Below are 113036 nucleotides of genomic sequence, written 5' to 3'. Positions count from 1 at the left end.
GGGCACCAACCCCAGCTCCGCATCCCGCGCGAACTCCACCTCACGCCGCAGCAACCGGAACCACATGAAGATCACAAACCCCACGAAGGCAAACCACTCAGCGGTGTAACCCAGATTCTGGAACGCCTTCAGATCAAGCCCCGTGTCCGGCGGCGCGGCAGCGGGCACCGCCTTCATCCCCGAGTCCCCCCGCGCCAACGTGACCCACGCGTCATACACGTCGTACGGCACCAGATTCACCAGAGACGCCGCACTGATCGCCGCCGTCTGCCCACTCGGCAGCCCGCCCTGCGCGCTGACGCCGTTGTCCCCCGGCGTCTCGGACGCCTGCAGCGCCCCGGTGACCGTGACCTCGCCAGCTGGCGGGGCAGGGGCCTCGGCCGCGTCGGCGGCACCGGGCAACCAGCCCCGGACCACCGGCAGCGCCTCACCCGAGTCGGTGCGCAGCAGCGTCAGGACGTAGAAGCCCTGCTTCCCGTCGAGCTCCCGGCCGGGCACCAGCAGCTGCTTGCCGTAGCGGCCGGTCGCGGTGACCAGCTTGCCGGACGTCGCCTTGGTCACCGGCAGCATCTCCCCGAGCGGCCGCGGCGCCTCGCGCCCCGCCTCGGCGACCTGCTCGGTCGCGGTGCGATGGTCCTGCACGCGGTCCTCGAACCGGCCCAGCTGCCAGGACCCCATGAAGATGCAGAAGGGGATCGACAGCAGCACGAAGATGTTGATCCCCCACCATCGGGGCGTCAGCAGAAACCGGTACACACCCCCACGGTACGGGGCCGCCGGGCAGGGAAAGCCCGCGGGGTCGGCAACGGGGCGGGCCCGCCGGGCGGTTCCGTCACTGCTGACCTGCTCGGAAGGGGGATCGGTGGAGGTTATCCACAGGCTGGGGACCTCGCGGGCGAATTGTCGGTGAGGGCGTGCACTATGGGGCCATGACTGAGAGCAACGGGTCCGACGCGCGGGATCAGCGGGACCAGCACGAGCAAGAGGTACAGGCGGGACAGCAGGAGCGGATGCCGGACTGGGAGAAGCGCTTCCGGGCGCCCCGGGTGTCCCTGCCCGACTGGGCGGAGGACGCGCCGGACCGCTCCCTGTTCGTGTCGAACGCGACGGGGACGTACGAGCTGTACGCCTGGGACCGGTCGACGGGCGAGCAGCGCCAGGTGACGGACCGGCCGAACGGCACGACGGACGGCGTGCTGTCGCCGGACGGCGCATGGATCTGGTGGTTCGACGACAAGGACGGCGACGAGTTCGGCGTGTGGCGCCGCCAGCCCTTCGAGGGCGGCGCGGACGAGCCGGCCGCCGAGGGCCTGGAGGCCTCCTACCCGGCGGGCCTCGCCCTCGGCAGAGACGGGCGCACGGCGGTGGTCGGCCGCTCGACGGACGAGGACGGTACGACGATCCATCTCGTCCGCACCGGCGAGGCCCCGGTGGAGATCTACCGCCACCGCGAGTCGGCCGGCGTCGGCGACCTCTCCCACGACGGCTCGCTCATCGCCATCGAGCACACCGAGCACGGCGACGCGATGCACTCGGCCCTGCGCGTCCTGCGCCCCGACGGCACGGCGGTCGCCGACCTCGACGACACCGAGGGCGGCACCCGCGAGCTGGGCCTGGAGGTCCTCGGCTTCGCCCCCGTCGACGGCGACACCCGCCTCCTCATCGGCCACCAGCGCCGCGGCCGCTGGGAGCCCCTGGTGTGGGACGTGGCCACCGGTGAGGAGACGGACCTGGCGCTGGAGCTGCCGGGCGACGTCAGCGCCGAGTGGTACCCGGACGGCACCGGCCTGCTCATCGTGCACAGCTTCGAGGCCCGCAGCGAGCTGTTCCGCTACGACCTGGCGAGCCGCGCCCTGGTGGAGATCCCGACCCCGCCGGGCACGGTGTCGGGTGCCACGGCCCGGCCCGACGGTCACGTGGAGTACCTGTGGTCCTCGGCCGCAGAGCCGTCGGCGGTCCGCTCCACGGCGGGCGGCGTCGTGCTCGACCCGCCCGGCATGAAGTCGCCCGGCTCGGTGCCGGTGGAGGACGTGTGGGTGGAGGGCCCCGGGGGCCGCATCCACGCCCTCGTCCAGAAGCCGAAGGGCTCCACCGGCCCGCTCCCCACGGTCTTCGACATCCACGGCGGCCCCACCTGGCACGACAGCGACTCCTTCGCGGCGGGCCCGGCGGCCTGGGTCGATCACGGCTACGCGGTGATCCGTGTCAACTACCGCGGCTCGACGGGCTACGGCCGTGCCTGGACGGACGCCCTGAAGCACCGCGTCGGCCTCATCGAGCTGGAGGACATCGCCGCGGTCCGCGAATGGGCCGTCAGCTCCGGCCTCGCCGACCCCGACCGCCTGATCCTCACCGGCGGCTCCTGGGGCGGCTACCTCACCCTGCTCGGCCTCGGCGTCCAGCCCGACGCGTGGGCCCTGGGCATCGCGGCGGTTCCGGTCGCCGACTACGTCACGGCGTACCACGACGAGATGGAAGCGCTGAAGGCGATGGACCGCACGCTGCTGGGCGGCACGCCGGAAGAGGTCCCGGACCGCTTCGAGGCCTCGTCCCCGCTCACGTACGTGGACCAGGTCAAGGCCCCGGTCTACATCTCGGCCGGCGTCAACGATCCCCGCTGCCCGATCCGCCAGATCGAGAACTACGTGAAGCGCCTGGAGGCGAGGGGCGCGGTGCACGAGGTGTACCGCTATGACGCCGGGCACGGGTCGCTGGTGGTGGACGAGCGGATCAAGCAGGTGCGGCTGGAGCTGGAGTTCGCGGAGCGGCATCTGAAGGGGGTGACGAGCGCCCAGTAGCTCGGGGGACGGGGGTGGTGTCGGCGGCTGCGGGTCTTCGGTGGCTGATCGCGCAGTTCCCCGCGCCCCTTGGGCGCTGCGCGCCCCGCTGTCCGCGGGCATGCGTGCCGCCTGGGGCGGCACGGGTGGGCGCGGGCGGCACCCCGCTGCGCCGGGTCGCGCGACCGACCCGGCAGCAGCGCCATCGCCGTGCACCTTGTCATGCCGAGCCGTGAAACCCACCGCTCGGCGTCACGTTCACGCCCCGGCCCGCTCCCGCCGCCTCCGCCTCAGCAGCTCCGCCAGCCCCCGCCGCGTCGCCGCCAGCACCACCCGGTCCCCGGCGCCCAGCACATACGTAGGAGGCAGATCCCACACCAGCCCCGAAGCCGGCGCGCCGTCCCCCTCCGCGCTCTCCCCTTCACCCCGCCGCCCGGAGGGCGCCGTATTGAGTGCCAGCACCCGCCACGCCCCGGCCCGAAACGCCTCCCCGACCGTCCGGCCCTCCAACTGCGGATGCCCGGCCACCTCCAGCTCCGCGAACAGCAGCACCCGCCGCTCCACCGGAATCGCCCCCAGGATCTGCCGCCCCATCATCGCCCCGGCGAACGCGGGAGCGGCCAGATGCGACACACTCCGGCTCCGCGTGAGGGCGAACGGATGCGCCGCCCGCAGCGTCCGGTACACGGCCGTCGCGAAGTCGTCGTCGTACAGCCGCAGCACGACTCGCAGATCCGGCCGCACGGACCGGGCGTACAGCGCGGCCTCCAGATTCGTCGTGTCCGCGCTCGTCAACGCCAGCAGCGCGTGCGCCCGATGGATCTTCGCGGCCTCCAGCACCCCTTCCTGAGTCACGTCTCCGAGCACCACCGGCACCCGCAGCCGCCGAGCCGTGGCCATCCCCCGCGCCTCCGGGTCGGACTCCACGCACACCACGGGAATGTGCAGCTCCCGCAGCCGCGTCAGCACCCGCGTCCCGATCTTGCCGAGCCCGAGCAGCACCACATGCCCGCCGAGCCCCCTCGGCGGCTTGCGCAGCGCGGACGCGCTGCGGAACGTGCCCAGGGCCTCCAGCACCGCGGCCAGCAGCACCGGCAGCAGCAGCAACCCGACGAGCCCGGACAGCAGTTGCAGGACCTGACGCCCGGTCGACTCGTGGAACGCGGGGTCGTTGATGCCGAAGAGATCGAGCAGCGTGACGTACGTCGCGTACAGCGGATGCTCCCCGGTGACGAACATCAGCGCCACGGCGAGCGCGAGCACACAGCCCACCAGTCCGGCCAGCGACCAGCGCAGCCGCCGCGAGAAGAGGGAGGCGAACGGCGGCACACCGCCCCGCCCGGCGGGCAGGGACGGCCCGGAGTACGACACCTGCTCCAGGACGACGGTCCCGCGCCCGGTCGCCGCCGCCACCGCCGCCTCGTCGGGCAGCAGTCGGGGCCCGTGCTCCCCGCTGCCCTCGGAACCGTCCGCGCCGGCCGGGTCGTTGCTCGTCGCGGACAGCAGCGCCAGCGTGCACAGGCCCGGGTCGGCCACCTCGCCCGGCCGCGGCGGCTGCCGTTCCACCGCGCGCAGGACGAGCCCCTCCGTCTGGACGACCTTGCTGGTGCCGACGAGGGCGGTCGCGGCCAGCGCGGGCGCGGCAGTGTCGGCGTCGGAGAGCACGGTCGTCGACGCGTCGAGGCCCGAGCCGCCCGGCCCCGCCCCGGAGGCCAGGGCGGCCGTCTGGTCCAGGAGTTCCTCGATGTGCTGCCCCAACCGCCGGTTGTACAGCCGCAGTACGAGACGCAGCCGGGGGTTGAGACGGCGGGCGGTGAGCGCGGCGCGGATGTTGGTCTCGTCGTCGTCGTACACGAGCGCCAGGGCCGCCGCTCGGTCGGCGCCGACCTCGGTGAGCACGGCCTCGGTGACCTCGGCGGCCTCCACGACCTGCTCGTTCCCGGCCGGTTCGGCGCCGCCCGCGCCCGTCCGGTTGACGGCCGCGTTCACGACCCGGTCGAGCAGGGCCGCCGAGGCGGCGCGGGCCCGTCCGACCACCGGCTGCCGCACCCGGCGCACCGAGGGCGGTACGACGAGCGTGACCTGTTCGCCGTAGACGCCTCGGAGTTCGGCCGCGAGCCGGTGCGCGAGCCCGTCGTCACCGCACACGATCATGTGCGTGGCCGGGTCACCTGGCTGACCTTGGTTCGGAACGCTCCCCACGAGGAGAAGACTGCCTCACCGGCACGGCTGGTTCCAGAAGGGGGCCGTGGGGCGTGAACGCCCGGGCCCGACCGCGCGTACAGAAGGGGAGGGAATGGGCAATGCCCCTGCGCACCACCGGAGGTACCGGATCCGTGTCCACCACGAAGACCGCCCCGCGGGAGAGCGGCGAGCGCGCGGACACCGAGCCGGACCGGGACGCCGAAGATGGCCGGGAAGAAGGCCGGCACCTCAACTCCCCCCTCCTGCTCACTCTCCTCCTGCTCACGGCGGTGATGTTCCAGGACCCCATCCGCGGGGCGCTGTCCGCACCGGTGATGCAGAGCTGGATGACGGTGTTCGTCGCGGTCATGGTCCAGGCGCTGCCGTTCCTGGTGCTCGGCGTGCTGCTGTCCGCGGCGATCGCGGTGTTCGTGCCGCCGTCCTTCTTCGCCCGGGCCCTGCCCCGCCGCCCGGCCCTGGCCGTCCCGGTCGCGGGCGCGGCGGGCGCGGTGCTCCCGGGCTGCGAGTGCGCGTCGGTGCCGGTCGCCGGGGCGCTGGTCCGCAGAGGGGTCACACCGGCCGCGGCGCTGGCGTTCCTCCTCTCGGCCCCCGCCATCAACCCCATCGTGCTGACCGCGACGGCCGTGGCGTTCCCCGGCAACCCGGAGATGGTCCTGGCCCGCTTCGTCGCGAGCCTGCTGGTGGCCTGCGCGATGGGCTGGCTCTGGCACCGCCTGGGCCGCACGGACTGGCTGCGCCTCCCGGCGGGGACGTCGTACGAGGGGCAGAGCAAGGGGGCCGCCTTCTGGGACTCGGTGCGCCACGACGTCACGCACGCGGGCGGTTTCCTGGTGGTCGGCGCGATGGCCGCGGCGACGCTGAAGGCCGTGGTCCCGGCGGACTGGCTGCGCCTGGCGGCCGACCACCCGGTGCTGTCCGTCCTGGCCCTCGCGGTCCTGGCCGTGCTCCTGTCCATCTGCTCGGAGGCGGACGCGTTCGTCGCGGCGTCCCTGACCCAGTTCTCCCTGACGGCCCGTCTGACGTTCCTGGTGGTCGGACCCATGATCGACCTGAAGCTCTTCGCGATGCAGGCGGGCACCTTCGGCCGCGCCTTCGCCCTGCGCTTCGCCCCCGCGACCTTCGCCCTGGCCGTCGTCGTGTCGGCCCTGACCGGAACGGTCCTGCTGTGAACCGCCTGGCCCAGACGGCCCTGCTCTTCCTCCTCGGCGCGACGCTGCTGCACGCCGGCACGACCGACCTCTACCTGCGCTACGTCAAGTCGGGCCTGCGCCCACTGGTCCTGCTGGCGGGCGCGGTGCTGATCGCGACGGCGGCGGCGACACTCTGGTACGAACGCCGCCGCACCACGGCAGCCGCCCACCACCACGAACCCCGTATCTCCTGGCTCCTCACCCTCCCGGTGTTCGCGCTGATCCTGGTCGCCCCGCCGGCCCTCGGCTCCTACAGCGCGGCCCACACGGGCACGGCCCTGACGAAGCCCCTCGGCTTCCCGGACCTCCCCGAGGGCGGCGGCCCCCTCCGCCTCGGCGTGGCCGACTACGCGAGCCGGGCGGTCTACGACGACGGCCGCTCCCTGCGCGGCCGCGAGCTGAAGATCACCGGCTTCGTCACCCTGGACCGGGCGGGCGCCCCCTACCTGGTCCGCATGGGCCTCAACTGCTGCGCCGCGGACGCCCAGCCGGTCAAGATCGCCCTGACCGGCGACATCCCCCCGGTCCTGCGCCCGGACACCTGGCTGGAGATCACCGGCCGCTACACCCCCCGCCGCACCAAGGACCCGGTCAACAACGGCCCGATCCCGTACGTCGAGGTCACCAGCGCCCGACCGGTCCCCACACCGCACGACCCGTACGACGAGACGTGGAACACCTGACGCCCGGCGTAGTGGAAACGCCTCTCCCGGGTACTCGCCAGAAGCCGCTGATCAGCGAGGGGGACGAATGACCACACTCGAAGGCGAGCGCACCGCCGAACTCGACCCGGCCCTCCTGACCGAGGCCCGGGAGCGACTCGCGAAGGCCGACAGCAGAGCGGGACTGACCCTGGCGATCCTGGGCGCGACCCTGACCGCCCTGCTCGGCGCGATCACCGTCGGCGTCATCGCCCCCGGCCAGTACGCGGCGATCCCCCAGCTCCTCGTCTGGTCCGGCTGCGCGGCCTGCGCCCCGTCCCTGGTCCTCCTCGGCCTGGCCGTGACACCCCGACCGGCCGCCCCCCGCCCCTCCCGGGCCCACGGCGCCGACGACACGGCCCAGTTGAAGACCCTGCTCCGCACCGCATCGACCAAGTACCGCTGCATACGCCGGGCGACGGCCTGGGGCGCGGCGTTCGTCACGCTCACCCTGGCAGGAACACTGACCGGAATGCTGTCCTGACGGCCTGCCCTTCTTCATCCGACTCCGACCAGCGCTTTCGTCGGTTCCCCTACGTGACGCCTAGGCCAGCTTCCTCCCCCCACGCCTCTCGGCACGGGACAGCAACTCCCAGGGCAGCAACGCCATCACGCTCCGGTCGGCGGAGAGATAGGCGAGATGCAGGACGCGCGCCGACCCGTCCACGCAGACGAGCCAGTGCGCGACGTCGATCCGCCCGAGCGGCGCGCCGGCACGGCGGAACACGCCGTCCACCCACTGGATGTACCCACCGGGCATGAGCCGCCGGATCTGCCGCGGCTTCGCCCGGGGCAGCACACTCACGACCACATGCACGTCCTCCCCGAACCGCCGCCCGACCCCGTCCCGGGCCTCGGCGACGAACGCCACCGCGCCCTCCTCGGCCAGCCGCCGCCACCCCGGCCGCCGGGTCAGCGCCATACCGGTGGCCTCGACCTTGCCCATCTGCTGGGGGACGACCCGCCGCACCCAGCCGTTGACCTCCCCGGCCCACACCACCGCGACCACGACGGACCGCCCCCCGGACACCTCGTACGTGTACGTACCCGTACGCGACAACGACCCGGGCGAGACCTCCCCGTCCCCCTCCAGCCGCAGCACCAGCGCCTCAGCGACCCCCTCGGTCGGCTCCCCTGCCGGGTACGTGGTGAGCCGAGTCCCCGTCAGATCACCCCCGGACTCCCTCTCGACCGACTCCACGAGCCCACGGATCTCACCGACGTCGAGATCGTCCCCCTGATGCAGAATCAGCACACGCTCTGCGCCCATGGGGCATGCCACCACGGGGGACCCGGGACGGGTCCCGTGCGACGGGCCCGCCCGCCACAGACGGCGCGGGCCGTCAGCGGCGCGCGAGTTGCCGCTCGCCGCCTGCGCCCGTCTGGTAGGGCATGTCGTAGTGCCGGAAGATCGCTTCCTCTGCCTCGGCGGGCAGAATGTCGTCCATGCCGATCGAGGGTGCCTTTTTCACCAGCGTCTTGGTGTAGGAGACCTTGACGTAATCGGGCCCGAGGATCGCCTCGTCGAGGGGTACGAAGGCCAGCTGGTGGCGGGTAGGGAGTCCGGTGCGGACCGTGGCCATGGTCGGTTCGTCGGTAGTGGTGTCGACGTAGACCGCTTCGAGTACGCCGATCTTGTGGCCCTTCGGGTCGACGACGCTGCGGTTGCGCCACTCGCGGATATCGGCTGCATGGATCATGGCCTGCCTCCTGAGCCGTCGATCCGGGCCGGTGCGAGCCGCCCCCTGCGGGCTGTCGCCGCACGCTGAGCCCGGTAGCGGCCTTTGTTCTTCCAGGCTATCCGGGAATCTCTGCGTCGCGCCCTCGCGCGGTGACGGTATCGACCGTGGTAATCGACAGGCATGCCGATGAAGCCTTCCGATGCCGCGGACCGTTCGTCTTGGTTCGGGCGGCTGCGCCGCGTGATCAGCCGTTCGCCGGTCGGGCGCGGATGGCGGCGGAGCAGCGGTATTGAACTGTGGTCGCGTTCGCTGGGCTTCGCGGCGCTGGGATTGCTCACGCTGGTGCCACTGCTGATCATCGTCTCCTCCGCCGATCCCGAGCACGGGCGGGGGTTCGCGCAGTGGCTGGGGGAAGGGCTCGGCGTGTCGACGGCCTCAAGGCAGCAGGTCGAGCAGTTGTTCACCCGGCCCGGCCAGGCCCTGCGGACCACGACCGCGTTCGGTATCGCCGCCCTCGCCGTGTTCGGCCTGACCTTCGGGGCGGCAGTGCAGACCGGATACGAGAAGGTCTGGGACCTGCCGCCGGCCCGCTGGTGGGCCAGGTGGCGGCACGTGGTGTGGCTCGGCATCCTCACCGGATACCTCTTCCTCTCCGCCACCACCACGCTGCGCCGCGAGCCCCTGGCGGGTGGGGCCGTTGCCTTGCTGAGCGCCGTGGTGTTCCTGTGGTGGTCCCAGCGCCTGCTGCTCGGCGGGAGGATCCGCTGGCGTGCCCTGATGCCCGGCGCCGTGGCCACAGTCATAGGGCTGCTCGGCCTGAGGGTCTTCTCCAGGCTCGTCTTCTCGCCGTTGATCGCATCCAACGCCGTCACCTACGGACCCGTCGGAACCGTCCTCGTCATCCAGTCCTGGCTGGTCGGTGTGGGTGCCGTCGTCTTCGGCGGAGCGCTGATCGGTCGGCTGCTGTACGAGGAACTCCCACGCATGGCACACGCACTGAAACGGGGCAGGTGAGATGCGGCCATGCAACTGGTCATGGTCCGTGCGCGAGGCCGCTGACGGAAACTGGCTGGTCACCTGTGGCGAGTCGGACGGCTGTGGCGGCGGCGCGGCGGGAAGCGGCCGCGGCCCCCGTCGTGGTGGTCCCGCCGTTCGCCGGCGGTCGGCGACTGGGACCGGTCCGGTCCCACCGGGGGCTGCGGCGTGCCGCGGCCTCGGCGGCCGGGCAGGGGGGCGCTGTACCGGTACGCGGCGATTCTGTCGGCGTGCTGGAGGTTGAGCCGGTGGATCACGTACGCCGCCGCTGCGATGAGGACCACGAAGGCGGCGGCTGTCAGGAAGGCGTTCATGGCGGCCACCTCACATACCGATGATCAGCCGGCTGGCCCGGCCGGGCGGACCGGTCTGTCGGGGAACGGCCGCTGACACCGCAAAGGCGCCGCCCTCGTACTCCCATGCCTCGTCCGGGTCCAGTGGCTGGTCGGCCGCCAAGACGCCGTGCCGGGCCTCGTCCGCGGCGATGAACGCGCTCGCGGTCAGTGGCGGGCCGTCGTAGTCGGACGCGGCAGCCATCAGCCGGGCCGCCGACTCCGCCCCGGTCTCGGGCGGGATGACCAGGAGATCCCAGCGGCTGGTGCCGTAGGAGAGCAGCAGCAGCTTGTGCGGGTCGATCTCCGGGGTGAACCAGCCGACCTTGACGATGTGGCCGTCCACGGGAACCTTGCGGGGGATGACCGGCCAGTGCTCCGGGTTGACGGCGATGCGGGTGATGCGGCCCCACAAGGGTTCCAACACGTCGGTGAGCGCCGGAAGTTCGCTCAGCAGATCCCGGGATCGGGGCCACCAGGCCCCGTCCAGGAGTCCGCGGGAGGTGCCGTCGGTCTTCAATGCGAGACGCGCGGCCGGGGGTGCGACGGGCTCGTGGTGCGGCAGGGCTGGATGCAAGGTCGCCGACATGATGCGGACCCGTCTCCGGGATGCCTCTGAGGCGGCCCGGGTTTCATCTTTCGCCGAGAACGACCCGGCGTGGAAGCCGGTGTGCGAAATGCCCTCGGTCCTGTCCACACTACTCCGCGCTCCGCCACAGCGCGGAATATGCGGCCGCCTAGAGCTGGAGCAGCCGCTGGGTGATCTCCCGGTACTGCCTCAGCGCGTGCCGGAGTTCGTCGGACTGTGTTCCGTGGGCCTGGTCCTGCCACCCGGCGCGCAGGACACGCCGCCGTTCCGCGAGGGCGTTCACGAGCTGGGCGGTGGCTTCGTCGTAGGCGCTCTCGGCCTCTTCCAGCGCCTCGCGCGGAGTGTCGGCGAAGGTGTTGAGGGCGTGCCGGAGGCGCAGGACGATCTTGTCCCTTTCGGACGACGGGAGCAGCGGCTCCGGGCCCGGGGCACGGCGTTCGGCGGGGCCCCGGGTCTGGCCCGCGGGCTGCTGGGCGCGTGTCTGGTCGTACATCATCGAGTGCCGCTTCCGTTCCGCCCGAAGGCGTCCTTGGTCTTCTCGACGGCCTGTTTCAGGCTTCCGGAGACCCGGTAGATCCTGCCTCGGCGTTGCAGTCGCCTGTTGCGGGTGACCCAGCCGAGATCTTCGGTGATCCTGCCCTTCATCGTCTGCGCCGTGTTCCTGACCGTCCGTACAACGGTCATGGCCCTGCGCCGTGTTGCCAGTCAACGTCCGGCGACGGTCGGTGTCAACGCCGTGGCCACGCGATCCGGCCTGCCTCGATTCGGAGCATGCGGGAGTACGGTGGAGAAAGCGAGGTCTCTTCGTATGCCGGTGTCCGAACCGGCCCGTCCTCGCGACTCCCCATCACAGGGGGAGCCCGTGTCCCCGGCCGCGTCAAACGCATCCAGGGCCGAGGAGCAACGTATGCCGCACAGTGCGATCACGTCCACGACGGTCACACCGTCGGCCCCCGCCCCGTCGCCCCAGGGCTACGACGGGACGTCCCCCTTCCCGCCGGACGGCCCGGCGCCCGCCCGCGACGGCGGTGAGCGGCTGTACGTCGCGGTGACGGGGGTGATCGTCGTCCTGCCGTTCGTGGCGATCGCGCTCGCCGGCTGGCTGCTGTGGGGGAGTCTCATCCATCCCGCCGACATCGTGCTCGCCCTCGTCCTGTACACGATCACCGGTCTCGGCGTCACCGTCGGCTTCCACCGCGGCCTCACCCACGGCGGCTACCGCGCCGCCCGCCCTGTGCGCGTCGCACTCGCGGTGGCAGGGTCGATGAGCTTCCAGGGCGACGTCATCGGCTGGGTCGCCACGCACCGCCGCCACCACGCCTTCACCGACCGGCCGGGCGAACCGCACTCCCCGTACCGCTACGGCACGCACCTGCGAGGCCAGTTGCGCGGGCTGCTGCACGCGCACGTCGGCTGGCTGTTCCGCAACGACCGCACACCCGCCGACCGGTACGCCCCCGACCTCCTGGCCGACCGCGACATCCGCGCCGTCTCCCGCGCCTTCCCGGCCCTGTGCCTCCTCACGCTCGCCCTGCCGTTCGCGCTGGGCTGGGCCATCGGCGGTACGTGGCTGTACGGCGTGACCGCCCTGCTGTGGGCGGGACTCGTGCGCATCGCGCTGCTCCACCACGTCACCTGGAGCGTGAACTCCCTCTGCCACCTGATCGGTGAGCGCCCGTTCCGCACCCGCCGCCACGACCGGGCCACCAACCTGTGGCCCCTCGCCCTGCTCTCGTTCGGCGAGAGCTGGCACAACCTCCACCACGCCGACCCCACCAGCGCCCGCCACGGCGTCGACCGCGGTCAGGTCGACCCCTCCGCCGCCTTCATCCGCCTCCTCGAACGCCTCGGCTGGGTGCACGACGTGCGCTGGCCGAGCGCGGACCGGGTCGAGGCCCGCCGCGCCTGACAGCGACCACTCACCTCCGCCGCCGCACGGCAGTTGACAGGAGCTTTCATGACCACCGCACTGCAACCCCCGCCTCCCTCCCATCCCCTCCTCCGCCTGCGCCTGGCTGCCCACGGGGGCATGCCCCAGCCCATCGACGGAGGGTGGTGGCCCCGTTCGTATGACCTGCTCGTCGAACTCCCCAGGCTGCTCGCCGGGTTGCCACGCGCGTGGGGCCACATCACGAGCGTCACGGTCAACGGGACGGCGTGGTCCTCGGCGCCCGGCCGGATGCTCGTCTTCAACCAGGTCGTACGACTGAGCAGGACCGTGGCGCCATCCGCCCCGCACACCATCGTCCTGCTCGCCCCCGGCCGGGGGCGCTGGGACCTGCTGGTCGTGCCTCCGGATACGACCGAGGAGGCCGCGGAACCGCTCATGGCGGCCGCGGCAAGTGGTCACGTCTGACCCGGCCCCACCACCGGTCGGCCCGGGCCGGCCGGTGGTGGCCTCGTACGACGAGGACGTGTCGCCGGCCCGTTCCGCCGTCACGAGGGCGGTCGTGGTCATCTGCGGCCCGGTGTTCGTGCTCGCGGCGGCCATCAGCCGGGCGGCCGAGGGGGCAACGGTAGGCACGGTGCGGATCCTGCTCCGGACTGAACCACCCGACCTTCCACATGGGCGTGGACGAAGACCTTGCGCGGAGGATCGGCCAGTGGCGCGGGTTGACAGCGATATGGGTGATCCGTCCCCACAGCGGATCCAGCACGTCCGCCAAGGCGGAGAGTTCGCGTGTCAGGTCACGTGAACGGAGCCACCAGGCGCCGTCCAGTTCGGCGTGCCCTGGTGAAGGGCTCTCGGGTTTCAGCGCGAGGCGCGCGGTCGTGGCCCTGAAGGGAACGGCCCGTAGCGGGGATGAGAGGTGGTCGCGGACATCGCGCGAACCATCTCCGGACCTCTGCGCGAGGGCAGTTGTCCGGTGTCGTCAGGTGGGGTGGCCGGTCGGACCGGCCATCACTCCGATGATCAGCAGGTAGAGCGTGTCCCTGCCGAGCGCCCCGATGACGCCGAGCGCAACCGCCACGATGAGCAGCAGAAGAAACAGCCCCACGTCAGCCTCCCGGCGTCAGCGGCGGGCCAGTCCAGTCGCGTCACTGGCGGAGAGCGGCTGAGTGGACTCGGTCTCCATGAGCTGGATCCCCTCGGAAACCCGTCAGGGGCCTGATCCACTCACTGGATCAGGCCCCTGACCTGGTACTTCACTGTCGGGGTGGCGGGATTTGAACCCACGACCTCTTCGTCCCGAACGAAGCGCGCTGCCAAGCTGCGCTACACCCCGATGTCGCTGCTGTCGCGGCGACGACGTTTACTTTAGCCCACCGGTGGCTAGAGACGAAATCCGGTTTTCCAGGGGTGGCGGAGTGGGTTCGGGCGGGCGTGGTCGAGGGCCACGAGGAGGACGGCCAGGGCGTAGAAGGAGAGGCCCAGGAGGAGGGCGTTGCCGAGGACGCGCTTGTAGCCGTCCTGGCCGACGTCCAGGAAGGGGTAGAGGTAGCGGTCGGGGGCGCCCGGGAGCAGCAGCTCGCCCCGGGTGAGGGAGAAGGCCAGGTAGGCCAGGGGGTAGAGCAGCCAGGTCGGGGCGTGGCGCAGGTGCAGGCGGCCGGGGGTCGTGAGCAGGAGCCAGTCCAGTACGGCCGCGATCGGGATCACCGTGTGGAGGGTGTGGTGGGCCAGGGCCTGCCAGCCTGTCGGGGCCGCGGCCGCGCCCGTGAGGGAGAAGGGGCTCGCCTCGTTCGCCAGGAGCAGGTGGTGGACCAGGGCCGCGATGACGACGTAGAGCAGGGTCGCGCCCAGGACGGACCCGGGCAGGGGGCGGCTGGCCGTCCACGCGCGGCGGGCCGAGAGGGCCATGACCAGGGCGAGCAGGATGTTGCTCTGGATCGCGAAGTAGCCCAGGACCCGGGACGGGTCGCCGAGGAGCAGTTCGAGGGTCACGCCCGCGGCCGCCGCGAGGGCGACCAGCAGGCGGAAGGTCGCGGCCGCGGGGCGGCGGACCGGGGCGACGACGGCCGTGGCGGGGACGGGGGAGGGCCGGAGTGCGGGCTTGCGCGGGATCGCGGGGAGGTCCGGGAGGTCCCTGGGTATCGGGGCTGTCATGCCCCCACGCTGACAGAACCGGACAAAGGGGGCGATGTGGGTGCCGCTGTGTGGGTTACCCCTTACCCGGCCCTACCGATTCACCTCGCCCCACCGATGTCCTCGGCTGCTCCCTACTCCCGCCCCACCAACGTCAGCAACGTCGCCTCCGGCGGGCACGCGAACCGTACCGGCGTGTAGCGGTTCGTCCCGCAGCCCGCCGACACGTGCAGGTACGCCGTACGGCCCTCCGACGTGTGCGTGGACAGGCCCTTCACCCGGTCCGTGTCCAGGTCGCAGTTGGTGACCAGGGCGCCGTAGAAGGGGATGCACAGCTGGCCGCCGTGGGTGTGGCCGGCCAGGATCAGGGGGTAGGCGTCGGCCGTGAAGGCGTCCAGCGTGCGCAGGTACGGGGCGTGGACGACGCCCATCGAGAAGTCCGCCGTGTCGGACGGGCCGCCCGCCACCTGCTCGTAGCGGTCCCTCTTGATGTGCGGGTCGTCCAGGCCCGTCAGCTCCACCGAGACGCCCTCGATCTTGAGCGTGCCGCGGGTGTTGGTCAGGTTGAGCCAGCCCGCCGCGTCGAAACCGTCCCGCAGGTCCTCCCACGGGTTGTGCACCACGCCTACGGCCGGCGGGTTGCCGTTGAGTCCGTGGCGGCCCTGGGCCTTCTCGAACAGGTAGCGGGCGGGGTTGCGGAGCTTGGGGCCGTAGTAGTCGTTGGAGCCGAAGACGTACGCGCCCGGGAACTCCATCAGCGGGCCGAGCGCGTCCAGGACCTCCGGGACGCCCTCCGGGTCGGAGAGGTTGTCACCCGTGTTGATCACGAAGTCGGGGCGCAGGCCCGCCAGGGACCGCAGCCAGCGCTGCTTCTTGCGCTGGCCGCCGACCATGTGGATGTCGGAGACCTGGAGCACGCGCAGGGGGCGCATCCCGGAGGGCAGGACCGGGACGGTGACCCGGCGCAGGCGGAAGGAGCGGGCCTCGAAGCCCGCCGCGTACAACAGACCGGCGGCGCCAGCCGCCGCGATTCCCAGGGGGACTCCGTATCGCGCGCGCATACGACCATCGTGTCAGACCCGGCCGGTGGCCCGCGCCCGGCCGCCGCGCGAAATGCCCTGCCGGCACCGGTCCTTAGCCCGCCACCCCCTAAATCAAGGGGCGCCTTTCCTGCCGCACCTGCGACAATCGACCCCATGACCACGCTCAAGTCGAAGCTTCAGGATGACCTCAACGCCGCGATCAAGGAGCGCGACGAGCTCCGCTCCTCGACGCTCCGGCTGACGCTCGCCGCGATCACCAAGGAGGAGGTCGCGGGCAAGGAGAAGCGCGAGCTCTCCGACGACGAGGTGCAGAAGGTGATCACCCGCGAGGCGAAGAAGCGGCGTGAGGCGGCCGATGCCTTCGCGCAGGGCGGTCGCGCCGAGCAGGCCGAGCGGGAGAAGGCGGAGGGCGAGGTGCTCGCCGCGTACCTGCCCAAGCAGCTGTCCGACGAGGAGCTGGAGCAGATCGTGGCCCAGGCGGTCGAGGAGGCGAAGGCGGCCGGTGCGGAGGGGCCGCGGGCCATGGGCGCGGTGATGAAGATCGTGAACCCGAAGGTGGCCGGGCAGGCCGAGGGCGGCCGTGTCGCCGCCGCGGTGAAGAAGCTGCTGGCCGGCTGACCGGCCCGGTGATCATCGCCGGTCCTGGCCGACCGGCTCGCAGACAGGGGCGGCCCCCTCCTTCCCATCCGGGTCGGAGGGGGCCGCCCCTGTCGGGTCACGCCCCTGGGGTCCTGCCGAGGTCACCCCGGCTCAGCCGAACCGCCCACCGTTGCCGTTCCCGCCTCCGTTGTCCTGCCCCCGGAAGAAGCCCTCGGGGATGGAGAACGAAGGCGTCGGGAAGGGATTGCCGCCCCCGCCGCCGTTGTTGTTGCCGCCGACCAGGCCGCCGATGACGCCGGCGTTGTCACCGTTGTTCCCGTCGTCGCGGCCGTCACCGCCACCGTCGCCGTCGCCCCGGTCCCGGTCGCGGTCGATGCCGTCGGGGATGTGGACGGTGTTGAAGTTCTCGACGGGCTTGCCCTCCAGCGCCCCGTACATCATGTCCTTCCAGATGGGGCCGGGGACCTCGCCGCCGAAGACCTTGTCGTGCGGCCGTCCGCCGATGGTGATGTTCACCATCTTCCGCTTGTGCGCGGGGTCGCCGACCCACACCGCACCGGCCATGTTCGGCGTGTAGCCCACGAACCAGGCTGCGTAGCGCTCGTCCGTCGTACCGGTCTTGCCGGCGCTGTCACGGCCGTCTCCCAGACCGGCCTTCCTGCCCGTACCGTCCTCGACGACGCCCTTCAGCAGCGCGTTGATGGTGTCGGCCGTGTTCTCCGACATCGCGCGCGAGCAGGTCGACTTCGGGACCTCCAGCTTCCTGGTCTGGTCGCCGACGCGCTGGCTGACCGACTCGATGGCGACCGGCGTGCAGTACATGCCGCGCGAGGCGAAGGTCGCGTACGCGTTCGCCATGGTCAGCGGGGACATCTCCTGCGTGCCGAGGGCGATGGAGGGCACCTGGGGCATCTTGTCGCCGTCGGCCCGCACGACGCCCATCTTCTTCGCCATCGTCGTCACCGGGCAGATGCCGATGTCGCTGATCATCTGCACGTAGTAGGTGTTGACCGACTTGGCGGTCGCCTCCTTCATGTCGTACGGGCCGACCTCCGTCTCGTTCTCGTTCTCGAGCTTGGCCGGGTTGTTGCGGTCGTTCACCCACTTCTTGCCGCCGCAGGCCGCGACCGGGCTCGGGTACGGCATCTGGTACGGCGAGGAGTACACCTTGTTGGCCGGCATGCCGTCCTCCAGGGCGGCGGCGGCCACGATCGGCTTGAACGTCGAACCGGGCTGGTAGCCCATGCCGCCGCCCATCCCCTGGTCGACCGAGAGGTTGATCTGCGTCTCGTTCTTCTTGAAGCCGTACGGACGCGACTGGCCCATGGCGAGGATCTTGCCGGTGCCGGGTTCGACGAGGGTGGCGGCGGTGGCCACCGGGTCGCTCTTGTAGACATGGTCCTTGATGGACCGCTGCGCCGCGTCCTGCGCCTGCGGGTCCATGGTGGTGCGGACGGTGAGACCGCCCTGGTTCCAGACCTTCGCCCGGGCCTCCCTGGTCTTGCCGAAGACCGGGTCGGTCAGGAAGACCTCGCGCACGTAGTCGCAGAAGAAGCCCGCGCCCTTGACCGCCGTGATGCAGCCGTTCCGCGGCTTGCTGACCTTCAGGCCCAGCGGCGCCTTCATCGCCTCGGCGGCCTGGGCCCGGGAGATGTCGCCGACCTCGGCCATCCGCTGCAGCACGGTGTTGCGGCGCTTGGTGGCCTCCGCCTCGTCGTTGACCGGGTCGTACCGGCTGGGCGACTGGACGATGCCGGCGAGGAGGGCCGACTCCTGGAGGTTCAGGTCCTTGGCGGACTTGGAGAAGTAGCGCCGGGCCGCGGCCTCGACGCCGTAGGCCTGCTGGCCGAAGAACGTGATGTTGAGGTAGTTCTCGAGGATCTTCTTCTTCCCGAGCTCCTCCTCGACCTGGATCGCGTACTTCAGCTCGCGGATCTTGCGGCCGATGGTCTGCTGGGTGGCCTGCGCGACCTTCGTCGGGTCGTCGCCCGCCTCCTCGACGAAGACGTTCTTCACGTACTGCTGCGTCAGGGTTGAGGCGCCCTGGGCGACCTCACCGCTGCGCGCGTTCTTGTTGAGGGCCCGCAGGACGCCCTTCAGGTCGACCGCGCCGTGCTGGTAGAAGCGCGAGTCCTCGATCGCGACGATCGCCTTCTGCATGGAGGGCGCGATGTCCTTGAGGGGGACCACCGTGCGGTCGCGCGAGTAGACCGTGGCGATCTGCCCGCCGTCCGCGTCGAGGATGGTGGTGCGCTGACTCAGGGGCGGGGTCTTGAGGTTGGCCGGGAGCTCGTCGAAGCTCTCGACCGATCCCTTCGCCGCCAGGCCCAGCGCGCCCACCGCGGGCAGCGCGATGCCGGCCAGCACGGCCCCCGCGAGGACACTGACACCGAGGAACTTGGCGGCCTGCTGCGTGGGAGACAGACCACCGCCCGAGCGCTTCTTTGGCATGAGGGCAGCCTACGTTCTCATTCGCCGGACAGGCGTATATGCCTTGGCCTAAGCTGCTCTCAACTGTCACAGCAGTGAGGCCACGTATCAATACGTCCGGCGACCCCGAATCGTTCCGGGTGTTCCCCAACTTTCTTGGCGGGGTCGTGTCCGAATTCGCCTTGTGCGTCATACGGCGTCCGTTGTGACGCAACTGAACTGTCCTGGTTTGCCAGGAAGGTTACGTATGTCGCCAGCTCACTCCCCCGGGTGATCTGCCGCTTACCCATAGTCCGTTCGGGCCATTCAAGATTGGGCCCGCTGGGGGTGTTGCGCTGTGCCCACCTTCCGTAACGTCCTCAACTGGCGGCGGTGAATATGCCGCTGCCGCCGTGGGGGAGCCTCGATTCGGGAGAGGACGGCGCCGGTATGGGCTGGGTAACCGACTGGAGTGCGCAGGCGGCCTGCCGCACTACCGATCCGGATGAACTGTTCGTTCAAGGAGCAGCGCAGAACAGGGCCAAGGCGGTGTGCACCGGATGCCCGGTGCGCACGGAGTGCCTGGCCGACGCGCTCGACAACCGCGTCGAGTTCGGCGTGTGGGGAGGCATGACGGAGCGTGAGCGCCGCGCACTGCTGCGCAGGCGGCCCACGGTGACCTCCTGGCGCCGGTTGCTGGAGACCGCGCGCACGGAGTACGAGCGTGGTACGGGTGTCGTGCCTCTCGACGACGACGAGGTCTACGAGAACTACGCTGCGGTCAGCTGAGGAGTTCCCTCCAGGTTCTCCGCACGTCTCAGGGACCTTGACGGGCCCTTTGGCCGCTTCGGCATCGCCGGACTGCCTTTTGGCGTCGGCAGACTGCCCTTTGGCGTTGCCGGACTGCGTTTTGGCATCGCCGGACTGCCCGTCAGGCGCTCGCCTCGGGCCGGGTGTCCTCCTCGGGCGGCCGGGTCGCGCCGGGCAGGGCGGACGCGGCGGGCAGCTCGCGTTCGTCGGCCGCGAGCCGGTCGCCGATGTCGCGCAGTCCCGCGAGGTCGTGCACGTCGCCGGGCAGCGCGGCCACTTCCGTCACGGCCACCTCGGGGTGGAGCGCGGTGAAGCGGTCACGCGTGCGCTGCTCACGGGAGAGCAGCTGCATACGATCGGCGTGCAGCCTCAGCAGGCCTGCCGTCAGTTGGTCTACGGAACGCTCGGCGTGCTCGGCGTCGTCCTCGGCGGGGGAGCCACCGTCAGAGGCCTCGGCAGCGGCCGGAGCTGGGGTTTCGTGCGTGGGAGAGTCTGAACTGCCGTACGTGTCGGGAGAGTTACGAAGTCCAGCTTTCCCGCCCTCCTGATCCACAATGCGGGAGTCCTCAAGATTTTCCGCGGCGGCGAGCGCCCGCTCGGCCGACAGCCGGTCGGCGCCGCTGCCGTGCACCCGGTTGAGCACGAGCCCGGCGAGCGGCATGTCCTCCGCGGCCAGGCGTTCCACGAAGTACGCGGCCTCGCGCAGCGCGTCCCGCTCCGGGGCCGCGACCACGAGGAACGCCGTCCCGGGCGCCTGGAGCAGCTTGTACGTCGCGTCCGCGCGCGTGCGGAAGCCGCCGAAGGTGGTGTCCATCGCGGAGACGAACGTCTGGACGTCCTTGAGGAGCTGGCCGCCGAGCAGCTTGCCCAGGGTGCCGGTCATCATCGACATCCCGACGTTCAGGAACTTCATCCCGGCGCGGCCGCCCAGCTTCGCCGGTGCCGTCAGCAGCCGGATCAGCCGGCCGTCCAGGAACGACCCGAGCCGCTTGGGCGCGTCGAGGAAGTCCAGTGCCGAGCGGGACGGCGGGGTGTCGACGATGATCAGGTCCCACTCGTCCCGGGCGCGCAGCTGACCGAGCTTCTCCATCGCCATGTACTCCTGCGTGCCCGCGAAGCCCGCCGAGAGCGACTGGTAGAAGGGGTTGTTCAGGATGGCGGCCGCCCGCTCGGGGTCCGCGTGCGCCTCGACGATCTCGTCGAAGGTGCGCTTCATGTCGAGCATCATCGCGTGCAGCTCGCCGCCCGCGGAGTCGTCGATGCCCTTCACCCGGCGCGGGGTGTTGTCGAGGGAGTCGATGCCCATGGACTGGGCGAGCCGGCGAGCAGGGTCGATCGTGAGCACGACCACCTTGCGGCCCCGCTCGGCCGCGCGCAGGCCCAGAGCCGCCGCGGTCGTGGTCTTGCCGACCCCGCCGGAGCCGCAGCAGACCACGATCCGGGTCTTCGGGTCCTGAAGCAGCGGGTCGACGTCGAGCACGCGCGCGGGGGCGAGGTGGTGGCGGGCCGGGTCGTGCGTGTGGGCCGGGTCCGGACGGCTCATGACATCCCCTGCTTCCGACTCGTGACGGGCCTTGCCTGTGTGGCGGGCCGGAGCCCTGTACATGACCGGCTCACGACACGCCCTGCTCGCGCAGCTCACGGGCCAGCTCGTACAGCCCCGCCAGGTCCATGCCCTCGGCGAACAGCGGCAGTTCGTGCAGCGGCAGGCCCAGTTCGGTGAGGACCGCCCGCTGCTCGTGCTCCAGCGCGTACCGCTCGGCGTACTCCTCGGCCTGGGTGAGCAGCGGGTCCACCAGCCGCTCGGCGTGCCCGCCGCGCCGCGCCCCGCCGAGCCCGGCGGACGACAGCGACCGCGCGACTGTGGAACGCGGGACCGTCCGGACGAGTTCCAGGTCGGCCGCGTCCAACACCTCCGGCCGCACCATGTTCACGATGATCCGCCCCACCGGCAGCCGCGCCGACCGCAGCTCGGCGATGCCGTCCACGGTCTCCTGGACGGGCATCTCCTCCAGCAGCGCCACCAGGTGCACGGCCGTCTCCGGCGACTTCAGCACCCGCATCACGGCCTGGGCCTGATTGTGTATCGGGCCGATCTTGGCGAGGCCGGCGACCTCGTCGTTGACGTTCAGGAAGCGCGTGATGCGCCCGGTGGGCGGCGCGTCCATGACGACGTAGTCGTACGCGAACCGGCCACTCTTGTCCTTGCGGCGCACCGCCTCGCACGCCTTGCCGGTCAGGAGGACGTCCCTCAGGCCGGGCGCGATGGTGGTGGCGAAGTCGATCGCGCCGAGCTTCTTCAGGGCCCGTCCGGCGCTGCCCAGCTTGTAGAACATCTGGAGGTAGTCCAGAAGGGCCAGTTCGGGGTCGATGGCCAGCGCGTACACCTCCCCGCCCCCGGGAGCGACGGCGATCTTCCGCTCCTCATAAGGCAGCGCTTCGGTCTCGAAGAGCTGCGCGATGCCCTGGCGGCCCTCGACCTCGACGAGAAGCGTCCGCTTCCCCTCCGTGGCCAGGGCCAGCGCTAGGGCCGCGGCCACCGTGGTCTTACCGGTACCGCCCTTGCCGCTGACGACCTGGAGCCTGCTCACGTATTCGAGCCTAACCAGTCCGCGCCCGGACTACGCGGGAGGCTGTGGATAACCGTCGTCGTGGAGGGCGGGCGCCCGGGGGCGTGGTCGGCCGCGTGACCCCTCTGCGGCAGCGGCTAGAGTCGGCCGCATGACCAAGTGGGAATACGCAACCGTGCCGCTGCTCGTCCACGCCACGAAGCAGATTCTGGACACCTGGGGCGAGGACGGCTGGGAGCTCGTCCAGGTCGTGCCCGGGCCGAACAACCCCGAGCAGCTCGTGGCCTATCTGAAGCGGGAGAAGCAGTAGTGGGCGCCGTCGAGGCGAAGCTGGCCGAGCTCGGCCTGAGCCTGCCCGACGTCGTCCCGCCGCTCGCCGCGTACCAGCCGGCCGTGCAGTCCGGGCCGTACGTCTACACCGCCGGGCAGCTGCCGATGGTGGACGGCAAGCTTCCGGTCACCGGCAAGGTCGGTGCGGAGGTCACGCCGGAGGAGGCCAAGGAGCTGGCACGCACGTGTGCGCTGAACGCCCTGGCCGCCGTCAAGTCCGTCGCCGGTGACCTGGACCGCATCGCGCGGGTGGTGAAGGTCGTCGGGTTCGTGGCCTCGGCCTCGGACTTCACGGGCCAGCCCGCGGTGCTCAACGGCGCGAGCGAGCTGCTCGGCGAGGTCCTCGGCGACAAGGGCGTGCACGCGCGCAGCGCGGTGGGCGTGGCGGTGCTGCCGCTGGACGCGCCGGTGGAGGTCGAGATCCAGGTGGAGCTCGCGTAGCCCTTTTCGACGGCCCGAGCTGCGGAATCGCTCCCCCGGGGCCACTCGAACATCCGCCCGTCACGGGATAGCCTCGCGCCCATGGCGAACGGTCAGTGGTACCCCCCGGAGTGGCCGGAACGGATCCGCGCGCTCGCGGCCGGCACCCTCACCCCGGTGACCCCGAAGCGCGCGGCCACCGTCATGCTCCTGAAGGACACCGGCAGCGGCCCGGCCGTCCACATGCTGCGCCGACGCGCCTCCATGGCCTTCGCCGGGGGCGCGTACGCGTATCCGGGCGGCGGCGTCGACCCGCGCGACGACGACCACCACGTCCGCTGGGCGGGCCCCACGCGCGCGTGGTGGGCGGACCGGCTCGGCGTCGACGAGACGGCGGCCCAGGCGATCGTCTGCGCGGCCGTACGGGAGACGTACGAGGAGGCGGGCGTGCTGCTCGCCGGCCCGGCACCGGACTCGGTCGTCGGCGACACCACCGGCGCCGGCTGGGAGGCGGACCGTGCCGCCCTGGTCGCCCGGGACCTGTCCTTCGCGGAGTTCCTGGACCGCCGCGGCCTGGTGCTGCGCTCCGACCTGCTCGGCGCCTGGACCCGCTGGATCACCCCGGAGTTCGAGGCCCGCCGCTACGACACCTGGTTCTTCGTGGCCGCGCTCCCTAAGGGGCAGCGCACCCGCAACGCCTCCACGGAGGCCGACCGCACGGTGTGGATCGGGCCCGGCGAGGCGGCCGCCGGATACGACAAGGGCGAGCTGCTGATGATGCCGCCGACCATCGCGACCCTGCGGCAGCTGACGGCGTACGAGACGGCCGCCCAGGCGCTCGCGGCCGCCCCAGGGCGTGACCTCACGCCCGTCCTGGCCACCGCCCGCCTGGTGGACGGCGAGATCGTGCTCTCCTGGCCGGGCCACGACGAGTTCACCAAGCACATCCCGACCGCCCCGACCGGTGGAGCCACCGCATGACGGACGCAGCAGCCCTTCCCGGCCAGCCCCGGGGCGGGGTCCTCACGGGTCCCGCCACCGCCCGGGCCGTCAACGTCCTGGCCCCCAACCCGTCGGCGATGACCCTGGACGGCACGAACACCTGGATCCTGTCCGAGCCCGGCTCGGACCTGGCCGTGGTGGTCGACCCGGGGCCGCTGGACGAAGGACACCTGCGCCGTGTCGTCGCCACCGCCGAGCAGGCCGGCAAGCGCGTCGCCCTGACCCTGCTGACCCACGGCCACCCCGACCACGCGGCGGGCGCCGCCCGGTTCGCGGAACTGACCGGCACGCGCGTGCGTGCCCTCGACCCGGCGCTGCGGCTGGGCGACGAGGGCCTGGCCGCCGGAGACGTGATCACCACAGGTGGCCTCGAACTGAGGGTCGTACCGACTCCCGGCCACACCGCCGACTCCCTCTCCTTCCACCTCCCGGCGGACCAGGCGGTCCTGACGGGCGACACGATCCTGGGCCGCGGCACGACGGTCGTGGCCCATCCCGACGGCCGCCTCGGCGACTACCTGGACTCCCTGCGGCGCCTCAGGTCCCTCACGGTCGACGACGGCGTCCACACGGTCCTGCCGGGCCACGGCCCGGTCCTGGAGGACGCCCAGGGCGCCGTCGAGTACTACCTCGCCCACCGCGCCCACCGCCTGGCCCAGGTCGAAACGGCCGTCGAGGACGGCTACGGGACCCCGGCCGAGGTCGTCGCCCACGTCTACGCCGACGTGGACCGCTCTCTGTGGCCGGCGGCCGAGCTGTCGGTACGGGCGCAGCTGGACTATCTGGAGGAGCACGGGCTCATCTAGACACCCGCACACCCTCATGCGGGACGGGGCGCTTTGACGCCGTGCACGCGCGCGTACTCGGCGGCGAGCCACGGCCCGAGATCGTCGACGTACGACCTGAGCACGGCGGCGTCCCCCGTCGGCTCCCGCCCCAGGACGGCCGCGCCCCGCATCTGCTCGGCGCGCTCCGGGTAGTACCCGGCGAACGCCTCCGCCATCTCCCGCAGGTCGCTCGTCCAGCCGTTCCAGCGGGGCATGACCAGGGTGAAGCCCGTACGCACGAGGTGCCGGGACATGAAGCGGACGAGCGGACGACGGGCCTCCGCAGTGTCGTCCGCCTCAGCGATCCGCCGGCGCCAGCGGGGCAGGAGCAGGTGCAGATCGCCGTTGGTCTCGCGGGCCAGCAGCGAGTCGGGGCGGTAGCGCGGCAGCCGCGCGGCCAGGTCCTCGCCCAGCAGCGGAGTGCACAGGCAGGCGACGAACCAGGCCAGGTCGTACCGCTCCAGGTCGCTCAGCAGCCGCGCCCGGCTGAACAGCAGCGTCCCGTGCCCGTCGAGCTGCTCGAACTCCTCGTCCAGCGCCGCACCGAGGGCACGGGCCTCGGCCCGGTCCGCGTCGGTCGGCTCCTCGCGCAGGGCGAGCAACAGGTCGAGGTCGCTGTGTCCCACGCGCGCGGTGCCGCGCGGAATCGACCCGTAGAGGTACGCGCTGTGCAGCCGCGCCCCGAACACGCCGGCCAGCCGGTCCCGGGCGGCGGCGACGACCGGACGGAAGACGTCGGGCACGCGCGCGAGGGAGCCCTCCCGGGCGATGAAGCCCTCCGCGTCGAGTCCCGGGCGATGAGCGGTTCCGGCCATGCGGTCACTGTGCCGTGAAAGGGACCGCGGCGCGGCTTGTTTTTCGTGCCGCGTACGACGTCGGGCCCCGTCCCGCGAGGAGACAGGGCCCGACGACGTACGGCCAGGGGCGCGTGCGCGTCAGCGTGAGCGCTTGGCGAGGCGTTCCACGTCCAGGAGGATCACCGCGCGGGCCTCCAGGCGCAGCCAGCCGCGCTGGGCGAAGTCCGCCAGGGCCTTGTTGACCGTCTCGCGGGACGCGCCGACCAGCTGGGCCAGCTCCTCCTGCGTGAGGTCGTGGACGACGTGGATGCCCTCCTCGGACTGCACGCCGAACCGGCGGGACAGGTCCAGCAGGGCGCGGGCGACGCGGCCCGGGACGTCCGAGAAGACGAGGTCGGACATCGCGTCGTTGGTCTTGCGCAGCCGGCGCGCGACGGCGCGCAGGAGCGCCGAGGCCACCTCGGGGCGGGCGTTCAGCCAGGGCTGGAGGTCGCCGTGGCCGAGGCCGAGCAGCTTCACCTCGGTCAGCGCCGTGGCGGTCGCCGTGCGAGGGCCCGGGTCGAACAGCGACAGCTCGCCGATGAGCTCGCCGGGGCCGACCACGGCGAGCATGTTCTCGCGGCCGTCGGGGGACGTGCGGTGGAGCTTGACCTTGCCCTCGGTGACCACGTACAGGCGGTCGCCGGGGTCGCCCTCGTGGAACAGTGAGTCACCGCGGGCGAGGGTCACCTCACTCATGGAGGCGCGGAGCTCCGCGGCCTGCTCGTCATCGAGCGCCGCGAAGAGCGGATTGCGCCGCAGAACGTCGTCCACGAGTTCTCTCCCTTTCGACCTGCTCAGGGGATCTTGCGCCCCCGCGTACCAGGGCACCGTGGTGCCCATTTTGCCGGACCGTCCAAACAGTGTGATCTGTCACAAGGATGCCGCACAGGTGTCCCGGGGTACGCGGCAGGGGTCCAATTGGACGCCGATCTTCAGGGGCCGGGGCGGATGTCGGTGGCTGGCCTTAGGCTGGCCGGGTGTCCAAATCGCCGGTGAGAGCACAGGCCGAGGGGGCTGCGCGGGTGGTTGTACGTCGCGATTCCGCTGTGGGCGAACAGGGCCCCGATGGCGGTAGGAAAACGGCGAAAGCGACAGGGAAGGCGGCGCCTTCCGGGAAGCCGACGCCGGCGAAGAAGCCGCCTGCCAAGAAGGGCGGGGCCGCGGGCAAGCAGGCATCTGCGAAGAAGGCCGCCGCGAAGAAGGCCGCTGCCAAGGCGCCGGCTTCCAAAGCGTCTGCCTCCCGGGCAACCGCCGCCGGGAAGCCGGCTGTGAAGCCGGCTGTTAAACCCGCTGTGAAGAAGGCGCCCGTCGCCAAGAAGGTCACCGTCGCGCCCAAGAAGGCCACCGCCCGGGTCAAGGGCACCGCCCCCGCCAGGACCGTCGTCCACCCGCCGGGTGACGAGTCGCGTACCGCCCTGGTCCGCCGCGCCCGCCGTATCAACCGCGAGCTCGCCGAGGTCTACCCGTACGCGCACCCCGAGCTGGACTTCGACAACCCCTTCCAGCTGGTGGTCGCCACGGTGCTGTCCGCCCAGACCACCGACCTGCGCGTCAACCAGACGACACCCGCCCTGTTCGCCAAGTACCCCACCCCCGAGGACCTGGCCGCCGCCAACCCGGAGGAGGTGGAGGAGATCCTCCGCCCGTGCGGTTTCTTCCGGGCCAAGACGAAGTCGGTCATAGGGCTGTCCAAGGCCCTGGTGGAGGACTTCGGCGGTGAGGTCCCGGGCCGGCTGGAGGACCTGGTCAAGCTGCCCGGCGTCGGCCGCAAAACCGCGTTCGTCGTGCTCGGCAACGCCTTCGGGCGGCCCGGCATCACCGTGGACACGCACTTCCAGCGCCTGGTGCGCCGCTGGCAGTGGACCGCGGAGACCGACCCGGACAAGATCGAGGCCGCCGTCGGCGCGCTCTTCCCGAAGAGCGACTGGACGGACCTCTCGCACCACGTGATCTGGCACGGCCGCCGCATCTGCCACGCCCGCAAGCCCGCCTGCGGCGCCTGCCCGATCGCCCCGCTCTGCCCGGCGTACGGCGAGGGCGAGACCGACCCCGAGAAGGCGAAGAAGCTCCTCAAGTACGAGAAGGGCGGCTTCCCCGGCCAGCGCCTGAGGCCCCCGCAGGCGTACCTGGACGCGGGCGGCAGGCCGGCGCCGCCGCTGGGGGCCGGATGAGCCGCCCGACCAGCGGGACGGCCTGCCCGAGGCCGGGCAGCGGGGTGGGTCGCCCGAGTGGCGGCGTGGGTTGCCCGGGCAGCGGCGCGGGTCGCCTGGGCAGCGTGATGGTCCGCCCGAGCAGCCGTATGACCTGCTCGGAGAGTCCGACGGCCCACTCGGAGAGCCCGACGGCCCGCGTGGATGAGCCGATGGACCGCTCGGAGAGCCCGATGGCCCGACCTGGCAGCCCGAGGGCCCGCCAGGGCACCCCGACGACCCGCCCGCAGCGCCCGATCAGCCGCTCCGGCACCGGTAGGAGCCGCCCCAGCCGTGCGGGCCGCTCCGGCGGCGGTGCGAGTCCCCTCGGCAGCCGTGCGGGCCGCTCCGGCGGCGGTGCGAGTCCCCTCGGCAGCCGTGCGGGCCGCTCCGGCGGCGGTGCGAGTCCCCTCGGCAGCCGTGCAGGCCGCTCCGGCAGCGATACGAGCCCCTTCGGCAGCCGTGCAAGCCGCCCCGGCAGCGGTACGAGCCCCGTCGACAGCCGTACAGACCGCCTGGGCAGCCCTACGAGCCGTCCCGGCAGCCGCACGAGCCGTCCCGGCAGCCGTACGAGCCGTCCCGGCAGCCGTACGAGCCGCCCCGGCAGCCGTACGAGCCGCGCGCGCCGCCCCGGTACCCCGGCAGGTCCCCCACACAGGGGACCGTGGCCCTGCGCGGAACGATCTCGGGGGCGTCGCGCGTTGGAAGCGGCAGGACGACGGGGGTGGCGATGACGCGTGCGAGCGACACACAGGGCGGCCCGGTGACGCTGAGCAAGGAGGGCCTGCCCGCCTGGCTGGACCCGGTGGTGCACGCCGTGGAGACGGTGCGGCCGAGGCAGCTGAGCCGCTTCCTGCCGCCGGAGGACGGCGCCGGGCGCCAGTCCGCCGTGCTGATCCTCTTCGGGGAGGGCGAGCGCGGTCCGGAGCTGCTGCTCATGGAGCGCGCGAGCTCCCTGCGTGCGCACGCGGGGCAGCCCTCCTTCCCGGGCGGCGCCCTCGACCCGGAGGACGGCGACCCGAGGGGCGACGGACCGCTGCGGGCGGCCCTGCGCGAGGCGCAGGAGGAGACCGGCCTCGACCCCGCCGGCGTCCAGCTCTTCGGTGTCCTGCCCAGGCTGTACATCCCGGTCAGCGGCTTCGTGGTCACGCCGGTGCTCGGCTGGTGGCGCGAACCGAGCCCGGTCGGAGTCGTCGACCCGAACGAAACCGCCAGAGTCTTCACCGTCCCCGTGGCGGATCTCACGGATCCCGCCAACAGAGCCACCACTCTTCACCCCAGTGGCCACCAAGGCCCGGCATTTCTGGTCAAATCAGCCCTTGTCTGGGGTTTCACGGCCGGAATCATCGACCGGCTGCTGCACTACGCGGGCTGGGAGCGGCCCTGGGACCGCGAGAAGCAGGTCCCGCTCGACTGGCGCGCATGACAGGGTGGCCTCCGTGAACGTGCTGGACATCTTGTTGCTGGTCGCCGCCGTGTGGTTCGCGGTCGTCGGGTACCGCCAGGGCTTCGTCGTCGGCATCCTGTCGGTGATCGGCTTCCTGGGCGGCGGTCTCGTCGCGGTCTACGCGCTGCCCGTCATCTGGGACGCGCTCACGGACAACGCGGAGGTGAGCACGACCGCCGCCGTCGTCGCGGTCGTCGTCGTCATCGTCTGCGCCTCCGTCGGCCAGGCCCTCACCACCCACCTCGGCAACAAGCTGCGCCGGCACATCACCTGGTCCCCGGCCCGGGCCCTCGACGCGACCGGCGGCGCGCTGGTCAACGTCGTGGCGATGCTCCTGGTCGCCTGGCTGATCGGCTCGGCCCTCGCGGGCACCACGCTGCCGACGCTCGGCAAGGAGGTCCGCAACTCCAAGGTGCTCCAGGGCGTCTCGCAGGCGCTGCCCGACCAGGCCGCCACCTGGTTCGCGGACTTCTCCTCCGTCCTCGCGCAGAACGGCTTCCCGCAGGTCTTCAGCCCGTTCTCGAACGAGCCGATCACCGACGTCCAGCCCCCAGACCCGGCCCTGGCGAACAGTCCGGTCGCGACCCGCGCCCAGCGCTCCATCGTCAAGGTCATGGGCACGGCCCCGAGCTGCGGCAAGGTGCTGGAGGGCACCGGCTTCGTGTTCGCCGACCGCCGCGTGATGACCAACGCGCACGTCGTGGGCGGTGTCGACGAGCCGACCGTGCAGATAGGCGGCGAGGGCAGGAAGTACGACGCCAAGGTCGTGCTGTACGACTGGCGGCGCGACATCGCCGTACTCGACGTGCCGGACCTCAAGGCGCCCGCGCTGCGGTTCACCTCGACGGACGCGGGCAGCGGCGACAACGCGATCGTCGCGGGCTTCCCGGAGAACGGGGCGTACGACGTGCGCGCCGCACGCGTGCGTGGCCGCATCACGGCCAACGGCCCGGACATCTACCACCGCGGCACGGTCCGCCGCGACGTCTACTCCCTCTACGCGACCGTCCGCCAGGGCAACTCCGGCGGCCCGCTGCTCACCCCCGACGGCAGGGTCTACGGCGTGGTCTTCGCCAAGTCCCTCGACGACGCCGAGACGGGGTACGCGCTCACCGTGGACGAGATCCAGGAGGACATCACCAAGGGGCGCACCGCCAACCAGCAGGTGGGCAGCGACAGCTGCGCGCTCTAGGAGCAGCCCTGGGAGGGGCGGGTCGGCCCGCGCGTCACTCGCGCGGGTGACGCCTCAGTCGCGTGTATGGCGCAGACGTACGGAGACCCAGCGGGCCCGGCGGCGGAGGATGCGCGGGATCCCGACCCTGGGGTCCGCCCCCGCCATCTGCGGTGCACCGCCTCGCTGGTGGGAGTTCGCGCCGCCCGCCGAGCGGCGATTGCGGCTTGCGTCACTGTAGTCGTGCGTCCAGCCCATACCCCGACGTGTGCCCCTGGCACATGGTCGATAACCGCTCCCGGGGCGTCCAATTGGCCTATGCGCCGGGCAAGTGGCCGTTCGTAGGACAAGCGTTCACTTCGGATACCGCGTGCGGTCCTCCGGTCACCGATCGGGTTCGGGATCCCGCAGCCAGTTGATGAGCTCCGAGGAGAACGCGACGGGGTCCTCCTCGTGCGGGAAGTGGCCGAGCCCGTCGAACAGCCGCCAGCGGTACGGGGCTTCGACGTACTCGCCGGAGCCGGCCGCGCTGCGCGTGCGCATCACGGGGTCGAGCGAGCCGTGCAGATGGAGGGTCGGCACGCGCACGGGCCGCTTCATCCGGCGGTTGAACTGGATGCCGTCCGGGCGGGCCAGGGACCGCACCATCCAGCGGTACGGCTCGACCGCGCAGTGCGCCGCGGAGGGGATGCACATGGCGCGGCGGTAGTTCTCCAGCGCCTCGTCCTCCGGCGGGCGTGGCCCGGACCACTCCTCGATCAGCCGGGCCACGAGCGCCCCGTCGTCGGCGGTGAGCTGACGCTCCGGGATCCAGGGCCGCTGGAACCCCCAGATGTGTGAACCGGCGCGGCTCTGCTTGACGTCTCTGAGCATGGCCGAGCGCCAGCGCCGCGGATGCGGCATGGACGCGACAGCCAGCCGCCGCACCAGCTTGGGCCGCATCGCGGCGGCCGTCCACGCGAGGTATCCGCCGAGGTCGTGGCCGACCAGCGCGGCGTCCGGCTCGCCGAGCGAGCGGATGACCCCGGTGACGTCGAGCGCGAGGTTGGCGGGGTCGTAGCCGCGCGGCGTGCGGTCGCTGCCCCCGACGCCCCGCAGGTCCATGGCGACGGCCCGGAACCCCGCGTCGGCCAGCGCCACCAGCTGGTGCCGCCAGGTCCACCAGAACTGCGGGAAGCCGTGCAGCAGCAGCACCAGCGGCCCGTCGCCCAGCTCGGCGATGTGGAAACGGGCGCCGTTGGCGGCGACGTCGCGGTGGCTCCAGGGGCCGTCCAGGAGTACGGCCGAGGCCGGTTGTGCCGGGGGTGTGGCGGGGTCCGTCATGACGACGAGCGTGCCACAGCCTCGATGGCTTCGGGGACCCGGTCCTGCGTGAGCTCCGGGCGCGGGTGCGGCTTGGCCTTCTGCAGGACGCCCGCGCTCTGCTTCATCGAGGCGGCGACCTTCTGCGGGCCCTTGCTCTTCTTGGCCTTCTTCGCGAAGACCACGCCGATCAGCGCGAGCACGAGCGCGACCAGCACGTTCGCCGCGAAGGACAGCAGGAAGCAGATCGCCAGGTTCCAGTCGCTCCAGGTGCGGATGCCGTACGCCAGCGCGAAGTTCAGCATCGGCAGGGAGAACAGCAGCACCGCGCCCGCCATCGAGAAGGCGCCGCCGCTGGTCGCGCCGCGCTTGACGTCCTGCTTGAGCTGCGCCTTCGCCAGCGCGATCTCGTCGTGCACCAGCGCCGACATTTCCGCCGTCGCCGAGGCGAACAGCTGGCCGATGCTGCGTTCGGCGCCGACCGGGCTGCCGTCGGGTGCGCTCATCGCGGTCTCCCTCTTCTGCGTACGGTCCGATTTCCGCGTCCTCTGCCTGACTCGCCGCAGTCGTCCGACTGGGCAGGGCCTGACTGCGTACGGTCCCGTCTTTTGTACCGTCTCGTCAGATCATGCCGGACCGTCGCGGTCATCGCCTGCCCCGCCCGGTACTTCGGCAAGCCCGTGCCGCGCCGCTGCCTTCTCCTGGGCGATGCGGCGGTGTTCGGCGGCCTTGCGCTCGTACCGGTCGGCCAGGCGCAGATGGTAGGCCGGATCGTCCTCCTCGTAGATGTCCGGGATGCCGTCGGCGTCCTCGTCGCGCTCCTCCGCCTCCCACAGGCGGCGGTACTTGGCGTTCCGGATTTTCAGCAGGACGGTCGCGAGTGTCGCCGCGATGAGCGAGCCGAACAGCACGGCGGTCTTGATCGCGTCGGTCATCACCTGATCGCCGTCGAAGGCGAGTTCGCCGATGAGCAGCGAGACGGTGAAGCCGATGCCGGCGAGACTCGCCACCGCGAACACGTCCGCCCAGGCGAGGTCGTCGCTCAGCGAGGCCCGGGTGAAACGGGCCGTCAGCCAGGTCCCGCCGAAGATGCCGAGCGCCTTGCCGAGGACGAGCCCGAGGACGACACCGAGGGTCTCCGGCTTGGTGAACACGTCGGCCACTGCCCCGCCGGACACGGACACACCGGCGCTGAACAGCGCGAACAGCGGTACGGCCAGGCCCGCCGACAGGGGCCGTACGAGGTGCTCGATGTGCTCGCCGGGGGAGTGGGCCTCGCCCTCGCGGCGGTGGCAGCGCAGCATCAGGCCCATGGCGACACCGGCGATGGTGGCGTGGATGCCGCTGTTGTACATCAGCGCCCAGACGACCAGCGCGAGCGGCACGTACACGTACCAGCCGCGTACGCCCTTGCGCAGCAGCAGCCAGAAGACGACGAGGCCGGCGACGGCGCCGCCGAGCGCGGCGAAGTTCAGCCGGTCCGTGAAGAAGACCGCGATGATCAGGATCGCGAAGAGGTCGTCGACGACGGCGAGCGTGAGCAGGAAGGCGCGCAGCGCGCTCGGCAGGGACGTGCCGATGACGGCGAGCACGGCGAGGGCGAAGGCGATGTCGGTGGCGGTGGGCACGGCCCAGCCGGACAGGGAGCCGCCGCCGGTGACATTGGTGAGGGTGTAGACGAGCGCGGGTACGGCCATGCCGCACAGGGCGGCGACGACCGGGAGCGCGGCGGCCTTGGGGTCGCGCAGATCACCCGCGACGAGTTCGCGTTTGAGTTCGATGCCGGCGACGAAGAAGAAGATCGCGAGCAGTCCGTCGGCGGCCCAGTGCGCCACCGACAGGTCGAGGCCGAGGGCGGCGGGGCCGAAGTGGAAGTGGGCGACGCTCTCGTAGCTGTCGTGCAGTGCGGGGATGTTCGCCCACAGCAGCGCGGTGACCGCGGCGGCGAGCAGCAGCACACCACCGACCGTCTCGGTGCGCAGCGCGTCCGCCACGTACGTCCGCTCGGGGAGGGACAGCCGCCCGAGGATCTTGCGGGTGGTGGTGGCGGTGCGGGGCGCGGTCACGGGGGAGACCTCCGGTCGGTGGGCAGGGCTGAACACATGCCGACCAGACTTCCCGGCGCACCATGGAGCACTTGTTTTTCTTAGATTAGCTAAACGTATGGCCGCGCGCATCCGGTGATCCGCGCCACGGGTACGGAAGGGGCACCCGGGGTGCCGACCACCGGGTGCCCTTCGTCCGCTTCGCTATGCCCGTGCCGTGATCAGTCCTCGCTGGGCGCGGCGGGCAGCTTGGCCTGGATGAGGTCCATGACCGTGGAGTCCGTCAGCGTGGTGACGTCACCCAGCTGGCGGTTCTCGGCGACGTCCCGCAGTAGTCGGCGCATGATCTTGCCGGAGCGGGTCTTGGGCAGCTCGGCCACCGGCAGGATCCGCTTGGGCTTGGCGATCGGGCCGAGGGCGCTGCCGACGTGCGCGCGCAGCTCGTCGACCAGGGTCTCGGTCTCGGAGGCCGTACCGCGCAGGATCACGAAGGCGACGATCGCCTGCCCGGTCGTCTCGTCCGCCGCGCCGACCACGGCCGCCTCGGCGACCGAGGGGTGGGAGACGAGCGCGGACTCGACCTCGGTGGTGGAGATGTTGTGCCCGGAGACGAGCATGACGTCGTCGACCCGGCCGAGCAGCCAGATGTCACCGTCGTCGTCCTTCTTGGCACCGTCGCCGGCGAAGTACTTGCCCTCGAAGCGCGACCAGTACGTGTCGATGAACCGCTGGTCGTCGCCCCAGATGGTGCGCAGCATCGACGGCCACGGCTCGGTCAGCACCAGGTAGCCGCCACCGCCGTTGGGCACCTCGTTGGCCTCGTCGTCGACGACCGTCGCGGAGATGCCGGGCAGCGGGGTCTGCGCCGAGCCGGGCTTGGTCGCGGTCACACCCGGCAGCGGGGTGATCATCATCGCGCCGGTCTCGGTCTGCCACCAGGTGTCCACGATCGGGGTGCGGTCGCCGCCGATGTTCTTGCGGTACCAGATCCACGCCTCGGGGTTGATCGGCTCGCCCACCGAGCCCAGCACCCGCAGGCTGGACAGGTCGAACTTGGCGGGGATGTCGTCGCCCCACTTCATGAACGTACGGATCGCGGTCGGCGCGGTGTAGAGGATCGTCACGCCGTACTTCTGGACGATCTCCCAGAAGCGGCCCTGGTGCGGGGTGTCGGGCGTGCCCTCGTACATGACCTGCGTCGCGCCGTTGGCGAGCGGGCCGTAGACGATGTACGAGTGGCCGGTCACCCAGCCGACGTCGGCGGTGCACCAGTACACGTCGGTCTCCGGCTTGAGGTCGAAGACGGCGTGGTGGGTGTAGGCGGCCTGGGTGAGGTAGCCGCCGGAGGTGTGCAGGATGCCCTTCGGCTTACCCGTGGTGCCCGAGGTGTACAGGATGAACAACGGGTGCTCGGCGTTGAACGCCTGCGGGGCGTGCTCCGCGCTCTGCCGCCCGACGAGGTCGTGCCACCACACGTCGCGGCCCTCGGTGAAGGCGACGTCCTGGCCCGTGCGGCGCACCACCAGGACGTGCTCGACGTTGCCCGCCTTGTCGACGGCCTCGTCCACCGCCGGCTTGAGCGCGGACGGCTTGCCGCGCCGGTAGCCGCCGTCGGAGGTGATGACCACGCGCGCGTCGGCGTCCTGGATACGGGTGGCGAGCGCGTCCGAGGAGAAGCCGCCGAAGACGACCGAGTGCGCGGCGCCGATCCGGGCGCAGGCCAGCATCGCGATCGCCGTCTCGGGGATCATCGGCATGTAGACGGCGACCCGGTCCCCGGCCTGAACTCCCAGCTCCAGCAGGGCGTTGGCCGCCTTGGAGACCTCGTCCTTGAGCTCGGCGTAGGTGATCGCGCGGCTGTCGCCGGGCTCGCCCTCGAAGTGGATGGCGACCCGGTCGCCGTGCCCGGCCTCCACATGCCGGTCGACGCAGTTGTAGGCGACGTTGAGTTCGCCGTCCTTGAACCACTTGGCGAACGGCGGGTTCGACCAGTCGAGGGTCTCGGTGGGCTCCTTGGCCCAGGTCAGCCGGCGGGCCTGCTCGGCCCAGAAGCCGAGCCTGTCAGCCTTGGCCTGTTCATACGCCTCCGCCGTGACATTGGCGTTCGCGGCCAGGTCAGCGGGCGGCGCGAAGCGTCGCTCCTCCTTCAGGAGGTTGGCCAGGCTTTCATTGCTCACGGCATCTGCCTTTCCCAGGGTGTCCGTTGTGTCCCAGGCCACAGCTCATCAGACCCGGGGGTGCGATGACAAGGGTCGACCGCCGATTGGTTTAGACCTGTCCGGGCGGTGATGTCGGCGGCCGGGGTCATCCGTACCCACGGACGCCGACCAGGGAAAGTTCATGCGTGTAACGCCGGTCACGTGACCTTCGGCGGGCCGGGTGCCGTGGCGGCCGGTCGGCGCCCGACGGCACGCGCCGCGCAGGCGACGGGGTGTATCGCTGCGCGGGCGACCGGGTGCGCGGCCCCGCGGGCGCCGCGCACCCGGGCAGGCGCCCGGCTCAGGCCGTCAGGTCCGACTCCCGTACGCGGTCGAAGACGCCGCCGCCGTCCGTCTCGGTGAGCAGGTACGACTCGGCCTCGCCCACGTGGAAGTACATGCCCTGGAGCACCAGGGCGCCCTCCTTCAGGGCCCGGGCCACCGAGTCGTGGGCGCGCAGGTGCTCCAACTGCTGGACCACGTTGGCCAGGCAGAGCTGCTCGACCACGTCCTCGGGCACCCGGCCGGCCAGCGTGCCCGGCGGCCGGCTGCCGTCGGTCATGCGCTCCAGGCTCGGCAGCCCGTGCCGCAGCCACCGCTTCAGCGGTGTCCGGGCGCCGGGCTCGGAGTTGAGCAGGGCCTGCATGGCGCCGCAGCCCGAGTGCCCGCACACCGTGATGGACCGCACACCCAGCACGTCCACGGCGTACTCGATCGCGGCCGACACCGAGTCGTCGCCGCACTCCTCGCCCGGACGGGGGACGAGGTTGCCCACGTTGCGCACGACGAACAGGTCGCCCGGACCACTGGAGGTGATCATCGACGTGACCAGTCGTGAGTCGGCGCAGGTCAGGAAGAGCTGCGAGGGCCGCTGCCCCTCGCGCGCCAGCCGGGCCAGCTCGCTGCGCACCAGGGGTGCGGTGTTGCGCTGGAAGGCGCTGATGCCACGCGCCAGTTCATGCCCGTCGGCCGCGCCGGAACCCGCCGGGTCCGGATCGGGGCCGTCCGACCCCTCCGTGTCCTGCTCGGAGGGGGGTGCGGACTGCGAGCCTTCGCACTGGTGGTTGCGCCAGGCCGTCCAGGGTCGGCAGCGACAGTCGGCGACGGCCGCGGGTTCGGAGATGCGCGTGCCGGGGTGCCGGCCGGTGATCTCTACGGTGCCGCCCTGCGCGGTGTGCGTCTTCTGCCAGTCCTGGAGCGTCTCGTACGCCGCGTGGTCCATGAACGACCCGTCCAGCTCGACGACGGTGTCGGCGCCGTGGGGCACGAGATGCAGGGCCCGGCTGAGCCGTGGCACCGCGAGGAACGTCAACTGTCCTCTGACGTGTACGTGATGGACTCCTTCCCTCTCCGTGTGCGTGATGCGCGTGCGGGTGAGGCGGTGCAGGGCGACGCCGACGGCCATGGCGATGCCCAGCGCCACGCCCTGAAGGACGCCGAGGAGGACCACGCCGAGGGTCGTGACGGCGTAGACCCACACTTCTCGGTGGCGCGTCACCGTGCGGATGTGGTGCAGGGACACCATCTGGATGCCGACGGCCATCACCAGGGCGGCGAGCGAGGCGAGCGGGATGAGCTCCAGGATCGGGACCATCAGCAGCGCGGCGATCACTACGAGAACGCCGTGCAGCATCGTGGAGTTCCGGCTCACCGCGCCCGCGTTCACATTCGCCGAAGTCCGCACGGCCACACCGGCGATGGGCAGTCCGCCGAGCGAGCCGGAGGCGATGTTGGCGGCGCCCTGCCCGAGCAGCTCGCGATCGAGGTCGGAGCGCCTGACATGGCCGGGCAGGCCCGGGCGGCCGGCCACCAGCTTGTCCACGGCGACCGCGCCGAGCAGCGACTGCACACTGCACACCAGCGTGGTGGTGAGCACGGCGGCGGCGAGGCCGAGGACGGGGCCCTCGGGCAGCCCGGCCAGCGCGTGGTTGCTCCAGGACGGCAGGTCGACCTTGGGCAGGCGCAGACCGGCGAGGGCGGCGGCCGCGGTGGCTCCGGCGACGGCGACGAGCGCGGCCGGGACCTTGCGCAGCAGGCGTCCGGCCCGGCCGGGCAGTCTCGGCCAGAGCAGCAGCAGCGCCAGGGTCAGCGCGCTCACCGACACGGACGCCGGGCGCAGGTCCGCCAACTGGGCCGGCAGGGCTCGGAGGTTGTCGGGGACCGAGCTCTGCGGTGTGCCGCCGAGCACGATGTGCAGCTGGGCGACGGCGATGGTGACGCCGATCCCGGCGAGCATGCCGTGCACGATCGCGGGACTGACGGCGAGGGCGCCGCGGGCCACGCGCAGGCAGCCCAGGCCGAGCTGGGCCAGGCCGGCGAGGATGGTGATGGCGCAGGTCGTCCGCCAGCCGAAGCGCTGGATGAGGTCGGCGGTGACGACGGTGAGTCCGGCGGCCGGTCCGCTCACCTGGAGCGGGGAGCCGCCGAGCCGTCCGGCGACGAGCCCGCCCACGGCGGCGGCGACGAGGCCGGCCTGGAGGGGTGCGCCGGTGGCGAGGGCGATGCCCAGGGACAAGGGCAGGGCGATCAGGAAGACCGCGATCGAAGCCGACACGTCGGCACCCGCGATACGGAAGCGGCGGGGGCCGGTCGGCGGCGGACTGTGGGGTGGATGGGTCCGCTCGGTCCGGTTCGGATCGGCGGCACGGGTGGGAACGCAGGCTGACATGGTTTCCCGTCTCCTCCGGGGCTGCGCGGTCGCGTAACTGGGGTCCCGCTCGGGGCGGGGTTCTCGCGGCCGTGGGTCACGGCGTAAATCGGCGGGATAAATCAACGCTCGGTAAACGGATCGTAATGCAGAGTAAAGGGCGAGCATAGACTTTAGGGGCAAATGGGCGAATAAATCACCCCGAAGAGTGAAGTGGCTATTTGATCGGCTTGTCGTACTAATTCCTTCTCGGTCTCGTGTGAATGTGGCGGCGCTGTCGGCACCCGAGAGAAGGAAGAAGGTGGGCGGAACATGGCCGCCACCCACAGGATCGCCGCGGGCTCCGTGATCGCCGCGGTCTGTGCCGCGTCGCTCGCCGGTTGCGGGATCGGCACCTTTCGGCAAGGCACTTCCGACCCGTCCCCGGCGAAGCCCGCTCAGGCACCGCAGAGCGCGGTCCGGTTGATCGGAGACGGCTCCACCTCCTACACCGGCGCCCAGCCCCACCTGCCCAGACCTGAGCGGCTGCGCCCCGGCCAGAAGCCCCCGCAGTTTGTCGTCTTCTCCTGGGACGGCGCGGGCGAGGACAAGCTGTTCTCCCGCTTCCGCAAGGTCGCCAGAGAGAACAACGCGACGATGACGTACTTTCTCAGTGGCGTGTACCTGCTGCCGGACGAGAAGCGCGACCTGTACCGGCCGCCGCAGCACTCCCCGGGCCGCTCCGACATCGGCTTCAACGACCGCCGCGGCATCGCCGCCACCGTGAAGCAGCTGCGCTTGGCGTGGCTGGAGGGCAACGAGATCGGCACCCACTTCAACGGCCACTTCTGCGGCAGCGGCGGCGGGGTCGGCGAGTGGTCGGTGGAGGACTGGAAGGACGAGATCGCCCAGGCCAAGCGGTTCGTGAAGACCTGGAAGACCAACACCGGCCTGAAGAACGCCTCCCCCCTGCCCTTCGACTACGACAAGGAGCTCATCGGCGCCCGCACGCCCTGCCTCGAAGGCCAGCGCAACTTCCTGAAGGCGGCCCGGGAGCTGGGCTTCCGCTACGACACCAGCGGCGTCAACGATCAGGTCTGGCCGCACAAGAAGCGCGGCCTGTGGGACGTGTCCATGCAGCTCGTGCCGTTCCCCGGGCACTCCTACGAGCAGCTGAGCATGGACTACAACTTCATGATCAACCAGTCGGGCACCACCACCCAGGGCAACCCCGCCAGGTACGACTTCTGGGGCGACCAGATGCGCGACGGCCTGCTCAAGGGCTTCCAGCGGGCCTACGAGGGCAACCGCGCGCCCCTGATCATCGGCAACCACTTCGAGTCCTGGAACGGCGGCGCCTACATGCGGGCCGTCGAGGAGGTCATCGAGACGGTGTGCACCAAGGAGGAGGTGCGCTGTGTCTCGTTCCGGCAGCTCGTGGACTGGCTCGACGCCCAGGACCCGAAGACGCTGGAGAAACTGCGCACCCTGAAGGTCGGCGAGGCGCCGAAGGAGGGCTGGGCGTCCTTCCTGTCGGGCCGGCCCGCTCCGGCCCCCAAGGGCGTGCCCGGGGTTCCGGCGGCCAAGGGGTAGCCCCCCGGGCGGTCGCCGTGTCGGGCACGCGCGCGTGAAGAAGGCCACTCCGCCGCAGGGCGGGGCCCCGGGGTGCGTAGGGTCGTACCCATGAGTACAGCAGGCGCGACCGCCGATCCCCTCGCGGCCCTGGGGGCGCTGCCCGGAGTGGCCGATTCCGTGGAGTCCGTGCGCAAGGCCGTGGACCGGGTCTACGGGCACCGGATCATGCGGCGGCGCAGCAACGCGATCACCTCCGAGGCCGCCCTGCGCGGCGCCCGCGGCTCGGCCGCGCTGTCCAACGCGGACTGGGCCCTGGAGGAGGTGCGGCGGCGTACGGACTTCAGCGGCGACGACGAGGCGCGCACCGTCGGCGCGGCGCTGCGGCTCACCGCGGAGGCGGGCCAGCTGCTGTCGATCTGGCGGCAGTCGCCCCTGCGGGTACTGGCCCGGCTGCATCTGGTGGCGGCCGCGGACAAGGCCGACCAGGTGGGACGGCCCCGACAGGAGGGCGAGCCGGTCGACGAGCCGCTCATCGAACTGCCGCTGCCGAGCGCGGCCGAGGCGCACGGGCGGCTGGAGGGGCTGGCCGGGCTGATCATCGCGGGCGGCTCGGCGCCGGCGCTGGTGACGGCCGCCGTCGTGCACGGCGAACTCCTCGCGCTGCGCCCGTTCACGTCCCACAACGGCCTGGTCGCGCGCACGGCCGAGCGCATCGTCCTGGTCGGCAGCGGCCTGGACCCGAAGTCGGTCTGCGCGGCCGAGGTCGGCCACGCCGAGCTGGGCCGCGAGGCCTACCTGGAAGCCCTGGACGGGTACGTCTCCGGCACCCCCGAGGGCGTGGCCGCCTGGATCGCCCACTGCGGCAGAGCGGTCCAACTGGGGGCCCGCGAGTCGATGGCGGTGTGCGAGGCGCTCCAGCGCGGGGCGGCGTGACACCTCTCCGGACAAGAAATGCGGCGGTACGAGAACTCGTACCGCCGCTGGCATGAGCACCGGGGTACCAAGCGTCCTCGATATATGCCCATCAGGTCGGGAACTTTGCCCGTCACCTGGTGCGGCTGGCCCGTAATCGACGGGTCGACGTCGCGTGGGTGCCCGGTGTTCATGCTCGGTCCGTGGGGCCAGAATGCGTTTTTAAGGTGATCCTCTCGGATGTCCTTGGTCTCGCGGGCCGTTGAGTCCTTTGTACTCCTGGCCCGGGGCAAGCGGAAGTCCAGACCGCACTTCTTTACTTTTAGGTTCAAATAGGACGTCGGATTGCCCGAGGTCAGGCGACCGTGGCCCGCCGCCGGTTGGCGTACCAGACGAGGCCCGCGGTGGCCGCCGCGGCGCCTATGGCGGCGACCGCGACGAGCGCCGGACGCGGCGGTACGGAGAACGTGGGGATGCGCTGCTTGAGCCGGACCGGGCGGTGGAAGTCCAGGATCGGCCACCCGCGCGCGAGGGCTTCGCGGCGCAGAGCACGGTCCGGGTTCACGGCGTGGGGGTGGCCCACGGACTCCAGCATCGGCACGTCGGTCGCCGAGTCGCTGTAGGCGTAGCAGCGGCTGAGGTCGTAGCCCTCGGACTCGGCCAGCTCCCTGATGGCCTCGGCCTTGGTCGGGCCGTAGGCGTAGTACTCCACCTCGCCGGTGAAGCAGCCGTCGTCGCCCACGACCATGCGGGTCGCCACCACGCGGTCCGCGCCGAGCAGCTCGCCGATCGGCTCGACCACCTCCGCGCCCGACGTGGACACGATCACGACGTCGCGGCCGGCGGTGTGGTGCTCCTCGATGAGGGAGGCGGCCTCGTCGTAGATGATCGGGTCGATCAGGTCGTGCAGCGTCTCGGCGATGATCTCCTTGACCTGCTGCACGTTCCAGCCGCGGCACAGCGCGGACAGGTACGCGCGCATGCGCTCCATCTGGTCGTGGTCGGCGCCGCCGGCCAGGAAGACGAACTGGGCATATGCGGTGCGCAAGACGGCCCGGCGGTTGATCAGACCGCCTTGGTAGAACGACTTGCTGAACGTGAGCGTGCTCGACTTCGCAATGACCGTCTTGTCCAGGTCAAAGAAGGCCGCTGTGCGGGGCAAGGAGTGGTTTTCCACGCCCTTGAGCATAGGGGCAGCCCATTCGGCGTAAGGTGGGGCGCGTGGGTTTGCCTGAGAGGGCTCTCGGGTACACCATGGAAGTCACGGATCGTTCGCGACCGTGCTAACCCGGCCCGACTCCTCCCCCCCCGAGTCGGCCGTGGGGACGACCCCCGCTCTCCCCCCCGGCGGGGGTCGTCGCATGTCCGGGTGGGTTTTCTCCTTCTTCGCGCGGCCTGGGCGCCGCTCCCGTGGCGGCTTCGGCCGCCACTTCGTCACGCCCGTGATCCGTCACGGTGTGTAGTCGTCAGACTGCTCTGTGGAAGTCGCACAGAGGGCCTGCGGGGGTCACCGGTATGGGTGACGGCGATATTCACAACCCCCGGGGCGTCCACAGTTATCCACCAAGATCCACACGATTTCGGGGATCGCTGCACCGTGATTCCAGCGCACCCCGCTCGCGGCGAGTTCATGGCCGGTTCCCATTGCCGGGGGGCGTTCGGCCGGATTCTGACGGCCGTTCACAGGGAGGCCGTCTCACCGGTTCCTCCCACGTTTGGGAATCGCGTGGCCGCAGGGGCCGCGCGAGTCGAGCAGCGAAGGGGGATGGAGACCGTGGCCGGAACCGTCACACACGATCCACCGTCGGCCGCCGGAGGGCGGCAGGGCGGACCGCTGATCGTCACCGAGGACACCGAACTCCTCGACGACCTGCTGCGCCTGTGCGCGGCGGCGGGCGCCACACCCGAGGTTCATCACGGGGTGCCCGAGCGCAGAGGCAGCTGGGAGGCCGCGCCGCTCGTCCTCGTGGGCGACGACGCCGCGCGGCGGGTGCGCGGGGCCGCGCGCAGAAGGGGAGTGGTCCTGGTCGGCCGGGACCAGGACGACTCCGGGGTGTGGCGGCGGGCCGTCGAGATCGGCGCCGAGCACGTCCTGATGCTGCCCGACGGCGAACAGTGGCTGGTCGACCGGATCGCCGACGTGGCCGAGGGCGTCGGGCGGCCCGCTCTCACCGTGGGCGTCATCGGCGGCCGCGGCGGGGCCGGAGCGTCCACGCTCGCGTGCGCCCTCGCCGTCACCTCCGCGCGTGAGGGATTGCGCACGCTCCTGGTGGACGCCGATCCGCTCGGTGGCGGACTCGACGTACTCCTCGGCGGTGAGACGGCCGAAGGGCTGCGCTGGCCCGCGTTCGCCTCCTCGCGCGGCCGGGTCGGCGGTGGCGCGCTGGAGGAGTCGCTGCCCGAGCTGCACTCGCTGCGGGTGCTCAGCTGGGACCGGGGCGACCGGATCGCCGTCCCTCCCCAGGCGGTGCGCGCGGTGCTGGCGGCGGCCCGGCGCCGGGGCGGCACGGTCGTGGTCGACCTGCCGCGCCGGATCGACGACGGGGTCGCCGAGGTGCTCACCCAGCTGGACGTCGGCGTGCTGGTGGTGCCCGCCGAGCTGCGGGCCGTCGCGGCGGCCGGGCGGGTGGCGTCCGCGGTCGGCATGGTGCTGCGGGATCTGCGGGTGGCGGTCCGTGGACCGTATCCGCCGGGGCTCGACGACCGTGAGGTGGCCCGGCTGCTCGGACTGCCGCTGGTGGGCGAGGTGCCGGTGGAGCCGGGGCTGCTGCGCCCGGACGAGGGCACGGCGCCGCCGGGCGCCGCCGTGCGCGGACCGCTCGCCCGGTTCTGCAAGGGGTTCTGGGAGCGGGCGCTCGTCGAGGCGGGTACGGCATGAGCACCCTGGCCGGGCTCGAGGGCGCGGAGCTGCTCGACGGGGTGCGGCGGTGGCTGGCCGAGAGCGGGGCCGAGCCGACCCCCGCGCGCGTGGCGCAGGCCCTGCGCGAACAGGGGCGGGTGCTCGGGGACGCCGAAGTCCTGGGCGCCGCCGCGCGGTTGCGGTCCGAACTGGTCGGCAGCGGGCCGCTGGAGCCGCTGCTCGCCGATCCGTCGGTGACCGACGTGCTGGTGTCGGCCCCGGACCGGGTCTGGGTGGACCGGGGCGGCGGACTGGAGCTGACGTCGGTGCGCTTCGCGGACGCGGCGGCCGTACGGCGGCTCGCCCAGCGCCTGGCCGCCGTGGCGGGACGCCGTCTGGACGACGCCTGCCCGTGGGCCGACGCCCGGCTGCCCGACGGGACGCGGCTGCACGCGGTGCTGCCGCCGGTGGCCGTGGGCTGCGCCTGCCTGTCGCTGCGCGTCGTCCGGCCGCGTGCCTTCACGCTCGGCGAACTGGTCGCGGCGGGCACGGTGCCGCCGGGCGGGGACCGCGTGCTGCGGGCGCTGCTCGACGCCCGGCTGTCGTTCCTGGTCAGCGGTGGCACCGGCAGCGGCAAGACGACGCTGCTCAGCGCCCTGCTGGGGCTGGTGGGGCCGCACGAGCGGATCGTCCTCGCCGAGGACTCGGCGGAACTGCGGCCGGACCATCCGCACGTGGTGCGGCTGGAGACCAGACCCGCCAACCAGGAAGGCGCGGGCCTGGTCACCCTCGAGGACCTGGTGCGCCAGGCGCTGCGGATGCGGCCCGACCGGCTGGTCGTGGGCGAGGTGCGCGGACCCGAAGTGGTGCATCTGCTGGCCGCGTTGAACACCGGCCACGAGGGCGGCTGCGGGACCGTGCACGCCAATGCCGCCGCCGACGTGCCGGCCCGGCTGGAGGCGCTCGGCACGGCCGCCGGGCTCGACCGGGCCGCGCTGCACAGCCAGGTGGCGGCCGCCCTCTCCGTGGTGCTGCACCTCGCGCGCGACCGGGCCGGGCGGCGGCGGATCGCGGAGGTGCACGTGCTGGAGCGGGATCCGTCGGGGCTGGTGCGGACGGTGCCCGCGCTGCGGTGGGGAGCGGAGGCGTTCGTGCCGGAGCGGGGCTGGGAGCGGCTGCGGGGGCTGCTCCGGGGTGACGGAGACGGGCCGTGCGAGGCCCGGGGTGAAGGGGGCGAGTCATGACGGGGCAGGCCGAGATGTCGATGGGCGCGGCCGTCGCGTGCATGGGGGCGGCGGTCTGGCTGCTGGGCGAGCGGAACTCGGCGGCGCGGCGGGCGCGGTTGCTGCTCGCGGGCGGCGGAGTCGTCGGGAGCGGGCCGCCCGGATGGCGGCGGATGGCCGGTGGGCTGCGGCGGGTTCGCGGGCGGCTGCGGCCCGAGTGGTGGGCGCCGGTGGCCGGGTTGGTGCTGGCGGTGCTCGGGGCGTCGGTGCTGCCGGTCGTTCTGGGGGCGGCCGGGGTGCCGCTGCTGCGGCGGGTCCGGCTGGCCGGCCGGGCGCGGCGGGACCGGGAGCGCCGGGCCGACGCGGTGATCGCGCTGTGCGGGGTGCTCGCCGGGGAGGTGCGGGCCGGACGCCAGCCGGGCGAGGCCCTGCTGCGGGCCGCGCGGGACTGCGGCGGACTCGCGGACGCGCAGGCGACGGTATTGGCGGCCGCACGGTTCGGCGGGGACGTGCCGGGCGCGTTGGCGACGGCCGCGCGGCAGCCGGGTGCCGAGGGGCTGCGGGGACTCGCGGCGTGCTGGCGGGTGGCCGTGGACCAGGGCGCGGGGCTCGCGGCCGGACTCGACCGGCTCGCCGCCGCCCTGCGCGCCGAACGGGACCAACGGTCCGACTTGCGCGCCCAGTTGGCGGGTGCCCGGGCCACGGCCGTGCTGCTCGCCGGGCTGCCCGCCCTGGGGCTCCTGATCGGCAGCGCCCTCGGTGCCGACCCCCTCCATGTCCTGCTGCACACTCCGGCGGGCCTGGGCTGTCTGGCCATCGGCGGTGCGCTGGAGGGCCTGGGGGTCTGGTGGGTGCTGCGGATCGTGCGGGGCGCGGAGGCGGCGACATGAGCGGGGAGGTTGTCCACAGGCTGGGGGTGGCTGTGGGGATCGTGCCGGTCCTCATGTGGTCGGTGCGGTGGCTGGTGCGGACGCGGCACCGCCGGAGGATGCGGCGGCGACTGGCCGAGCTGTCGGTCCGGGAGGCGCCCGCTCCCACCCCGCGCCTCGCCTTCGGCGGGGCCGCGCGGAGCTGGCTGGCGCCCGTGGGCGTGGCCTGCGCCGGGTGGGCACTGGTCGGTGGCCTCACCGGCGTCGCCGTGGGGCTGGCCGGTGGGGTGGGCATGTGGCGGTGGCAGCTGCGGCAGGAGGCGGCCGGTACGGACACACGGGCACCCGGTCTCGCCGAGGCGGCACGGCAACTTCCCCTCGCCGCCGACCTGCTGGCCGCCTGCATCGCGGCGGGCGCCGGCCCGGTGGTCGCCGCGCAGGCCGTGGGTGAGGCCCTGGGCGGTCCCGTGGGCGACGCCCTGGCCCGAGGCGCGGCCGAGGTACGGCTGGGCGGTGAACCGGGGGCGGCCTGGCGGAGGTTGGCCGCCGTCCCGGGGGCCGGAGGCCTGGCACGACTTCTCGAACGGGCCGACGTGTCCGGGCTGCCCGCCGCGGCACCGGTGGCACGGCTCGCCGCCGAGGCCCGGGCCGACTGGGGCCGCGCCGCGACGGCCAGGGCCCGCCGAGCGGGCGTCATGGTCAGCGCGCCGGTCGGACTGTGCTTCCTGCCCGCGTTCATCGCGGTCGGCGTGCTGCCCGTGGTGATCGGGCTCGCGGGCGGGGTGCTCGGCGGGGGTGGTGACTGACGCGGACACGAACCGGCAGCAAGCCAGCGAAAACCAACAGAAGTTCGGACTCTTTCCCACGGGGGTTGAGATGTTTCAGGTGGTACGGGCACGGCTGCGTGCCCTGGTGTGCGGGGCGCGTGCGGCGCGGAGGGACGCGGGGATGGTCACCTCCGAGTACGCGACGGGAATCGTCGCGGCGGTGGCGTTCGCGGTGGTGCTCTACAAGGTCGTCACCAGCGGTGCGGTCAGCGCGGAGTTGCAGAGCATCTTGAAGGAAGCCCTCAATGCGCGGATGTGAGCGGGGCGCCGACCGGGGGTTCGTCACCGCGGAGTCGGCCGTGGTGCTGCCCGTACTGGTGATGTTCGCGACGGCACTGGTGTGGGGGCTGCTGGTGGTGGCCGCGCAGATCCAGTGCGTGGACGCGGCACGGACGGGCGCCCGTGCGGCGGCCCGGCAGGACCCGCCGGACGCGGTCGTGCGGCTGACCCGCGAGGCGGCTCCGCCCGGCGCGAAGGTCACCGTCAGCCGGGACGCGGAGCAGGTGCGGGTGGTCGTCGTGGCCGAGCCGCCGGTGCTGCGCGGACTGTCCTTCGCCGTTCGTGAGGAGGCGGTGGCGTCGGTGGAGGAGGCGGTGGGCACATGAGACGGCGGCGAGCGATGGGCCGGGCCGGCTCGGACCGGGGGTCCGCCACCGTCTGGAGCGTCGGGGCGATCGCCGTCCTGTGCGTGGTGTTCGGCGTGGTGCTCGCCCTGGGGCAGACCGTAGTGATCCGGCACCGTGCGGCGGGCGGTGCGGACCTGGCGGCGCTCGCGGCGGCGGACCACTGGGCCGAGGGAGCCGCGGCGGCCTGTGATCGGGCCGGCCGGGTGGCCCGGGCCCAGGGCGTGCGGCTTGTGCGGTGCGAGGTCGCCGGGGAGATCTCGGACGTGACGGCGGCGTCGGGCCGGGGGCCGTTCACGGCGGAGGTCAGGGCACGGGCGGGTCCTCCCACGGTTGCTCCGGGTCTCCCGTCGGGAGGGGTAAGGGCGCGGGCCGGTCCTCCGACGGCTGCTCCGGATCTCCCGTCGGGAAAGGTCAGGACGCGGGCGGATCCACCGGCGTAACCCCGGGCTCTCCCGTCGGCGGAGGTGAGGGCGCGGGCGGGTCCTCCGGCGCCCCTGGGTCTCCCACCGCCTTCTCCTCCGGGGCCCCCTCCAGCAGCACCGTGAGCAGCCGCACCGCCCCCCTCTTGTGCAGCGGGTCGTTGCCGTTGCCGCACTTGGGGGACTGGATGCAGGAGGGGCAGCCGGCGTCGCACTCGCAGGAGGCGATGGCCTGGCGGGTGGCGGTCAGCCAGGAGCGGGCGGTGTGGAAGGCGCGCTCCGCGAAGCCAGCGCCGCCGGGGTGGCCGTCGTAGACGAAGACCGTGGGCAGGAGCGTGTCGGGATGGAGCGGGATCGACACGCCGCCGATGTCCCAGCGGTCGCAGGTCGCGAAGAGGGGCAGCAGGCCGATCGACGCGTGCTCGGCGGCGTGCAGGGAGCCGCCGAGGATCTCCGGGTTGATCCGGGCCCGGTCCAGCTGGTCCTCGGTGACGGTCCACCACACGGCCCGGGTGCGCAGCGTACGAGGAGGGAGGTCGAGCTTCGTCTCGCCCAGCACCTCACCGGTGATGAGCCGTCTGCGGAGGAAGGAGACGACCTGGTTGGTGACCTCGACGGAGCCGTAGCAGAGCCGTCCGTCGCCCCAGGGGACCTCGACGTCGGTCTCCAGGACGGAGATGGACGTCGTGTCCCGGGCGACCGTGGAGTACGGCGGGGCGGCCTCCTCGACGAGGGCGACGGAATCCTCCAGGTCCAGCGACCGCACCAGGTAGCTGCGGCCCTGGTGGAGGTGGACCGCCCCTTCGTGCACCGTCGAGTGCGCGGCCCCCGCGTCGACCGTGCCGAGCAGCCGGCCCGTGCCGGACTCGACGACCTGGACGGGCCGTCCGCCCTCACCGCGGATGTCGGTCAGGTCGGCGGCGCGCTCGCGGCGGGTCCAGTGCCAGGCCCTGGTGCGGCGGCGCAGCAGCTTCGCGGCCTCCAGCTGGGGCAGGAGGTCCTCGCAGGTTGGACCGAACAGGTCGAAATCCTCGTCCGTCAGGGGCAGCTCCGCGGCGGCCGCGCACAGGTGCGGGGCGAGCACGTAGGGGTTGTCCGGGTCGAGGACCGTGGACTCGACGGGCTGGTCGAACAGGGCCTCCGGGTGATGGACGAGGAAGGTGTCCAGCGGGTCGTCGCGGGCCACCAGGACGGCCAGGGCGCCCTGACCGGACCGTCCGGCCCGGCCGGCCTGCTGCCACAGGGAGGCGCGTGTGCCCGGGTAGCCGGCGATGACGACCGCGTCCAGGCCGGAGATGTCGATGCCGAGTTCGAGGGCGTTCGTCGCCGCGAGGCCCAGGAGTTCACCCGAATGGATGGCACGTTCCAGGGCGCGACGCTCCTCCGGGAGATAACCGCCCCGGTACGCCGCGACACGCCCGGCCAGCGAGCGGTCCACCTCCGCCAGTCGCTCCTGGGAGATGACGGAGATCAGCTCGGCGCCGCGCCGGGACCGGATGAAGGCGACCGAGCGCACGCCCTGCACGGTGAGGTCGGTCAGCAGGTCGGCGGCCTCGGCGGTGGCCGTGCGGCGGACGGGGGCGCCCTTCTCGCCGTGCAGCTCGGTCAGCGGCGGCTCCCAGAGGGCGAACACCAGTTCACCGCGCGGGGAGGCGTCGTCGGCGACCTCGACGACCGGCACGCCGGTGAGGCGGCGGGCGGCCACCGCCGGCTCGGCGGCGGTCGCGGAGGCCAGCAGGAACACGGGCGAGGCGCCGTAGCGGGCGCACAGGCGGCGCAGGCGGCGCAGCACCTGGGCGACGTGCGAGCCGAAGACGCCGCGGTAGGTGTGGCACTCGTCGACGACGACGTACTTCAGCGACTTCAGGAAGGAGGACCAACGGGGGTGGGACGGCAGGATGCCCCGATGGAGCATGTCCGGGTTGGTCAGCACGTAGTTGGCGTACTGGCGGATCCACTCGCGTTCCTCGAACGGAGTATCGCCGTCGTACACGGCGGGGCGAACGGAATTGCCCAGCGGATGTGAAAGTTCCTTCACCGAGCGGCACTGATCCGCCGCAAGAGCCTTGGTGGGAGCCAGGTACAGGGTGGTCGCGCCGCGGCCGTTCGGGGCCTCGGCGCCCTCCAGAAGGGTGGAAAGCACCGGCACGAGGTAGGCCAGCGACTTGCCGGAGGCCGTGCCCGTGGCGACGACGACCGATTCGCCGTCCAGGGCGTGCTCGGCCGCGCGGGCCTGGTGGGCCCAGGGATGCTCGATGCCGGCTGCCCGCACGGCGGCGACGACCTCGGCGCGGATGCGGTCCGGCCAGACGGCATGGCGACCCTCGCGCGGGGGCAAGTGCTCCGTATGAGTAATGCGCGAAGCCCTGCTCGGACCGGACGCGAGGCGGTCCAGGACCGCGCCCGGCGCCGGTCGGGAGGCGGGGTCCGTCGGGGGTCGATCGGATCGGTGATTCTTGGCCATCGGCACCGAGTGTGTCACTGGCGTGACGGACAATGGAGCCAAGGCGTCGTGCACGCCTGCCGGTAAGTGATTGAATGCCATCGCGGCTGGCGAAGCGTCCAAGGGCTGAAGCCGAGATGCCCCAAGGGCGACCGCTCGATAGCAAGGTGCTGGAGGATCCGTGGACCTGTCCCTGTCGACCGAGACCATGGGCGATCGCACGATCGTCAGGGTCGGTGGCGAAATCGACGTATATACCGCGCCCAAGCTGCGCGAGCAGTTGGTCGAGCTGGTGAACGACGGCAGTTTCCACCTTGTCGTCGACATGGAGGGCGTGGACTTCCTCGACTCCACCGGGCTCGGCGTGCTGGTCGGCGGCCTGAAGCGCGTGCGGGCCCATGAGGGCTCCCTGCGCCTGGTCTGCAACCAGGAGCGCATTCTGAAGATCTTCCGCATCACCGGCCTCACCAAGGTGTTCCCGATCCACACCTCGGTCGAGGAAGCGGTAGCGGCCACCGACTGAGACCGGCCCGGGCCTGCGGGCCCGGGCCGGCCGCAGTGCGGCAGAGAAGTTCGGCAGAAGTGAAGACCGAGGGGGCCCGGGCTTTTGGCGGCCCGGTGCCTCCCGACAGCACGCCCGTAGTTGCGAGGGGGATGCATGGCCACCGTTGAGCTCCGCTTCAGCGCGCTGCCCGAGCACGTCAGGACCGCCCGGCTGGTGGCGGCAGCGGTGGCGCGCAGGGCCGGAGTGGACGAGGCCGTCCTCGACGAGGTCAGGCTCGCCGTCGGCGAGGCGTGCACCCGGGCCGTCGGACTGCATCAGACGGGCGGGATCTCGGCACCGGTGAAGGTGCTGCTGATCGAGGAGGAGAAACAGTTCTCCATCGAGGTCGGCGACGAGGCCCCGCACGCGGTCCCCGGCGAGCGCGGGCCCGGCGCCGGGCCCGGTGACCCCGACGGGGAGGCCGACGAGGACGAGATGGGCCTCGCGGTCATCAGCGGCCTCGTCGACGACGTCGAGGTCAGCGCGGGAGAGCACGGCGGGTCGATCAAGATGACTTGGCCGACCACGCCGCCGACGATCCTGGCCTGACCGGCCACCGCGCACACCGTTTCTCCGAAGGGCCCCACCCGTGGGGCCCTTCGCCATGTGCGGGTGTCAGTGCTCGCCTTTACAGTAGTTCCTGTGCCGTTCATCGCGTGAATTCGTTCACGATCATTCGCGTGCTCCACGGCAGTCCCAGAATGCTTTCAGGGCATTACCTCAGAAGGCCAATTCCGTTTATCGCGCTCTGTTTTGATCAGGTTCCGGTACCTACAATCCCGTCCACATCTTGAGCTCAGCCCAAGCGTCAAGGAGGACGAATGGCGGGGCTTTCCAACTCAGTACAGTCGGGCCATCCCACAGACCTCGCAGCCGCCGTACTGACCGATGGCAACCGCGTTCTCGTGGTGGTCATCGCAGTCGTCGCGCTGGCGGCGCTCGCGGTCGCGGGCGTCCTGGTGCGCCAGGTACTCGCGGCCGGCGAGGGCACCGACAGCATGAAGAAGATCGCGGCGGCGGTCCAGGAAGGCGCGAACGCCTATCTGGCACGTCAGCTGCGCACGCTCGGCGTATTCGCCGTGGTCGTGTTCTTCCTGCTCATGCTGCTGCCCGCGGACGACTGGAATCAGCGTGTCGGACGGTCGGTGTTCTTTCTGATCGGAGCGGCGTTCTCGGCGGCCACCGGCTATATCGGCATGTGGCTCGCCGTGCGCAGCAATGTGCGTGTCGCCGCGGCGGCGCGTGAAGCGACCCCGGCGGCAGGCGAGCCGGAAAAAGATCTGACCACCGTCTCGCACAAAGCGATGAAGATCGCATTTCGCACAGGCGGCGTGGTCGGCATGTTCACGGTGGGCCTCGGCCTGCTCGGTGCCTCCTGCGTGGTGCTGGTGTACGCGGCCGACGCGCCGAAGGTGCTGGAGGGTTTCGGTCTCGGGGCCGCGCTGATCGCGATGTTCATGCGGGTCGGCGGCGGCATCTTCACCAAGGCCGCCGACGTCGGCGCCGACCTGGTCGGCAAGGTCGAGCAGGGCATTCCGGAGGACGACCCGCGCAATGCCGCGACCATCGCCGACAACGTGGGCGACAACGTCGGCGACTGCGCGGGCATGGCGGCCGACCTCTTCGAGTCGTACGCAGTGACCCTGGTCGCCGCGCTGATCCTCGGCTCGGCCGCCTTCGGCGACGCCGGGCTCGGCTTCCCGCTGCTGGTGCCGGCGATCGGTGTGATCACGGCGATGATCGGCATCTTCGCGGTCGCGCCGAGGCGCGCCGACCGCAGCGGCATGAGCGCCATCAACCGCGGGTTCTTCATCTCCGCGGTGATCTCGCTCGTGCTGGTGGCGGTGGCCGTCTTCGTCTACCTGCCCGGGAAGTACTCCGAACTCGACGGCGTCACCGACGCGGCGATCACGGGCAAGGACGGCGACCCGCGGATCCTCGCGCTCGTCGCGGTGGCCATCGGCATCGTGCTCGCCGCCGTGATCCAGCAACTGACCGGCTACTTCACGGAGACGACCCGCCGACCCGTGAGGGACATCGGCAAGACCTCGCTGACCGGTCCGGCCACCGTCGTCCTCGCGGGTATCTCCGTCGGTCTCGAATCCGCCGTCTACACCGCCCTGTTGATCGGCCTCGGCGTGTACGGGGCGTTCCTGCTCGGCGGTACGTCGATCATGCTGGCGCTCTTCGCGGTGGCGCTGGCCGGCACCGGCCTGCTCACCACCGTCGGCGTGATCGTCGCGATGGACACCTTCGGGCCGGTCTCCGACAACGCGCAGGGCATCGCGGAGATGTCCGGCGACGTCGAGGGCGCGGGCGCGCAGGTGCTCACCAACCTGGACGCGGTCGGCAACACCACCAAGGCGATCACCAAGGGCATCGCGATCGCCACGGCCGTGCTCGCGGCGGCGGCGCTGTTCGGGTCGTACCGCGACGCGATCATCACCGGCGCACGGGACGTGGGCGAGCAGTTGTCCGGGCCGGGAGCGCCGATGAGTCTGATGATGGACATCTCGCAGCCCAACAACCTCGTGGGTCTCATCGCGGGCGCGGCGGTCGTCTTCCTCTTCTCGGGGCTGGCGATCAACGCCGTGTCGCGCTCGGCGGGTTCCGTGGTCTTCGAGGTGCGACGGCAGTTCCGGGAGCGGCCCGGGATCATGGACTACAGCGAGAAACCGGAGTACGGCAAGGTCGTCGACATCTGTACGAAGGACGCCCTCAGGGAACTCGCCACCCCCGGTCTGCTCGCGGTGATGGCGCCCATCTTCATCGGGTTCACGCTCGGCGTCGGAGCGCTCGGCGCGTTCCTCGCGGGCGCGATCGGTGCGGGCACGCTGATGGCGGTGTTCCTCGCCAACTCCGGTGGCGCGTGGGACAACGCCAAGAAGCTCGTCGAGGACGGCCACCACGGCGGCAAGGGCAGCGAGGCCCATGCGGCGACCGTCATCGGCGACACCGTCGGCGACCCCTTCAAGGACACCGCCGGTCCCGCGATCAACCCACTGCTCAAGGTCATGAACCTGGTGTCGCTGCTCATCGCGCCCGCGGTGATCAAGTTCTCGTACGGCGCCGACAAGAGCATCGGGATGCGGATCCTGATCGCAGTCGTCGCGTTCCTCGTGATCGTCGGCGCGGTGTACGTGTCGAAGCGGCGCGGGATCGCCATGGGTGACGAAGACAACGTCGAGCCGAAGCCCAAGTCGGCCGATCCGGCGGTCGTTTCGTAGGGAGGTCCTCCGAGCCCCAGCTCAAGGTGCGGGCGGTCGGCGCGCGTTGACGCGTCGCCCGCCCGCTCTTGCGTGTACACGACCTCGCCGTGAGCCTTCTCTCGCTTGGTGCAAAAGGTTACGAAAAGGTCTTAATAGACGTTCGGCGTGCGGTTGCCGTGCATCTGGCGTGTATGTTCCGGGGCCGAGAGCCATGGAAGGGACCAAACCGGTGAACAAGAAGCTCGCGGCCGCACTGTCCGGCGGTGCGGTACTGGTACTGGCGCTGTCGGGCTGCGGCGGCGACGACAACGAGAAGCTGGACTCCTGGGCCAAGCAGGTCTGTGACGCCGTACAGCCGCAGGCCAAGAAGATCGAGTCGGCCAATGCCGCGATCCAGAAGGAGACCTCGGACAACAGCACGCCGGAGGACGTCCAGAAGACCGACGCGCAGGCCTTCCAGGACATGTCCGACGCCTACAAGGCGATCGGGGCCGCGGTGACCAAGGCCGGGGCGCCCGACGTCGAGAACGGCGAGAAGAAGCAGCAGGACGCGGTCAAGGAGCTCAACTCGATCTCCACGTCCTACGCCTCCCTGAAGAAGCAGGTCGACGGGCTGGACACGAAGGACCAAGGGAAGTTCGCCGACGGCCTCAAGGACATCGCCACCGAGCTGGACAAGCTGAGCAAGAGCGGCAACGACGCGCTCCGGAACCTGGAGGAGGGCGAGGTCGGCCAGGCGATGGCCCGGCAGTCGAGCTGCAAGGCGGCCACGGCGTCGGCGGGAGCGACGCAGAGCTGAGCGGCCGAGCGGACCGAAGGGACTCCTGAGGCAAGGGCGACTCTTGAGCCGGGGGTGACTGCTGAGCCGGGCGGCAGGGACGCACGCGATACCCGGCACGGGCACGTGCGATCCCCGTGCCGGCGGCCACAATGGGGGCGTGAGTAACGCCAGCCAGTCACCCCTGTCCCCGCTGCCCTCCGCCGACCGCCCCGAGGTCGCCGCCCGGCTCCGCGACGCTCTGCTCGCGGCCTCCTTCACGGCCGACGGACTGCTCGAACTGCTCGGCGCCCCCGCGTACGCGGCGCTCGCCCGGAGCGAGACCGTGCCCGCACTCCGGGCGACCCGCGGGGACACGCCCCTGGAGATGCTCGTCCGGCTGTTCCTGCTCCAGCAGCCCGTGCCGCACGCGCGCGTGGCCGACGTCCTGCCCGTCGACGCCTGCCTGGAGAGCGGCTGGCTGGTCCGCGCCGGCGACGACGAGCTCGCCGCCACGGTGGACGTGCGGCCGTACGGCGGGCCCGGCGGCGAGGACTGGTTCATCGTGTCGGACCTGGGCTGCGCCGTCGGCGGCGCCGGCGGCATCGGCCGGCGCGACGAAGGAGTCGTCCTCGGGGTCGGCGGCGCCTCCACGACCCTCGCCGGCATCACCGTCCGTACGCCCGTCGCCGCCGCGCTCGACCTCGGCACCGGCTCCGGCATCCAGGCCCTGCACGCCACGCAGCACGCCACGCGCGTGACGGCCACCGACCTCAACCCGCGCGCCCTGCACATCACCGCGCTCACGCTGGCGCTGTCCGGCGCCCCGGCCGCCGATCTGCGCGAGGGCTCCCTCTTCGCGCCGGTCCGGGACGACGAGACGTACGACCTGATCGTCTCGAACCCGCCGTTCGTGATCTCGCCCGGTGCCCGGCTCACCTACCGCGACGGCGGGATGGGCGGGGACGATCTGTGCCGCACGCTCGTTCAGGAGGCGGGGGAGCGGCTGAACGCGGGCGGGTTCGCGCAGTTCCTCGCCAACTGGGAGCACGTGGAAGGGGAGGACTGGCAGGACCGGCTCAGGTCATGGGTGCCCCGCGGCTGCGACGCGTGGATCGTGCAGCGCGAGGTCCAGGACGTCAACCAGTACGCCGAGCTGTGGCTGCGGGACGCGGGCGACCACCGCGGCGACGTGGCGGAGTACCAGGCGCGGTACGACGCGTGGCTCAACGAGTTCGAGGCGCGCAAGGTGAAGGCCGTCGGCTTCGGCTGGATCACCCTGCGCAGGACGGGCGCCGCCGTGCCCGCCCTCACGGTGGAGGAATGGCCGCATCCGGTCGAGCAGCCGCTCGGCGACACCATCCGCAACCACTTCGACCGGCTCGACTACCTGCGCGAGCGCGACGACGCCGCCCTGCTCGAAGGGCACTTCCGGCTGGCCGACGAGATCGTGCAGGAGCAGGTCGGGCTGCCCGGCGCGGAGGACCCCGAGCATGTCGTGCTGCGCCAGAACCGCGGCATGCGCCGGGCGACCCGGGTGGACACGGTCGGCGCGGGCTTCGCGGGCGTGTGCGACGGCACGATGACCGCCGGCCGCATCCTCGACGCCATCGCCCAGCTGATCGGCGAGGACCCGGTGCTGCTGCGCGACCGCACACCGGCGCAGATCCGGCTGCTGGTGGAGCAGGGGTTCCTGGAGCCGGCCGGCTGAGAGCCCGGGGAGTATCCCGCGAGGAGCCGAGGAGCCGAGGCGGCCGAGGAGGTCCCGTCGAGGAGGTCCGGCAAAAAATTCGAGTCGATTTGAACACCTCGTCCGAAAGGATCCGTGAGGGGCCGGACGTCCTTGATCCGCATCCGTGTCGCCCTGGCGTTCACCTCGGGTTCGCCTGCCCGCCGCCCGCGCGTGTCAGCCTCCCGGGGCTGGGGAGTCGTGGACGGGAGAAGAGGGGCACGGCGGGTCATGGAGAGCGAACCGGCGATCTTCGCGGGAGCGGTGTTCTCCCTGTTCGGAGGCGGACTGCTGGTGTGGACCGTGACGCGCGTGCGCCAGCACCGGCCCGTCGCCCACGGTGTGAGGCCGGTCGCATCGGCGACCCTCGCGAGCATCGCCGCGGTGCTCGCCCTGGCGGCCGGAACGTGGTGCTTCACCCGCCTGTGAGGCCCGAGTCGGCGACGCGCCTGCCCGTGACCGGGAAGTCGCGCTCCGCACAGGACGGGACGTACTCCGGGAACTCCGGGCGGCAGGATTGGTGGTAGTCGGGTTACCGTTCGAGTGGCCGTTGCGGGCTTTTCCCGTTTGACACGGGGGCGGGCTGTACCGTCACACTCCGCAGCGTCACCACGACCCAGCCCCGGTAGCGACTCCGGGGAGGCCCCAGCGTCGACCGGAGAGAAGAGCGAAGTTGTCCCCGACCAGCGAGACCGCGAACGGCGGCCGCCGACTCGTCATCGTCGAGTCGCCTGCCAAGGCGAAGACGATCAAGGGCTATCTCGGGCCCGGATACACCGTCGAGGCGAGCGTCGGGCACATCCGCGACCTTCCCAACGGCGCCGCCGAGGTGCCCGAGAAGTACACCGGCGAGGTCCGCCGCCTCGGTGTGGACGTCGACCATGACTTCCAGCCGATCTATGTGGTCAACGCCGACAAGAAGGCGCAGGTCAAGAAGCTCAAGGACCTGCTGAAGGACTCCGACGAGCTCTTCCTCGCCACCGATGAGGACCGCGAGGGCGAGGCCATCGCCTGGCACCTCCAGGAGGTCCTCAAGCCCAAGGTCCCGGTCAAGCGGATGGTCTTCCACGAGATCACCAAGGCCGCGATCCAGGCCGCCGTGGCCAACCCGCGCCAGCTCAACCAGAAGCTCGTCGACGCGCAGGAGACCCGCCGCATCCTCGACCGCCTCTACGGCTACGAGGTCTCGCCGGTCCTGTGGAAGAAGGTCATGCCGCGGCTGTCCGCGGGCCGTGTCCAGTCGGTCGCGACCCGACTCGTCGTGGAGCGGGAACGCGAGCGCATCGCCTTTCGTTCTGCTGAGTACTGGGACCTGACGGGCACCTTCGCGACCGGCCGCGCGGGTGACGCGTCGGACCCGTCGTCGCTGGTCGCGCGCCTCCAGACCGTCGACGGCAGGCGGGTCGCGCAGGGCCGCGACTTCGACTCCCTGGGACAACTGAAGAGCGCGAACACCCTCCACCTCGACGAGGCGAACGCCCGCGCCCTGGCCGCCGCCCTGGAGCAGACGCGGTTCGCCGTCCGCTCCGTCGAGTCCAAGCCCTACCGCCGCTCGCCGTACGCCCCGTTCCGTACGACGACGCTTCAGCAGGAGGCCAGCCGCAAGCTCGGCTTCGGCGCGAAGGCGACGATGCAGATCGCGCAGAAGCTGTACGAGAACGGCTACATCACGTACATGCGTACGGACTCCACGACCCTGAGCGACACGGCGGTCGCCGCCGCCCGCGCCCAGGTCACGCAGCTGTACGGCGCCGACTACCTGCCGCCGCAGCCGAGGACGTACGCCGCGAAGGTCAAGAACGCGCAGGAGGCCCACGAGGCGATCCGACCCTCGGGTGATCGTTTCCGCACTCCCGCCGAGACCGGACTGACCGGCGACCAGTTCAGGCTCTACGAGCTGATCTGGAAGCGGACCGTCGCCTCCCAGATGAAGGACGCGACCGGCAACAGCGTCACGGTGAAGATCGGCGGCACCGCCTCCGACGGCCGGGACGTCGAGTTCAGCGCATCCGGCAAGACGATCACCTTCCACGGCTTCCTGAAGGCCTACGTCGAGGGCGCCGACGACCCGAACGCCGAGCTGGACGACCGCGAGCGCCGGCTGCCCCAGGTCAACGAGGGCGACGCCCTGAGCGCCGAGGGGATCACGGTCGACGGGCACGCCACCAAGCCCCCGGCCCGCTACACCGAGGCCTCCCTGGTCAAGGAGCTGGAAGAGCGCGAGATCGGCCGCCCGTCGACGTACGCGTCGATCATCGGCACGATCCTGGACCGCGGCTATGTGTTCAAGAAGGGCACGGCACTCGTCCCGTCCTTCCTGTCCTTCGCCGTGGTCAACCTCCTGGAGAAGCACTTCGGGCGGCTCGTCGACTACGGCTTCACCGCCAAGATGGAGGACGACCTCGACCGCATCGCCCGCGGCGAGGCCCAGGCCGTGCCGTGGCTGAAGCGGTTCTACTTCGGCGAGGGCTCGCACAACGGCGGCGCCGCCGAGGCCGGCAACGGCGACGGGGACCACCTCGGTGGCCTCAAGGAGCTCGTGACCGACCTGGGCGCCATCGACGCGCGCGAGGTGTCGTCGTTCCCGGTGGGCAACGACATCGTGCTGCGCGTCGGGCGCTACGGCCCCTACATCGAGCGCGGCGAGAAGGACACCGAGCAGCACCAGCGCGCCGACATCCCGGACGACCTCGCGCCGGACGAGCTGTCGGTGGAGCTGGCCGAGGAACTGCTGGCCAAGCCCAGCGGCGACTTCGAGCTGGGCACCGACCCGGCCACCGGACACACGATCGTCGCCAAGGACGGCCGCTACGGCCCGTATGTGACGGAGATCCTCCCCGAGGGCACCCCGAAGACCGGCAAGAACGCCGTCAAGCCGCGCACGGCCTCGCTGTTCAAGTCGATGTCGCTCGACACGGTGACGCTGGACGAGGCGCTCAAGCTGATGTCGCTGCCGCGCGTCGTCGGCACGGACGCCGAGGGCCAGGAGATCACCGCGCAGAACGGCCGGTACGGCCCGTACCTGAAGAAGGGCACGGACTCGCGCTCGCTCCAGTCCGAGGAGCAGCTTTTCACGATCACGCTGGAGGAGGCGCTGGCGATCTACGCCCAGCCCAAGCAGCGTGGCCGGGCCGCCGCCAAGCCGCCGCTGAAGGAACTGGGCACCGACCCCGTCAGCGAGAAGCCGGTCGTCGTCAAGGACGGCCGCTTCGGGCCGTATGTCACCGACGGCGAGACCAACGCGACCCTGCGCTCCGGTGACAGCGTCGAGACGATCACCCCGGAGCGCGGCTTCGAGCTGCTCGCCGAGAAGCGCGCGAAGGCCCCGGCCAAGAAGACCGCGAAGAAGGCGACGGCCAAGAAGGCCCCGGCGAAGAAGGCGGCGACGGCGGCCAAGAAGACCGCGGCGAAGAAGACCACGACCGCGAAGAAGACCACGACCGCGAAGAAGGCGACGGCCAAGAAGGCCACCACCGCGAAGAAGGCGGCCGCCAAGACGGCGACCGCCTCCCCGTCGGCGGAGGACTGAGGCCCGTTCAGGTCCCCGCTGACCTGTTCGTGACCTGCTGAGGACCCGTTGCGGGCCCGGGCCGTCAAGGTCCGGGTCTTCGCCAAGGGTTCGGAAAGCGAACGCCCCGGCAACACTTCGGTGTCGGGGCGTGCGCATGCCAGGCCGGGCATCCCAGGGTGTCGGTGGCTCCCGATAGGCTGAATGCATGACGCGAGCCGAGCATCCAACGGCCCCTCAGCCGGCCCCCGACGACGCCCTGGTCGCGGACTCCCGCGAGCGCGCCGTCCGCGCCCTGCTGCGCCGCCCGCAGCTGAAGCGGTTGTGGAGCGCACAGCTCGTGGGAGGCGTGGGAGACACCCTCGCGCTCCTCGTGCTGGTCGTCCTCGCCCTCCAGGCGTCCATCGCCGAGGGCGCGTTCGGGGGCGGCTACCGGGGCGTGGCGTTCGCAGTGGCGACCGTTTTCGGGGTGCGCATCCTCGCGACGCTCCTCTTCGGCGCCGTGCTCCTCGGCCCGCTCACCGCGCTCACCTCCCAGGACGGCCCGCTCGACCGCCGCTGGACCATGGTCGGCGCGGACGGGCTGCGCGCCGCGCTGCTCATCGTCGCGCCCCTGTGGATCGACTGGACGCCCGAGGACGCGCTGGCCGTCCTCCTCGTCACGGCCTTCGTGACCGGTGTCGCCGAGCGGTTCTGGACGGTGTGCCGCGAGAGCGCGGCGCCCGCCCTGCTGCCCGCCCCGCCGCCGGAGGGCGCGACGGTCCGGCCGCTGCCGGACCACATGGACGCCCTGCGCCGGCTGTCGCTGCGCACGGGCTTCGTGGCGATCCCCCTCGCGGCCGTCGCGCTCGTCGTCGCGAGCCTGTTCAACAACCTGCTGGGCGCCGGCATCGACTGGTTCGCCCAGCACCAGGCGGCCCTCGCCTCGTATGTCGCGGCCGGGCTGTTCGCCGCGTCCCTGTCCGTGCTGACCTTCCTGGACCTGCCCGGCACGCGCACCCCGCGCGCGCGGTCGCCGCTGGAGGGCCTGCGCCGCCCTAAGACCGCCGCCGGCCCCGACAAGGGCCGCACCGGCGCGATGCCGCTGCTGGTGCCGGCCTGCGCGGCCGTCGCCGCCGCGGTGTCGGCCGCCGTCGCGGTGGCCGTGCTGCACGCCAAGGACCTGGGCGGCGGCCCGGTGCTGTACGGGCTGTTCGTGGGCGCGCTGACCGGCGGTGTCGTCGTCGGCATCCGTACGGCGCCCCGCCTGCTGCCCGCCCTGTCGCGCCGCCGGCTGCTCGCGCTGGCGATCGCCTTCACGGGGGTCGCGCTGCTGGCCGGCGGTCTGGTGCCGGACGTCACCAGCGTGCTGCTGATCCTCGCGCTGGCCGGTGTCGGCGCGGGCATGTCCGCCAACATCGGGCACACCCTGCTCGACCAGGAGACCGAGGAGTACCGGCGGCCCCGTACGACGGAGCACCTGCACGCGGTCGTGCGCGTCTGCGTGGCGCTCGGCGCGGTGATCGCCCCGCTGGTGGCGGCGGGCATCGGACCGCACCGGCTGGAGAGCGGCAAGTTCGTCTTCGCCCACGGCGGCGCGGCCTTCACGCTGATGCTGGCCGGCGCGCTGCTGCTGCCGGTGGCCGTGCTGGTGCTGGCCAAGGTCGACGACCGCTCCGGCGTGCCCCTGCGGCAGGACCTGAAGGACGCGCTGCTCGGCGGCGACGACCCGGAGCAGGCGCCCGCCGCCTCCGGCTTCTTCATCGCCCTGGAGGGCGGCGACGGGGCCGGCAAGTCCACGCAGGCCGAGGCGCTCGCCGAGTGGATCCGCGCCAAGGGCCACGAGGTCGTGCTGACGCGTGAGCCGGGGGCGACGCCGGTGGGCAAGCGGCTGCGGTCGATCCTGCTGGACGTGTCGAGCGCGGGTCTGTCCCACCGCGCGGAGGCGCTGCTGTACGCGGCCGACCGGGCCGAGCACATCGACACCGTCGTACGGCCCGCCCTGGAGCGCGGCGCCGTCGTCATCTCCGACCGGTACATCGACTCCTCCGTGGCCTACCAGGGGGCGGGCCGCGACCTGTCGCCGACCGAGATCGCCCGGATCAACCGCTGGGCGACGAACGGACTCGTGCCGCATCTGACCGTGCTGCTGGACGTCGCGCCGGAGACCGCGCGGGAGCGGTTCACCGAGGCGCCGGACCGGCTGGAGTCGGAGCCCGCCGAGTTCCACGCGCGTGTGCGGGCCGGTTTCCTCACCCTGGCCGCAGCCGACGCCGGGCGGTATCTGGTGGTGGACGCCGGCCAGGAGCCCGAAGCCGTCACGACCGTCATCCGGCACCGGCTCGACCAGGTGCTGCCGCTGTCCGAGGCCGAGATCAAGGCCCGCGAGGAGGCCCGGAAGAAGGCCGAGGAGGAGGCCCGCCGCAAGGCCGAGGAAGAGGCCGCCCGCAAGGCCGAGGAGGAGCGCCTGGAGCGCGAGCGCCAGGAGCAGCTGGCCAAGCTGCGCGCCGAGGAGGAGGAGCGCAAGCGCCGCGAGCTGGAGGAGGCGCAGCGCCGCGAGGCCGAACGGCAGGCGGAGGAGGCCCGGCGCCGGGCCGAGGAAGCGCGGAAGAAGGCCGAGGAGGAGCGGGCGCGGCTCCTCGCGGAGGAGAAGGCCCGGGCCGAGGAGGAGGCCCGCCGCAAGGCCGAGGAGGAGCGGCGCCGCAAGCAGGCCGAGGAGGAGGCCCGGCTGCGTGCCGAGGCCGAGGCGCTCCGCCTGGAGAAGCAGCGCAAGGCCGAGGAGGCGCTGCTGCGCGCCGAGGAGGCGCGGCGGCTCGCGGAGGCGGCGGCCGCGGCCGCCGAGGCTGGACCGAAGAGGTCCGTCCCGCGGGGCACCTCCGGTCCGGCGGCGGCTCAGGACGCGGCGACCGTGCCCACGCCCGTGGTGACACCGGGTGGTGCGGGAGACGACACGACCGTGCTGCGCCCGGTGCGCGACGAGGAGCAGGGCCCGGGCCGGACCTCCGGCGGGTCCGATGCCGAGGTGACGGCCGAGCTGCCGAAGCCGCCGGTTCCGCCGGGGGCGGGAGCCGGGGAGGAGACCGAGGTGCCGCCGCCGGTTCGCCCCGCGTCCGGGCCCGGGGCCGGGTCCAGGTCCGAGGACGAGACCGAGATGCTGCCCCAGGTGCCCTCCGGGGCGGGTGACGAGACGGCTGTGCTGCCGCCCGTCCGGCCTGGTGACGCCGAGGAGACGGCGGTTCTGCCGCCCGTCCGGCCCGGTGACGCCGAGGAGACGGCCGTGCTGCCGCCCGTACGCGGCGACGAACCGGCGGACCGGGTGCCGCCCGGCTACTTCCGGGACGACGCCCCGGCCGCCCGGCCCGACGGCACCGAGGACCGCACGCGTGAGCTGCCCCAGGTCGACGCCGAGGGGACGCCCCGCCGCCGGCGGTCCGACTGGGCCGAGGAGACGCCGCTGGACGACCTGCCCTCGCTGGCGGACGAGCTGCTCGGACCGCACGAGGACGAGCCGGACGAGGGGCGAGGGCGCCGGGGGAGGGGCGGCCGGGGCCGCTGAGGCCTCCGGCGTGGACCGGGCCCGGGCCGCCGGCGCAGGAGCCGGGCCGCCTGGGAGCCCCGGCCCCGCTCCGCCCGGGGCGCCCGTGAGGTCAGGCGTCGGAGGGCGTTGTCAGTGGTCGCCCCCACAATGGATCTCGCAACGCAGAACGTGACGGAAGGGCGGCGTGACCCATGACCGTATGGGACGACCTCGTCGGGCAGGAGAGGGTGAGCGAGCAGCTGGACGCTGCCGCCCGGGACGCCGACGCCCTGGTCACCGCGGCCGCGGCCGACGCTCCCCCGCCCGAGGCGTCGAGGATGACGCACGCGTGGCTGTTCACGGGCCCGCCCGGGGCCGGGCGGAACCAGGCAGCGCGGGCGTTCGCCGCGGCGCTCCAGTGCGTCAGCCCGGACCGCGCGCTCGGCGGAGCCCCGGGCTGCGGCTTCTGCGACGGATGCCACACGGCCCTGGTCGGCACGCACGCCGACGTCACCACCGTCGCCGCGGTCGGCACGCAGATCCTCGCCGACGACATGCGCGACACGGTCCGCAAGTCGTTCACCTCGCCGGCGAACGGCCGCTGGCAGATCATCCTCGTCGAGGACGCCGAGCGGCTGAACGAGAAGTCGGCCAACGCCGTCCTCAAGGCCGTGGAGGAGCCCGCCCCCCGCACGGTCTGGCTGCTGTGCGCCCCCTCCATCGAGGACGTCCTGCCGACCATCCGCTCCCGCTGCCGCCACCTGAACCTGAGCACGCCGTCGGTCGACGCCGTCGCCGACATGCTCGTCCGCCGCGAGGGCATCGAGCCGGAGGTCGCCGCCGCGGCGGCCCGCGCGACCCAGGGCCATGTCGACCGGGCGCGCCGCCTGGCCACCGACCCGGCCGCGCGCGAGCGCCGTGCCGCCGTGCTGCGGCTGCCGCTGCGCGTCGAGGACATCGGCGGTGCGCTCAAGGCCGCCCAGGAGCTCGTCGACGCGGCCGCCGAGGACGCCAAGCAGCTCGCGGAGGAGACGGACACCAAGGAGACCGAGGAACTGAAGGCCGCCCTCGGCGCGTCCCAGGGCGGCCGCATGCCGCGCGGCACGGCGGGCGTGATGAAGGACCTGGAGGACAAGCAGAAGCGCCGCAGAACGCGCACGCAGCGTGACAGCCTCGACCTCGCCCTGACCGACCTCACGGCCTTCTACCGCGATGTCCTCGCCCTCCAGCTCGGCTCCCGCGTGGCCATCGCCAACGCGGACGCCGAGGACGCCCTGGAGCGTCTCGCCCGCGGTAGCTCCCCGGAGTCCACGCTCCGCCGCATCGAGGCCATCGCCGCCTGCCGCGACGCCCTCGACCGCAATGTGGCCCCGCTGCTCGCGGTGGAGGCGATGACGATGGCGCTCAGAGCGGGCTGACCGGAGCGGGCTGAGAGGACGGGCGGACGCCTCCACGAGGGGGACGGGGCGTTGACGCCGTAACTCGTCCGAGGCACGACACGCACGCACGGCACCCATTACGTCGCGCAGAGTTACGCTCGCTGGATGCACACAAGGCGCACCCCCCGCACCGTCTCCCGATCCGGCGGCGCCCACCGCAGGGCCCGCAGCGGAGCCAGGACCGCGGCCGGCCTCCTCGCCACGGCCGCGCTGCTCGTCTCCGCCTGCTCCTCCGGAAGCCCGACGACGTCTGCCGCCACCGCCGCCACCGCCGCCTCCGCGGCGACGGCCGAGCCGGCGGCGCTGGCCGCACTGCCGCAGTCCGTCCCCGCGGCGCTCTCGGCGTACTACCGGCAGAAGCCGGCCTGGCGCGGCTGCGGCGTCCAGGGCTTCGAGTGCGCCACGGTCAAGGCACCGCTCGACTACACCGAGCCGTCCGCCGGCGACGTCCGGCTCGCCGTCACCCGCAAGAAGGCCACGGGCCCGGGCGAGCGGCTGGGCTCGCTGCTCGTGAACCCCGGCGGGCCGGGCGGCTCGGCGATCGGCTACGTGCAGACGTACGCGGGCGTCGGCTATCCGGCCGAGGTGCGTGCCCGCTACGACATGGTGGCGGTCGACCCGCGCGGCGTGGCCCGCAGCGAGCCCGTCGAGTGCCTGGACGGGCCCGAGATGGACAGGCACACGCAGACCGACACCACGCCCGACGACGGAAAGGAGACCGACGGGCTGGTCGGGGCATACCGGACGTTCGCCGAGGGCTGCGGCGCGGACGCGCCCCGGCTGCTGCGCCATGTCTCGACCGTGGAGGCGGCCCGGGACATGGACATCGTGCGGGCGGCGCTCGGCGACGAGAAGCTCAACTTCGTCGGAGCCTCCTACGGGACCTTCCTCGGCGCCACGTACGCCGGGCTCTTCCCGAAGCGGGCGGGCCGGCTGGTGCTGGACGGCGCGATGGACCCGTCGCTGCCCGCCCGGCGGCTGAACCTCGAACAGACGGCGGGCTTCGAGACGGCGTTCCGGTCGTTCGCGCGGGACTGCGTACGGCAGCCCGACTGCCCGCTGGGCGGCGCGGGCGCCTCGCCCGGGCAGGTGGGCGAGAACCTCAAGGCGTTCTTCGAGAAGCTGGACGCGCGGCCCGTTCCGACCGGCGACCCCGACGGCCGCAGGCTGACCGAGTCGCTCGCCACGACCGGCGTGATCGCGGCCATGTACGACGAGGGCGCCTGGCAGCAACTGCGCGAGGCACTGACGTCCGCGATGAAGGAGAACGACGGCTCCGGACTCCTCGTCCTGTCCGACAGCTACTACGAGCGGGACGCCGACGGCGGCTACAGCAACCTGATGTTCGCCAACGCGGCGGTGAACTGCCTGGACCTGCCGCCCGCCTTCGACACCCCCGACGAGGTGCGCAGGGCCCTGCCCGCGTTCGAGAAGGCGTCCCCGGTCTTCGGCGAGGGCCTGGCCTGGGCCGCCCTGAACTGCGCGTACTGGCCGGTGCACGCCACGGGCGAGCCGCACCGCATCGAGGCGAAGGGCGCGGCGCCCATCGTCGTCGTCGGCACCACCCGCGACCCGGCGACGCCGTACCGCTGGGCCGAGGCCCTGGCCGGCCAGCTCTCCTCGGCCCGCCTGCTCACCTACGAGGGCGACGGCCACACGGCCTACGGCCGCGGCAGCTCCTGCGTCGACTCCACGATCAACGCCTACCTGCTCCGCGGCACCCCGCCCCAGGACGGAAAGCGCTGCTCATAGCCGCTGCTCCCGGCCCCGGAGGGACCGCCTCCGGGGCTGGTACGGAGCACCCTCGGAAACTGTGTAGACTTACCGTCGTTGCTGATCGCACCATAGTGCGGACGGCGCGCCGCCTTAGCTCAGATGGCCAGAGCAACGCACTCGTAATGCGTAGGTCTCGGGTTCGAATCCCGAAGGCGGCTCCACTGAAACCCCAGGTCAGAAAATTCTGACCTGGGGTTTTTCGTTGGGGCATCCACTGGGGCCCGTGGCCGGGTCCGTACGGACACCGGGGCGGTGGTCGGATCTTTGTGGGTTCTGCCAGTACGGCCGTCCGCCGGGGTGCGGGAAGACTGCCCGCCGGAGGCTGCGGCGCGACATGACGGGCGGGACCACAGGGGAAGGCGGCACGATGGGCGTGCAGCAGTACGACGAGATCGGTGAGGCGTTCGAGGGGTTCAAGGCGCTGCCGCTGGCGCAGTACGCGGAGGTGCCCGGCTTTCTGGCCATGGTCGGGGATGTGCGCGGCAAGTCGGTGCTCGATCTGGCCTCCGGCACCGGCTTCTACAGCAGGGAGTTCCGGCGGCGCGGTGCCGTGGAGGTGCTCGGGGTGGACATCTCCGGGGAGATGGTCGCCGTGGCGCGGGAGCTGGAGGGGCGCGAGCCGCTGGGTGTGCGCTACGAGGTGGGCGATGTGTCCGCGCTGCGGCCCCTCGGACGGCGGTTCGACGTCGCCACGGCGGTGCAGTTGCTCAACTATGCGGAGAACATCGCCGCCATGGAGCGGATGTGCCGCACCGCGCACCGGCATCTGGTGCCCGGCGGCGAGTTCTTCGTGCTGGCCCAGAATCCCGACTTCCGCTTCGACGGGCCGTCCCCTGGCCGGTACGGCTTTCTCTGCGAGCCGACCGGTGAGGAGGCCGAGACCGGGCCGCGCGTCCGGGTCACGGCGCTGCTCGATCCGCCGATCGAGTTCGTCACCACCTGCCCGCGCCGCGAGGTCTACGAACAGTGCCTGGGAGCGGCAGGGTTCCACGAGGTGACCTGGGTCCCGCTGGAGGTGTCCGACGCCGGCGTGCGTGAGTGCGGTGCGGACTTCTGGGCGGACTTCGTCGCCAACCCCCCGCTGGAGATGCTGCGCTGCCGCGCCTGACGACCGGCACCGGACGACCCGTTCAGCCGGGCCTCGGCCGGGCCCCCAGCCGGGCCCCCAGTCGGGCCCGCGACCGGGGCCTCGGCTGAACGGCGTAGGCAAATCGCCGTCGGACAGGCGTACTTAAGGAGTCCTTATCGTGAACGGATAGCATCGCCCGTCGGCCCGTCAGTTGCCGACCGGGATGAGGTGAGGACATGGGAGCGCCCAGGATCGCCGTCGCCGTGGTCACGATGGGCAACCGGCCCGAGGAGGTCGACGCGCTGCTGGAGTCCGTGGCCAAGCAGGACGTGCCGCCCGAGCGGATCGTGATCGTCGGCAACGGCTGCCCGCTGCCCGAGTTCGCCCGGCGGCTGTCGCTGCCGGGCGAGGTCACCACGATCGAGCTCGACGAGAACCTGGGCTGCCCCGGCGGGCGGAACGCGGCCCTCGCGCGGCTGCGGGAGTTCGGCGACATCGACGTCGTGGTGGACCTGGACGACGACGGGCTGCTCGTCGACGCCGATGTGCTGCGCCGCGTGCAGGAGCTGTACGCCGCCGACGACCGGCTCGGCATCGTCGGCTTCCGCATCGCCGACGAGCTGGGCGAGACACAGCAGCGGCACGTACCCCGGATCGGCAACTCGGACCCCCAGCGGGGCGGGTACGTCACCGGGTTCCTCGGCGGCGGGCACGCGCTGCGGATGGCGATGCTCGACCAGATCGGCGACTGGCCCGCCGAGTTCTTCTTCGCGCACGAGGAAACCGACCTGGCCTGGCGCGCGGCTGACGCGGGCTGGCGCATCCTCTACGCGCCCGAACTGCTGCTCCAGCACCCGAAGACCTCGCCCGCCCGGCACGCCATCTACTACCGCGTGAACGCCCGCAACCGGGTCTGGCTGGCCCGCCGCCGGCTGCCGGCCGCGCTCGTCCCCGTCCATCTGGGCGTCTGGGTGCTGCTCACCCTCGCGCGCAACCGCTCGGGCGCCGGGCTGCGCGCCTGGTTCGGCGGATTCGCGGAAGGCGTACGGGAGTCGGCGGGGGAGCGGCGGCCGATGCGCTGGCGTACGGTGTGGCAGCTCACCCGGCTGGGGCGTCCGCCGGTCATCTGAGGCCGGCCGGATGATGCCGTGGGGGTGGAGTGGCCCCGGCCGTTCACCTCCGCCGACCGGGACCCGGACCCGGCCGCGGCGGCGACACTCCCCCGAGTTGCGCGTCCAGACGCGCGCACCGCCGGGCCAGATCCGATGTAGTGATCACATCAGGCTTTGCCAACGGATCGCTAACATGTGGCCAACGGTTCTCCGTCGCGTCATCTGCCGATTGGCGTGAAGTCGCCGAACCAGGATCCAAGAAGGCAAGGGCAGGGGCGGATCCCGGCGGAGGGCGCGGGGACGAAGGTGACGGAAAACCGCTGTCCAGGAAGCGGAAATCCGTCAAGAGTGGAATCTCGTCAAGAGTGGAATCTCGTCCAGGGCGGCGGCGCGGGAAGGCGGGGGCGCGATGGGGGCGGCATCTCCCTGCTCGGGCAACGGCGGGGGATCCGAGGAGCGGGGCGGCCTGCGGTTCGGACTGCTGGGGCCGCCGGTGCTGTACGACGACGTCCCGGGCGGCGCCGGAGGCCGTACCGGCGCGGGGTCCGGCCGGGGCGGCACCGCCTCCGACACCGCCCGGGCCATCGGGAGTCCCAAGACCCGTGTGCTGCTGGCCGCGTTGCTGCTCGACGCCGGCCGGGTCGTCTCCGTCGAGTCCCTCAAGGACGCGCTGTGGGGCGGCACCCCACCCGTCTCCGCCCAGGCCTCGCTGCACAATCACGTGGCCCGGCTGCGGCGGTTGCTGGCGGACCCCGAGCGGCTGCGGACCGCGCCGTCCGGGTACGTGCTGCGCGTCGACGAGGGTGAGCTGGACGTCCATGTGTTCGACGCCCATGTCGCCGCGGCACGTGCCGCGCACGCCGGCCAGGACTGGGAGCGGGTCGTACGGGAGTCCGCGGCCGCGCTCGCACTGTGGCGCGGCGCGCCGCTCGCCGGGCTGCCGCCCGAGGTGGGCGGGTACGCCTTCGCGCAGCGGCTGCGCGAGGCCCGGCTGCTGCTCCTGGAGTGGCGCTACGACGCCGAGCTGGCGCTGGGCGGTCCCCGGCTGGACGAGCTCGTGCCGGAGCTGGCGGCGTTGACCAGTGAGCATCCGCTGCGGGAGGTGTACCACCGGCAGCTCATGCTCGCCCTGCACCGCACCGGCCGCCAGGCCGAGGCCCTGGCCGTCCACCGCGACCTGCGCACCCGCCTGATCGACCAACTCGGCATCGAGCCGGGGCCGGGGGTGCGGGAGGCGCATGTGGAGGTGCTGCGGGGGGCTGCGGGGGGCCGGGGGCGGCCGGGGGGCTTGGAGGACCTGGAGGACCTGGAGGCCCCTGGGAGTTCGGGTGGCCCGGGGGAGCGTGGTTCCCGGTCGTCCGAGCCTGCGGGATCAGGGTCGGGTGGTTCTGGGGCGTCTGCGTCTGAGGTTTCAGGGGCGGGTGGCTCTGGGGCGTCCGTGCCTGCGGGTTCAGGGGCCGGTGGCTCCCGCCCGTCCGCGCCCGCGGCTCCCGGAGGCGGCCGCTCCCGCCCGCCCGCACAAGCCCCGGCCCCCGAGGCCCACCGCTCCCGCCCGCCCGCGCAAGCCCCGACCCCTCCCCTCCCCACAGCGCCCCCGCCTGCCCAACTGCCCCCTCCCCCCGCCCACTTCACCGGCCGCACCGCCGTACGCGACGCCCTGGTCCGTGCCCTCACGGCGCCCGGCCCGCATCCCACCGCCGTCATCAGCGGCATGCCCGGTGTCGGCAAGAGCGCCCTCGCACTGCACGTCGCGCACGCGGTGGCGGAACGTTTCCCCGATGGGCAGCTCTATCTCAACCTGCACGGCGCGACCCCGGGCATGACCCCCCTCACCCCGGGTCAGGCACTCACCGCCCTGCTGCGTGACCTCGGTGCCGAACCCGGCCGCATCCCCGAGCACCCGGACGCGGCGGCCGCGTTGCTGCGCTCGCTGCTCGCCCCGACCCGCACGCTCCTGGTGCTGGACGACGCCGCGAGTGCCGCCCAGGTACGGCTGCTGCTGCCGGGCGGCGCCGGGTGCGCGGTGCTCGTCACCAGCCGTTCGCCGCTCACCGCCCTCGACGGAGTCGCCCGCTGTCCGCTCGCCCCGCTGTCGGACGAGGAGAGCGCCGAACTCCTGCGCGCGGCCTCGGGCCGCGACGGCCTGGACGGCTCCGACGCCGCTCGCCTCCTCGTCGAACTGACCGGCCGCCTGCCCCTGGCCCTGCGCGTCGTCGCCGCCCGGCTCGCCGCCCGCCGGGCCCTCACCCCGGACGTCCTCGCCGGGCAACTGGCCGCCGCGGACGGGCGGTTGCGGCATCTGGAGTACGACGACCTGAGCGTCCGCCGCTCCCTGGCCGTCGCCCATGACGCGCTCGCGGCCTCCGAGCGCGCGGCCGACCGGGACGCGGCCCTCACCCTGCGCCGTATCGGCGCGCTCGACCTGCCCACGTACGGCACCCCTCTGCTGGCCCGCCTCACCGGCACGGGCGAGACCCGCACCGAGGCCGCCCTGGACCGCCTCGTCGACGTGGCCCTGCTGGAGGAGACCGCGTACGGCCGCTACGCACCGCACGACCTGGTGCGCGACTTCGCCCGCGAACGGGCCGGAGAGCGGGAGGCGGACAGCTCCGACGCCGCCGACACCGCCCTGCGCTGGTACGCCGCCGTCGCCGAGCGCGCTCTCGCCGCCATCCTCGGCCCCGGCCCCGACCAGGACGACCGCCGTCGCCCCACCGCGGCCCAGCCGCCCGACCACACGGCCCACGTCAGCACCGTCGACCCGTTCGGCACCGCCGAAGAGGCCTTCGCCTGGGGCGACCGGGAGCTGGCGAACATCGTCACCCTGGTCGAGCGGCACGGGGACGACCCGTCCGGCCGGCGGGCGGGCCTCGTCTCGACTCTCGTCCGGCTGGTCTTCCCTTACGCGCACCGCCGGGGACGCGTCGCCGAGATGGAGGTGCTCGCGCGGGTGGGCCTCAGGGTGGCGCGGCGGCTCGGTGACGAGGCGGCGGAGGCGTACGCGCTGGTCGACCACGCGGGGCTGCACTTCCTGACCGGCCGCCAGAACGACGCCCTCGCCCTCAACGACCGCGCGCTGGCCATCTGGCGGCGGCTGGACCACCCGTCCTGGATCCGGCGCTGCCTCAACAACCGCGGCCTGCTGCTGGACGGGCTCGGCCGGCACCCCGAGGCGAGGGAGGCGCTGACGCGGAGCCTGGAGTACGCCCGGCGGCTGGACGACCCGTACGGCGAGGCCGTCACCCGCAGCCATCTGGGCAACCTCTACGAGCACACCGACCCGCGGGCCGCCATCGAGCAGCACCGGCGGTCGCTCGCGCTCGGGGAGGAGATCGGCGCCGTGATCGTGCGCCACTCCGCGCACTGCAACATCGGCTATGCCCGGCTGCGGCTAGGCGAACCGGACGCCGCCCTCCCGCACTTCGAGGAGAGCCTGCGCATCCTCGGCGGCCAGGGCGACTGGCACGGCGAGTCCCAGACCCGGCTCGGCCTGGTCCGCGCCCTGCGGCTGCTGGGCCGCACCGGTCGGGCCGCCCGCGAGTGCGCCGAGCTGCTCGGCCGGGCCGACGCCCGCGCCGACCGCTACACCGTCGGTCTCGCCCGCCACCAGAACGGGCTGCTGCTGAGCGAGCGGGGGCGCGTCGGCGAGGCGCGCGAGGAGTGGGGCAGGGCGCTCGCGGCACTGGAGGGGACGGACGCGCACGCGGTGGTCGCGGAACTCCGCGCGCTGCTGACCCCTGAGGACTGACTACTTGGCGTCCGCATAGCACTCCACCACAGCCGTCGTGAAAGGGAACCGCACCGGCGTCTCCCCGAAGGTCAGCCGCCCGGCCAGGTCGGACGCCTCGCGGATCGCCGCCACGACCGCCTCCGCCTCCTCCTCCGGGCAGTGCACGATCACCTCGTCGTGCTGGAAGAAGACCAGTTCGGCCGCCAGGCCGGCGCACGACTTCCGCAGCGCGGCGAGCAGCAGCAGGGCCCAGTCGGCGGCGCTGCCCTGGACGACGAAGTTCCGCGCGAAGCGGCCGCGGGCGCGGGCGTTGGTGGAGGCGTAGCCCGGCACCCACTGTCCGCTGTCGGGCCGGTCGTCGTCGGCGGCGGGGATGCCGGCCTCCTCCGTCGCGTCGTCCGTCCCCCGGGCGGCGGGCGGGCAGGTCCGGCCGAGGAAGGTGCGCACGAGCCGGCCCTCCTCGCCGGCCCGGGCCGCCTCGTCGACGTACGCCACCGCCCTGGGGAAGCGGCGGCGCAGCGCGGCGAGGTTCTTCAGCCCGTCGCCGGAGGTCTGGCCGTACACCGCGCCGAGCACGGCGAGTTTGGCCTGGGCGCGGTCGCCGGAGAAGGCGCGGTCGGAGACGGACTGGTACAGGTCGGTCTCCCGGCCGGCCACCTCCATCAGGCCGGGGTCGCGGGAGATGGCGGCGAGGACGCGGGGCTCCATCTGGTCGGCGTCGGCGACGACGAGCCGCCAGCCGGGGTCGGCGACCACGGCCCGCCGGATCACCTTGGGGATCTGGAGCCCGCCCCCGCCGTTGGTCACCCAGCGACCGGTCACCGTGCCGCCCGCGAGGAACTCGGGTCTGAACCGGCCGTCGCGCACCCAGTCCTGGAGCCAGGACCAGCCGTGGGCGACCCAGACGCGGTACAGCTTCTTGTACTCGATCAGGGGCTTCACGGCCGGGTGGTCGACCGACTCGAGCTCCCAGCGGCGGGTCGAGGAGACCTTGATCCCGGCCTGGGCGAAGGCCTTGACCACGTCGGCCGGCAGGTCGGGGCGGACCCGGCGGCCGAACGCGGCGGACACCTCGTCGGCCAGTTCGGCCAGGCGCCGGGGCTCGCCGCCGCCCGCGTACCGCTCGCCGAGCAGGTCGTGCAGCACGGCCCGGTGCACCTCGGCGCTCCAGGGCAGCCCGGCGCGGTTCATCTCGGCGGCGACCAGCATGCCCGCCGACTCGGCGGCCGTCAGCAGGCGCATCCGCTCCGGGTGCTCGGCCCGCTCGTGCCGCCGCTGCTGCTCGGCGTAGACCGCGAGGAGGTCCGGCAGGGGCAGCGGGACGCCCCGCGGCTCGAACAGCGAGGACTGCGAGCCCGGTTCGGCGGAGCGCTGGGGCGGATCGGGCGGTACGGGGCCGCCGCGCAGCCGGGCCAGGGCGGCCGCGGCCGAGCGGGGTTCCCCGTACCGCCCCTCGTGGCCGAGGAGGAGCGTCTCGGCGGCCTCGATGTCGTAGCACCGCTCGGCTCGCACCCCCGTGGCGAGCAGGCGCGGGTAGACCTCGGCGGTCGACCGCCACACCCACCGCGTGACCCCGGGACGGCTCCGCACGGCCTCGGCGGGATCCGCCTCCCGCCGCACCGGCCCGGCGGGCAGCCCGTCCGGACCGAGGGGGGCGACGTCCACGCCACCGTCCTCGGCCGGAGCGAGCGCCCACCGGTCGGCCATGCTGCGAGTGTGCCAGGGGGGTCTGACAACGCCCCTTCGCCGCCGCTGGAACGCTGTCAGGACTCGTCCAGCGCACCCTTCTGCGCCTGCACGATCTTCTCCAGCGCGCCGGCGACGTACCGCTCGGTCCGCTCCTTGTCGATGCCGAGGCCGCTGAGGACGCCCTCGCCGTTCTCGTGCTCCAGCAGGGCGAGCAGGATGTGCTCGGTGCCGATGTAGTTGTGGCCGAGGCGCAGGGCCTCGCGGAAGGTGAGCTCCAGGACCTTCTTGGCGGCCTGGCCGTATGGCACGAGTTCCGGGGCCTCGTCGGCGGCCGGCGGGAGCGCCGCCGTCGCCGCCGCGCGGACCGCGTCGAGCGAGACGCCCTGCTCCACGACGGCCTTCGCGGCGAGGCCCTCGGGCTCGGCCAGCAGACCGAGGACGAGGTGCTCGGGCACGCCCTCGGCGTTGCGCGCGGCCTTGGCCTCGTTGTGCGCGGCCATCACCGTGTTGCGGGCGCGGGGCGTGTACCGGCTGAAGCCCTGGCTCGGGTCGAGGTCGGCCGACTCCTTCGGCACGAAGCGCTTCTGCGCGGCCTGCCGGGTGACGCCCATGCTCTTGCCGATGTCGGTCCAGGAGGCGCCGGACCGCCGTGCCTGGTCGACGAAGTGGCCGATCAGGTGGTCGGCCACATCGCCCAGGTGGTCCGCGGCGATCACGGCGTCCTGGAGCTGGTCCAGGGGCTCGTCGTGGACCTTCTTGATGGCCGCGATGAGGTCGTCGAGACGGATGGCTGACGTGGTGTCGGGGTTCGTCATGTGTCAACCGTAGGTTGCGCCCCCTAGGCTGTCAACCTCGGGTTGACACCCGCGAAAACTACTTCGGGGAGGTCGCCACCAGCCGCAGCGCCAGCCCCGTGAACACCGTCCCGGAGACGATGTTCAGCCAGCGGTTCACCCGCGCGCTGCGCCTGAGGAAGGAGGCCAGCCGCCCCGCGAGCAGGCCCACGCTGCCGTCCCACAGGAAGCCCATCACCACGAGCGTGACGCCGAGCAGCAGCAACTGGCCCTGCACAGGGCCGAGCGACGGGTCCACGAACTGGGGCAGGAACGCCACGTTGAAGAGGATCACCTTGGGGTTGAGCAGATTGGTGATCGCCCCCTGCCAGAACGCGCGCCGCATGCCCGACCCCGTGCCGCCGGCCCCTTCCGCATCCGGCACCGACCGGTCGCGGAAGGCCTTCACCGCCAGATAGAGCAGATAGGCCGCGCCCGCCCAGCGCAGTACGTGGTACAGCGTCGGCAACGCCGTGAACAGGGCCGACAGGCCGAGGGCCGCAGCGACAGCGTGCACGAGCATCGCGCACGCCACCCCGAACGCGGCCATCACCCCGGCGGTGGGCCCGCCCCGGCCGCCCATCGCCACGATGAACATCATGTCGGGGCCAGGCGTGACGCAGAGCGCGAAAGCGGCGACGAGGAACGCCGCGTAGAGAGACATGTCCACCATGCGAGCCATGCTCGAAGCACCGCCGGGCGCGGACGTCCGAATTCCGGGGAGTGAGACGCACGAGGTCGCGGGCACCGGCCGGCCCGGCGGTGACGGCATGGCACCATCGGCCCCGTGAGTACGTCCACCACCGTCGACCGCGCGTTCGAGGCAGCCCTGTACGAGACCGGCGAGACGACCCTCGACACCGGTGCCCTCGACACCGGCGCGTCCCTGCTCGCCTCCGACCCGGCGGCGGACGCCGAACTCGCCCGGCGCGGGGAGGAGTTCGTGGCGGCGGCCTGGCGACGCGGCTGGCAGCCCGCCGACGTCGTACGGATCGTGCGGCGCGAGCTGGACGACGTCCATGTGCTCCTCGCGGCGGCGCTGATCCGCGCGCAGGCCCCCCACGACCGTCCCCGCGGCCGCCGCTGGAGCGCTCAGCTCGCGGAGCTGCCCGCCGACGCCCCGCCCCGCACCGACCGCTTCTCCCACGCCACGGCCGTACTGGAGCTGTACCGCCTGCTGCTGCGCCTGCCCGCGCTGGAATCCCTCGACCAGTCGCCCGGCGAGGCGAGGCCCGAGTCGCGCATGCTCACCCGCATCCGCGCCCTGCTCGCCAAGGCGGAGGCGACCGGCTTCCCGGAGGAGGCGGAGGCCCTTAGCGCCAAGGCGCAGGAGCTGATGGCCCGGCACAGCGTCGACGAGGCGCTGCTCGCCGCGCGGGCGCCGTCGCCCGAGACGCCTGGGGCCTGCCGGATCGGGGTCGAGCCGCCGTACGAGCAGGCCAAGGCGGTGCTGCTGGACGCCGTCGCCACCGCCAACCACTGCCGGGCGGTCTGGAACGAACCCCTCGGCTTCTCCACCGTCGTCGGCTTCGAAACCGACCTGGACGCCGTCGAACTCCTCTACACCTCGCTCCTCGTGCAGGCCACGACCGCGATGACGAAGGCGGAGGCGGCCCAGCGCGCCGGGGGCCGCAAGCGCACCAAGGCGTTCCGGCAGGCCTTCCTCGCCGCCTACGCCCACCGCATCGGCACCCGCCTGGCGGCAGCCGCCGAGACCCAGGTGACCGACGACCTGCTCCCGGTCCTCGCCTCCCGCGAACTCGCCGTCACCGGGCGGCTGGACCGCATGTTCCCGGAGACGACCACGACCCGGCTGCGCGGGGTGCGCGACGCGGCGGGCTGGACGGAGGGCGCGCAGGCGGCGGACCGGGCCCAGGTCGCGCACCGGCCGCCGCTGCGCTGACCTGCCGTCAGTCGCCCGAGGACTCGAAGCCGCTGACCGTGGCCTCCGCCGCGCCGCCCCCGTCCTTCCGGGCGACCTCGCCGTACGACCACGTCAGTTCGTGCGCGTCCGCGGTGGCGCCGGGAAGGGTGAAGGAGACCTTCCGCACGGGGAGGCTCTGCGCGGAGCCCGCCTCGCCCCGGACGTAGGTGATGGTGAAGGACGTGGTGCCGCCCTTCACGAGCGTGAGCGGCTGGGCCTGTGCGCCCTGTTCCGGGGACACGGACGTCGTGCCGCCGTCGGCCACGAGGTCGACGGCGGGGAAGCCCTTCAGGGTGCACTGCGCGCCGTTGTTGGTGAGCGTGACGGTGACGTTGCCGGTGTCCCCGGCGGCCGGGGCGGCACCGGCCCCGACCTCCACGCCGAGGTCGCCGATCGCACAGGCCGAACCGTTCGCCGGGTCCGCGTTCTTCGCGTCGTCGGCGCCTGTCTTGCCGTCGTCGCAGGCGGTCAGGAGGAGGCTCGCGGCGAGGGCGGCGGCCAGGGTGAGGGGCAAGGTGCGCATGGGGTCCTCTGGGCGTGGTGATGAACGTGAGCGGCTTCGGCCCGAACCCGCCTCGAAGGCGGCGGTCATCCGGCCCCTGGATCATCACGCACTCGCCTGCCGCACGGGCACGCACCCCCTGCGAATCCCCCGAACGCCGGACGGGCCGCGCCGCCCGAAGGCGTTCCGCGGCCCGTCCGTACGCGTCGAGGCCCTGCTAGCGGAGGCTCGCCGTGGGCAGCCCGGTCGGCATCTTGCCGCCCTCGGCCTTGGTGTACGTCTCCGTGCCGAGGCCGCCCTCCCAGGTGACCTTCAGGCTGGTCCCGTTCACGGAGTCCACCATGCCGGTCGCCCGTTCCTTGGAGCCGTCCGTGCACTTCAGGCGGATCATCCGCATCCCGGACTCCTCGCCCGCGGTGCCGCTGCACACGCTCCCGCCGGTGCCGAACAGCGCCGCCTGCTTGCCGGTGATCACCAGCGCCACGGCCTTGCCGTCGGTCGTCGCGAGCCAGCTGCCCGCCAGTTCGCCGGAGGCCGACCCGCCGGAACCGGACCCGGAACCGGAATCCGAGCCGGAGTCGGAGCCGCCGGTTCCGGCCGACGCCGTGGCCGAGGGGCTGGGGCTGGGGCCGGCCGCCGAGTCGCCCCCGGAGCCGCCGTCGCCGCTGCACGCGGTGAGCAGGAGCGCGCCCGCCAGCCCCGCGGCCGCCGCCGCGACGCGCACGGCGCCGGAGCGGCGCGAGAAGATCACCGAAGTCACTGCAAGCCCCCAAGCTGTAGCCGGCCGGCCGGTCCGGACGGCACCGGCCGGCCCCGTGGCCGGAACGACCGCAGCAAGCTACCAGGGCCCGTCAAGACCCCCCGGGACGGCCTCTTACCAGGACGACTTCCGCACACCCGGCAGATACCCCGCGTGCGCCTGCTCCCGCAGACTCACCCGGGACAGCCCGAACGCCCGGAAGTAGCCGCGCGGCCGGCCGTCCACCTGGTCCCGGTTGCGCACCCGCGTGGCGCTCGCGTCACGCGGCTGCCTGCGCAACTCCGCCTGCGCGGCGAGCCGTTCGGCCTCCGTGGACGAGGGTCGCCGGATGATCTCCTTCAGCTCGGCCCGCCGGGCGGCGTACCGCGCGACGACCTCCTGCCGCTTGTCGTTCTTCGCGATCTTGCTCTTCTTCGCCATCAGACCTTCACTCCCCGGGCGCGGATCCGGGCGACGGCCGCCTCGATCCCGATCGTGTCGACGGTCTTGATCGCCTTGGTGCTCAGCCGCAGGCGGACGTACCGGCCCTCGCTCGGCAGCCAGTAGCGCTTGGACTGGATGTTGGGGGCGAACCGGCGGGACGTGCGCCGGTGGGAGTGCGAGATGCGGTTGCCGAAGCCGGGCTGGGTGCCGGTCAGCATGCAGTGCGCGGACATGGTGGTGACGTACCTCTCTGGCAGTAGATGTAAATGGGATTCATTTTCAGTAGCATACTCGGCATGGCACGCAACGAACTCCGGCCGGTCATCAAGCTCCGGTCCACGGCCGGGACCGGCTACACCTACGTGACCCGCAAGAACCGTCGCAACGACCCGGACCGACTGACCCTGCGCAAGTTCGATCCGCTCGTCGGCCGCCACGTCGACTTCCGAGAGGAGCGCTGACCATGCGCAAGGGCATCCACCCGGAGTACGGTCCCGTCGTCTTCCGCGACCGTGCCGCGAACTACGCCTTCCTCACCCGCTCGACCATGACGAGCGAGAAGACCATCGAGTGGGAGGACGGCAACACCTACCCGGTCGTCGACGTCGAGATCTCCGATGTGAGCCACCCCTTCTACACCGGCACGGCCCGCGTCCTGGACACCGCCGGCCGCGTCGAGCGCTTCGAGCGCCGGTACGGAAAGAAGGGCTGACTCCGTGGCTGCCTCTCCTGGGCTCCCCGTCGTGATCGTCGGCGGGCTGCACGCCGACGCCCGCAAGGCGGCCGTGGCGCGCCTGCTCGCCGACGTGCCCGGCAGTGTCGTCCTCCACCACGACCTGGCGACGGCCGCCGCGGGCACGGTCGTACGGACCATCAGGAACGCCTCCGGCGTCCTCGACGCGGGGGAGGCGCCGCTCGTCAACGACTGCGCCTGCTGCGCCCTGCGCGAGGACCTCGTGCCGGAGCTGGAACGGCTCCAGGAAGCCGGCGACACCCGGCTCGCCGTCGTCGAGCTGTGGGACTCCGTCGAGCCCAAGGCCATGGCCGAGGTCGTCACGGCCGGCGGGCTCACCGTCACGGGCGTGATCACCGCCGTCGACCCGGCCCTGATCCTGCCCTACCTCGGCAACGGCGACGACCTCGCCGAGGGCGGCCTCGCCGCGGCGGCCACCGACCAGCGCACGGTCGCCGACACCTTCGCGCGCCAGCTGGAGTACGCCCCCGTCCTCGCGGTCGCCGAGTCCCCGGAGGCCGACGACGAGGACCGCGAGCTGCTCGCGCAGCTGCACCCGACGGCCCGCCAGGTCCCGATCGGGCACGAGGTCCCAGCGGCCCCGGCGGACCCGGCCGGCGACGACCTGACCGTGCCGGCCCCGCGCCTGCGCCCCCTGTCGCCCCTGGCCCTGGCCGCCCTGGCGGGCTTCGACGTCGAGGCGGCCGCCGCCGCCCAGCACCCGGCCTGCGCCCTGCTGCCCGCCGAGGCCGACGCGCACGGCGTCTCCACCCTGGTCTGGAACCGGCGCCGCCCCTTCCACCCGGAGCGGCTCTACGCCGCCCTGGAGGACCTGACCTGCGCGGCCGCCCGCAGCCGGGGCCGCTTCTGGCTCGCCGACAAGCCCGACACGCTCTTCCACTGGGACGCGGCGGGCGGGGCCCTGTGCGTGGAGAGCGCCGGGCCGTGGCTGGCCTCGCTGCCCGACGCGGCCTGGGAGATGGTCCCGCCGGTGCGCCGCGCCGCCGCCGCGCTGGACTGGCACCCCGAGCACGGCGACCGCTGCCAGCACCTCGTCTTCACCTCGCCCGGCCTCGACCGGGACGGCCTGGAGCGGCTGCTGGAGTCCTGCCTGCTCACCGACGCCGAGTACGCCGCCGGGCGCGAGGCCTGGCAGCGGCTGCCGCACGCCTTCGACACCCTCCTGGAGGTCTGATCCGACATGCCCCGCAAGCCCGAACGCAAGCCCGCGAAGAACCGGCCCAACCCCCTGGACCAGGCCGGCATCACGTACATCGACTACAAGGACACCGACCTGCTGCGGAAGTTCATCTCCGACCGCGGCAAGATCCGCAGCCGCCGCGTCACCCGGGTCTCCGCCCAGCAGCAGCGGCAGCTGGCCCGGGCGATCAAGAACGCCCGCGAGATGGCGCTGCTGCCGTACGCCAGCCGCTGAGCGCCTCCGGTCCGGGTGAGGTTCCCCACGCTTGACGCGTGGGGGACCTCATGTCCGTGTGACGGCGGGTCGGGGCGGCCCGTCTGTCGACGCCCCGAGAGGCCGCCGGGACCGGGCCGGATGCCCGGCCGGCCGCCACCCCCGGATACCCGGCGGAGCGTCGGGGACGGACGCCGGGCGGGCCGGACCCGGTGCCGTACGCCGACCCCGGGTCCGGCGATGAGGGGATCCGGGCCCCGGCTCCGGAGAGGACGCCGGGATCGGCCGCGCGGCTTATTTCCCACCGCCCGCGCCACCGCCTCCCCGGGCCCCGTGCGCTTCCGCATGGAGCTCCTCCGCCCGGCTCGCCGCCGCACAGCCGCCCGGCCCGCGCCCCGAGCGGATGCTCCGCCTCCACCCGACCTCCGCCGAACCCGCCGACTTCCTCGCGGGTCTCCGGGAACGGGAGGCGGGGGAGCGCCGTCAAACAGGCAAGAGCTTCGGTAAAGCGGTCGTCAAAGCTGTAACCGCAGGACCACCCCGCGTGCACGTGCATCTGCCCATGCATCTGCACATGAACAGGGCTATGATCCGGGTCAGTTGACCACTGCATCAATGGCCACACCAGCCAGTGCACCATCGGGGAGCGACCTGTGGACCACGACGTGTACAACGGGATGGCGGCCGCCGGGCTGCGCGGTGTGGCCTGGCAGAAGAGCCGGCACAGCAACTCGCAGGGCTCGTGCGTGGAGTTCGCCCGGCTGCCGGGCGGCGACGTGGCCGTGCGCAACTCACGCTTCCCCGACGGCCCCGCGCTGGTCTACACCCGCGCGGAGATAGAGGCGATGCTGTTGGGCGTGAAGGACGGCGAGTTCGACCACCTGGTGGGCGGCTGACGGCCGGACGGACCGGAGCACATCCGGGCCCATAGGTACATAACGCTGTAACGCGCGTAGAACCGCGGCGCGAGGAAGCGCCGCGGTTTCTCATTCCCCGTGCGGCCGCGATCCGGGCCGCGGCAGCCGGAACAGCGCCCAGACCACCTTGCCGCTGAGCGCGCCCGCCAGCGGGTGCCAGCCCCAGCTGTCGCTGAAGGAGTCGACGAGGAACAGCCCGCGGCCCGACTCCGCCGAGAAGTCGTCGGTCTCCCGGGCGACGGGGCTGTCATGACTGGGATCGCGTACCGCGCACACCAGCCGCTCGGTCCACCGCATCAGATGCAGCCGCACGGGGGGTTCCTGACCGGTGGCGCACACGGTGCTCGCCGGCAGGCCGTGCCGCAGGGCGTTGGTGACGAGTTCCGAGACCACCAGGCAGACGTCGTCGAAACGGTCGCCCATGTCCCACTGGTCGAGGGTCCGGCGGGTGAACCGCCGTGCCTCGCGCACCGCTTCGTAGCGGGCGGGCAGAGCGCAGGAGGCGGCGTCGGACACGGCCGCGGGATCCAGCGGCGGAAGGCCCTGCCGTAACGGCTCGAGCATGGTCGATCCATTCGTCCCCATGCGAGGCACTCCCGGGAATTCGCGGTCGGTGCGAGGCGGCGGTGGTGCGGGACCATGGTTTCGGATGCGTACAGCAGATGCAAGGGCAGATGCACGTGCAGCTGACCGGAATGGGCCGTCCCGTACCGCTTGTTGGTCAATTTTTCCGTCATCTTCTCGTCCCTCTCCGGTCGTTCACTTGCCCTCTTCTTGGTTCCGCGCGCGTGCGTTCACTGGCTCGATTCCGTTTCTGTAACCGGGCGAGTACTGCTCGAAGTGATTTAGTGGCAGACTTCGGCCCCTGAAGACGTTGGGGAGGCTGGCGAACGTGAGCGCGGGAGAGCCGGGATCGGTGGTGCGGCGCATGCTGCTCGGATCACAACTCAGGCGACTGCGTGAGGCGCGGGGCATCACGCGCGAGGCGGCGGGCTACTCGATCCGCGCCTCCGAGTCGAAGATCAGCCGGATGGAGTTGGGCCGGGTGAGCTTCAAGACGAGAGACGTCGAGGACCTGCTGACGCTGTACGGCATCACGGACGAGCAGGAGCGGAACTCCCTGCTGTCCCTGGCCAAGGAGGCCAACGTCGCGGGCTGGTGGCACAGTTACTCGGACGTGCTGCCCAGCTGGTTCCCCACCTACGTCGGCCTGGAGGGCGCCGCCTCGCTGATCCGGGCCTACGAGGTGCAGTTCGTGCACGGCCTGCTCCAGACCGAGGCGTACGCGCACGCGGTGGTCCGGCGGGGCATGCAGGGCGCGAGCGAGGCCGACGTCGAGCGGCGCGTGGCGCTGCGCCTGGAGCGGCAGAAGTACCTCGTCGACGAGAGCGCGCCCGACTTCCACATCATCCTGGACGAGGCCGCCCTGCGCCGCCCGTACGGCGACCGCGAGGTGATGCGCGGCCAGCTCCAGCACCTCATCGAGATCTCCGAGCGGCCCAACGTGCGCCTCCAGGTCATGCCGTTCAGCCTCGGCGGCCACTCCGGCGAGAGCGGCGCGTTCACGATCCTCAGCTTCCCGGAGTCCGACCTCTCGGACGTCGTCTACCTGGAGCAGCTCACCAGCGCGCTGTACCTGGACAAGCCGGAGGACGTCGCCCAGTACGAGAAGGCCCTCAAGGAACTCCAGAGCGACAGCCCCGGCCCTTCCGAGAGCCGGGACCTTCTCCGAGGACTCCTCCAACTCTCCTGAACCACAAGTACGATGACGTGTGATCAGATCGTGAAGGCGCGATCGAGGGTCTGCCAGGGATCGAGGGATCACATGTCGACGTCCTACTTCACCGACCTCGCACAGCAGTACATCGACGGTGAGTGGCGCCCGGGTACCGGTTCCTGGGACATCATCGACTTCAACCCGTACGACGACGAGAAGCTCGCGTCGATCACCATAGCCACGGCCGGCGAGGTCGACGAGGCGTACCGGGCCGCCGCCCGGGCCCAGAAGCAGTGGGCGGCGACCAATCCCTACGCCCGCCGCGCGGTCTTCGAGAAGGCCCTGAGGCTGGTCGAGGAGCGCGAGGCGGAGATCTCCGAGGCCATCGTCGCCGAGCTCGGCGGCACGCGCCTGAAGGCCGCCTTCGAGCTGCACCTCGCCAAGGAGTTCCTGCGCGAGGCGGTCCATCTGGCGCTGGCCCCCGAGGGCCGGATCATCCCCTCCCCGGTGGACGGCAAGGAGAACCGCGTCTACCGCGTGCCGGTCGGTGTCGTGGGCGTGATCAGCCCCTTCAACTTCCCCTTCCTGCTGTCGCTCAAGTCCGTCGCCCCGGCGCTCGCGCTCGGCAACGCCGTGGTGCTCAAGCCGCACCAGAGCACGCCGATCGTCGGCGGCTCCCTGGTCGCGAAGATCTTCGAGGACGCGGGGCTGCCCGGCGGTCTGCTGAACGTCGTCATCACCGACATCGCGGAGATCGGCGACGCCTTCATCGAGCACCCGGTCCCCAAGGTCATCTCCTTCACCGGCTCCGACCAGGTCGGCCGGCATGTGGCGACCGTCTGCTCCCGGCTGTTCAAGCGCTCGGTCCTCGAACTGGGCGGCAACAGCGCGCTGGTGGTCCTCGACGACGCCGACATCGACTACGCGGTCGACGCGGCGGTCTTCAGCCGGTACGTCCACCAGGGCCAGGTCTGCATGGCCGCCAACCGCGTCCTGGTCGACCGCTCGATCTCGGACGAGTTCACCGAGAAGTTCGTCGCCAAGGTGAGGACCCTCAAGGCGGGTGACCCGCGCGACCCGGAGACCGTCATCGGCCCGGTCATCAGCTCCTCGCAGGCGGACGCCGTCGCGGGCGTGGTCGAGCAGGCCCTCGCCGAGGGCGCCACGGCCCTGGTGCGCGGCGGCCGGACCGACAACCTCGTCGAGCCGTCCGTCCTGACCGGCCTGCCCGCCGACTCCGCCCTGCTGAAGCAGGAGGTCTTCGGCCCGGTCGCCTTCCTCGTCCCGTTCGACGGCGAGGAGGAGGCCGTACGCATCGTCAACGACACCCCGTACGGCCTGAGCGGCGCGGTCCACACCGGTGACATCGAGCGGGGCGTGAACTTCGCCAAGCAGATCGACACGGGCATGTTCCACGTGAACGACGGCACGGTGCACGACGAGCCGATCGTCCCCTTCGGCGGCGAGAAGCACTCGGGGCTCGGCCGGCTCAACGGCGACACGATGCTGGACGCGTTCACGACGACCAAGTGGATCTCGGTGCAGCACGGCCGGAGCGGGTTCCCGTTCTGACCTCGTTCTGACCTCGTTCTGATCTCTACGACTCGGGCAGGCGGGCACCGCGGCTCTCCGCGATCCGGCGGACGTCCGTGAGTGCCTCGCTCATCCGGGCGAGCAGAAACCGCAGTTGCGCGGGTGTCGCCCCGGGGTCGGCGAGCATGTCGGCCGCGTGGTCGAGGAGACCACCGGCCATGTCGAGCTGCACGCTCTCGACGGTGTCGGCGACCCGGGAGGCGTATCCGGTTCCGTCGGTCACGAGGTAACAGGGCTTGCCGCCGGTGCCGGTCCAGGGCAGCAGCCGGGTCTCGCCCGTCACTTCTTCCCTCGCGTCTCCCGCACGGGCATGCCCAGCGAGCCGAGGCCGATCCCCGGCGGCATGGCCGTCGGCACCGGGCGCGGGACATGACGCCCCATATGGCGGACGGTCCACCCGATCGCGCGCAGAACCCTCACCTGTCATCAACTCCCTGTGTCCGACGGTCTCGCTTTGTGTAGCGAACCGCTCACACTCTGGCGCCGGTCGGGCTAGCCTCGCCAGAGAGACGCAGGTGACAGAGCTTTTGTCACAAGGGAGTTGATCCGATGGGCACGATCTACGGCGACTGGCTCAAGGAACAGCGCGAGGCGGCGGGCCTGACACAGCAGCAGTTGGCGGACCGGGCGATCATGACGCGTTCGCACATCGCGCATATCGAGGCGGGGCGCCGAGTGCCGTCGAAAGAGGACGCGCGGCGCCTCGATATGGCCCTGAACACGGGAAACGTGCTGAGCAGCTTCCTGCCGCAGGACGATGACGTATCCATCGCCGAGTACTTCGAGAGGGTGCGCGTACTCGAACAACAGGCGGTGGCCATCCACGAGTTCGCCCTGGCGTACTTCCCGGGCATCCTCCAGACGAAAAGGTACGCGCGTGCGGTTCTGGGGGCGGCGTTCCCCCCTGTGAGTGAAGAAGAGTGTGACAGGCGCGTTGTCACACGCCTGGAACGCGCAAAGATCCTCGAAGACCCCGTGACTCCCGTAATGTGGGCGCTTTTGGACGAGACGCTGCTCCGTCGCCCCGTGGCCGACGGGGATGTCATGGCCGAGCAGTTCATGCACGTCGTTGGTCTCGCGGAGGCTGGACGTATCCGGGTGCATGTGCTGCCGTTTGCTGTGGGCCACCATCCGCTGGCGCACAGCATGCTCAAGCTGATGTGGTTCGAAGACCAACCGCCGCTGGCGTACACCGAGGGCGGTTACATGGGCAGGCTGCACGACTCCCCGTCCGTGGTCCGGCAGTTGCAGCATCGCTACGCTCTGGCGCTGAGCCAAGCAATGCCTCTGGAGGACTCATTGGCCCTGCTCAGGGCCACCGCGAAGGAGTACGGACACCATGACTGAGCGCACCATCCCGAACGCCGCCACGCTGCGCGGCTGGCGCAAGTCCTCGCACAGCGACAACAACGCCGGTGACTGCCTCGAAGTCCTCGACGACCACCCCACCGGCATACCGGTCCGCGACTCCAAGAACCCCCAGGGCCCCGCCGTGATCGTCCCGGCGCCCGCGTGGTCGTCGTTCGTCACGGCGCTGAAGGACGGGCCCGTTGCGGACAGAACCTGACCGCAAGCCCTCGTAACGTCGTCGGTGTCAGGGGGAGAGCCCCCCGGGCCCGACGAAAGGCGGCGGTCATGGTCACTCACGTTCCCTCGGAGGCACGCGGCGACGAGCGCGGAGCGCTACTGTCCTTCATCGCCGAGCAGCGCGGCGGCATCCGGCGGGCGCTGCTGGGGCTGACCGAGGAGCAGGCCGTGAGCACGCCCAGCGCCAGTGAGCTGTCGCTCGCCGGGCTGCTCAAGCACGTCGCCGAGGTCGAGCAGGGCTGGATCGCCCGGGCCAAGGGCGAGCCGCCGGTCGTCCACCGGGACGAGTCGAACTGGCACGAGTGCTTCCGGCTGGTCGGTGACGAGAGCGTGGAGTCGCAGCTCGCGTACTACGAGAAGGTGGCCGCCGAGACGGAGGCGTTCATCCGCGCCGTGCCCAGCCTCGACGACACCTTCGAGCTGCCCGCGACGTCCTGGAACCCGAAGGACGAGCAGCTCTCGATGCGCTGGCTCTGCCTCCACCTGATCCGCGAGACGGCCCGGCACGCCGGTCACGCCGACATCATCCGCGAGTCGCTGGACGGCAGGACGGCCTTCGAGCTGGTGGCCGCGGAACAGCAGGCCGTGGCCGCGTCCTAATCTGGACCGCATGTCAGCGATCCGTCTCCTCGTGCTCGGCGCGGTCCGCATGCACGGCCGCGCCCACGGCTACCAGGTGCGCAACGACCTGGAGTACTGGGGCGCGCACGAGTGGTCCAGCGCCAAGCCCGGCTCGATCTACCACGCCCTGAAGCAGATGGCGAAGCAGGGGCTGCTGCTCGCGCACGAGATCGCCCCGTCCACGGCCGGCGGACCGCCGCGCACGGAGTACGAGATCACCGAGCAGGGCACCGAGGAGTACTTCCGGCTGCTGCGCGAGGCGCTGGTCACCTACGACCAGCGCGGCGACGTGAAGACGGCGGCGGTCGGCTTCGTCGTCCACCTGCCGAGGGCGGAGGCGGTCGCCCTGCTGAAGGAGCGCACCCTGCGGATCGAGCAGTGGCGGGCCTCCGTCCTGGAGCACTACGTGCCCGAGGAGGGGCCCGGACAGCTCGGTCACATCGGCGAGATCATGAACATGTGGGTCCACACGGCCGACTCCGAGGCCGAGTGGACCCGCGGTCTGATCGAGCGCATCGAGGGCGGCGCCTACACCTTCGCCGACGAGGGCGACCCGTTCGTCGGCGTGCTGGCCGAGAACGAGGAGAACCCGTACACGACGGGGGAGCGGCACTCCGGCGACGCGCTCTAATCAAATTTGACGATGGTGTCGGGTGGGGTTACCTTCGAGCCTGTAGTCAAGTTTGACTAGCGAGGGAGGGGCAGTGGCCGACGCGGCGATCACCGTCGAAGGCGCGGAGAAGAGGTACGGCGGCAAGAAGGCGCTGAACGGGCTCGACCTGACGGTCGCGCGCGGCACGGTGCACGGGGTGCTCGGACCGAACGGCGCGGGCAAGACCACCCTGGTGCGGATCCTGTCCACGCTGCTGCGGCCCGACGCGGGCCGGATCGAGGTGGCCGGGCACGACGTGGTGCGCGAGGCGTACGCCGTACGGCTGCGCATCGGCCTGCTCGGCCAGCACGCCGCGCTCGACGAGGAACTCGGCGGCCGGCAGAACCTGGAGCTGTTCGGCCGCCTGCACCACCTGGGCGCCCGGCGGGCACGCGCGCGTGCCGGTGAACTCCTGGAGCGCTTCGGCCTGGCCGACACCGGCCGCAAGGCGGTCCGGCAGTACAGCGGCGGCATGCGGCGCCGGCTGGACCTCGCCGCATCCCTGATCACCGAACCGGAGGTGCTCTTCCTGGACGAGCCGACCACCGGCCTCGACCCGCGCGGCCGCGCCGAGGTGTGGGACTCCGTCCGCTCCCTGGTCGGCGGCGGTACGACGGTCCTGCTCACCACCCAGTACCTGGAGGAGGCCGACCAGCTCGCCGACCGCATCTCGGTCGTCGACTCCGGCCGGGTCATCGCCGAGGGCACGGCGGACGAGCTGAAGTCCGAGACCGGCGGCGACCGCGTCGACGTGGTCCTGCGCGACGCCGGCCAACTGGGCGCCGCCGTCGCCCTGCTGCCCCTCACCGGGGTCACCGTCGACCCCGACCGCCGTCTGCTGAGCGCCCCGGTGACCGACCGCATGGAGGCGCTCTCCGGGGTCGTACGGGCCCTTCAGGAGGCCGGGATCGAGGCGGAGGACGTCGCGCTGCGCCGCCCGACGCTGGACGAGGTGTTCCTGCACCTCACGGGAGACGACCGCCGAGTGAAGGAGGCCGCGTGACCACCTACGCCCTGACCGACTCCTGGACCATGACCCGCCGCGAACTCGCCCGCTGGGGGCGGCAGCCGGTCCAGCTGGTCGTCAACCTGGTCTTCCCGGTGATGCTGCTGCTGATGTTCGGCTACCTCATCGGCGGCGGCCGGGGCGTGGCCGGCGACTACCGCGACTACCTGATCCCCGGCATGCTCGCGCTCACCATGGCCTTCGGCCTGGAGGGCACGATGATCGCCGTCACGCAGGACCTGAACAAGGGCGTGATCGACCGCTTCCGCTCGATGCCCATGGCCAACGGTGCCGTGCTGGTGGGCCGTTCGGCCGCCGACATGCTCCAGTCGGCGATGACCCTGGCGGTGCTCATCGGCGTGGGCGCCGCCCTCGGCTGGCGGGCCCACGGCGGTCCGGTGGCCTTCCTGGGCGCCGTGGGCCTGCTGCTCCTGTTCCGGTTCGCCATGCTGTGGATCGGCATCCACCTGGCGCTGGTGGCCGGGAAGCCGGAGATGGTCCAGGCCGTGCAGATCCTGGTCTGGCCGGTCGGCTTCCTCTCCAACGCCCTGGCCACGCCCGAGTCCATGCCCGGCTGGCTGGGCACGGTCGTCGAGTGGAACCCGATGTCCCACACGGCCACGGCCGTACGGGACCTGTTCGGCACGCCCGGCGCGGAGTCCGGGCACGTCTGGGCCGCGGTCGTCTGGCCCCTGGCCCTGCTGGCGGTGTTCTTCCCGCTGGCGGTACGGAGGTTCGGGCGGCTGAGCCGCTAGTGATGGAAGCTCGTGGCCGCGCCCTTGTCCCGGGTGAAGGGGCGCGGCTGCCGGCGCAGCTCCGGCAGCAGGCGTTCCAGGTCCTGCGCGAGGAGTTCGGCGAGGTCGGCCGAGAAGCCGTTGCGGCACACCACCCGCAGCACGGACAGGTCCTCCCGGTTCGCCGGGAAGGTGTACGCGGGCACCAGCCAGCCGCTCTCGCGCAGCCGCCGCGAGACGTCGAAGACGTCGTACGCCGACACGTCCGGGGCGGTCGTGAAGGCGAACACCGGCAGCTGGTCGCCCCGGGTCAGCAGCCGGAAGTCGCCGAGCGCCTCGATCCGCCGGGCCAGCCCCGTCGCCACGTCCCGCGCGGCCTGCTGAACGGCCCGGTAGCCGTCCCGGCCCAGCCGCAGGAACGTGTAGTACTGCGCGACGACCTGCGCGCCCGGCCGGGAGAAGTTGAGCGCGAACGTCGGCATGTCGCCGCCCAGGTAGTTCACCCGGAACACCAGCTCCTCGGGCAGCGCGTCCGCGTCCCGCCACAGCGCCCAGCCGACGCCCGGGTAGACCAGCCCGTACTTGTGCCCCGAGGTGTTGATGGACGCCACCCTCGGCAGCCGGAAGTCCCACATCAGGTCCTCGTCGAGGAAGGGCGCGACCATGGCACCGGACGCCCCGTCGACGTGCACGGGGATGTCGAGCCCGGTCCGCTCCTCCAGCGCGTCCAGCGCCGCGCACAGCTCGGCGACCGGCTCGTAGGACCCGTCGAAGGTGGAGCCGAGGATGCCGACGACCCCGATGGTGTTCTCGTCGCACAGCTCGGCGGCGGCCCGCGGGTCCAGGTGGAACCGCTCGCCCTCCATGGGCACCAGCCGGGCCTCCACCTCCCAGAAATTGCAGAACTTCTCCCAGCAGACCTGCACGTTCACGCCCATCACCAGATTGGGCCGGGCCCCCGGATACCGGTCGCTGTTCCGCCGCGCCCAACGCCGCTTCAGCGCCATCCCGGCGAGCATGCACGCCTCGCTCGACCCGGTCGTCGAACACCCCACGGCCGCCGCCGGGTCGGGCGCGTGCCACAGGTCGGCGAGCATCGCCACGCAGCGCCGCTCCAACTCGGCCGTGCGCGGGTACTCGTCCTTGTCGATCATGTTCTTGTCCCGGCACTCCGCCATCAGCACCCCGGCCTCCGGCTCCATCCAGGTGGTGACGAAGGTGGCGAGGTTGAGCCGGGCGTTGCCGTCGAGCATCAGCTCGTCGCGCACCAGCTGGTGGGCGGTCGCCGGGGCCATCGGCCGGTCCGGTAGCCGGTGCGTGGGCGGGGCCTCGGCCATGTCGCCGACCGGGTTGGCGGGGCCGTAGAAGGGGTTCACGGACATGCGGTGTTCGCCGGGCCGGCGGGGGCCTTCGTGGAGCGGCAAGGGGTGCCTCCAGGGGTGGGTGCGGACGGGGTGGCGTCATCGGACCGGCGTGCCGTCCGGGCGCAGCTGCATCTGCGCCCGGCCCGTCACCAGCAGCCAGGCCGGCAGCGAGGCGATGCAGAGCAGGGCGAGGATCCCCGGCGAGGCGACCAGCACCGCGGCGACGAACAGGCTCACCCAGCCCTGCCGGGTGATGGCCAGCAGCATCCCGAGCACCCCGGCCGCCACCCCCACCGACGGGTGCACCCCGGACACCAGGGCGTGCGCGCACAGGCCGAGGGCGGTGCCGGCGAACACGGCCGGGAAGATGCGCCCGCCGCGGAACCCGCAGGAGGCGGCGACCACCAGCGCGGCCAGCTTCACGACCGTCAGGACGGCGAACTCCCCGGCCGAGCGCGCGTCCGGGTCGTGCGCCAGCTCGGCGATCTCGTCGAGCCCCTTGAACAGCGTCAGATGGCCGCCCACGGCCGCGAGCGCGCCCAGCACGGCCCCGCCGGCCGGGAGCATCAGCATCGGGTGCCGCAGCCGGGCGAAGGCCCCGTGGACGTACGGGAAGGAGCGCACGGCGCACAGGCCGAGCAGCGCGCCCGCCGAGGCCACCACGAGCGCCGCCAGCAGGTCGGGCCAGCCCGGCCGCCCGAAGGACGGCAGGTCCAGGTCGAAGCTCGGGCGGTCGACGAGGGTGGCGGTCAGGGCACCGGCCGCCGCGGCGGTCAGCGGCGCGAAGAGGTTGTCCCACAGCAGCCCGCGCGTCTCCCGCCGGGCCAGCGCCTCGGAGATCACCAGGGCGGCGGCCACGGGCGTGCCGAAGAGGGCGCCGATGGTGGCCGCCTCCGCGAGGGCCGGCCACATCCGGCCCGGGGCGCGGGGCAGGGCCCGGCCGCCCAGCCAGACCGCCAGGCCGACGTTCACGGCGATGATCGGGTTCTCCGGGCCCAGGCTGGGCCCGCCGGCCAGCATCAGCGCGGTCGCCAGCAGCAGCCCCGGCAGCACCACGGGCGGCAGGACGGGGGCGTCCAGGCCGAGGGTGGCCGGATCGGGCCCCGCGTGCCCCGGCACCTTCCACACCACCAGCCCGACCGCGACACCGGTCGCCACGAGCACCACGGACATCCACGCCACGGAGTACCGGCCGACGCCCAGCGCGTCCGGCACGGTCCGCCACAGCACGCCCTGGAGCTCCTCGGCGGCGACGCTCACCCCCACCAGGATCAGGCTGGAGAGCACCCCGACGGCCACGGCGGGCAGGACCGACGGCAGCAGCACGCGCGCGGGGGTCGCAGGGGTGACGGAGGGCGCCTGCTGCTCGGTGTCCTGGACCACGGGCACACGATAAAGGGATCAAACGGCACAAACGGGAAACACGCTTGCACCTCACATGGGCCGGGGTCTCATTCTCGGACCAGGACCACCGCCGTGCCGTACGCGCACACCTCGGTGCCCACGTCCGCCGCCGCCGTCACGTCGAAGCGGAACGCCAGCACGCCGTTGGCGCCACGCGCGCGTGCCTGCTCGACGAGTCGCTCCATGGCCTGGTTGCGGGTCTGCACGAGCGTCTTGGTGAGCCCGCGCAGCTCACCGCCGACCATCGACTTCAGCCCGGCGCCGATCTGGCTCCCCAGGTGCCGGGAGCGCACGGTCAGGCCGAAGACCTCGCCGAGAACCTCCTGCACGCGGTAGCCGGGTACGTCGTTCGTGGTGACGACCAGCACATCGGGCTGAGGGCCCTGTCCGCCGCCGTATTCGTCGATGCTCATGCTTCTCAGCTTTCTCCGGGAGGACCCACAGTGCATCCTGGGTACCCCCATGGAACCTGGGTCGTGACGGCCGCGTTGATACTTTGAGGCAGTCAGCCCCAGCCCGTACCCCCAGCAGCAGGAGCCACATTCCCGTGACCACGCTTGCGCTCGGCCCCGAGTGGCTCAGCCCGGACTACCTGATCTCGACGTTCAGCCTGCCCGGCATCCTGCTCATCGTCTTCGCCGAGTCCGGACTCTTCGCGTTCCTCCCCGGTGACTCCCTGCTGTTCACGGCGGGTCTCTTCGTCGCCGAGGGCACCTACATCACCCAGCCCCTGTGGCTGGTGTGCACGCTCATCGTGATCGCCGCCGTCGTCGGCGACCAAGTGGGCTACATGATCGGCAAGTTCCTCGGCCCGAAGCTCTTCAACCGCCCCAACTCCAAGCTCTTCAAACAGGAGAACCTGGACAAGGCCCACGAGTTCATGGAGAAGTACGGCCCCAAGGCGATCGTCCTGGCCCGCTTCGTCCCGATCGTGCGCACCTTCGCCCCCATCGTCGCCGGCGCCGGCCGCATGAAGTACCGCACGTTCTTCACGTACAACGTCATCGGCGGCATCGCCTGGGGCACCGGCGTCACCCTCGCGGGCTACTGGCTCGGCCAGATCGACTTCATCAAGAAGAACGTCGAGGCGATCCTCGTCCTGATCGTCCTGCTCTCGGTCGTCCCGATCATCGTCGAGTACCTGCGCGACCGCTCGAAGAAGAAGCGCGCCGCGGCCCAGGCCCCGGCCGCCCAGCCCCACCCGCCGGTCATGGACGACGCGACGACCCAGCTCCGCCGCATCACCCCGGACGACCAGCCGCCTCACCAGCAGCCGCAGCAGCCCCAGTACGGCAACCAGTACGGCAACCAGAACGGCTACAACGACCAGCAGTACTACGGCCAGTACCCCCAGGCCCCCGGCTACGGCTCTTCACAGCAGACCGGCGGCGGCCAGCAGCCGTACAACGGCGGTTACTGAACCGCCCTGTTTCTTGGGGGCGCGGGGAACTGCGCGGCAAGCCACGGACGACGTGTGGCCGCCGTCGCACAGAACCCCGCACCCCCGTAGGCACCCGGCGTCAGAACCCGCGCGTACGCTTCGCTGCTCGCCGCTTCTCCGCAGACCCGATCCGCAGGAACATCCGCGAGATCTCGGACCCCAGATTCACCCCGATGGCGATGGCCATGGCCAGGGCCACCGCCTTCGACAGCGACACCAGCCCCGCGTCCACCTCGTTCTGCGCGATCGCCAACAGCCCGAAGTACGTCGCGGAACCGGGCAGCAAGGGCCCGATGGCCGCAGTCGTGTAGGGCAGCGCGGAAGCGAACTGGTACCGGGACAGCAGCTGCCCGAACAGCCCCACGAGCCCGGCAGCCGCCGCCGTGGACGCCACGGGCGAGATGTCCCCGGCGTAGTGCATCGCGCCGTACACGATCCACGCGACACCGCCGTTGAGCGTCACCCACACCACGGTGGAACGTTCCTGCTGCAACAGGACCGCGAACGCCAGTGACAACAGCATCGACGCACCGATCAGCAGCACCGGATCGTCGGACACCCCGAGCGCCGCGTCGGGGTTCAGCGAGGCCCCCAGCTGCACACCGAAGTACAGCACCATCAGCACACCCGCGACGATGCCCACGAAGAAGTACAGGACCTCCAGCAGACGCGCCGACGCGGTGATGTAGAAGCCGGTCAGCCCGTCCTGCACCCCCGCCACCAGCGCCCGCCCGGGCAGCAGCGCGAACAGCCCACCGGTGATGACGGCGGAGGCCTTCACATCCACATGGCCCAGCGTCAGCGCGACCCCGATCGCGGCCGGCGGCATCGCGGCCACCGTGAACTGGTAGAACTCCGGCAGCCCGCGCCCCGCGCACAGCCACGCCAGCCGGTCACCGAGCATCGCGCCGAGCGCCGCCGCGACGAACACGATCAGGTCACCGCCGACGAGCACGGAGGCCGCACCCGCCAGCAGCCCGCTCGCGCCGGTCAGCGCCCAGCCGGGGTAGGGGTGCCGGTTGCGGCGGATCTCCGCGAGCCGCCGGTAGGCCTCCTCCAGGGAGACCGCCGTCTCGTCGTCGCTGAGGTCGTCCACCAGCTGGTACACGGCCGCCAGCCGCGTGTAGTCGGTGCCCCGGCGGCGCACGGTCCGCGACGCCGTGACCGGGTCGTCGACCAGCGACGGCTGGTAGGAGATCGCCAGCAGCGTGAAGGTGACGTTGGGCTCGCAGCGGTCCAGGCCGTAGGACCGGCAGACGGCGAACATCGCCGTCTCCACGTCCTCGGCGCCCTCGCCGCCCGCCAGCAGCAACTCGCCGATACGCAGCGTCAGGTCGAGCACGCGCGGCACCGCGGGCCCCGTCTCGTCGCCGCCGCGCTGGATCGCCTCCGGCGCCGGCCGCTCCGCCACCGGCATGCGCAGCATGGTGCGCATCCGGTCCTGCCAGGGCACGTCCTTGGTCAGGCTGACCACGGGGATCCCGCTCGGCGGCGTGAAGGCCGACGGGGCGTGCTTCGCGCTGTAGGTGCTCGGCGGCGTGAACGCCGACCCCTCCGGCTCCGCCGTGGGCGCCTGCGGGACGTCCAGCCCCTGCGGCAGGGCGAACTCGGACGTGGTCTCCGACTCCGTACCGGCAGGCCGGGGGACGGCCAGGCCCTCGGGGATCGCGAACTCCGACGTCGTCGACATGTCCCCGTCGACGACGGCCCCGGACGGGGGCAGGAACGCACTCCTCGCCTCGTCCGACTTCGGCTTGCGGTCCACCGCGTCCGTCACTGCCTGGCGCTCCCTGTACGACACGTCAGCCTCTGTACCCCCCAGCGTCAGTATGCGCACCTACGGACGAACGGGTCGCACGCGTACGCGTGCGACCCGTGGGCATCGCAGCGAACAGGGGTCAGTGACCGCCCTGCTCCTTGAAGCGCTTGTAGGACCGCTCGATCTCGGCCTCGGCGTCCGTACGGCCCACCCAGTTGGCGCCCTCGACCGACTTGCCGGGCTCCAGGTCCTTGTAGACCTCGAAGAAGTGCTGGATCTCCAGGCGGTCGAACTCCGACACGTGGTGGATGTCGCGCAGGTGCTCCACGCGCGGGTCCGTCGCCGGCACGCACAGCAGCTTGTCGTCGCCGCCGGCCTCGTCCGTCATGCGGAACATGCCGATGGCGCGGCACTTGATGAGGCAGCCCGGGAAGGTCGGCTCGTCGAGGATGACGAGCGCGTCCAGCGGGTCGCCGTCCTCGCCGAGGGTGTTCTCGACGAAGCCGTAGTCGGTCGGGTAGGCGGTCGAGGTGAAGAGTCGCCGGTCCAGGCGGATACGACCGGTCTCGTGGTCCACCTCGTACTTGTTGCGCGAACCCTTCGGAATCTCGATCGTGACGTCGAACTCCACCGGTGGCTCCTCCATGATCAACACATAGTTCTGGTGGTTAAGTGTCCCTCACGCAGGTGTGTGATCGCGAAAGGGGCTGGTGGTCGTGCCAGAGCTGAGGCCTTGGCGGGCCGCGAGACCGCACGTGGTGCGGCTCGCGGGTGCCGTACGACCGCGCCTGGCCCGGGTCGCCGCGGCCGCGAAGCCGCGCGTCGCACGGCTCGCACGGGCCGGGAAACCGCAGGTCGCGCGGTCGAAGACCTGGCAGTACACCGCGGGCGCGACCACCGCCGGTCTCGCGCTGGCCGCAGGTGTGGTGACCGCCGCCGGTCCCTGGGACTCCTCGGGTCAGCGTACGGCCGAGCGGGACCGGGCAGTGGCCCTGGACCGCGCGGGTGGCACAGATCACGGCGGCACCTCCGGCGCGCCCGGCCGGCCCCGGCCCGCCCCCAGCGCCGGACCCGTGCTGACCGGACTCGGCGGTGTCAGCACCGTGAAGTCCGCCCCGGACGGCAAGGCTCTCGCCAAGATCCTCACGCCCCTGCTGAAGGACCCGGCGCTCGGCCCCCGGCCCGCCGCGGCGGTCGTCGACGTCACCACCGGCAGGCGCCTGTACGGCACGCACTCGGACGCCGCGCTCACCCCGGCCTCCACGACGAAGATCGCCACGGCCGTCGCCGCGCTGTCCGCGATGGGCGCCGACCACCGCCTCACCACCCGCGCCGCGCTGGAACCCGACACCAAGGAAGTCGTCCTGGTCGGCGGCGGCGACCCCACCCTCACGGCCCGGGAGGCTGCCGACGGCTCGGCGAGCCTGCGCACGCTGGCCGCCGAGACGGCCGCCGCCCTCGCCGAGCGGGGCGTGCGCGAGGTGACGCTCTCCTACGACACGACCCTCTACACGGGCGCCCGAATGCACCCGATCGGGGTCAACCCGAATCTCGCCCTCGTCAGCCCCCTGATGGCTGACGAGGGCCGCACGGACGACTCCACCAGCGGCCCGGTCACCCGCGTCACCGACCCGGCGGACGACGCGGCCCGCCAGTTCGGCGACCTGCTGAAGTCCCACGGCATCAAGACCACGGCCCCCGGCCCGTCCAAGGCCACGACCCGGGCCGAGACCCTCGCCGCGGTCTCCTCGCCCCCGCTGTCGGCCCTCGTCGAACGCATGCTGACCAACAGCGACAACGACATCGCCGAGGCCCTCGCCCGCCAGACGGCCGTCGCGACGGGCCACCGGGCCGACTTCGCCGGCGCGGACAAGGCGATCAGCTCCCAGCTGCGCAAGCTCGGCCTGCCCCTCAAGGGCGCCGCCTTCAAGGACGGCAGCGGCCTCGACCGCGCCGACCGACTGACACCGGACCTCCTCACGGCCCTCCTCGCGAAGGCGGCCGACCCGTCCCACCCCGAGCTCCGCCCGGCCCTCACCGGCCTCCCGGTCGCCGGCTTCACCGGCACCCTGACCAGCCGCTACACGGACGGAGCAGCCGGCGTCGTCCGCGCCAAGACCGGCACCCTCACCGGCGTGCACACCCTCGCGGGCACCCTGGTCGACCAGGACGGCCGCCTGTTGGCCTTCGCCTTCATGGCCACGAACACGGACCCGAGAAACGCGGCGGCGACCCAGAAGGCGCTGGACAAGGTGGCGACGACACTGGCGGCGTGCGGCTGCCGGTAACCCGATCCGGGCCGGCTGCCGCCCCTTGGCCGGCAGCCGATCCGTCCTGGCCGTGGGCAGTCGTTCCGCTGGGGCGGAACGGGTGGGCACGGCCACCAACGCCGAGTACCGGCCAAGAAACCCCGGCCCCTACCGACCCCAGCACGCCAGCCGTAACGCCGGCACCTGAAAACGGACCCGGCGCTACCCAACTCTCGCCGCCCTGCCCCAGCGGCCAGCGCTCACGTACGGTTGACGCATGACGAGCATCGGTGGTGCTTCAACCGGCATGGTCGACTGGAACCTCGCGGTGGCGACCGCGACCCGGCTCGTGCGGCCGGGCCCCGAGGTCAGTCGCGAGGAGGCGAGGGCCGTCGTCGCGGAACTGCGCCGGCACGCCAAGGCCTCGGAGGAACACGTCCGCGGCTTCACCCGGCTCGGCACCGAGGAGGGCCACGACACCCCCGTCCTCGTCGTCGACCGCCCGGGCTGGATCCGCGCGAACGTCGCCGGGTTCCGGGAGCTCCTGCGCCCCCTGCTCGACAAGATGCAGGAACGGCGCGGCAGCACCCCCGGCAGCGCGGTCATGGGCGCCGTCGGCGGCAAGGTCACCGGCGTCGAGCTCGGCATGCTGCTGTCCTTCCTGGCCTCCCGCGTCCTCGGCCAGTACGAGACCTTCGCCCCCGCCAGCCGCGAACTGCCCGCCGGGGAGAACGGCGGCGGCCGGCTCCTGCTCGTCGCCCCGAACATCGTCCACGTCGAGCGCGAACTCGACGTCGACCCCCACGACTTCCGCCTCTGGGTGTGCCTCCACGAGGAGACCCACCGCACGCAGTTCACCGCCGTGCCCTGGCTGCGGGACCACCTGGAGGGTGAAATCCAGTCGTTCCTGGGGGAGACCGACGTCGACCCCATGACCGTCCTGGAACGCGTCCGGGAAGCCGCCCAGAGCCTCGCCGGGGGCCGCCCCGAGGGCGAGGAGGACGACGGCGGCCGCTCCCTGGTGGAGATCGTGCAGACCCCCGCCCAGCGCGAGATCCTCGGCCGCCTCACGGCCGTGATGTCCCTGCTGGAGGGCCACGCCGACTTCGTGATGGACGGCGTCGGCCCGGCCGTCGTACCGACCGTCGGCGAGATCCGCGAGAAGTTCCAGCAGCGCCGCGCCAAGGGCGCCTCCCGCCTGGACCTCGCCCTGCGCAAGCTGCTCGGCCTGGACGCCAAGCTCCGCCAGTACCGGGACGGCGAACGCTTCGTACGGGCCGTCGTCGACGAGGTCGGCATGGACGGCTTCAACCGCGTGTGGACCTCGCCCAACACCCTCCCCACCAAGACGGAGATCTCCAAACCGGCGGACTGGATCGCGCGGGTGCACCGCAGGGCCGAGTAGTGAACATCGCGGGAAGGTCGTGAAAGGAAACCGGTCGACGGCAGGCGAACGCCCCTCCAATCACCCGTCCGAGGGACCGTGGGGCAGGGGTAGGCGTGCAATGCTCGGGGAACGGCCCGGTTCTGTCACCATCTACACACTCTGCGTGACGGACACGCGGGTCCACCCCCCGAAAACTTCATGAAGGGAACCGGACATGGGTCCCCATCCTGCGGTCGCGGCGATACGCCTGGCGGTACGCCGCGTCCTCCACGACCTCCTCACCGAACACCACCGCGCCCCCGCCGCGGTCCCGCACGCCCCCACGCACGAGCCGCCGCCCCCGCCGCTCGTGCTCGTGGCATGCTCCGGCGGCGCCGACTCCATGGCCCTCGCCTCCGCCCTCGCCTTCGAGTCCCCCAAACTCGGCATCAGAGCCGGCGGCGTGACCGTCGACCACGGCCTCCAGCCCGGCTCCGACGTACGCGCCGCGGAGGTCGTCCAGCGCCTGCGTGAACTCGGCCTCGACCCCGTCGACTCCGTCGCCGTCACCGTCGGCCGCGCCGGCGGGCCCGAAGCCGCCGCCCGCGACGCCCGCTACGCCGCACTGGACACCGCGGCCGAACGCCACGGCGCCGCGGCGGTCCTGCTCGGCCACACCCGCGACGACCAGGCCGAAACCGTCCTGTTGGGCCTCGCCCGGGGCTCCGGCATCCGCTCCCTGTCCGGCATGGCCGCGGTCTCGGGGGCCGGCGGCCGTTACCGCCGTCCCTTCCTGGAACTCGACCGGCAGACCGCCCGCAAGGCCTGCATGGTCCAGTCCCTGCCCGTCTGGGACGACCCCCACAACGCCGACCCGGCCTACACCCGCTCCCGGCTGCGCCACGAGGGCCTGCCCGCCCTGGAGAAGGCCCTCGGCAAGGGCGTCGTCGAGGCCCTCGCCCGTACGGCCCAGCTGTCCCGCGACGACGCCGACGCCCTCGACGCCTGGGCCGCCCAGGCCGAGGCCACCGTCCGCGACGCCGCCGGGCTGCTGGAGTGCGCCAAGCTCTACGCCCTGCCGCCCGCCGTACGCCGCCGCATCCTGCGCCGGGCCGCCATCGCGGCCGGTGCTCCCGCCGGATCGCTGTTCGCCCGCCACATCGAGGAAGTCGACCGGCTCATCACCGGCTGGCGCGGTCAGGGAGCCATCAACCTCCCCGGCAAGGTCGTGGCCCGGCGGCAGGGTGGCAGACTGGTGATTCGGCAAGGCTGAATCCGACCCCTCCGAGCAGTCGGAGGAGGGGCCGATCGGCCGGTGGGACGACCGAAAGTGATGCGGGTGGACGCGAAAGACATGGGTGCCGACCTTCAGCAGGTACTCATCACCAAGGAAGAGATCGACGCCAAGCTGGCCGAGCTGGCCGCGAAGATCGACGCGGAGTACGCGGGCAAGGACCTGCTGATCGTCGGAGTCCTCAAGGGCGCGGTGATGGTCATGGCCGACCTCGCCCGGGCGCTGTCCACCCCCGTCACCATGGACTGGATGGCCGTATCCTCGTACGGGGCGGGCACCCAGTCCTCCGGTGTGGTGCGGATCCTCAAGGACCTCGACACCGACATCAAGGGCAAGCACGTCCTCATCGTCGAGGACATCATCGACTCCGGCCTGACCCTGTCGTGGCTGCTCTCCAACCTCGGCTCGCGCGAGCCCGCCTCCCTCAAGGTGTGCACGCTGCTGCGCAAGCCCGAGGCCGCGAAGGTCGCCATCGACGTGGAATGGGTCGGCTTCGACATCCCCAACGAGTTCGTCGTCGGCTACGGCCTCGACTACGCCGAGAAGTACCGCAACCTCCCGTTCGTCGGTACGCTCGCGCCCCACGTGTACGGCGGCTGAACCCCGGCCGGGGTGCCGTGACGGTGATCGGGAACCCCAGCGGGCTTCCCGCCGTTGGAGCAGGCGTAGACGGATCGCCAGCCGTCCCACGCGGCTTCAGGTGACAATGCTGGGGTACCGTCCGAAGAACAGTCTTTTATCAAACTCACTATGGCAGGAGGGACGGGGCGGCACCGCTCCGTATGGATGGACGTGAAGCGATACTTCCGTGGGCCGGTCATGTGGATCGTGCTGGCCGTCCTTGCCGTGGTCGTGTTGATGCAGGTCGTCGGCTCGTCCGGCGGCTACAAGACGGTGGACACCGGCCAGGTCGTCCAGGCGATCAACCAGAACAAGGTGGAGTCGGCCAAGCTGACCACCGGTGACGAGCAGACCATCAAGGTCACGCTCAAGGGCGACGAAAAGGTCGAGGGCAGCTCGAAGATCCAGGCGAGCTACATCGGCGACCAGGGCGTGGACATCGCCAACACGCTGCAGAACAAGTACCAGGACAAGCAGATCCCGGACGGCTACACGGTCTCGCCGTCCAAGCAGAACCCGTTCGTCGGGCTCCTGATCAGCCTGCTCCCCTTCGTCCTCATCGTGGTCATCTTCCTGTTCCTGATGAACCAGATGCAGGGCGGCGGCTCCCGGGTCATGAACTTCGGGAAGTCCAAGGCCAAGCTGATCACCAAGGACACCCCCAAGACGACGTTCGCCGACGTCGCCGGGTCGGACGAGGCCGTCGAGGAGCTCCACGAGATCAAGGAGTTCCTCCAGGAGCCGGCCAAGTTCCAGGCCGTCGGCGCCAAGATCCCCAAGGGCGTCCTGCTCTACGGGCCTCCCGGCACCGGCAAGACCCTGCTCGCGCGTGCCGTCGCGGGCGAGGCGGGCGTGCCGTTCTACTCGATCTCCGGTTCCGACTTCGTCGAGATGTTCGTCGGTGTCGGTGCCTCCCGAGTCCGTGACCTGTTCGAGCAGGCCAAGGCGAACGCCCCGGCGATCGTCTTCGTCGACGAGATCGACGCGGTCGGCCGCCACCGCGGCGCCGGCCTCGGCGGTGGTCACGACGAGCGCGAGCAGACCCTGAACCAGCTGCTCGTCGAGATGGACGGCTTCGACGTCAAGGGCGGCGTGATCCTCATCGCCGCGACGAACCGGCCCGACATCCTCGACCCGGCGCTGCTGCGCCCGGGCCGCTTCGACCGGCAGATCGCCGTCGACCGCCCCGACATGCAGGGCCGTCTGGAGATCCTCAAGGTCCACCAGAAGGGCAAGCCGGTCGCCCCGGACGTCGACCTGTCGGCGGTCGCCCGCCGTACGCCCGGTATGACGGGTGCCGATCTGGCCAACGTGCTGAACGAGGCCGCCCTGCTGACGGCCCGCAGCGACCAGAAGCTGATCGACAACCACATGCTGGACGAGGCGATCGACCGTGTGGTCGCGGGCCCGCAGAAGCGGACCCGGATCATGTCGGACAAGGAGAAGAAGATCACCGCGTACCACGAGGGCGGACACGCCCTGGTCGCGGCGGCCTCGCCGAACTCCGATCCCGTCCACAAGATCACGATCCTGTCGCGAGGCCGCGCCCTCGGCTACACGATGGTGCTGCCGGACGAGGACAAGTACTCGACCACGCGCAACGAGATGCTGGACCAGCTCGCCTACATGCTGGGCGGCCGCGCGGCCGAGGAGCTCGTCTTCCACGACCCGACCACGGGTGCCGCCAACGACATCGAGAAGGCCACCGGTCTGGCCCGCGCGATGGTCACGCAGTACGGCATGACCGAGCGTCTCGGCGCGATCAAGTTCGGCGGCGACAACACCGAGCCGTTCCTCGGACGTGAGATGTCTCACCAGAGGGACTACTCGGAAGAGGTCGCGGCGCTGGTCGACGAAGAGGTCAAGAAGCTCATCGAGACCGCGCACAACGAGGCCTGGGAGATCCTGGTCGAGAACCGCGACGTGCTCGACAACCTCGTTCTGCAGCTGCTGGAGAAGGAGACGCTGGGCAAGGAGGAGATCGCCGAGATCTTCGCCCCGGTCGTCAAGCGCCCGCCGCGGCCCGCCTGGACCGGCTCCTCCCGCCGTACGCCGTCCACCCGCCCGCCGGTCCTCTCCCCCAAGGAGCTGGCCCTGACGAACGGGGCGAACGGCGCGACGCCGGCCATCACCACCGCGAAGAGCACCGCGGCGGAGCCCGCCCCGGCGCCCGAGCGAGCCCCGGAGGACCGCCCCGAGAGCTGATCCCGCTCCCGGTGGTCCCACCGCCCGGAATGGATGCCGCGCCCCCCAGGTTTTAGCCTGGGGGGCGCGGCTTTCCGCCATTTGCGCAGGCCGCCCCGAGAAGGACACAGGAACGAGGCACCAGATGACCGACCCCGTGACGCTGGACGGCGACGGCCAGATCGGCGAGTTCGACGAGAAGCGCGCCGAGAACGCCGTACGCGAACTGCTGATCGCGGTCGGCGAGGACCCGGATCGCGAGGGGCTGCGGGAGACGCCGGCGCGGGTGGCGCGGGCGTACCGGGAGATATTCGCGGGCCTGTGGCAGAAGCCGGAGGACGTCCTCACGACCACCTTCGATCTCGGGCACGACGAGATGGTCCTGGTGAAGGACATCGAAGTCCTGAGCTCCTGCGAACATCACCTGGTGCCGTTCGTCGGCGTGGCGCACGTCGGCTACATCCCGTCCATCGAAGGCAAGATCACCGGCCTGTCGAAGCTGGCTCGGCTCGTGGATGTGTACGCGCGGCGTCCGCAGGTGCAGGAACGACTCACCACGCAGATCGCCGACTCCCTGATGCAGATCCTGGAGCCGCGTGGCGTGATCGTCGTCGTCGAGTGCGAGCACATGTGCATGTCGATGCGCGGGGTCCGGAAGCCGGGCGCGAAGACCATCACGTCGGCGGTCCGGGGTCAGCTCCGCGACCCGGCGACCCGCAATGAGGCGATGAGCCTCATCATGGCGCGCTGACCCCGAGCGTCACGCCGCCGGGGCCGTACCCGCGCCGTCGTTCTCGTCGTCCTCCGGGAGTTTGCAGACCCGCTCCAGGAAGAGGGCGGCCGCTATGACGCCGATACCCGCGAGGACCGAGAAGCCGGCGTAGATGGCCTGGTCGCGGCGGGCGGGGATGTCGAGGGACTCCAGGAGGAAGACGCCGGTGCCGCCGTACATGCCGGAGACGAGGGCGGCGACCAGGGCACTGGCGTGGCCGAAAACGACCGCGCGGGCCGCCATCATGGGGTCGACGCCCTTGGCGTCGGGCTGCCGCTCGCGCTGGGCCTTCAGGCGGGCGCGGAGCGAGAGCGCCGTGGCCAGCAGGACCACGGCGATCAGGGCCAGCACGATGGGGGCGGCCAGAGGGACGCTCGGGAGCGTGCCGACCGAGTTCCAGAGGCGGGCGCCCGCCCAGGACAGCACTCCGGCCACGACGAAGACGCCGGCCAGCACCCTGATGCGCAGCTCTCTCACGGTGTCCCTTCGGTTCCCCCGGTCGGTCCGGCCCGGTTCGCGGCCGTCTTGACCTTAACGGCTATTCGGGCAGCCGGAGTTCCAGGTCCGTGCGCGGCGCCACGCCGCTCCGGGTGACGGCGTCCAGCAGACCGGCGACCGGGCCGCGGCCGGGGAGCTGCGCCTCGGGGTCCAGGTCGTGCCAGGGGGCCAGGACGAAGGCGCGCTCGTGGGCGCGGGGGTGGGGCAGGGTGAGCTGCGGGTCGTCGGAGACGACATCGGCGTACGACACGATGTCGACGTCCAGGGTGCGGGGGCCCCAGTGCTCGTCGCGGACGCGGTGGAAGGCCTCCTCGACCGCGTGCGCGCGCTCCAGGAGCGAGGAGGGCGGGAGGGTGGTCTTCAGGACCACGACCGCGTTGAAGTACGAGGGCTGGCTGCCGGGCTCCACGCCCCAGGGCTCCGTCTCGTAGACCGGGGAGACCGCCTTGATGCGGACGCCGGGCGTGTCCTCCAGGGCGTCGATGGCGCCCTGGAGGGTCTCCAGGCGGTTGCCGAGGTTGGAGCCGAGGGCGACCACGGCCCGTTTCGGGTTGGACAGGGTCGTGTCGGCGGCGTCGACCTTCTCGACGACGGAGGCGGGTACCGGCTGTACGGTCGGGTCGCTGGGACCCTTGAGGAAGGGCGCAGTCATACTCGGCTCCGGGTGATGGTGACGGTCACGTCGTCGAAGGGGACCCTGATCGGGGCGTCCGGCTTGTGGACGCACACCTCGACCTGCTGAACCCCCTCGTGCTTCAGACATACCTGGGCGATGCGCTCGGCGAGCGTCTCGATGAGGTCGACGGGCTCGCCCTGGACGACGGCCACGACCTCCTCCGCCACGATGCCGTAGTGCACGGTCTTCGCCAGGTCGTCGTCGGCCGCGGCCGGGCGGGTGTCCAGGCCGAGGACGAGGTCCACGATGAAGGTCTGGCCCTCCTCGCGTTCCCTCGGGAACACACCGTGGTGCCCGCGGGCCTTCAGGCCGCGCAGCGCGACACGATCCACGCGAATCACTCCTGCAATCGTCGGTCCCGGCCGGTCGGTGCCGTGTGCGGCGGCACGCCGGCCTCAGTCGAATCTACCTGCGAGCACGGACGGGGCCGGGCCACGGGGGTCGGGCCCGGCAGGATTCACCGGGCGTTTCCCCTGGGGAACCCGGCGGCTCACGGGTTGGTAGCCGCCCATACCCGCGGCTCGGTGATTCCAACCACTACCTGGCGACTACCCACTCAGGCGGGGGTGTCGTCCTGCTCGTCCTCCTCGGTTTCGGCCAGCACGGGGGAAGCGTGGTGCGACCAGAGCTTCCACCCCTGGGGCGTGCGCCGGAACACATTCGTGGCGACCACGAGCTGGCCGACGAGCGGGCCGAGCTCCTCGCCCTCGCCCTGGGGGGCGGGGCCGCCGCTGAGGATGTTCTCCGTGCAGGTGACCAGGGCGGTGTCGCCGGTGACCGAGACGTGCACGTCGGTGAGGAAGAACTGGATGTAGTCGGTGTTCGCCATGATCAGGGCGTACGAGCGGAGCACCTCGCCGCGGCCGGTGAGCACGGGCCAGCCGGGGTGCACGCAGGAGACCACGCCGGTGTCGGCCGGGTCGTGGTAGGTCTCGTCGACGCCCAGGTCGGAGGGGGTCAGCCAGAGCGACGCGAGTTCCTCGAAGTCGCCCCGTTCCAGTGCCTCGTAGAAGGCGGTGTTGGCGGCCTCGACCTGCTCGACGTCGGTGTGCGGGGCGCTCACCGGGCTCCCTCTGCGCCGGTGCGTGCTCCTTCGAGGGCGCGCGCGACGCGTACGGCGTCGGAGGTGGCGCGGACCTCGTGCACCCGTACCGCCCACGCCCCGGCGTGCGCCGCGAGCGCGGAGACGGCGGCGGTGGCGGCGTCGCGTTCGCGGGCGGGCGGGGGCGGGCCGTCCGGGGCGGCCAGGACGCGGCCGAGGAACCGCTTGCGGGAGGCGGCGACGAGCAGCGGGTGGCCGAGGCCGAGGATCCGGTCCAGACCGGCGAGGAGCGCGAGGTCGTGCTCGGCGTCCTTGGAGAAGCCGAGGCCGGGGTCGACGATGACGCGGTCGGGGGCGATGCCGCCCGCCAGGACGGCCTCCACGCGCGCGTGCAGCTCGTCGACGACCTCGGTGACGACGTCCGTGTACACGCCCTTGACGTTGCCGCCTTCGAGGAAGCCGCGCCAGTGCATGACGACGAAGGGGGCGCCGGCGTCGGCGACGGCCGGGATCATGCGGGGGTCGGCGAGGCCGCCGCTGACGTCGTTGACGAGGGCGGCGCCGGCCGCGAGGGCCCGTTCGGCGACGGAGGCGCGCATGGTGTCGACGGAGACGGTGACGCCCTCGGAGGCCAGATCGCGCACGACGGGGATGACGCGGCGCAGCTCCTCGGCCTCGTCGACCCGGGTGGCGCCGGGGCGGGTGGACTCGCCGCCGACGTCGACCAGGTCCGCGCCCTCGGTGACCAGGGCGAGGCCGTGCTTGACGGCGGCCGTGGTGTCGAAGTAGCGGCCGCCGTCGGAGAAGGAGTCGGGGGTGACGTTCACGACTCCCATGACCGCGCAGCGGTCCCATTCCGGTAGGCCCGCCACGCGCCCGCGTCCGCTCTGGTTGCTCATATGTTCAGCGTAGGCCCCGGGGGCTTCTGATGGATCTCCGCGGCGTCCGGGTCACGCCGCTCGGACGCTGCGTTCCGTCGTCGTGCCGTGGGGGCACGGGCGGCGGCTCGCGGTGCGGCGGCGGCGCAGGAAGCGCGGCAGGGGCAGGGCGAGGTTGACGAAACCTTCCGCCTGCATGGCGGCGAAGCCGATGCGGGGCAGGTCGGCGGAGGCCCGGTAGACGACGAAGCGGGGCTCCCAGCGCGGCCGGAACTTGGCGTTGAACTTGTACAGGGACTCGATCTGGAACCAGCGGGAGAGGAAGACCAGCAGTCCGCGCCAGGCGCGCAGCACGGGGCCGGCGCCTATCTTCTCGCCGCGGGCCAGGGCCGAGCGGAACATGGCGAAGTTGAGGGAGACCCGCTCGATGCCGAGCCTGGGGGCGGCCTGGAGGGCGGCCACGATGAGCAGTTCGTTCATGCCGGGATCGGCCGAGCGGTCGCGGCGCATGAGGTCCAGGGAGACGCCGTCGTGGCCCCAGGGCACGAAGTGCAGGACCGCCTTCAGGTCGCCGTAGGGGCCGGGGTGGTCGTCCTGCTTGTGGGCGGTGGCGATGAGGCAGTCGCCGTCGGCGGGGTCGCCGACGCGGCCCAGGGCCATGGAGAAACCGCGCTCGGTGTCGGTGCCGCGCCAGTCGTCGGCGGCGCGCCGGATGCGCTCCAGTTCGGCCTCGCCGAGGTCACGGACACGTCGTACCCGGGTTTCGTAACCGGCGCGCTCGATGCGCTTGACCATCTGGCGCACGTTGCGCATCGCGCGGCCGGCGAGTGAGAAATCCTTGACGTCCACCACCGCCTCGTCGCCCAGTTCGAGGGCGTCGAGACCGGTCTCGCGGGTCCACACCTCACCGCCGGTCTCGGAGCAGCCCATGACGGCGGGGGTCCAGGAGTGGGCCTTGGCCTCGTCCATGAACCGCTCGATGGCGCCGGGCCAGGCCTCGACGTCGCCGATCGGGTCGCCGCTGGCGAGCATCACGCCGGAGACGACGCGGTAGGTGACGGCCGCCTTGCCGCTGGGGGAGAACACCACGGCCTTGTCGCGGCGCAGCGCGAAGTGGCCGAGGGAGTCGCGGCCGCCGTGCTTCTCCAGCAGGGCGCGCAGCTTCGCCTCGTCCTCCTCGGTGAGCTGTGCGGCCGGGTGTTCGGGGCGGAAGGCCAGGTAGATGGTGGTGACGGCGGTGAGCAGGCCGAGGGCGCCGAGCGAGAAGGCGACGGTCCAGGAGGTGTTGCCCTGGTAGTCGACCGGGCCCTCGAAGCCGAACAGGCCGTAGATGACGTGGGTGATGCGGTCGGCCAGGCTCGGGTCGCCGATGATGCGTTCGGAGTGGACGCTGACGATGAGCAGGCCCAGCACGAGCGAGCCGGCGCTCATCAGCACGAAGTTGGCGAGCGCCCGCCAGCGGCTGCGTGGGTCGGGCAGGGCGTTGAACTGGTCGCGGTGGCGCAGCAGGGGCGCCAGCAGGGCCAGCGAGATGAGGACGCCCACGAGGGAGTGCCGGTAGGTGAACTGCGCGACGGCGCCGGCCGGCAGCAGGGCCACGGCCGCCCGCCAGGCCCGGCGCTTGCCGCGCTTGAGACCGTGCGCGAGCAGCAGCAACAGCACGCCCGCGCTCAGCGACAGGGCCGCCGCGAACGGGCCGAGCGCGCCGGGCAGCACCTCGGCGAGGGCGTGCATACGGCTGTGCCGGAAGCGCGGGAAGACGCCCGCGGCGATGTCCAGCACGCCCACGAGGGCACAGGCTCTGCCGACGAGGAGCGGGACGGCCTCGGGGCGTGGTCCGCGCAGCAGGCGGCCCACCCGGCTCGCCCGGCCCGCACGAGTCGCACCGCTTCGGCGACTCGGAACCTCACCCGACATTTCCTCATCTGTCCTGACAGACATCGCATCCCACTAGTTCTGCGAGAGACCTTGGATCCGGTGCCGATTCGGGCATCCGGCGACATTGCGCCCTCTAGGACGGTGTCTCGGGGGGAGAGGTTCACTCCCCACGTCAAAGCCGTTTCAAAGGCAAAGGAAAGTCCGGGACAAGCCCGCGCGAAGGTGTGATCGCGGGCGGGGCCGGGCGGAGAGCGCGGACAGGTAACCAACCCATGGGTCTCACGAGCAACAAGGTGCTGGCGCTGGCGGTGCTGTCCGCCGTGCTGCTGTTCGCCGGCACGGTCTGGCTGTGGCCACGGCTGGCCCGGCGCAGTTGGCGGGCGGTGGCCGGGCGGGTCGGGCTGCTGCTGGCCACCCAGGTGGCGCTGTTCGCCGCGGTCGGTCTCGCCGCCAACCAGGCCTTCGGGTTCTACGCGAGCTGGGCGGACCTGTTCGGGCAGGAGAAGGACCAGGGCGTGGTCGTCGACCACACGCCGGGCCAGGGCCCGCTGGAGGTGGTCGGCTCGCGGCGGGTGCCGGGGGCGGGCGGGGTGAATCCCCAGGCCGGCGGCCGGATCCAGCAGGTCGACATCGTGGGCCGTACCACCCGCATCGCGACGCCCGCCTATGTCTACCTGCCGCCGGAGTACTTCCAGCCGCGGTACCGCACCCACAGGTTCCCCGCGGCCGTCGTGTTGACCGGGTACCCGGGCACGGCGTCGGCGCTGGTGGAGAAGCTCCACTACCCGCGCACGGCCCTGGAGCTGGCCCGGGCGGGCCGGGCGCAGCCGATGATCCTCGTGATGCTGCGGCCGACGGTGGCGCCGCCCCGGGACACGGAGTGCGTGGACGTCCCGGGCGGTCCGCAGACCGAGTCGTTCTTCGCGAGGGATCTGCCCGACGCGTTGCGCTCGCACTACCGGGTGGCCGAAAAGCCGGGCGGCCTGGGCATCATCGGCAACTCGACGGGCGGCTACTGCGCGTTGAAGATCGCCATGCACCATCCTGATGTGTACGCCGCCGGTGCGGGCCTGTCCGCGTACTACAAGGCGCCGATCGACGCCACGACGGGCGATCTCTTCCAGGGCGACAAGGGGCTGCGCAATCGCGCCGACCTGTGGTGGTATCTCAGGCACAGGACCGCGCCCGACACTTCGCTGCTGGTCACCAGCAGCAAGCTGGGCGAGTCCAACTACAAGGACACGCTGAAGTTCATAGAGCGGGTCAAGGGCACAGGTCTGACGCGGATCTCGTCGATCATCCTGGAAAGCGGCGGCCACAACTTCAACACCTGGCGGCGTGAGATTCCGGCGACGCTGGAGTGGATGAGCGGGCGGCTGGACGGCCACTGAAAATGATCTTGCGGAATTGAGCGAACGGTTGATTCCGCTTCTTCCCGAGTTCTGATGCGGTGTGAGTCCCTTGGTGTGGCTTTGTTTTTGCGGGGTGGGTCACCACGATTCGCCTACGCGCGGTAAGTTTCTGGCCATGCCACGTGGACGTCATCGCCATTCCCCGCCCCTGCACAGGCTGCTGCCCCCGTCGGCGATCGCAGGCGTCTCCCTCGTCTGCGCCCTGGGGCCCTGGGTGTTCACGGAGCCGACGGTGCTCCGCGGTCTGGCGGCGGCCGCCGCGGCGACGGCGGTCGTCGGCGCGGTCGTGCTGCGCCGCTGGGACATCCAGGCGGGCAAGCAGGTCGCCGACCTCACGCGCGCGCGTGCGAGCGACGAGTGGCGCTTCGAGGAGCGGGTCGCCGAACTGGAGGCCGACCTCGAGGAGTCCCGCGAGCTGCGCGCGAAGCTGGAGCAGCGGCTGCGCGCCAAGCGCACCGAACTGGCCGGGCTGCGCAACGAGCACGCCGCGCTGCTGCGCCGGTACGCCACGGCGGAGACCGAGCGCGCGAGCGTCCTGGAGGAGCGCCGGGTGCTGGAGATAGAGGCGACGGCTCCGGTACGGGCCGCGCTGCCCGCGGGGGCGGCGGACGCCGCCGGGCAGGACGAGGCGCCTCTCGCCGTCGAGGAGGAGCCCGCGATTCCCGCCGTGTTCTCGCCGGAGGGCTCCCGGCTGTTCCTGCGGGCCGCGGCCGCGCTCGCCCGGTTCGACGGCGAGACGGCCCCGGACCCGGACGGCGGCGGCGACGACGACGGCGTACCGAAGGGCGAGGACGCGGAGCCCGCGCGGGAGCCGCGGCAGGAGCAGGCCGAGCAGCGGGAGCAGGCCCAGGAGGACGAGGCGCAGGGGCAGTCCGAGGCGGTCGACGGGCCCGAGCACGCGACCGCCGCCACTGCCGAGAAGGCCGAGACCGGGCAACTCCCGGAGCCCGCCCGGGCCGGAGAGCCGGTTTCCGGTCACTACACCGTCCCGACCGCCGTGGCCGTCGCGCCGCAGCCGCCGGTGCGACGCCCCCTGACCGAGGGCGGGTTCGACTTCTTCGGCACCAAGCAGGGCACCTCGCGGGCGGCCCTGGAGGCGGTGCAGAACGAGGACCTCGCCGATGTCGTCGGCCAGGAGGCCCTCGCCCTGCACAAGGCCGAGACCGAGGCCGGGTTCAAGCCGGCGGACGAGGAGTCGCGCGGGATCGGCCAGGTCATCGACCTGACGGCGCACGACGAGACCGAGCAGATCGACGTACAGGGGCTGCGGAGCGCGGTGTCCTGAGGTCCGTTCAGACGGAGGGCCCCTCGGCTACGGCCGGGGGGCCTTCGGCTTGTCTGGGCCTCGGTTTGTCTGGGGCCTCGGTTTGTCTGTGGCCTTCGGTTTGTGTGGGGCCTTGGGCTTGTGTGGGGGTCACGCCATCCAGCGGTCCAGCCGCGCGTCCCTGCGCCCGGTGCGTGACCGTTCCGCCTGTGCCGCCAGCAGCTCGCGCGCCTCGGCGGTGTCCCGCAGCCGTGCCGTCACCGTCTTGTTCGCGCCCGTGTCCACGTGCACGTCGGCCACGCCCCGGGCCCGTTCCCACGGCCCCTGGGTCATCCGTACGCTCTGCACCTTGGCGTGCGGCACCAGCGCCAGACTCCGCCGCAGCAGCCCGGACCGCGCCGCGAACACCGCGTCGGTGACGGCGAGCCCGTACCCCCGCCACCACACCGGCACGCACCAGCGGGCGCGGCGCGGCGACGGCGACAGGGCCGCGCCCTCCGGCACGGTCACGCCGGGCAGCACGCGCGCGACGACGGCCTCCGCGACCTCGCGCGGAGCGACCGGCACCAGCACGGAGTTGGACGAGCCCGCCACGTCCAGCTCCACCCGCACTAAGCCGCGCCGCCGCCACAGCAGCGGCTCCACGATCCGCACGGTCTGCACACGCCCCGGCGGCACCGTCTCGTGGGCCCGGTCCAGCAGGCCGTGGTCGATGCGCAGCCCGTCGGGCGACTCGCCCACCGTCCAGTCGTACTCGGCGACGAACCGCCCCACGCTGCTCGCGCCCGCCGCGCCCAGCAGCGGCAGCGCGGTGGCCAGGACCGTCCACACGCTCTCCGTGGCCAGCCACAGCACTGGCGGGACGACGAGCGCCGCGGCCAGCGAGCCCCAGGTCGCGCCGGTCAGCACCAGCGACACGGCGAGCACGCCGGGCGGCACCCGGAGCAGCTGCCGGGACGGGGCCTCGCCGACCTCGTGCGCGGTCTCGGGGGCGAATCCGGCCGCCCGGGCGAGCAGTTCGGCGCGCAGCGCCCGCGCCTCGTCGGCGCCGAGGAAGGCCAGTTCGTCCTTCTTGTCGGTCCCTATGACGTCGAGTTTCAGCTTGGCGACGCCCGCGACCCGGGCGAGCAGCGGCTGGTTGATGTCGATGGCCTGGACCCGCTCCAGCCGGATGTGCGCGGTGCGCCGGAACACCAGTCCGGTACGGATGCGCAGTTCGGTCTCGGTCACCGCGAAGTGGGTGAACCACCAGGAGCAGAAGCCGTAGAGGGCGGCGGCCGGGACGATCACGGCGAGGCCGATCAGCAGCGTGGTCGTGGTGAGGCGGGCCAGATGGCGCTGCGCGCCGTCGGGATCGTGCACCG

108 protein-coding genes and 2 tRNA genes (2 of these 110 cut by a window edge) are annotated in these 113036 nt (G+C 72.1%); 62 read left to right on the top strand and 48 right to left on the bottom strand.

Annotated features, from left to right (window positions below; genetic code table 11):
- Window positions 1–756 carry the 5' portion of an SURF1 family protein gene (locus tag IE255_RS23815; RefSeq protein WP_190052408.1) on the bottom strand. 39 nt of this gene lie to the left of the window's left edge, so 756 of the gene's 795 nt are visible here — the first part of the coding sequence; it begins with the start codon at window positions 754–756; its stop codon lies beyond the left edge, outside the window.
- 173 nt (window positions 757–929) lie between these two features.
- Here IE255_RS23815 and IE255_RS23810 point away from each other — a divergent pair, with 173 nt between their 5' ends.
- Window positions 930–2798, top strand: coding sequence for a S9 family peptidase (locus tag IE255_RS23810; RefSeq protein ID WP_190052407.1), 1869 nt, complete (start codon window positions 930–932; stop codon window positions 2796–2798).
- A gap of 237 nt (window positions 2799–3035) precedes the next feature.
- Here the strand turns inward: IE255_RS23810 and IE255_RS23805 are convergent, their stop codons facing one another.
- Window positions 3036–4931 (bottom strand): potassium channel family protein, encoded by a 1896-nt coding sequence (locus IE255_RS23805; protein WP_190052406.1) that lies wholly within the window; start codon window positions 4929–4931, stop codon window positions 3036–3038.
- 182 nt (window positions 4932–5113) lie between these two features.
- Here IE255_RS23805 and IE255_RS23800 point away from each other — a divergent pair, with 182 nt between their 5' ends.
- From IE255_RS23800 to IE255_RS23790, 3 genes are all read left to right on the top strand, one after another.
- On the top strand, window positions 5114–6151 hold the full coding sequence (locus IE255_RS23800; protein WP_190052405.1) for a permease: 1038 nt from the start codon (window positions 5114–5116) through the stop codon (window positions 6149–6151).
- Window positions 6148–6855, top strand: a complete 708-nt coding sequence (locus IE255_RS23795; protein WP_190052404.1) for a TIGR03943 family putative permease subunit — start codon at window positions 6148–6150, stop codon at window positions 6853–6855. The genes IE255_RS23800 and IE255_RS23795 overlap by 4 nt, the downstream gene beginning before the upstream one ends.
- A 67-nt stretch (window positions 6856–6922) precedes the next feature.
- Entirely contained in the window at window positions 6923–7357 is a 435-nt protein-coding gene (locus tag IE255_RS23790) for a Pycsar system effector family protein (protein WP_190052403.1), read from the top strand.
- A gap of 60 nt (window positions 7358–7417) precedes the next feature.
- On the opposite strand, the gene IE255_RS23785 is transcribed toward IE255_RS23790, so the two are convergent.
- Both IE255_RS23785 and IE255_RS23780 read right to left on the bottom strand, forming a co-directional pair.
- Window positions 7418–8143, bottom strand: coding sequence for a hypothetical protein (locus IE255_RS23785; protein WP_190052402.1), 726 nt, complete (start codon window positions 8141–8143; stop codon window positions 7418–7420).
- A 73-nt stretch (window positions 8144–8216) separates the two neighbouring features.
- Complete coding sequence (locus IE255_RS23780; protein WP_190052401.1) at window positions 8217–8573, bottom strand: PRC-barrel domain-containing protein; 357 nt, start codon at window positions 8571–8573, stop codon at window positions 8217–8219.
- A gap of 162 nt (window positions 8574–8735) precedes the next feature.
- Here IE255_RS23780 and IE255_RS23775 point away from each other — a divergent pair, with 162 nt between their 5' ends.
- Window positions 8736–9569: a YhjD/YihY/BrkB family envelope integrity protein gene (locus tag IE255_RS23775; RefSeq protein WP_190052400.1), complete on the top strand. Its 834-nt coding sequence runs from the start codon at window positions 8736–8738 to the stop codon at window positions 9567–9569.
- Window positions 9570–9628: 59 nt separating this feature from the next.
- On the opposite strand, the gene IE255_RS23770 is transcribed toward IE255_RS23775, so the two are convergent.
- Genes IE255_RS23770 through IE255_RS23755 form a run of 4 tightly spaced genes read right to left on the bottom strand, consistent with a single transcriptional unit; the run spans window position 9629 to window position 11195 of the window.
- Window positions 9629–9904 carry a hypothetical protein gene (locus IE255_RS23770; protein WP_190052399.1) on the bottom strand — a complete coding sequence of 92 codons (276 nt, stop codon included), beginning with the start codon at window positions 9902–9904 and terminating at the stop codon, window positions 9629–9631.
- A 10-nt stretch (window positions 9905–9914) separates the two neighbouring features.
- On the bottom strand, window positions 9915–10619 hold the full coding sequence (locus IE255_RS23765) for a DUF5994 family protein (RefSeq protein ID WP_190052398.1): 705 nt from the start codon (window positions 10617–10619) through the stop codon (window positions 9915–9917).
- Between the two features lie 40 nt (window positions 10620–10659).
- The gene (locus tag IE255_RS23760) at window positions 10660–11007 is read right to left on the bottom strand and encodes a hypothetical protein (protein WP_190052397.1); all 348 of its coding nucleotides are present in this window, start codon (window positions 11005–11007) and stop codon (window positions 10660–10662) included.
- Window positions 11004–11195: a CsbD family protein gene (locus IE255_RS23755; protein ID WP_190052396.1), complete on the bottom strand. Its 192-nt coding sequence runs from the start codon at window positions 11193–11195 to the stop codon at window positions 11004–11006. Before IE255_RS23755 ends, IE255_RS23760 begins: the two co-directional genes overlap by 4 nt.
- A 223-nt stretch (window positions 11196–11418) precedes the next feature.
- On the opposite strand from IE255_RS23755, the gene IE255_RS23750 reads away from it, so the two are divergent.
- The gene (locus tag IE255_RS23750; RefSeq protein WP_190052395.1) at window positions 11419–12420 is read left to right on the top strand and encodes an acyl-CoA desaturase; all 1002 of its coding nucleotides are present in this window, start codon (window positions 11419–11421) and stop codon (window positions 12418–12420) included.
- 48 nt (window positions 12421–12468) lie between these two features.
- A complete protein-coding gene (locus tag IE255_RS23745; protein ID WP_190052394.1) occupies window positions 12469–12867 on the top strand; it encodes a DUF5994 family protein in 399 nt (132 codons plus the stop codon).
- On the opposite strand, the gene IE255_RS39295 is transcribed toward IE255_RS23745, so the two are convergent.
- The 5 genes from IE255_RS39295 to IE255_RS23730 all read right to left on the bottom strand — a co-directional run bounded on the left by IE255_RS39295 (window position 12836) and on the right by IE255_RS23730 (window position 15596).
- Window positions 12836–13231 carry a DUF5994 family protein gene (locus IE255_RS39295; protein ID WP_229906572.1) on the bottom strand — a complete coding sequence of 132 codons (396 nt, stop codon included), beginning with the start codon at window positions 13229–13231 and terminating at the stop codon, window positions 12836–12838. The genes IE255_RS23745 and IE255_RS39295 overlap by 32 nt on opposite strands.
- Window positions 13232–13384: 153 nt before the next feature.
- Window positions 13385–13510, bottom strand: a complete 126-nt coding sequence (locus tag IE255_RS39940) for a hypothetical protein (RefSeq protein WP_267974477.1) — start codon at window positions 13508–13510, stop codon at window positions 13385–13387.
- 154 nt (window positions 13511–13664) lie between these two features.
- A tRNA-Pro gene (locus tag IE255_RS23740) sits at window positions 13665–13738 on the bottom strand.
- A gap of 47 nt (window positions 13739–13785) precedes the next feature.
- Entirely contained in the window at window positions 13786–14556 is a 771-nt protein-coding gene (locus IE255_RS23735; RefSeq protein WP_190052393.1) for a Pr6Pr family membrane protein, read from the bottom strand.
- Window positions 14557–14669: 113 nt separating this feature from the next.
- Window positions 14670–15596 (bottom strand): metallophosphoesterase, encoded by a 927-nt coding sequence (locus IE255_RS23730; RefSeq protein WP_190052392.1) that lies wholly within the window; start codon window positions 15594–15596, stop codon window positions 14670–14672.
- Window positions 15597–15731: 135 nt separating this feature from the next.
- Here IE255_RS23730 and IE255_RS23725 point away from each other — a divergent pair, with 135 nt between their 5' ends.
- Window positions 15732–16196 carry a GatB/YqeY domain-containing protein gene (locus tag IE255_RS23725; protein ID WP_190052391.1) on the top strand — a complete coding sequence of 155 codons (465 nt, stop codon included), beginning with the start codon at window positions 15732–15734 and terminating at the stop codon, window positions 16194–16196.
- Window positions 16197–16328: 132 nt separating this feature from the next.
- Here IE255_RS23725 and IE255_RS23720 read toward each other — a convergent pair whose 3' ends face one another.
- Window positions 16329–18629 carry a transglycosylase domain-containing protein gene (locus IE255_RS23720; protein ID WP_190052390.1) on the bottom strand — a complete coding sequence of 767 codons (2301 nt, stop codon included), beginning with the start codon at window positions 18627–18629 and terminating at the stop codon, window positions 16329–16331.
- Between the two features lie 408 nt (window positions 18630–19037).
- Here IE255_RS23720 and wblA point away from each other — a divergent pair, with 408 nt between their 5' ends.
- Entirely contained in the window at window positions 19038–19376 is a 339-nt protein-coding gene (wblA, locus tag IE255_RS23715) for a transcriptional regulator WblA (protein ID WP_190052608.1), read from the top strand.
- 142 nt (window positions 19377–19518) lie between these two features.
- Here the strand turns inward: wblA and bagB are convergent, their stop codons facing one another.
- Both bagB and bagA read right to left on the bottom strand, forming a co-directional pair.
- Window positions 19519–20940, bottom strand: a complete 1422-nt coding sequence (gene bagB / locus IE255_RS23710; protein ID WP_190052389.1) for an ATPase BagB — start codon at window positions 20938–20940, stop codon at window positions 19519–19521.
- Window positions 20941–21010: 70 nt separating this feature from the next.
- Window positions 21011–21988, bottom strand: coding sequence for an ATPase BagA (gene bagA / locus IE255_RS23705; protein WP_190052388.1), 978 nt, complete (start codon window positions 21986–21988; stop codon window positions 21011–21013).
- Between the two features lie 130 nt (window positions 21989–22118).
- On the opposite strand from bagA, the gene sp36 reads away from it, so the two are divergent.
- From sp36 to IE255_RS23685, 4 genes are all read left to right on the top strand, one after another.
- On the top strand, window positions 22119–22277 hold the full coding sequence (gene sp36, locus IE255_RS23700; protein ID WP_003991873.1) for a Sp36 family protein: 159 nt from the start codon (window positions 22119–22121) through the stop codon (window positions 22275–22277).
- Complete coding sequence (locus IE255_RS23695) at window positions 22277–22738, top strand: RidA family protein (RefSeq protein ID WP_031115991.1); 462 nt, start codon at window positions 22277–22279, stop codon at window positions 22736–22738. The genes sp36 and IE255_RS23695 overlap by 1 nt, the downstream gene beginning before the upstream one ends.
- 81 nt (window positions 22739–22819) lie before the next feature.
- On the top strand, window positions 22820–23698 hold the full coding sequence (locus tag IE255_RS23690; protein ID WP_190052387.1) for an NUDIX hydrolase: 879 nt from the start codon (window positions 22820–22822) through the stop codon (window positions 23696–23698).
- Complete coding sequence (locus IE255_RS23685; protein ID WP_190052386.1) at window positions 23695–24525, top strand: MBL fold metallo-hydrolase; 831 nt, start codon at window positions 23695–23697, stop codon at window positions 24523–24525. The genes IE255_RS23690 and IE255_RS23685 overlap by 4 nt, the downstream gene beginning before the upstream one ends.
- Window positions 24526–24539: 14 nt before the next feature.
- Here the strand turns inward: IE255_RS23685 and IE255_RS23680 are convergent, their stop codons facing one another.
- Both IE255_RS23680 and IE255_RS23675 read right to left on the bottom strand, forming a co-directional pair.
- A complete protein-coding gene (locus IE255_RS23680) occupies window positions 24540–25361 on the bottom strand; it encodes a nucleotidyltransferase domain-containing protein (protein WP_190052385.1) in 822 nt (273 codons plus the stop codon).
- Window positions 25362–25481: 120 nt separating this feature from the next.
- A complete protein-coding gene (locus IE255_RS23675) occupies window positions 25482–26156 on the bottom strand; it encodes a Crp/Fnr family transcriptional regulator (protein ID WP_031115987.1) in 675 nt (224 codons plus the stop codon).
- Between the two features lie 275 nt (window positions 26157–26431).
- Between IE255_RS23675 and nth the strand changes: the two genes are divergently transcribed.
- On the top strand, window positions 26432–27556 hold the full coding sequence (gene nth / locus IE255_RS23670) for an endonuclease III (RefSeq protein WP_190052607.1): 1125 nt from the start codon (window positions 26432–26434) through the stop codon (window positions 27554–27556).
- A 543-nt stretch (window positions 27557–28099) separates the two neighbouring features.
- Here the strand turns inward: nth and IE255_RS39935 are convergent.
- Complete coding sequence (locus tag IE255_RS39935) at window positions 28100–28228, bottom strand: hypothetical protein (RefSeq protein ID WP_267974478.1); 129 nt, start codon at window positions 28226–28228, stop codon at window positions 28100–28102.
- Between the two features lie 76 nt (window positions 28229–28304).
- On the opposite strand from IE255_RS39935, the gene IE255_RS23665 reads away from it, so the two are divergent.
- Window positions 28305–29000 (top strand): NUDIX hydrolase, encoded by a 696-nt coding sequence (locus IE255_RS23665; RefSeq protein ID WP_190052384.1) that lies wholly within the window; start codon window positions 28305–28307, stop codon window positions 28998–29000.
- Between the two features lie 13 nt (window positions 29001–29013).
- Complete coding sequence (locus tag IE255_RS23660) at window positions 29014–30213, top strand: MarP family serine protease (protein ID WP_190052383.1); 1200 nt, start codon at window positions 29014–29016, stop codon at window positions 30211–30213.
- A 54-nt stretch (window positions 30214–30267) separates the two neighbouring features.
- Here the strand turns inward: IE255_RS23660 and IE255_RS39290 are convergent, their stop codons facing one another.
- The 6 genes from IE255_RS39290 to IE255_RS23635 form a co-directional block, all read right to left on the bottom strand.
- Window positions 30268–30450, bottom strand: a complete 183-nt coding sequence (locus IE255_RS39290; RefSeq protein ID WP_229906534.1) for a hypothetical protein — start codon at window positions 30448–30450, stop codon at window positions 30268–30270.
- Window positions 30451–30576: 126 nt separating this feature from the next.
- A complete protein-coding gene (locus IE255_RS23655; protein WP_190052382.1) occupies window positions 30577–31515 on the bottom strand; it encodes an alpha/beta fold hydrolase in 939 nt (312 codons plus the stop codon).
- Window positions 31512–32000: a phage holin family protein gene (locus IE255_RS23650; RefSeq protein ID WP_190052381.1), complete on the bottom strand. Its 489-nt coding sequence runs from the start codon at window positions 31998–32000 to the stop codon at window positions 31512–31514. Before IE255_RS23650 ends, IE255_RS23655 begins: the two co-directional genes overlap by 4 nt.
- A 120-nt stretch (window positions 32001–32120) precedes the next feature.
- The gene (gene nhaA / locus IE255_RS23645; protein ID WP_190052380.1) at window positions 32121–33560 is read right to left on the bottom strand and encodes a Na+/H+ antiporter NhaA; all 1440 of its coding nucleotides are present in this window, start codon (window positions 33558–33560) and stop codon (window positions 32121–32123) included.
- A gap of 200 nt (window positions 33561–33760) precedes the next feature.
- Entirely contained in the window at window positions 33761–35716 is a 1956-nt protein-coding gene (gene acs, locus IE255_RS23640) for an acetate--CoA ligase (RefSeq protein WP_190052379.1), read from the bottom strand.
- 322 nt (window positions 35717–36038) lie between these two features.
- Window positions 36039–38405 carry a SulP family inorganic anion transporter gene (locus IE255_RS23635; protein WP_190052378.1) on the bottom strand — a complete coding sequence of 789 codons (2367 nt, stop codon included), beginning with the start codon at window positions 38403–38405 and terminating at the stop codon, window positions 36039–36041.
- Between the two features lie 291 nt (window positions 38406–38696).
- Here IE255_RS23635 and IE255_RS23630 point away from each other — a divergent pair, with 291 nt between their 5' ends.
- The gene (locus tag IE255_RS23630) at window positions 38697–39956 is read left to right on the top strand and encodes a polysaccharide deacetylase family protein (RefSeq protein WP_190052377.1); all 1260 of its coding nucleotides are present in this window, start codon (window positions 38697–38699) and stop codon (window positions 39954–39956) included.
- 90 nt (window positions 39957–40046) lie between these two features.
- Entirely contained in the window at window positions 40047–40871 is an 825-nt protein-coding gene (locus IE255_RS23625) for a Fic family protein (protein ID WP_190052376.1), read from the top strand.
- Window positions 40872–41205: 334 nt separating this feature from the next.
- Here IE255_RS23625 and IE255_RS23620 read toward each other — a convergent pair whose 3' ends face one another.
- Window positions 41206–42039, bottom strand: a complete 834-nt coding sequence (locus IE255_RS23620) for an HAD family hydrolase (RefSeq protein ID WP_190052375.1) — start codon at window positions 42037–42039, stop codon at window positions 41206–41208.
- Window positions 42040–42615: 576 nt separating this feature from the next.
- Between IE255_RS23620 and ssd the strand changes: the two genes are divergently transcribed.
- From ssd to IE255_RS23585, 7 genes are all read left to right on the top strand, one after another.
- The gene (gene ssd, locus IE255_RS23615; RefSeq protein ID WP_190052374.1) at window positions 42616–43728 is read left to right on the top strand and encodes a septum site-determining protein Ssd; all 1113 of its coding nucleotides are present in this window, start codon (window positions 42616–42618) and stop codon (window positions 43726–43728) included.
- On the top strand, window positions 43725–44933 hold the full coding sequence (locus IE255_RS23610; RefSeq protein WP_190052373.1) for a TadA family conjugal transfer-associated ATPase: 1209 nt from the start codon (window positions 43725–43727) through the stop codon (window positions 44931–44933). The genes ssd and IE255_RS23610 overlap by 4 nt, the downstream gene beginning before the upstream one ends.
- Window positions 44930–45802, top strand: coding sequence for a type II secretion system F family protein (locus IE255_RS23605; protein ID WP_190052372.1), 873 nt, complete (start codon window positions 44930–44932; stop codon window positions 45800–45802). Before IE255_RS23610 ends, IE255_RS23605 begins: the two co-directional genes overlap by 4 nt.
- A complete protein-coding gene (locus IE255_RS23600) occupies window positions 45799–46587 on the top strand; it encodes a type II secretion system F family protein (RefSeq protein ID WP_190052371.1) in 789 nt (262 codons plus the stop codon). The genes IE255_RS23605 and IE255_RS23600 overlap by 4 nt, the downstream gene beginning before the upstream one ends.
- Window positions 46588–46657: 70 nt before the next feature.
- The gene (locus IE255_RS23595) at window positions 46658–46867 is read left to right on the top strand and encodes a DUF4244 domain-containing protein (protein WP_190052606.1); all 210 of its coding nucleotides are present in this window, start codon (window positions 46658–46660) and stop codon (window positions 46865–46867) included.
- Complete coding sequence (locus tag IE255_RS23590; RefSeq protein ID WP_190052370.1) at window positions 46854–47213, top strand: TadE family type IV pilus minor pilin; 360 nt, start codon at window positions 46854–46856, stop codon at window positions 47211–47213. Before IE255_RS23595 ends, IE255_RS23590 begins: the two co-directional genes overlap by 14 nt.
- The gene (locus IE255_RS23585) at window positions 47210–47674 is read left to right on the top strand and encodes an Rv3654c family TadE-like protein (RefSeq protein WP_372487544.1); all 465 of its coding nucleotides are present in this window, start codon (window positions 47210–47212) and stop codon (window positions 47672–47674) included. Before IE255_RS23590 ends, IE255_RS23585 begins: the two co-directional genes overlap by 4 nt.
- Here IE255_RS23585 and sftH read toward each other — a convergent pair.
- Window positions 47646–50198 (bottom strand): DEAD/DEAH box helicase, encoded by a 2553-nt coding sequence (gene sftH / locus IE255_RS23580; RefSeq protein ID WP_229906533.1) that lies wholly within the window; start codon window positions 50196–50198, stop codon window positions 47646–47648. The genes IE255_RS23585 and sftH overlap by 29 nt on opposite strands.
- Before the next feature lie 79 nt (window positions 50199–50277).
- On the opposite strand from sftH, the gene bldG reads away from it, so the two are divergent.
- From bldG to IE255_RS23510, 14 genes are all read left to right on the top strand, one after another.
- The gene (bldG, locus tag IE255_RS23575) at window positions 50278–50619 is read left to right on the top strand and encodes an anti-sigma factor antagonist BldG (RefSeq protein ID WP_003991900.1); all 342 of its coding nucleotides are present in this window, start codon (window positions 50278–50280) and stop codon (window positions 50617–50619) included.
- A 135-nt stretch (window positions 50620–50754) separates the two neighbouring features.
- Window positions 50755–51189 (top strand): ATP-binding protein, encoded by a 435-nt coding sequence (locus tag IE255_RS23570; protein WP_190052368.1) that lies wholly within the window; start codon window positions 50755–50757, stop codon window positions 51187–51189.
- A gap of 272 nt (window positions 51190–51461) precedes the next feature.
- Complete coding sequence (locus IE255_RS23565; protein ID WP_190052367.1) at window positions 51462–53867, top strand: sodium-translocating pyrophosphatase; 2406 nt, start codon at window positions 51462–51464, stop codon at window positions 53865–53867.
- Between the two features lie 193 nt (window positions 53868–54060).
- On the top strand, window positions 54061–54648 hold the full coding sequence (locus IE255_RS23560) for a small secreted protein (RefSeq protein WP_190052366.1): 588 nt from the start codon (window positions 54061–54063) through the stop codon (window positions 54646–54648).
- A gap of 139 nt (window positions 54649–54787) precedes the next feature.
- Window positions 54788–56317: a DUF7059 domain-containing protein gene (locus IE255_RS23555; RefSeq protein WP_190052365.1), complete on the top strand. Its 1530-nt coding sequence runs from the start codon at window positions 54788–54790 to the stop codon at window positions 56315–56317.
- Between the two features lie 249 nt (window positions 56318–56566).
- Window positions 56567–56764, top strand: coding sequence for a hypothetical protein (locus IE255_RS23550; RefSeq protein WP_190052364.1), 198 nt, complete (start codon window positions 56567–56569; stop codon window positions 56762–56764).
- Window positions 56765–57008: 244 nt separating this feature from the next.
- On the top strand, window positions 57009–59864 hold the full coding sequence (topA, locus tag IE255_RS23545; protein WP_190052363.1) for a type I DNA topoisomerase: 2856 nt from the start codon (window positions 57009–57011) through the stop codon (window positions 59862–59864).
- Between the two features lie 187 nt (window positions 59865–60051).
- Window positions 60052–63378 carry a dTMP kinase gene (gene tmk / locus IE255_RS23540; RefSeq protein WP_190052362.1) on the top strand — a complete coding sequence of 1109 codons (3327 nt, stop codon included), beginning with the start codon at window positions 60052–60054 and terminating at the stop codon, window positions 63376–63378.
- 173 nt (window positions 63379–63551) lie between these two features.
- A complete protein-coding gene (locus IE255_RS23535) occupies window positions 63552–64757 on the top strand; it encodes a DNA polymerase III subunit delta' (protein ID WP_190052361.1) in 1206 nt (401 codons plus the stop codon).
- A 126-nt stretch (window positions 64758–64883) separates the two neighbouring features.
- Window positions 64884–66530, top strand: coding sequence for an alpha/beta hydrolase (locus tag IE255_RS23530; RefSeq protein ID WP_190052360.1), 1647 nt, complete (start codon window positions 64884–64886; stop codon window positions 66528–66530).
- A 108-nt stretch (window positions 66531–66638) separates the two neighbouring features.
- Window positions 66639–66715 (top strand) — tRNA-Thr (locus IE255_RS23525).
- 206 nt (window positions 66716–66921) lie between these two features.
- Window positions 66922–67662 (top strand): class I SAM-dependent methyltransferase, encoded by a 741-nt coding sequence (locus IE255_RS23520; RefSeq protein WP_190052359.1) that lies wholly within the window; start codon window positions 66922–66924, stop codon window positions 67660–67662.
- Window positions 67663–67859: 197 nt separating this feature from the next.
- Window positions 67860–68753, top strand: a complete 894-nt coding sequence (locus IE255_RS23515) for a glycosyltransferase family 2 protein (RefSeq protein WP_190052358.1) — start codon at window positions 67860–67862, stop codon at window positions 68751–68753.
- Between the two features lie 391 nt (window positions 68754–69144).
- The gene (locus tag IE255_RS23510; protein ID WP_190052357.1) at window positions 69145–72483 is read left to right on the top strand and encodes an AfsR/SARP family transcriptional regulator; all 3339 of its coding nucleotides are present in this window, start codon (window positions 69145–69147) and stop codon (window positions 72481–72483) included.
- Here IE255_RS23510 and IE255_RS23505 read toward each other — a convergent pair whose 3' ends face one another.
- Genes IE255_RS23505 through IE255_RS23495 form a run of 3 tightly spaced genes read right to left on the bottom strand, consistent with a single transcriptional unit; the run spans window position 72484 to window position 75660 of the window.
- Window positions 72484–74172, bottom strand: a complete 1689-nt coding sequence (locus IE255_RS23505) for a bifunctional 3'-5' exonuclease/DNA polymerase (protein ID WP_190052356.1) — start codon at window positions 74170–74172, stop codon at window positions 72484–72486.
- A 56-nt stretch (window positions 74173–74228) separates the two neighbouring features.
- Entirely contained in the window at window positions 74229–74969 is a 741-nt protein-coding gene (locus IE255_RS23500) for a Clp protease N-terminal domain-containing protein (protein ID WP_190052355.1), read from the bottom strand.
- 58 nt (window positions 74970–75027) lie between these two features.
- Complete coding sequence (locus tag IE255_RS23495; protein WP_190052354.1) at window positions 75028–75660, bottom strand: LysE family translocator; 633 nt, start codon at window positions 75658–75660, stop codon at window positions 75028–75030.
- Window positions 75661–75774: 114 nt separating this feature from the next.
- On the opposite strand from IE255_RS23495, the gene IE255_RS23490 reads away from it, so the two are divergent.
- A complete protein-coding gene (locus IE255_RS23490) occupies window positions 75775–76890 on the top strand; it encodes a DUF2786 domain-containing protein (protein ID WP_190052353.1) in 1116 nt (371 codons plus the stop codon).
- Between the two features lie 7 nt (window positions 76891–76897).
- Here the strand turns inward: IE255_RS23490 and IE255_RS23485 are convergent, their stop codons facing one another.
- From IE255_RS23485 to rpmB, 4 genes are all read right to left on the bottom strand, one after another.
- Window positions 76898–77434 carry a DUF4232 domain-containing protein gene (locus IE255_RS23485; RefSeq protein ID WP_190052352.1) on the bottom strand — a complete coding sequence of 179 codons (537 nt, stop codon included), beginning with the start codon at window positions 77432–77434 and terminating at the stop codon, window positions 76898–76900.
- A gap of 196 nt (window positions 77435–77630) precedes the next feature.
- Window positions 77631–78173 carry a hypothetical protein gene (locus IE255_RS23480; protein ID WP_229906532.1) on the bottom strand — a complete coding sequence of 181 codons (543 nt, stop codon included), beginning with the start codon at window positions 78171–78173 and terminating at the stop codon, window positions 77631–77633.
- Window positions 78174–78287: 114 nt separating this feature from the next.
- Entirely contained in the window at window positions 78288–78593 is a 306-nt protein-coding gene (gene rpsN / locus IE255_RS23475; protein WP_031115923.1) for a 30S ribosomal protein S14, read from the bottom strand.
- Entirely contained in the window at window positions 78593–78829 is a 237-nt protein-coding gene (gene rpmB, locus IE255_RS23470) for a 50S ribosomal protein L28 (protein ID WP_190052351.1), read from the bottom strand. The genes rpsN and rpmB overlap by 1 nt, the downstream gene beginning before the upstream one ends.
- Before the next feature lie 63 nt (window positions 78830–78892).
- Between rpmB and rpmG the strand changes: the two genes are divergently transcribed.
- The 5 genes from rpmG (at window position 78893) to IE255_RS23445 (ending at window position 81639) form a co-directional block, all read left to right on the top strand.
- On the top strand, window positions 78893–79057 hold the full coding sequence (gene rpmG, locus IE255_RS23465; protein ID WP_190052350.1) for a 50S ribosomal protein L33: 165 nt from the start codon (window positions 78893–78895) through the stop codon (window positions 79055–79057).
- A 2-nt stretch (window positions 79058–79059) separates the two neighbouring features.
- Window positions 79060–79308 (top strand): type B 50S ribosomal protein L31, encoded by a 249-nt coding sequence (locus tag IE255_RS23460; protein ID WP_114254541.1) that lies wholly within the window; start codon window positions 79060–79062, stop codon window positions 79306–79308.
- Between the two features lie 4 nt (window positions 79309–79312).
- Window positions 79313–80524: a CobW family GTP-binding protein gene (locus tag IE255_RS23455; RefSeq protein WP_190052349.1), complete on the top strand. Its 1212-nt coding sequence runs from the start codon at window positions 79313–79315 to the stop codon at window positions 80522–80524.
- A gap of 6 nt (window positions 80525–80530) precedes the next feature.
- A complete protein-coding gene (rpsR, locus tag IE255_RS23450; RefSeq protein WP_037760833.1) occupies window positions 80531–80764 on the top strand; it encodes a 30S ribosomal protein S18 in 234 nt (77 codons plus the stop codon).
- Window positions 80765–81420: 656 nt separating this feature from the next.
- Window positions 81421–81639, top strand: a complete 219-nt coding sequence (locus tag IE255_RS23445) for a DUF397 domain-containing protein (RefSeq protein WP_050810297.1) — start codon at window positions 81421–81423, stop codon at window positions 81637–81639.
- 90 nt (window positions 81640–81729) lie between these two features.
- Here IE255_RS23445 and IE255_RS23440 read toward each other — a convergent pair whose 3' ends face one another.
- Window positions 81730–82224: an ATP-binding protein gene (locus IE255_RS23440; RefSeq protein ID WP_308280877.1), complete on the bottom strand. Its 495-nt coding sequence runs from the start codon at window positions 82222–82224 to the stop codon at window positions 81730–81732.
- Window positions 82225–82576: 352 nt separating this feature from the next.
- Here IE255_RS23440 and IE255_RS23435 point away from each other — a divergent pair, with 352 nt between their 5' ends.
- Window positions 82577–83413 (top strand): Sco1979 family transcriptional regulator, encoded by an 837-nt coding sequence (locus IE255_RS23435; protein WP_505016477.1) that lies wholly within the window; start codon window positions 82577–82579, stop codon window positions 83411–83413.
- 72 nt (window positions 83414–83485) lie between these two features.
- Entirely contained in the window at window positions 83486–84949 is a 1464-nt protein-coding gene (locus IE255_RS23430; protein ID WP_190052347.1) for an aldehyde dehydrogenase family protein, read from the top strand.
- Window positions 84950–84974: 25 nt separating this feature from the next.
- Here the strand turns inward: IE255_RS23430 and IE255_RS23425 are convergent, their stop codons facing one another.
- Window positions 84975–85253 (bottom strand): hypothetical protein, encoded by a 279-nt coding sequence (locus IE255_RS23425; protein ID WP_190052346.1) that lies wholly within the window; start codon window positions 85251–85253, stop codon window positions 84975–84977.
- A gap of 266 nt (window positions 85254–85519) precedes the next feature.
- On the opposite strand from IE255_RS23425, the gene IE255_RS23420 reads away from it, so the two are divergent.
- The 6 genes from IE255_RS23420 to IE255_RS23395 all read left to right on the top strand — a co-directional run bounded on the left by IE255_RS23420 (window position 85520) and on the right by IE255_RS23395 (window position 89591).
- On the top strand, window positions 85520–86317 hold the full coding sequence (locus IE255_RS23420) for a helix-turn-helix domain-containing protein (RefSeq protein WP_190052345.1): 798 nt from the start codon (window positions 85520–85522) through the stop codon (window positions 86315–86317).
- Window positions 86310–86537: a DUF397 domain-containing protein gene (locus IE255_RS23415; protein WP_190052344.1), complete on the top strand. Its 228-nt coding sequence runs from the start codon at window positions 86310–86312 to the stop codon at window positions 86535–86537. The genes IE255_RS23420 and IE255_RS23415 overlap by 8 nt, the downstream gene beginning before the upstream one ends.
- Window positions 86538–86605: 68 nt before the next feature.
- Window positions 86606–87157, top strand: a complete 552-nt coding sequence (locus IE255_RS23410) for a DinB family protein (protein WP_190052343.1) — start codon at window positions 86606–86608, stop codon at window positions 87155–87157.
- Window positions 87158–87167: 10 nt separating this feature from the next.
- On the top strand, window positions 87168–87809 hold the full coding sequence (locus tag IE255_RS23405) for a PadR family transcriptional regulator (protein WP_190052342.1): 642 nt from the start codon (window positions 87168–87170) through the stop codon (window positions 87807–87809).
- Window positions 87810–87882: 73 nt separating this feature from the next.
- Complete coding sequence (locus IE255_RS23400) at window positions 87883–88833, top strand: ATP-binding cassette domain-containing protein (RefSeq protein ID WP_190052341.1); 951 nt, start codon at window positions 87883–87885, stop codon at window positions 88831–88833.
- Window positions 88830–89591 carry an ABC transporter permease gene (locus tag IE255_RS23395; protein WP_190052340.1) on the top strand — a complete coding sequence of 254 codons (762 nt, stop codon included), beginning with the start codon at window positions 88830–88832 and terminating at the stop codon, window positions 89589–89591. Before IE255_RS23400 ends, IE255_RS23395 begins: the two co-directional genes overlap by 4 nt.
- On the opposite strand, the gene gad is transcribed toward IE255_RS23395, so the two are convergent.
- From gad to IE255_RS23380, 3 genes are all read right to left on the bottom strand, one after another.
- Entirely contained in the window at window positions 89588–90994 is a 1407-nt protein-coding gene (gene gad, locus IE255_RS23390) for a glutamate decarboxylase (protein ID WP_190052339.1), read from the bottom strand. The two genes, IE255_RS23395 and gad, sit on opposite strands and share 4 nt — an antisense overlap.
- Before the next feature lie 36 nt (window positions 90995–91030).
- Window positions 91031–92317, bottom strand: coding sequence for an ion channel protein (locus tag IE255_RS23385; protein WP_190052338.1), 1287 nt, complete (start codon window positions 92315–92317; stop codon window positions 91031–91033).
- A gap of 68 nt (window positions 92318–92385) precedes the next feature.
- Window positions 92386–92751, bottom strand: a complete 366-nt coding sequence (locus IE255_RS23380) for a YbjQ family protein (RefSeq protein WP_190052337.1) — start codon at window positions 92749–92751, stop codon at window positions 92386–92388.
- Between the two features lie 134 nt (window positions 92752–92885).
- On the opposite strand from IE255_RS23380, the gene IE255_RS23375 reads away from it, so the two are divergent.
- Entirely contained in the window at window positions 92886–93758 is an 873-nt protein-coding gene (locus IE255_RS23375) for a DedA family protein (RefSeq protein ID WP_190052336.1), read from the top strand.
- A 100-nt stretch (window positions 93759–93858) separates the two neighbouring features.
- On the opposite strand, the gene IE255_RS23370 is transcribed toward IE255_RS23375, so the two are convergent.
- Window positions 93859–95556: a threonine/serine exporter family protein gene (locus IE255_RS23370; protein ID WP_190052602.1), complete on the bottom strand. Its 1698-nt coding sequence runs from the start codon at window positions 95554–95556 to the stop codon at window positions 93859–93861.
- Between the two features lie 121 nt (window positions 95557–95677).
- Window positions 95678–96169 (bottom strand): inorganic diphosphatase, encoded by a 492-nt coding sequence (locus IE255_RS23365; RefSeq protein ID WP_031115900.1) that lies wholly within the window; start codon window positions 96167–96169, stop codon window positions 95678–95680.
- A gap of 79 nt (window positions 96170–96248) precedes the next feature.
- On the opposite strand from IE255_RS23365, the gene dacB reads away from it, so the two are divergent.
- The 6 genes from dacB to folE all read left to right on the top strand — a co-directional run bounded on the left by dacB (window position 96249) and on the right by folE (window position 104003).
- Window positions 96249–97826: a D-alanyl-D-alanine carboxypeptidase/D-alanyl-D-alanine endopeptidase gene (dacB, locus tag IE255_RS23360; RefSeq protein ID WP_190052335.1), complete on the top strand. Its 1578-nt coding sequence runs from the start codon at window positions 96249–96251 to the stop codon at window positions 97824–97826.
- Window positions 97827–98064: 238 nt separating this feature from the next.
- Window positions 98065–99192 (top strand): Rv3626c family coenzyme F420 biosynthesis-associated protein, encoded by a 1128-nt coding sequence (locus tag IE255_RS23355; RefSeq protein WP_190052334.1) that lies wholly within the window; start codon window positions 98065–98067, stop codon window positions 99190–99192.
- 196 nt (window positions 99193–99388) lie between these two features.
- Window positions 99389–100426, top strand: coding sequence for a tRNA lysidine(34) synthetase TilS (tilS, locus tag IE255_RS23350; RefSeq protein ID WP_190052333.1), 1038 nt, complete (start codon window positions 99389–99391; stop codon window positions 100424–100426).
- Between the two features lie 60 nt (window positions 100427–100486).
- Window positions 100487–101047: a hypoxanthine phosphoribosyltransferase gene (hpt, locus tag IE255_RS23345; RefSeq protein WP_094057060.1), complete on the top strand. Its 561-nt coding sequence runs from the start codon at window positions 100487–100489 to the stop codon at window positions 101045–101047.
- A gap of 186 nt (window positions 101048–101233) precedes the next feature.
- Complete coding sequence (gene ftsH / locus IE255_RS23340; RefSeq protein WP_190052332.1) at window positions 101234–103273, top strand: ATP-dependent zinc metalloprotease FtsH; 2040 nt, start codon at window positions 101234–101236, stop codon at window positions 103271–103273.
- Between the two features lie 124 nt (window positions 103274–103397).
- Entirely contained in the window at window positions 103398–104003 is a 606-nt protein-coding gene (gene folE, locus IE255_RS23335; protein WP_190052331.1) for a GTP cyclohydrolase I FolE, read from the top strand.
- A 9-nt stretch (window positions 104004–104012) separates the two neighbouring features.
- On the opposite strand, the gene IE255_RS23330 is transcribed toward folE, so the two are convergent.
- The 6 genes from IE255_RS23330 to IE255_RS23305 form a co-directional block, all read right to left on the bottom strand.
- Window positions 104013–104501, bottom strand: a complete 489-nt coding sequence (locus tag IE255_RS23330; protein ID WP_190052330.1) for a DUF3180 domain-containing protein — start codon at window positions 104499–104501, stop codon at window positions 104013–104015.
- 61 nt (window positions 104502–104562) lie between these two features.
- Window positions 104563–105174, bottom strand: coding sequence for a 2-amino-4-hydroxy-6-hydroxymethyldihydropteridine diphosphokinase (folK, locus tag IE255_RS23325; protein ID WP_190052329.1), 612 nt, complete (start codon window positions 105172–105174; stop codon window positions 104563–104565).
- A complete protein-coding gene (gene folB / locus IE255_RS23320) occupies window positions 105171–105530 on the bottom strand; it encodes a dihydroneopterin aldolase (RefSeq protein WP_190052328.1) in 360 nt (119 codons plus the stop codon). Before folB ends, folK begins: the two co-directional genes overlap by 4 nt.
- Window positions 105531–105754: 224 nt before the next feature.
- Window positions 105755–106261, bottom strand: a complete 507-nt coding sequence (locus IE255_RS23315; RefSeq protein ID WP_190052327.1) for a nuclear transport factor 2 family protein — start codon at window positions 106259–106261, stop codon at window positions 105755–105757.
- Entirely contained in the window at window positions 106258–107139 is an 882-nt protein-coding gene (folP, locus tag IE255_RS23310) for a dihydropteroate synthase (RefSeq protein WP_190052326.1), read from the bottom strand. Before folP ends, IE255_RS23315 begins: the two co-directional genes overlap by 4 nt.
- Window positions 107140–107190: 51 nt before the next feature.
- Window positions 107191–109035 (bottom strand): phosphatidylglycerol lysyltransferase domain-containing protein, encoded by a 1845-nt coding sequence (locus IE255_RS23305; protein WP_190052325.1) that lies wholly within the window; start codon window positions 109033–109035, stop codon window positions 107191–107193.
- Window positions 109036–109268: 233 nt separating this feature from the next.
- Here IE255_RS23305 and IE255_RS23300 point away from each other — a divergent pair, with 233 nt between their 5' ends.
- Together IE255_RS23300 and IE255_RS23295 are read left to right on the top strand one after the other, a co-directional pair.
- Window positions 109269–110387 (top strand): alpha/beta hydrolase, encoded by a 1119-nt coding sequence (locus IE255_RS23300; protein ID WP_190052324.1) that lies wholly within the window; start codon window positions 109269–109271, stop codon window positions 110385–110387.
- A gap of 136 nt (window positions 110388–110523) precedes the next feature.
- A complete protein-coding gene (locus tag IE255_RS23295) occupies window positions 110524–111693 on the top strand; it encodes a hypothetical protein (protein ID WP_190052323.1) in 1170 nt (389 codons plus the stop codon).
- A 129-nt stretch (window positions 111694–111822) separates the two neighbouring features.
- Here the strand turns inward: IE255_RS23295 and IE255_RS23290 are convergent, their stop codons facing one another.
- On the bottom strand, window positions 111823–113036 hold the 3' portion of the coding sequence (locus IE255_RS23290) for a PH domain-containing protein (protein ID WP_506005215.1). The gene runs 142 nt beyond the window's last position; only the last 1214 of its 1356 coding nucleotides appear in the window; its start codon lies off the right edge, out of view; it ends in the stop codon at window positions 111823–111825.

Origin of the sequence: Streptomyces lomondensis (genome assembly GCF_014651035.1) — a bacterium.
Taxonomy (GTDB): Bacteria; Actinomycetota; Actinomycetes; order Streptomycetales; family Streptomycetaceae; genus Streptomyces; species Streptomyces lomondensis.
Note: the sequence above shows the minus strand (reverse complement) of the source record. Positions and strands in the feature narration are given on the sequence as shown.

Coding starts and splice junctions, on each gene's coding strand:
- IE255_RS23810 (WP_190052407.1), top strand. CDS start 930: ATGACTGAGAGCAACGGGTCCGACGCGCGGGATCAGCGGGACCAGCAC.
- IE255_RS23805 (WP_190052406.1), bottom strand. CDS start 4,931: ATGATCGTGTGCGGTGACGACGGGCTCGCGCACCGGCTCGCGGCCGAA.
- IE255_RS23790 (WP_190052403.1), top strand. CDS start 6,923: ATGACCACACTCGAAGGCGAGCGCACCGCCGAACTCGACCCGGCCCTC.
- IE255_RS23785 (WP_190052402.1), bottom strand. CDS start 8,143: ATGGGCGCAGAGCGTGTGCTGATTCTGCATCAGGGGGACGATCTCGAC.
- IE255_RS23780 (WP_190052401.1), bottom strand. CDS start 8,573: ATGATCCATGCAGCCGATATCCGCGAGTGGCGCAACCGCAGCGTCGTC.
- IE255_RS23775 (WP_190052400.1), top strand. CDS start 8,736: ATGCCGATGAAGCCTTCCGATGCCGCGGACCGTTCGTCTTGGTTCGGG.
- IE255_RS23770 (WP_190052399.1), bottom strand. CDS start 9,904: ATGAACGCCTTCCTGACAGCCGCCGCCTTCGTGGTCCTCATCGCAGCG.
- IE255_RS23760 (WP_190052397.1), bottom strand. CDS start 11,007: ATGATGTACGACCAGACACGCGCCCAGCAGCCCGCGGGCCAGACCCGG.
- IE255_RS23755 (WP_190052396.1), bottom strand. CDS start 11,195: ATGACCGTTGTACGGACGGTCAGGAACACGGCGCAGACGATGAAGGGC.
- IE255_RS23750 (WP_190052395.1), top strand. CDS start 11,419: ATGCCGCACAGTGCGATCACGTCCACGACGGTCACACCGTCGGCCCCC.
- IE255_RS23745 (WP_190052394.1), top strand. CDS start 12,469: ATGACCACCGCACTGCAACCCCCGCCTCCCTCCCATCCCCTCCTCCGC.
- IE255_RS23735 (WP_190052393.1), bottom strand. CDS start 14,556: ATGACAGCCCCGATACCCAGGGACCTCCCGGACCTCCCCGCGATCCCG.
- IE255_RS23730 (WP_190052392.1), bottom strand. CDS start 15,596: ATGCGCGCGCGATACGGAGTCCCCCTGGGAATCGCGGCGGCTGGCGCC.
- IE255_RS23725 (WP_190052391.1), top strand. CDS start 15,732: ATGACCACGCTCAAGTCGAAGCTTCAGGATGACCTCAACGCCGCGATC.
- IE255_RS23720 (WP_190052390.1), bottom strand. CDS start 18,629: ATGCCAAAGAAGCGCTCGGGCGGTGGTCTGTCTCCCACGCAGCAGGCC.
- wblA (WP_190052608.1), top strand. CDS start 19,038: ATGGGCTGGGTAACCGACTGGAGTGCGCAGGCGGCCTGCCGCACTACC.
- bagB (WP_190052389.1), bottom strand. CDS start 20,940: ATGAGCCGTCCGGACCCGGCCCACACGCACGACCCGGCCCGCCACCAC.
- sp36 (WP_003991873.1), top strand. CDS start 22,119: ATGACCAAGTGGGAATACGCAACCGTGCCGCTGCTCGTCCACGCCACG.
- IE255_RS23690 (WP_190052387.1), top strand. CDS start 22,820: ATGGCGAACGGTCAGTGGTACCCCCCGGAGTGGCCGGAACGGATCCGC.
- IE255_RS23685 (WP_190052386.1), top strand. CDS start 23,695: ATGACGGACGCAGCAGCCCTTCCCGGCCAGCCCCGGGGCGGGGTCCTC.
- IE255_RS23680 (WP_190052385.1), bottom strand. CDS start 25,361: ATGGCCGGAACCGCTCATCGCCCGGGACTCGACGCGGAGGGCTTCATC.
- IE255_RS23665 (WP_190052384.1), top strand. CDS start 28,305: ATGACGCGTGCGAGCGACACACAGGGCGGCCCGGTGACGCTGAGCAAG.
- IE255_RS39290 (WP_229906534.1), bottom strand. CDS start 30,450: ATGGGCTGGACGCACGACTACAGTGACGCAAGCCGCAATCGCCGCTCG.
- IE255_RS23655 (WP_190052382.1), bottom strand. CDS start 31,515: ATGACGGACCCCGCCACACCCCCGGCACAACCGGCCTCGGCCGTACTC.
- IE255_RS23650 (WP_190052381.1), bottom strand. CDS start 32,000: ATGAGCGCACCCGACGGCAGCCCGGTCGGCGCCGAACGCAGCATCGGC.
- IE255_RS23635 (WP_190052378.1), bottom strand. CDS start 38,405: ATGTCAGCCTGCGTTCCCACCCGTGCCGCCGATCCGAACCGGACCGAG.
- IE255_RS23630 (WP_190052377.1), top strand. CDS start 38,697: ATGGCCGCCACCCACAGGATCGCCGCGGGCTCCGTGATCGCCGCGGTC.
- IE255_RS23625 (WP_190052376.1), top strand. CDS start 40,047: ATGAGTACAGCAGGCGCGACCGCCGATCCCCTCGCGGCCCTGGGGGCG.
- IE255_RS23620 (WP_190052375.1), bottom strand. CDS start 42,039: ATGCTCAAGGGCGTGGAAAACCACTCCTTGCCCCGCACAGCGGCCTTC.
- ssd (WP_190052374.1), top strand. CDS start 42,616: ATGGAGACCGTGGCCGGAACCGTCACACACGATCCACCGTCGGCCGCC.
- IE255_RS23610 (WP_190052373.1), top strand. CDS start 43,725: ATGAGCACCCTGGCCGGGCTCGAGGGCGCGGAGCTGCTCGACGGGGTG.
- IE255_RS23605 (WP_190052372.1), top strand. CDS start 44,930: ATGACGGGGCAGGCCGAGATGTCGATGGGCGCGGCCGTCGCGTGCATG.
- IE255_RS23600 (WP_190052371.1), top strand. CDS start 45,799: ATGAGCGGGGAGGTTGTCCACAGGCTGGGGGTGGCTGTGGGGATCGTG.
- IE255_RS23595 (WP_190052606.1), top strand. CDS start 46,658: ATGTTTCAGGTGGTACGGGCACGGCTGCGTGCCCTGGTGTGCGGGGCG.
- IE255_RS23590 (WP_190052370.1), top strand. CDS start 46,854: ATGCGCGGATGTGAGCGGGGCGCCGACCGGGGGTTCGTCACCGCGGAG.
- IE255_RS23585 (WP_372487544.1), top strand. CDS start 47,210: ATGAGACGGCGGCGAGCGATGGGCCGGGCCGGCTCGGACCGGGGGTCC.
- sftH (WP_229906533.1), bottom strand. CDS start 50,198: ATGGCATTCAATCACTTACCGGCAGGCGTGCACGACGCCTTGGCTCCA.
- IE255_RS23570 (WP_190052368.1), top strand. CDS start 50,755: ATGGCCACCGTTGAGCTCCGCTTCAGCGCGCTGCCCGAGCACGTCAGG.
- IE255_RS23565 (WP_190052367.1), top strand. CDS start 51,462: ATGGCGGGGCTTTCCAACTCAGTACAGTCGGGCCATCCCACAGACCTC.
- IE255_RS23560 (WP_190052366.1), top strand. CDS start 54,061: ATGGAAGGGACCAAACCGGTGAACAAGAAGCTCGCGGCCGCACTGTCC.
- IE255_RS23550 (WP_190052364.1), top strand. CDS start 56,567: ATGGAGAGCGAACCGGCGATCTTCGCGGGAGCGGTGTTCTCCCTGTTC.
- tmk (WP_190052362.1), top strand. CDS start 60,052: ATGACGCGAGCCGAGCATCCAACGGCCCCTCAGCCGGCCCCCGACGAC.
- IE255_RS23535 (WP_190052361.1), top strand. CDS start 63,552: ATGACCGTATGGGACGACCTCGTCGGGCAGGAGAGGGTGAGCGAGCAG.
- IE255_RS23530 (WP_190052360.1), top strand. CDS start 64,884: ATGCACACAAGGCGCACCCCCCGCACCGTCTCCCGATCCGGCGGCGCC.
- IE255_RS23520 (WP_190052359.1), top strand. CDS start 66,922: ATGGGCGTGCAGCAGTACGACGAGATCGGTGAGGCGTTCGAGGGGTTC.
- IE255_RS23515 (WP_190052358.1), top strand. CDS start 67,860: ATGGGAGCGCCCAGGATCGCCGTCGCCGTGGTCACGATGGGCAACCGG.
- IE255_RS23510 (WP_190052357.1), top strand. CDS start 69,145: ATGGGGGCGGCATCTCCCTGCTCGGGCAACGGCGGGGGATCCGAGGAG.
- IE255_RS23505 (WP_190052356.1), bottom strand. CDS start 74,172: ATGGCCGACCGGTGGGCGCTCGCTCCGGCCGAGGACGGTGGCGTGGAC.
- IE255_RS23500 (WP_190052355.1), bottom strand. CDS start 74,969: ATGACGAACCCCGACACCACGTCAGCCATCCGTCTCGACGACCTCATC.
- IE255_RS23495 (WP_190052354.1), bottom strand. CDS start 75,660: ATGGTGGACATGTCTCTCTACGCGGCGTTCCTCGTCGCCGCTTTCGCG.
- IE255_RS23485 (WP_190052352.1), bottom strand. CDS start 77,434: ATGCGCACCTTGCCCCTCACCCTGGCCGCCGCCCTCGCCGCGAGCCTC.
- rpsN (WP_031115923.1), bottom strand. CDS start 78,593: ATGGCGAAGAAGAGCAAGATCGCGAAGAACGACAAGCGGCAGGAGGTC.
- rpmB (WP_190052351.1), bottom strand. CDS start 78,829: ATGTCCGCGCACTGCATGCTGACCGGCACCCAGCCCGGCTTCGGCAAC.
- rpmG (WP_190052350.1), top strand. CDS start 78,893: ATGGCACGCAACGAACTCCGGCCGGTCATCAAGCTCCGGTCCACGGCC.
- IE255_RS23460 (WP_114254541.1), top strand. CDS start 79,060: ATGCGCAAGGGCATCCACCCGGAGTACGGTCCCGTCGTCTTCCGCGAC.
- rpsR (WP_037760833.1), top strand. CDS start 80,531: ATGCCCCGCAAGCCCGAACGCAAGCCCGCGAAGAACCGGCCCAACCCC.
- IE255_RS23445 (WP_050810297.1), top strand. CDS start 81,421: ATGGCGGCCGCCGGGCTGCGCGGTGTGGCCTGGCAGAAGAGCCGGCAC.
- IE255_RS23440 (WP_308280877.1), bottom strand. CDS start 82,224: ATGCTCGAGCCGTTACGGCAGGGCCTTCCGCCGCTGGATCCCGCGGCC.
- IE255_RS23430 (WP_190052347.1), top strand. CDS start 83,486: ATGTCGACGTCCTACTTCACCGACCTCGCACAGCAGTACATCGACGGT.
- IE255_RS23420 (WP_190052345.1), top strand. CDS start 85,520: ATGGGCACGATCTACGGCGACTGGCTCAAGGAACAGCGCGAGGCGGCG.
- IE255_RS23415 (WP_190052344.1), top strand. CDS start 86,310: ATGACTGAGCGCACCATCCCGAACGCCGCCACGCTGCGCGGCTGGCGC.
- IE255_RS23410 (WP_190052343.1), top strand. CDS start 86,606: ATGGTCACTCACGTTCCCTCGGAGGCACGCGGCGACGAGCGCGGAGCG.
- IE255_RS23405 (WP_190052342.1), top strand. CDS start 87,168: ATGTCAGCGATCCGTCTCCTCGTGCTCGGCGCGGTCCGCATGCACGGC.
- IE255_RS23380 (WP_190052337.1), bottom strand. CDS start 92,751: ATGAGCATCGACGAATACGGCGGCGGACAGGGCCCTCAGCCCGATGTG.
- IE255_RS23355 (WP_190052334.1), top strand. CDS start 98,065: ATGACGAGCATCGGTGGTGCTTCAACCGGCATGGTCGACTGGAACCTC.
- tilS (WP_190052333.1), top strand. CDS start 99,389: ATGGGTCCCCATCCTGCGGTCGCGGCGATACGCCTGGCGGTACGCCGC.
- hpt (WP_094057060.1), top strand. CDS start 100,487: ATGCGGGTGGACGCGAAAGACATGGGTGCCGACCTTCAGCAGGTACTC.
- ftsH (WP_190052332.1), top strand. CDS start 101,234: ATGGACGTGAAGCGATACTTCCGTGGGCCGGTCATGTGGATCGTGCTG.
- folE (WP_190052331.1), top strand. CDS start 103,398: ATGACCGACCCCGTGACGCTGGACGGCGACGGCCAGATCGGCGAGTTC.
- folK (WP_190052329.1), bottom strand. CDS start 105,174: ATGACTGCGCCCTTCCTCAAGGGTCCCAGCGACCCGACCGTACAGCCG.
- folP (WP_190052326.1), bottom strand. CDS start 107,139: ATGAGCAACCAGAGCGGACGCGGGCGCGTGGCGGGCCTACCGGAATGG.
- IE255_RS23305 (WP_190052325.1), bottom strand. CDS start 109,035: ATGTCGGGTGAGGTTCCGAGTCGCCGAAGCGGTGCGACTCGTGCGGGC.
- IE255_RS23300 (WP_190052324.1), top strand. CDS start 109,269: ATGGGTCTCACGAGCAACAAGGTGCTGGCGCTGGCGGTGCTGTCCGCC.
- IE255_RS23295 (WP_190052323.1), top strand. CDS start 110,524: ATGCCACGTGGACGTCATCGCCATTCCCCGCCCCTGCACAGGCTGCTG.